The 114381-nt window shown below is 51.7% G+C and carries 111 protein-coding genes, 1 tRNA gene, 2 other RNA genes and 1 pseudogene (1 of these 115 cut by a window edge); 62 read left to right on the top strand and 53 right to left on the bottom strand.

Annotation, left to right across the window (positions count from 1 at the left end):
- Window positions 1–516: 516 nt before the first annotated feature.
- Both ACLJRH_RS07950 and ACLJRH_RS07955 read right to left on the bottom strand, forming a co-directional pair.
- Window positions 517–1842: a uracil-xanthine permease family protein gene (locus ACLJRH_RS07950; RefSeq protein WP_023137374.1), complete on the bottom strand. Its 1326-nt coding sequence runs from the start codon at window positions 1840–1842 to the stop codon at window positions 517–519.
- Window positions 1843–1899: 57 nt separating this feature from the next.
- A complete protein-coding gene (locus ACLJRH_RS07955; RefSeq protein ID WP_023223305.1) occupies window positions 1900–3024 on the bottom strand; it encodes an aryl-sulfate sulfotransferase in 1125 nt (374 codons plus the stop codon).
- A gap of 149 nt (window positions 3025–3173) precedes the next feature.
- Here ACLJRH_RS07955 and ACLJRH_RS07960 point away from each other — a divergent pair, with 149 nt between their 5' ends.
- Window positions 3174–4181 carry a substrate-binding domain-containing protein gene (locus ACLJRH_RS07960; protein ID WP_023137373.1) on the top strand — a complete coding sequence of 336 codons (1008 nt, stop codon included), beginning with the start codon at window positions 3174–3176 and terminating at the stop codon, window positions 4179–4181.
- Here the strand turns inward: ACLJRH_RS07960 and ACLJRH_RS07965 are convergent.
- The 5 genes from ACLJRH_RS07965 to ACLJRH_RS07985 all read right to left on the bottom strand — a co-directional run bounded on the left by ACLJRH_RS07965 (window position 4172) and on the right by ACLJRH_RS07985 (window position 7303).
- Window positions 4172–4305: non-coding RNA, RtT sRNA (locus tag ACLJRH_RS07965), on the bottom strand. The two genes, ACLJRH_RS07960 and ACLJRH_RS07965, sit on opposite strands and share 10 nt — an antisense overlap.
- A 35-nt stretch (window positions 4306–4340) precedes the next feature.
- Window positions 4341–4474: non-coding RNA, RtT sRNA (locus ACLJRH_RS07970), on the bottom strand.
- 35 nt (window positions 4475–4509) lie between these two features.
- A tRNA-Pro gene (locus ACLJRH_RS07975) sits at window positions 4510–4586 on the bottom strand.
- Between the two features lie 90 nt (window positions 4587–4676).
- Window positions 4677–6368, bottom strand: a complete 1692-nt coding sequence (eptB, locus tag ACLJRH_RS07980; protein ID WP_001269257.1) for a kdo(2)-lipid A phosphoethanolamine 7''-transferase — start codon at window positions 6366–6368, stop codon at window positions 4677–4679.
- A 230-nt stretch (window positions 6369–6598) separates the two neighbouring features.
- Window positions 6599–7303, bottom strand: a complete 705-nt coding sequence (locus ACLJRH_RS07985) for an autotransporter outer membrane beta-barrel domain-containing protein (RefSeq protein ID WP_023137372.1) — start codon at window positions 7301–7303, stop codon at window positions 6599–6601.
- A 156-nt stretch (window positions 7304–7459) separates the two neighbouring features.
- On the opposite strand from ACLJRH_RS07985, the gene tag reads away from it, so the two are divergent.
- Both tag and ACLJRH_RS07995 read left to right on the top strand, forming a co-directional pair.
- Window positions 7460–8041: a DNA-3-methyladenine glycosylase I gene (gene tag / locus ACLJRH_RS07990; protein WP_001188424.1), complete on the top strand. Its 582-nt coding sequence runs from the start codon at window positions 7460–7462 to the stop codon at window positions 8039–8041.
- The gene (locus tag ACLJRH_RS07995) at window positions 8019–8459 is read left to right on the top strand and encodes an N-acetyltransferase (protein WP_000619902.1); all 441 of its coding nucleotides are present in this window, start codon (window positions 8019–8021) and stop codon (window positions 8457–8459) included. The genes tag and ACLJRH_RS07995 overlap by 23 nt, the downstream gene beginning before the upstream one ends.
- Here the strand turns inward: ACLJRH_RS07995 and ACLJRH_RS08000 are convergent.
- Window positions 8428–10761 carry a molybdopterin guanine dinucleotide-containing S/N-oxide reductase gene (locus ACLJRH_RS08000; protein WP_023137371.1) on the bottom strand — a complete coding sequence of 778 codons (2334 nt, stop codon included), beginning with the start codon at window positions 10759–10761 and terminating at the stop codon, window positions 8428–8430. The two genes, ACLJRH_RS07995 and ACLJRH_RS08000, sit on opposite strands and share 32 nt — an antisense overlap.
- A 152-nt stretch (window positions 10762–10913) precedes the next feature.
- Between ACLJRH_RS08000 and ACLJRH_RS08005 the strand changes: the two genes are divergently transcribed.
- Together ACLJRH_RS08005 and ghrB are read left to right on the top strand one after the other, a co-directional pair.
- On the top strand, window positions 10914–11576 hold the full coding sequence (locus tag ACLJRH_RS08005; RefSeq protein ID WP_000747548.1) for an OmpA family lipoprotein: 663 nt from the start codon (window positions 10914–10916) through the stop codon (window positions 11574–11576).
- Between the two features lie 218 nt (window positions 11577–11794).
- Window positions 11795–12769: a glyoxylate/hydroxypyruvate reductase GhrB gene (gene ghrB, locus ACLJRH_RS08010; RefSeq protein WP_000804678.1), complete on the top strand. Its 975-nt coding sequence runs from the start codon at window positions 11795–11797 to the stop codon at window positions 12767–12769.
- 49 nt (window positions 12770–12818) lie between these two features.
- On the opposite strand, the gene ACLJRH_RS08015 is transcribed toward ghrB, so the two are convergent.
- Window positions 12819–13529, bottom strand: a complete 711-nt coding sequence (locus ACLJRH_RS08015) for a DUF3053 domain-containing protein (RefSeq protein ID WP_000190524.1) — start codon at window positions 13527–13529, stop codon at window positions 12819–12821.
- Between the two features lie 438 nt (window positions 13530–13967).
- Between ACLJRH_RS08015 and ACLJRH_RS08020 the strand changes: the two genes are divergently transcribed.
- The 3 genes from ACLJRH_RS08020 to cueP all read left to right on the top strand — a co-directional run bounded on the left by ACLJRH_RS08020 (window position 13968) and on the right by cueP (window position 15469).
- The gene (locus tag ACLJRH_RS08020) at window positions 13968–14258 is read left to right on the top strand and encodes an HTH-type transcriptional regulator (protein ID WP_000455790.1); all 291 of its coding nucleotides are present in this window, start codon (window positions 13968–13970) and stop codon (window positions 14256–14258) included.
- Between the two features lie 287 nt (window positions 14259–14545).
- Window positions 14546–14758 carry an RNA chaperone/antiterminator CspA gene (gene cspA, locus ACLJRH_RS08025; RefSeq protein WP_000014594.1) on the top strand — a complete coding sequence of 71 codons (213 nt, stop codon included), beginning with the start codon at window positions 14546–14548 and terminating at the stop codon, window positions 14756–14758.
- 171 nt (window positions 14759–14929) lie between these two features.
- On the top strand, window positions 14930–15469 hold the full coding sequence (cueP, locus tag ACLJRH_RS08030) for a copper-binding periplasmic metallochaperone CueP (protein ID WP_000047140.1): 540 nt from the start codon (window positions 14930–14932) through the stop codon (window positions 15467–15469).
- Window positions 15470–15839: 370 nt separating this feature from the next.
- Here cueP and ACLJRH_RS08035 read toward each other — a convergent pair whose 3' ends face one another.
- The 7 genes and pseudogenes from ACLJRH_RS08035 to ACLJRH_RS08065 form a co-directional block, all read right to left on the bottom strand.
- Window positions 15840–16325, bottom strand: a complete 486-nt coding sequence (locus ACLJRH_RS08035) for a GNAT family N-acetyltransferase (RefSeq protein WP_000533907.1) — start codon at window positions 16323–16325, stop codon at window positions 15840–15842.
- Entirely contained in the window at window positions 16313–16600 is a 288-nt protein-coding gene (locus tag ACLJRH_RS08040; RefSeq protein ID WP_000965886.1) for a DUF1778 domain-containing protein, read from the bottom strand. Before ACLJRH_RS08040 ends, ACLJRH_RS08035 begins: the two co-directional genes overlap by 13 nt.
- Before the next feature lie 177 nt (window positions 16601–16777).
- Entirely contained in the window at window positions 16778–17245 is a 468-nt protein-coding gene (locus ACLJRH_RS08045) for a GNAT family N-acetyltransferase (protein WP_000702452.1), read from the bottom strand.
- Between the two features lie 141 nt (window positions 17246–17386).
- Window positions 17387–17815: pseudogene (locus tag ACLJRH_RS08050) on the bottom strand (transposase); the annotation flags it as partial.
- A 389-nt stretch (window positions 17816–18204) separates the two neighbouring features.
- Window positions 18205–20274: a glycine--tRNA ligase subunit beta gene (gene glyS, locus ACLJRH_RS08055; RefSeq protein ID WP_001291742.1), complete on the bottom strand. Its 2070-nt coding sequence runs from the start codon at window positions 20272–20274 to the stop codon at window positions 18205–18207.
- Between the two features lie 9 nt (window positions 20275–20283).
- Window positions 20284–21195 (bottom strand): glycine--tRNA ligase subunit alpha, encoded by a 912-nt coding sequence (gene glyQ / locus ACLJRH_RS08060; RefSeq protein WP_001168556.1) that lies wholly within the window; start codon window positions 21193–21195, stop codon window positions 20284–20286.
- A gap of 138 nt (window positions 21196–21333) precedes the next feature.
- Entirely contained in the window at window positions 21334–21636 is a 303-nt protein-coding gene (locus tag ACLJRH_RS08065; RefSeq protein ID WP_000605592.1) for a YsaB family lipoprotein, read from the bottom strand.
- Window positions 21637–21801: 165 nt separating this feature from the next.
- Here ACLJRH_RS08065 and ACLJRH_RS08070 point away from each other — a divergent pair, with 165 nt between their 5' ends.
- Window positions 21802–22797 (top strand): acyltransferase, encoded by a 996-nt coding sequence (locus tag ACLJRH_RS08070; protein ID WP_001182575.1) that lies wholly within the window; start codon window positions 21802–21804, stop codon window positions 22795–22797.
- Window positions 22798–22817: 20 nt separating this feature from the next.
- On the opposite strand, the gene ACLJRH_RS08075 is transcribed toward ACLJRH_RS08070, so the two are convergent.
- From ACLJRH_RS08075 to xylA, 3 genes are all read right to left on the bottom strand, one after another.
- A complete protein-coding gene (locus ACLJRH_RS08075; RefSeq protein WP_023223306.1) occupies window positions 22818–23171 on the bottom strand; it encodes a YiaA/YiaB family protein in 354 nt (117 codons plus the stop codon).
- Window positions 23172–23345: 174 nt separating this feature from the next.
- Window positions 23346–24800: a xylulokinase gene (gene xylB, locus ACLJRH_RS08080; protein ID WP_023137370.1), complete on the bottom strand. Its 1455-nt coding sequence runs from the start codon at window positions 24798–24800 to the stop codon at window positions 23346–23348.
- A 99-nt stretch (window positions 24801–24899) separates the two neighbouring features.
- On the bottom strand, window positions 24900–26222 hold the full coding sequence (xylA, locus tag ACLJRH_RS08085) for a xylose isomerase (RefSeq protein WP_001149561.1): 1323 nt from the start codon (window positions 26220–26222) through the stop codon (window positions 24900–24902).
- A gap of 362 nt (window positions 26223–26584) precedes the next feature.
- Here xylA and xylR point away from each other — a divergent pair, with 362 nt between their 5' ends.
- Window positions 26585–27763, top strand: coding sequence for a D-xylose utilization transcriptional activator XylR (gene xylR / locus ACLJRH_RS08090; RefSeq protein ID WP_000459824.1), 1179 nt, complete (start codon window positions 26585–26587; stop codon window positions 27761–27763).
- Window positions 27764–27823: 60 nt separating this feature from the next.
- Here the strand turns inward: xylR and ACLJRH_RS08095 are convergent, their stop codons facing one another.
- Window positions 27824–28648 carry a protein bax gene (locus ACLJRH_RS08095; protein WP_023137369.1) on the bottom strand — a complete coding sequence of 275 codons (825 nt, stop codon included), beginning with the start codon at window positions 28646–28648 and terminating at the stop codon, window positions 27824–27826.
- Window positions 28649–28963: 315 nt separating this feature from the next.
- Between ACLJRH_RS08095 and ACLJRH_RS08100 the strand changes: the two genes are divergently transcribed.
- Entirely contained in the window at window positions 28964–30991 is a 2028-nt protein-coding gene (locus tag ACLJRH_RS08100; RefSeq protein WP_023137368.1) for an alpha-amylase, read from the top strand.
- 173 nt (window positions 30992–31164) lie between these two features.
- Window positions 31165–32415, top strand: a complete 1251-nt coding sequence (avtA, locus tag ACLJRH_RS08105) for a valine--pyruvate transaminase (protein WP_000144384.1) — start codon at window positions 31165–31167, stop codon at window positions 32413–32415.
- Between the two features lie 36 nt (window positions 32416–32451).
- On the opposite strand, the gene ACLJRH_RS08110 is transcribed toward avtA, so the two are convergent.
- Both ACLJRH_RS08110 and yiaJ read right to left on the bottom strand, forming a co-directional pair.
- Entirely contained in the window at window positions 32452–32925 is a 474-nt protein-coding gene (locus ACLJRH_RS08110) for a 4Fe-4S dicluster domain-containing protein (protein WP_001078823.1), read from the bottom strand.
- 116 nt (window positions 32926–33041) lie between these two features.
- Entirely contained in the window at window positions 33042–33842 is an 801-nt protein-coding gene (yiaJ, locus tag ACLJRH_RS08115) for an IclR family transcriptional regulator YiaJ (protein ID WP_023137367.1), read from the bottom strand.
- Between the two features lie 229 nt (window positions 33843–34071).
- Between yiaJ and yiaK the strand changes: the two genes are divergently transcribed.
- The 10 genes from yiaK to araD all read left to right on the top strand — a co-directional run bounded on the left by yiaK (window position 34072) and on the right by araD (window position 43093).
- Window positions 34072–35070, top strand: coding sequence for a 3-dehydro-L-gulonate 2-dehydrogenase (gene yiaK, locus ACLJRH_RS08120; RefSeq protein ID WP_000869008.1), 999 nt, complete (start codon window positions 34072–34074; stop codon window positions 35068–35070).
- An 11-nt stretch (window positions 35071–35081) separates the two neighbouring features.
- Window positions 35082–35546, top strand: coding sequence for a YhcH/YjgK/YiaL family protein (locus tag ACLJRH_RS08125; protein ID WP_001646653.1), 465 nt, complete (start codon window positions 35082–35084; stop codon window positions 35544–35546).
- Between the two features lie 23 nt (window positions 35547–35569).
- The gene (locus ACLJRH_RS08130; RefSeq protein WP_023137366.1) at window positions 35570–36502 is read left to right on the top strand and encodes a DUF4862 family protein; all 933 of its coding nucleotides are present in this window, start codon (window positions 35570–35572) and stop codon (window positions 36500–36502) included.
- A gap of 138 nt (window positions 36503–36640) precedes the next feature.
- Window positions 36641–37114, top strand: coding sequence for a 2,3-diketo-L-gulonate TRAP transporter small permease YiaM (gene yiaM / locus ACLJRH_RS08135; protein WP_000832313.1), 474 nt, complete (start codon window positions 36641–36643; stop codon window positions 37112–37114).
- A 2-nt stretch (window positions 37115–37116) separates the two neighbouring features.
- A complete protein-coding gene (gene yiaN / locus ACLJRH_RS08140) occupies window positions 37117–38394 on the top strand; it encodes a 2,3-diketo-L-gulonate TRAP transporter large permease YiaN (protein WP_000301820.1) in 1278 nt (425 codons plus the stop codon).
- Window positions 38395–38405: 11 nt separating this feature from the next.
- Window positions 38406–39392, top strand: coding sequence for a 2,3-diketo-L-gulonate TRAP transporter substrate-binding protein YiaO (yiaO, locus tag ACLJRH_RS08145; protein WP_000766331.1), 987 nt, complete (start codon window positions 38406–38408; stop codon window positions 39390–39392).
- Between the two features lie 3 nt (window positions 39393–39395).
- Window positions 39396–40892 carry an FGGY-family carbohydrate kinase gene (locus ACLJRH_RS08150; protein WP_000074063.1) on the top strand — a complete coding sequence of 499 codons (1497 nt, stop codon included), beginning with the start codon at window positions 39396–39398 and terminating at the stop codon, window positions 40890–40892.
- Window positions 40889–41539: a 3-keto-L-gulonate-6-phosphate decarboxylase UlaD gene (gene ulaD, locus ACLJRH_RS08155; RefSeq protein ID WP_000089520.1), complete on the top strand. Its 651-nt coding sequence runs from the start codon at window positions 40889–40891 to the stop codon at window positions 41537–41539. The genes ACLJRH_RS08150 and ulaD overlap by 4 nt, the downstream gene beginning before the upstream one ends.
- Window positions 41540–41543: 4 nt before the next feature.
- On the top strand, window positions 41544–42404 hold the full coding sequence (locus ACLJRH_RS08160) for an L-ribulose-5-phosphate 3-epimerase (RefSeq protein ID WP_001244036.1): 861 nt from the start codon (window positions 41544–41546) through the stop codon (window positions 42402–42404).
- Window positions 42398–43093 carry an L-ribulose-5-phosphate 4-epimerase gene (araD, locus tag ACLJRH_RS08165; RefSeq protein ID WP_023137414.1) on the top strand — a complete coding sequence of 232 codons (696 nt, stop codon included), beginning with the start codon at window positions 42398–42400 and terminating at the stop codon, window positions 43091–43093. The genes ACLJRH_RS08160 and araD overlap by 7 nt, the downstream gene beginning before the upstream one ends.
- Before the next feature lie 148 nt (window positions 43094–43241).
- Here araD and ACLJRH_RS08170 read toward each other — a convergent pair whose 3' ends face one another.
- Window positions 43242–44057 carry a helix-turn-helix domain-containing protein gene (locus ACLJRH_RS08170; RefSeq protein WP_000891812.1) on the bottom strand — a complete coding sequence of 272 codons (816 nt, stop codon included), beginning with the start codon at window positions 44055–44057 and terminating at the stop codon, window positions 43242–43244.
- A 263-nt stretch (window positions 44058–44320) separates the two neighbouring features.
- Between ACLJRH_RS08170 and ACLJRH_RS08175 the strand changes: the two genes are divergently transcribed.
- Window positions 44321–46276, top strand: a complete 1956-nt coding sequence (locus ACLJRH_RS08175; protein ID WP_023137415.1) for a glycoside hydrolase family 127 protein — start codon at window positions 44321–44323, stop codon at window positions 46274–46276.
- Between the two features lie 229 nt (window positions 46277–46505).
- Here the strand turns inward: ACLJRH_RS08175 and aldB are convergent, their stop codons facing one another.
- The gene (gene aldB, locus ACLJRH_RS08180; RefSeq protein WP_000183988.1) at window positions 46506–48044 is read right to left on the bottom strand and encodes an aldehyde dehydrogenase AldB; all 1539 of its coding nucleotides are present in this window, start codon (window positions 48042–48044) and stop codon (window positions 46506–46508) included.
- 168 nt (window positions 48045–48212) lie between these two features.
- Between aldB and ACLJRH_RS08185 the strand changes: the two genes are divergently transcribed.
- On the top strand, window positions 48213–49094 hold the full coding sequence (locus ACLJRH_RS08185) for an ROK family protein (protein WP_023137416.1): 882 nt from the start codon (window positions 48213–48215) through the stop codon (window positions 49092–49094).
- 284 nt (window positions 49095–49378) lie between these two features.
- Here ACLJRH_RS08185 and selB read toward each other — a convergent pair whose 3' ends face one another.
- From selB to ACLJRH_RS08200, 3 genes are all read right to left on the bottom strand, one after another.
- On the bottom strand, window positions 49379–51229 hold the full coding sequence (gene selB, locus ACLJRH_RS08190; protein WP_000582383.1) for a selenocysteine-specific translation elongation factor: 1851 nt from the start codon (window positions 51227–51229) through the stop codon (window positions 49379–49381).
- Window positions 51226–52617 carry an L-seryl-tRNA(Sec) selenium transferase gene (selA, locus tag ACLJRH_RS08195; protein ID WP_023137417.1) on the bottom strand — a complete coding sequence of 464 codons (1392 nt, stop codon included), beginning with the start codon at window positions 52615–52617 and terminating at the stop codon, window positions 51226–51228. The genes selB and selA overlap by 4 nt, the downstream gene beginning before the upstream one ends.
- Window positions 52618–52715: 98 nt before the next feature.
- On the bottom strand, window positions 52716–53324 hold the full coding sequence (locus ACLJRH_RS08200) for a glutathione S-transferase (RefSeq protein ID WP_000766675.1): 609 nt from the start codon (window positions 53322–53324) through the stop codon (window positions 52716–52718).
- Between the two features lie 475 nt (window positions 53325–53799).
- Here ACLJRH_RS08200 and mtlA point away from each other — a divergent pair, with 475 nt between their 5' ends.
- The 3 genes from mtlA to mtlR all read left to right on the top strand — a co-directional run bounded on the left by mtlA (window position 53800) and on the right by mtlR (window position 57672).
- Window positions 53800–55716, top strand: coding sequence for a PTS mannitol transporter subunit IICBA (gene mtlA, locus ACLJRH_RS08205; RefSeq protein WP_000093287.1), 1917 nt, complete (start codon window positions 53800–53802; stop codon window positions 55714–55716).
- A 220-nt stretch (window positions 55717–55936) separates the two neighbouring features.
- The gene (gene mtlD / locus ACLJRH_RS08210) at window positions 55937–57085 is read left to right on the top strand and encodes a mannitol-1-phosphate 5-dehydrogenase (protein ID WP_000645385.1); all 1149 of its coding nucleotides are present in this window, start codon (window positions 55937–55939) and stop codon (window positions 57083–57085) included.
- Window positions 57082–57672, top strand: a complete 591-nt coding sequence (gene mtlR / locus ACLJRH_RS08215) for a mannitol operon repressor MtlR (RefSeq protein WP_023137418.1) — start codon at window positions 57082–57084, stop codon at window positions 57670–57672. Before mtlD ends, mtlR begins: the two co-directional genes overlap by 4 nt.
- A 9-nt stretch (window positions 57673–57681) precedes the next feature.
- On the opposite strand, the gene ACLJRH_RS08220 is transcribed toward mtlR, so the two are convergent.
- Entirely contained in the window at window positions 57682–57891 is a 210-nt protein-coding gene (locus ACLJRH_RS08220) for a hypothetical protein (protein WP_001062558.1), read from the bottom strand.
- Window positions 57892–58181: 290 nt separating this feature from the next.
- Between ACLJRH_RS08220 and ACLJRH_RS08225 the strand changes: the two genes are divergently transcribed.
- The 7 genes from ACLJRH_RS08225 (at window position 58182) to trmL (ending at window position 68553) form a co-directional block, all read left to right on the top strand.
- Complete coding sequence (locus ACLJRH_RS08225; protein WP_000665687.1) at window positions 58182–58544, top strand: YibL family ribosome-associated protein; 363 nt, start codon at window positions 58182–58184, stop codon at window positions 58542–58544.
- A 487-nt stretch (window positions 58545–59031) separates the two neighbouring features.
- Window positions 59032–59715 carry a DUF3251 domain-containing protein gene (locus ACLJRH_RS08230; RefSeq protein WP_000549445.1) on the top strand — a complete coding sequence of 228 codons (684 nt, stop codon included), beginning with the start codon at window positions 59032–59034 and terminating at the stop codon, window positions 59713–59715.
- Between the two features lie 43 nt (window positions 59716–59758).
- Window positions 59759–64102 (top strand): trimeric autotransporter adhesin SadA, encoded by a 4344-nt coding sequence (gene sadA / locus ACLJRH_RS08235; protein ID WP_023137419.1) that lies wholly within the window; start codon window positions 59759–59761, stop codon window positions 64100–64102.
- Between the two features lie 298 nt (window positions 64103–64400).
- Window positions 64401–66056, top strand: a complete 1656-nt coding sequence (lldP, locus tag ACLJRH_RS08240; RefSeq protein WP_001055308.1) for an L-lactate permease — start codon at window positions 64401–64403, stop codon at window positions 66054–66056.
- The gene (lldR, locus tag ACLJRH_RS08245; RefSeq protein WP_023137420.1) at window positions 66053–66829 is read left to right on the top strand and encodes a transcriptional regulator LldR; all 777 of its coding nucleotides are present in this window, start codon (window positions 66053–66055) and stop codon (window positions 66827–66829) included. The genes lldP and lldR overlap by 4 nt, the downstream gene beginning before the upstream one ends.
- Window positions 66826–68016: a quinone-dependent L-lactate dehydrogenase gene (gene lldD / locus ACLJRH_RS08250; RefSeq protein ID WP_000586988.1), complete on the top strand. Its 1191-nt coding sequence runs from the start codon at window positions 66826–66828 to the stop codon at window positions 68014–68016. Before lldR ends, lldD begins: the two co-directional genes overlap by 4 nt.
- A 63-nt stretch (window positions 68017–68079) precedes the next feature.
- Window positions 68080–68553 carry a tRNA (uridine(34)/cytosine(34)/5-carboxymethylaminomethyluridine(34)-2'-O)-methyltransferase TrmL gene (gene trmL / locus ACLJRH_RS08255; protein ID WP_000932335.1) on the top strand — a complete coding sequence of 158 codons (474 nt, stop codon included), beginning with the start codon at window positions 68080–68082 and terminating at the stop codon, window positions 68551–68553.
- A 62-nt stretch (window positions 68554–68615) separates the two neighbouring features.
- Here the strand turns inward: trmL and ACLJRH_RS08260 are convergent, their stop codons facing one another.
- Window positions 68616–69620, bottom strand: a complete 1005-nt coding sequence (locus ACLJRH_RS08260; RefSeq protein ID WP_001537635.1) for a LacI family DNA-binding transcriptional regulator — start codon at window positions 69618–69620, stop codon at window positions 68616–68618.
- 317 nt (window positions 69621–69937) lie between these two features.
- Between ACLJRH_RS08260 and ACLJRH_RS08265 the strand changes: the two genes are divergently transcribed.
- Window positions 69938–71134 (top strand): L-talarate/galactarate dehydratase, encoded by a 1197-nt coding sequence (locus ACLJRH_RS08265; RefSeq protein WP_023137421.1) that lies wholly within the window; start codon window positions 69938–69940, stop codon window positions 71132–71134.
- A 73-nt stretch (window positions 71135–71207) separates the two neighbouring features.
- A complete protein-coding gene (locus ACLJRH_RS08270) occupies window positions 71208–72518 on the top strand; it encodes an MFS transporter (RefSeq protein WP_001092104.1) in 1311 nt (436 codons plus the stop codon).
- Window positions 72519–72600: 82 nt separating this feature from the next.
- On the opposite strand, the gene cysE is transcribed toward ACLJRH_RS08270, so the two are convergent.
- The 5 genes from cysE to ACLJRH_RS08295 all read right to left on the bottom strand — a co-directional run bounded on the left by cysE (window position 72601) and on the right by ACLJRH_RS08295 (window position 75798).
- Window positions 72601–73422: a serine O-acetyltransferase gene (gene cysE / locus ACLJRH_RS08275; protein ID WP_001112114.1), complete on the bottom strand. Its 822-nt coding sequence runs from the start codon at window positions 73420–73422 to the stop codon at window positions 72601–72603.
- A gap of 77 nt (window positions 73423–73499) precedes the next feature.
- The gene (gpsA, locus tag ACLJRH_RS08280) at window positions 73500–74519 is read right to left on the bottom strand and encodes an NAD(P)H-dependent glycerol-3-phosphate dehydrogenase (protein ID WP_001076596.1); all 1020 of its coding nucleotides are present in this window, start codon (window positions 74517–74519) and stop codon (window positions 73500–73502) included.
- Window positions 74519–74986, bottom strand: coding sequence for a protein-export chaperone SecB (gene secB, locus ACLJRH_RS08285; protein WP_000003370.1), 468 nt, complete (start codon window positions 74984–74986; stop codon window positions 74519–74521). Before secB ends, gpsA begins: the two co-directional genes overlap by 1 nt.
- Window positions 74987–75029: 43 nt before the next feature.
- On the bottom strand, window positions 75030–75281 hold the full coding sequence (gene grxC / locus ACLJRH_RS08290) for a glutaredoxin 3 (RefSeq protein WP_001273795.1): 252 nt from the start codon (window positions 75279–75281) through the stop codon (window positions 75030–75032).
- An 85-nt stretch (window positions 75282–75366) separates the two neighbouring features.
- Window positions 75367–75798: a rhodanese-like domain-containing protein gene (locus tag ACLJRH_RS08295; RefSeq protein ID WP_001156179.1), complete on the bottom strand. Its 432-nt coding sequence runs from the start codon at window positions 75796–75798 to the stop codon at window positions 75367–75369.
- 247 nt (window positions 75799–76045) lie between these two features.
- On the opposite strand from ACLJRH_RS08295, the gene gpmM reads away from it, so the two are divergent.
- The 3 genes from gpmM to ACLJRH_RS08310 are packed head-to-tail and all read left to right on the top strand — an operon-like array spanning window position 76046 to window position 79849.
- Window positions 76046–77590, top strand: coding sequence for a 2,3-bisphosphoglycerate-independent phosphoglycerate mutase (gene gpmM / locus ACLJRH_RS08300; RefSeq protein WP_023137422.1), 1545 nt, complete (start codon window positions 76046–76048; stop codon window positions 77588–77590).
- Window positions 77591–77623: 33 nt separating this feature from the next.
- Window positions 77624–78883: a murein hydrolase activator EnvC gene (gene envC / locus ACLJRH_RS08305; RefSeq protein WP_058814511.1), complete on the top strand. Its 1260-nt coding sequence runs from the start codon at window positions 77624–77626 to the stop codon at window positions 78881–78883.
- Window positions 78884–78886: 3 nt separating this feature from the next.
- On the top strand, window positions 78887–79849 hold the full coding sequence (locus tag ACLJRH_RS08310; protein WP_001135513.1) for a divergent polysaccharide deacetylase family protein: 963 nt from the start codon (window positions 78887–78889) through the stop codon (window positions 79847–79849).
- On the opposite strand, the gene ACLJRH_RS08315 is transcribed toward ACLJRH_RS08310, so the two are convergent.
- The 3 genes from ACLJRH_RS08315 to kbl form a co-directional block, all read right to left on the bottom strand.
- Window positions 79836–80870 carry a glycosyltransferase gene (locus ACLJRH_RS08315; protein ID WP_000798199.1) on the bottom strand — a complete coding sequence of 345 codons (1035 nt, stop codon included), beginning with the start codon at window positions 80868–80870 and terminating at the stop codon, window positions 79836–79838. The genes ACLJRH_RS08310 and ACLJRH_RS08315 overlap by 14 nt on opposite strands.
- Before the next feature lie 292 nt (window positions 80871–81162).
- Window positions 81163–82188, bottom strand: a complete 1026-nt coding sequence (gene tdh / locus ACLJRH_RS08320) for an L-threonine 3-dehydrogenase (RefSeq protein ID WP_000645990.1) — start codon at window positions 82186–82188, stop codon at window positions 81163–81165.
- A gap of 9 nt (window positions 82189–82197) precedes the next feature.
- On the bottom strand, window positions 82198–83394 hold the full coding sequence (gene kbl / locus ACLJRH_RS08325) for a glycine C-acetyltransferase (RefSeq protein WP_001213790.1): 1197 nt from the start codon (window positions 83392–83394) through the stop codon (window positions 82198–82200).
- Between the two features lie 202 nt (window positions 83395–83596).
- Here kbl and rfaD point away from each other — a divergent pair, with 202 nt between their 5' ends.
- The 4 genes from rfaD to rfaL are packed head-to-tail and all read left to right on the top strand — an operon-like array spanning window position 83597 to window position 87785.
- Window positions 83597–84529, top strand: a complete 933-nt coding sequence (gene rfaD, locus ACLJRH_RS08330) for an ADP-glyceromanno-heptose 6-epimerase (protein ID WP_000587771.1) — start codon at window positions 83597–83599, stop codon at window positions 84527–84529.
- Between the two features lie 2 nt (window positions 84530–84531).
- Window positions 84532–85578, top strand: coding sequence for an ADP-heptose--LPS heptosyltransferase RfaF (gene rfaF, locus ACLJRH_RS08335; RefSeq protein ID WP_000699198.1), 1047 nt, complete (start codon window positions 84532–84534; stop codon window positions 85576–85578).
- Window positions 85578–86531, top strand: coding sequence for a lipopolysaccharide heptosyltransferase RfaC (rfaC, locus tag ACLJRH_RS08340; RefSeq protein ID WP_001264614.1), 954 nt, complete (start codon window positions 85578–85580; stop codon window positions 86529–86531). The genes rfaF and rfaC overlap by 1 nt, the downstream gene beginning before the upstream one ends.
- 39 nt (window positions 86532–86570) lie before the next feature.
- Window positions 86571–87785, top strand: coding sequence for an O-antigen ligase RfaL (rfaL, locus tag ACLJRH_RS08345; RefSeq protein WP_023136648.1), 1215 nt, complete (start codon window positions 86571–86573; stop codon window positions 87783–87785).
- Between the two features lie 56 nt (window positions 87786–87841).
- Here the strand turns inward: rfaL and ACLJRH_RS08350 are convergent, their stop codons facing one another.
- From ACLJRH_RS08350 to rfaQ, 10 genes are all read right to left on the bottom strand, one after another.
- Window positions 87842–88987 carry a lipopolysaccharide N-acetylglucosaminyltransferase gene (locus tag ACLJRH_RS08350; protein ID WP_000591827.1) on the bottom strand — a complete coding sequence of 382 codons (1146 nt, stop codon included), beginning with the start codon at window positions 88985–88987 and terminating at the stop codon, window positions 87842–87844.
- Window positions 88988–89086: 99 nt separating this feature from the next.
- A complete protein-coding gene (gene waaZ / locus ACLJRH_RS08355; RefSeq protein ID WP_000536020.1) occupies window positions 89087–89896 on the bottom strand; it encodes a 3-deoxy-D-manno-oct-2-ulosonate III transferase WaaZ in 810 nt (269 codons plus the stop codon).
- Window positions 89897–90045: 149 nt separating this feature from the next.
- The gene (rfaY, locus tag ACLJRH_RS08360) at window positions 90046–90744 is read right to left on the bottom strand and encodes a lipopolysaccharide core heptose(II) kinase RfaY (RefSeq protein ID WP_000582812.1); all 699 of its coding nucleotides are present in this window, start codon (window positions 90742–90744) and stop codon (window positions 90046–90048) included.
- A 22-nt stretch (window positions 90745–90766) separates the two neighbouring features.
- Window positions 90767–91780 carry a lipopolysaccharide 1,2-glucosyltransferase RfaJ gene (gene rfaJ / locus ACLJRH_RS08365; protein WP_001608820.1) on the bottom strand — a complete coding sequence of 338 codons (1014 nt, stop codon included), beginning with the start codon at window positions 91778–91780 and terminating at the stop codon, window positions 90767–90769.
- A 17-nt stretch (window positions 91781–91797) separates the two neighbouring features.
- Complete coding sequence (waaO, locus tag ACLJRH_RS08370; protein ID WP_000088482.1) at window positions 91798–92811, bottom strand: lipopolysaccharide 3-alpha-galactosyltransferase; 1014 nt, start codon at window positions 92809–92811, stop codon at window positions 91798–91800.
- A gap of 5 nt (window positions 92812–92816) precedes the next feature.
- The gene (gene waaB / locus ACLJRH_RS08375) at window positions 92817–93896 is read right to left on the bottom strand and encodes a lipopolysaccharide 1,6-galactosyltransferase (RefSeq protein WP_015406235.1); all 1080 of its coding nucleotides are present in this window, start codon (window positions 93894–93896) and stop codon (window positions 92817–92819) included.
- 85 nt (window positions 93897–93981) lie between these two features.
- Entirely contained in the window at window positions 93982–94905 is a 924-nt protein-coding gene (locus ACLJRH_RS08380) for a UDP-glucose--glucosyl LPS a1,2-glucosyltransferase (protein WP_023213297.1), read from the bottom strand.
- 54 nt (window positions 94906–94959) lie between these two features.
- Complete coding sequence (gene rfaP / locus ACLJRH_RS08385; RefSeq protein WP_000229825.1) at window positions 94960–95757, bottom strand: lipopolysaccharide core heptose(I) kinase RfaP; 798 nt, start codon at window positions 95755–95757, stop codon at window positions 94960–94962.
- A complete protein-coding gene (locus ACLJRH_RS08390) occupies window positions 95750–96874 on the bottom strand; it encodes a glycosyltransferase family 4 protein (RefSeq protein WP_001261579.1) in 1125 nt (374 codons plus the stop codon). Before ACLJRH_RS08390 ends, rfaP begins: the two co-directional genes overlap by 8 nt.
- Complete coding sequence (gene rfaQ / locus ACLJRH_RS08395) at window positions 96871–97941, bottom strand: lipopolysaccharide core heptosyltransferase RfaQ (RefSeq protein WP_001528295.1); 1071 nt, start codon at window positions 97939–97941, stop codon at window positions 96871–96873. The genes ACLJRH_RS08390 and rfaQ overlap by 4 nt, the downstream gene beginning before the upstream one ends.
- A 408-nt stretch (window positions 97942–98349) precedes the next feature.
- On the opposite strand from rfaQ, the gene waaA reads away from it, so the two are divergent.
- Window positions 98350–99627: a lipid IV(A) 3-deoxy-D-manno-octulosonic acid transferase gene (waaA, locus tag ACLJRH_RS08400; RefSeq protein ID WP_000891580.1), complete on the top strand. Its 1278-nt coding sequence runs from the start codon at window positions 98350–98352 to the stop codon at window positions 99625–99627.
- A gap of 8 nt (window positions 99628–99635) precedes the next feature.
- The gene (gene coaD / locus ACLJRH_RS08405) at window positions 99636–100115 is read left to right on the top strand and encodes a pantetheine-phosphate adenylyltransferase (protein ID WP_001171884.1); all 480 of its coding nucleotides are present in this window, start codon (window positions 99636–99638) and stop codon (window positions 100113–100115) included.
- A gap of 27 nt (window positions 100116–100142) precedes the next feature.
- Here coaD and mutM read toward each other — a convergent pair whose 3' ends face one another.
- The 4 genes from mutM to radC all read right to left on the bottom strand — a co-directional run bounded on the left by mutM (window position 100143) and on the right by radC (window position 102357).
- The gene (mutM, locus tag ACLJRH_RS08410; RefSeq protein ID WP_001114515.1) at window positions 100143–100952 is read right to left on the bottom strand and encodes a bifunctional DNA-formamidopyrimidine glycosylase/DNA-(apurinic or apyrimidinic site) lyase; all 810 of its coding nucleotides are present in this window, start codon (window positions 100950–100952) and stop codon (window positions 100143–100145) included.
- A 97-nt stretch (window positions 100953–101049) separates the two neighbouring features.
- On the bottom strand, window positions 101050–101217 hold the full coding sequence (gene rpmG / locus ACLJRH_RS08415) for a 50S ribosomal protein L33 (RefSeq protein WP_001051798.1): 168 nt from the start codon (window positions 101215–101217) through the stop codon (window positions 101050–101052).
- A 20-nt stretch (window positions 101218–101237) separates the two neighbouring features.
- A complete protein-coding gene (rpmB, locus tag ACLJRH_RS08420; protein ID WP_001519051.1) occupies window positions 101238–101474 on the bottom strand; it encodes a 50S ribosomal protein L28 in 237 nt (78 codons plus the stop codon).
- 217 nt (window positions 101475–101691) lie between these two features.
- Window positions 101692–102357, bottom strand: a complete 666-nt coding sequence (radC, locus tag ACLJRH_RS08425; protein WP_000380129.1) for a RadC family protein — start codon at window positions 102355–102357, stop codon at window positions 101692–101694.
- Between the two features lie 175 nt (window positions 102358–102532).
- On the opposite strand from radC, the gene coaBC reads away from it, so the two are divergent.
- The 3 genes from coaBC to slmA all read left to right on the top strand — a co-directional run bounded on the left by coaBC (window position 102533) and on the right by slmA (window position 104893).
- Window positions 102533–103753 carry a bifunctional phosphopantothenoylcysteine decarboxylase/phosphopantothenate--cysteine ligase CoaBC gene (coaBC, locus tag ACLJRH_RS08430; protein ID WP_000050176.1) on the top strand — a complete coding sequence of 407 codons (1221 nt, stop codon included), beginning with the start codon at window positions 102533–102535 and terminating at the stop codon, window positions 103751–103753.
- Window positions 103731–104189: a dUTP diphosphatase gene (gene dut / locus ACLJRH_RS08435; RefSeq protein ID WP_000976078.1), complete on the top strand. Its 459-nt coding sequence runs from the start codon at window positions 103731–103733 to the stop codon at window positions 104187–104189. The genes coaBC and dut overlap by 23 nt, the downstream gene beginning before the upstream one ends.
- A 107-nt stretch (window positions 104190–104296) precedes the next feature.
- Window positions 104297–104893 carry a nucleoid occlusion factor SlmA gene (slmA, locus tag ACLJRH_RS08440; protein ID WP_000818607.1) on the top strand — a complete coding sequence of 199 codons (597 nt, stop codon included), beginning with the start codon at window positions 104297–104299 and terminating at the stop codon, window positions 104891–104893.
- Between the two features lie 77 nt (window positions 104894–104970).
- Here slmA and pyrE read toward each other — a convergent pair whose 3' ends face one another.
- Both pyrE and rph read right to left on the bottom strand, forming a co-directional pair.
- A complete protein-coding gene (gene pyrE / locus ACLJRH_RS08445; protein WP_000806167.1) occupies window positions 104971–105612 on the bottom strand; it encodes an orotate phosphoribosyltransferase in 642 nt (213 codons plus the stop codon).
- 78 nt (window positions 105613–105690) lie between these two features.
- A complete protein-coding gene (gene rph, locus ACLJRH_RS08450; RefSeq protein ID WP_023136646.1) occupies window positions 105691–106407 on the bottom strand; it encodes a ribonuclease PH in 717 nt (238 codons plus the stop codon).
- Window positions 106408–106532: 125 nt separating this feature from the next.
- Between rph and ACLJRH_RS08455 the strand changes: the two genes are divergently transcribed.
- The 14 genes from ACLJRH_RS08455 to ACLJRH_RS08520 all read left to right on the top strand — a co-directional run.
- A complete protein-coding gene (locus ACLJRH_RS08455; RefSeq protein ID WP_000621347.1) occupies window positions 106533–107396 on the top strand; it encodes a YicC/YloC family endoribonuclease in 864 nt (287 codons plus the stop codon).
- A gap of 189 nt (window positions 107397–107585) precedes the next feature.
- Entirely contained in the window at window positions 107586–108845 is a 1260-nt protein-coding gene (locus ACLJRH_RS08460; RefSeq protein WP_001651006.1) for a tyrosine-type recombinase/integrase, read from the top strand.
- A gap of 96 nt (window positions 108846–108941) precedes the next feature.
- Window positions 108942–109793: a hypothetical protein gene (locus tag ACLJRH_RS08465; protein WP_001651007.1), complete on the top strand. Its 852-nt coding sequence runs from the start codon at window positions 108942–108944 to the stop codon at window positions 109791–109793.
- Between the two features lie 93 nt (window positions 109794–109886).
- Entirely contained in the window at window positions 109887–110090 is a 204-nt protein-coding gene (locus tag ACLJRH_RS08470) for a helix-turn-helix transcriptional regulator (RefSeq protein ID WP_001651008.1), read from the top strand.
- Entirely contained in the window at window positions 110090–110521 is a 432-nt protein-coding gene (locus ACLJRH_RS08475; protein ID WP_001651009.1) for a hypothetical protein, read from the top strand. The genes ACLJRH_RS08470 and ACLJRH_RS08475 overlap by 1 nt, the downstream gene beginning before the upstream one ends.
- A gap of 12 nt (window positions 110522–110533) precedes the next feature.
- Window positions 110534–111343 carry an antA/AntB antirepressor family protein gene (locus ACLJRH_RS08480; RefSeq protein ID WP_001651010.1) on the top strand — a complete coding sequence of 270 codons (810 nt, stop codon included), beginning with the start codon at window positions 110534–110536 and terminating at the stop codon, window positions 111341–111343.
- Complete coding sequence (locus ACLJRH_RS08485; RefSeq protein WP_001651011.1) at window positions 111336–111515, top strand: DUF4222 domain-containing protein; 180 nt, start codon at window positions 111336–111338, stop codon at window positions 111513–111515. Before ACLJRH_RS08480 ends, ACLJRH_RS08485 begins: the two co-directional genes overlap by 8 nt.
- Complete coding sequence (locus ACLJRH_RS08490) at window positions 111512–112009, top strand: hypothetical protein (protein ID WP_001651012.1); 498 nt, start codon at window positions 111512–111514, stop codon at window positions 112007–112009. Before ACLJRH_RS08485 ends, ACLJRH_RS08490 begins: the two co-directional genes overlap by 4 nt.
- Window positions 112006–112689: a host cell division inhibitor Icd-like protein gene (locus ACLJRH_RS08495; RefSeq protein ID WP_001651013.1), complete on the top strand. Its 684-nt coding sequence runs from the start codon at window positions 112006–112008 to the stop codon at window positions 112687–112689. The genes ACLJRH_RS08490 and ACLJRH_RS08495 overlap by 4 nt, the downstream gene beginning before the upstream one ends.
- A complete protein-coding gene (locus ACLJRH_RS08500) occupies window positions 112686–112949 on the top strand; it encodes a hypothetical protein (protein WP_001024423.1) in 264 nt (87 codons plus the stop codon). The genes ACLJRH_RS08495 and ACLJRH_RS08500 overlap by 4 nt, the downstream gene beginning before the upstream one ends.
- The gene (locus tag ACLJRH_RS08505) at window positions 112946–113167 is read left to right on the top strand and encodes a hypothetical protein (RefSeq protein WP_001651014.1); all 222 of its coding nucleotides are present in this window, start codon (window positions 112946–112948) and stop codon (window positions 113165–113167) included. The genes ACLJRH_RS08500 and ACLJRH_RS08505 overlap by 4 nt, the downstream gene beginning before the upstream one ends.
- Entirely contained in the window at window positions 113164–113790 is a 627-nt protein-coding gene (locus tag ACLJRH_RS08510; protein ID WP_001651015.1) for a hypothetical protein, read from the top strand. Before ACLJRH_RS08505 ends, ACLJRH_RS08510 begins: the two co-directional genes overlap by 4 nt.
- Window positions 113791–113799: 9 nt before the next feature.
- Window positions 113800–114147, top strand: a complete 348-nt coding sequence (locus ACLJRH_RS08515) for a hypothetical protein (RefSeq protein WP_001651016.1) — start codon at window positions 113800–113802, stop codon at window positions 114145–114147.
- Window positions 114140–114381, top strand: partial view of a TOPRIM and DUF927 domain-containing protein gene (locus ACLJRH_RS08520; RefSeq protein WP_001651017.1) — the 5' portion only. It continues 2521 nt past the right edge of the window; only the first 242 of its 2763 coding nucleotides appear in the window; it begins with the start codon at window positions 114140–114142; its stop codon lies beyond the right edge, outside the window. The genes ACLJRH_RS08515 and ACLJRH_RS08520 overlap by 8 nt, the downstream gene beginning before the upstream one ends.

Consider the following 114381-nt stretch of genomic DNA (forward strand, 5'->3'; position numbering starts at 1 on the left):
GCAAAGGCTTTTACCGCCCGGCCTTTTTTGTTTTTTACCTGGCCAGGTCAGTAGTGAGAGGTGGGGATTCCGTTCGCATAATCGACTGAGTTGCAGTGCGGATTCTCCATAAAATGCCCCTCATTCCCTACAATCTGTCAATAGAATGTCAAAACGTCAATACAGGTAACCAGCTTTTACAACAACGGTGAGAATTAACAAACAAAGATTAAAAAAAGTTCAGAAGGGTATTTTCAGCAGGGAAATTTGTGCTATGGGCAGAAAGGCAGAGTTATTCACTTAATATTTTGCAACAGTTAGTGATTAACAATTAGCCATTAATTGAAAAATTTCTTTCGATATGTTGATTATCTGAGCGATTAATACCACTAACGCTAAAACGCACAGGCGAAAATGCTGAGGTTATCCATAAGCCGTGTGCAAAAAAGAGTTATACGGACATTGAAAAACACCATCGAATATGTCACAAAATTGTAAATAAGTAGGCCGTCGTGCGGCCTACCGCGATCACAAAAACTAACTTTTGACCCTGGCCTGCGTGCGCTTTTCGCTCCAGTTAAACAACGAGTTCACCAGAATCGCCGTCAACGTCCCCGCTGCCATACCGTTGCCAAAGACCATCTGTACGCCCGCCGGGAAATTCTGATACAGGCCGGGTACCAGTATAGGAAGCATTCCCATGGCCAGCCCCATCGCCAGCGCGTAGGTTTTACCCGGCGTATGCAGTGGCTCACGCGCAATCATATCAATGCCGATGACCCCGATAATGCTGAAGACAATCACCGCCGTACCGCACACCACCGAACCTGGCAAACAGGTCGCCAGACGTACCAGCGGCGCGAATATGGCAATCAGGATTAACAATCCTCCGGCAGCCGCAGTCACGAAACGCGATTTCACGTTAGTGGTGCGTACCACCCCAATATTTTCGCCGGAGGTGATAATTAAGGAGGTGCCAAAAATCCCCCCCAGCAGCGACATTACCGCATCACCACGAATGGTACGTGGAATCGCCTGCTGCACATTTTGCGTGGAATTGACTATTTCCGCGGTCGCAATCGTTTGCCCGGTTGCTTCAGCCATAGAGATGACCGCGTAAATCAGCAACGGCAGCGAGGCGGAGAGATCAAAAATCGGCCAGCCGAACGGCAAAAGCTGTGGGAAACTAAACAGCGGCCCGTGACCAACACCGCTAAAATCGGTGCTACCCAGCGCCATTCCCAGCATCGTTCCCGCTAAAAGGCCGAACATCACCGCCAGTTGGCGCAAAATACCGCTAAACGCCAGCGCGAAAATCAGCGTTATCAGGATAGTCCCCAGCGATAAAATGATACTGGTTGGATGAGCGAAGTCGGCGCTCCCTGGCTGGCCAATGATCAACCCGCCGTACAGGCGAATAAGGTTAATCGACACCATTAGCAGCATGATGCCAATGATAAAGGGGGGAAAATGGTGCAGGCAGCGGCGGAAAATCGGCAACGCGATAAAGTAGAACAGCGAGGTCAGAATTACGGCGCCAATCGCGGTCTGGATATTGGTCTGTAAAGCGATCGCAACGAAAATCGCAATCGGCGCGCCCCCCGGTACCATAATAAACGGCAAACGCGCGCCCACCCCTTTCACACCCAGGCTTTGCAAAATAGCGCCCAGACCGCACATCAGAAAGGTCGCGCTAAGTACCGAGGCTGTCACCGTATCGGTAAAGTGCAGCGCTTTGGCGATCAGAAAGACGGAGGTAATGGGGGTGGCGGCAACGACCAGCACATGCTGAAGCGCCAAAAGTAAGGTGGTTTGCCAGGGTAATGCATCGTTATCCGGCGTAGTAAGGCCAGGCTGCGGCATGATTAACTCCCATAAAACATCAAAAAAATAACCGCCAGCGCGGGCTGGCGGTCTGCATTATTTCAACCAACTAATGGCATCAGCGGCATAGCGATGCGCACGGAAGGCGCTGTTCTGTTTTCCAGGAATAATGCCTTTACTGAGGTGCTCCGGATATTCATTAAAGAACGGAATGATATATTCCCATACCGTTTCGCCTTCCGGGGTGACTTCAAACAGGCGGCCAAACGCCGATTCACAGATAAAGGTGTTGCCGTTCGCCAGCCGCTGCGCGCTCCCCATATACGGCGAGAAAAACGCCGGCGGGAAGATATCGCGATACTGCCAGGTAATCGCTTTGGTCTGCGGATCGAACTCCAGCACCGTGGAATGCGGCGAGGTGACGCCGGGACGCAGGTTGCCGTTATCGAAAACCAGAATCGACCCGTTCTCCATCTCAACCGGCGTGTGCTGCTGCGCTACCACTTCCGGCCCTGCATGCCAGATAACCTTCCCGCTCTCTTTATCCACGGCAATGACGCCAGACGTAGTGCGCAGGCTCATCAGCACCAGGCCATCACGGGTGACGGACAGGCCGTTAATCATCGGCCAGTGGCGGCGGTCGAAAATATCATGAATCGGGAAATCTTCCGGATTCAAATGCTCCCAGGCACGCCATTCCCAGACCACTTCACCGTCGCGATTGACCTCTTTGACGACGTCGCTCTGAATCACGCCGTCCGGCGCATCGCGGCGCGGGTCGCCGCCGGTAACACGGGCGGCGATATCGGCAGGTAACGGCGACGCGGCGGTATACAGCAGGTTACCGTTTTCCAGCCACTGCGCATCGTGGTGATGGTAAATATCTTCGTAATGCCAGACGATTTCGTTATCCGGCGTCACTTCGTAGAAGTCGCCGCCGTGCCAGAGATCCCACGCCGGATAGAGGTTCGCTGAAGTACGGTGGCTGCCGTTATAACCCAGATTACCGTTCGGCAGCAGCACCGCATCACGCCCGGCGCGAACCGGAAGCTGCCACTGATGCGCGACTTCGCCCTGCTCGTCCACCAGGTAAACCCGCCCTTCGGCGGTTTGCGGCGCAAAAAGCGTATAGCCGCCAAAGCTCTTCGCTTTATCAGCGTAGATAAGGCCCGCCAGACGGCGTCCAAGGGTGAAAGTCGAATCCTGAGTTAAGTGTACCACATCGCCTCCTGAGGAATAAATTTGCGCCAAAATACCCCATTAAAACGTTTTAATGAAGAGTTTTTTACGATTCTCACCGAAAAAAAGCAAACGTTACCGTCTGGTAAATATGCTACCCTGTGCGCAAATTTTCGCAGGTCAGGAAGCAGATGGCTGTTCAAAATAAAAAACGCGCAAAGTTGATTGATGTTGCCCGCCATGCAGGCGTGTCGCCAGGGACGGTATCCAATGCCTTGCACAACACCCGCTTTGTCGAGCCGCAGACGCGACGGCGTATTGAAGAGGCCATTGTTGCGCTCAACTACACGCCGAATATTCGCGCCCGCCAGTTGCGAACCGGCAAAACCAATACCATTGCTTTGCTCTCTTCGGTGCCGCTGGCGATTGCCTCCGGCGCGTCACGACTGGGATTTATGATGGAGGTGGCGTTAACGTCCGCGATGATGGCGCTGGAAAAACAGCATGCGCTGATTCTGGTGCCGCCGGGGGCAAATCCACTGGATGCCGTCAGCTTTGACGCGGCGATCCTGATTGAGCCGGCGGAGAACGACCCGCAGCTCCAGGCGCTGGCGCAAGCGGGCATTCCCTGCGTCACCATTGGCCGCACGCCGGGCACCGACACGCCTGTGCCGTGGGTTGAGCTGCACTCGGCGGCAACAGCACAGCTTCTGCTAACGCATCTGGAGGCCTCCGGCGCCAGCAAATATGCGTTATTTGTCGGTAACACTCGGCGAACATCAGTTCAGGAGAGCGAAGCGGCTTACCAGCGCTGGTGCGCGGGGCGCCAGGACCCCGTCGTCTACTCTCTCAATGAAAGCGAGGGTGAAAATGCCGGCTACCAGGCCGCGCAGCAGCTATTACAGGCGCATCCCGACGTTGACGGCGTGCTGGTGCTGATCGATACCTTTGCCAGCGGCGCGGTACGCGCTTTTCAGGAACAAGACATCGCCATACCTGAACAAATGCGAGTGGTTACCCGCTATGACGGTATCCGCGCGCGCGAATCGCTGCCGCCGCTGACGGCAGTGAATATGCATCTTGATGAGGTGGCGCGACAGGCAATCACACTATTATTTGATTTGCTGGCGGGCAAGAAGGTCAGTCACAGCGACGGGATCATGCCTGAACTGGTGGTGCGAGCGTCAACCTGCCGGTGATAGAGGATGACTCGCCACTGCGTAGCTCGCCCTGCGGGCCGTTGCTGACGCAACGTTCTCTCGCTGCGCTCGAGTCGAACCTCTTGCCCCCGGAGATTCTCATCCTCGTCAGGCTTCCGATACAAAAAAACCCTGCTTGTTGAGCAGGGTTTCTGAATTTGGTCGGTGATAGAGGATGACTCGCCACTGCGTGGCTCGCCCTGCGGGCCGTTGCTGACGCAACGTTCTCTCGCTGCGCTCGAGTCGAACCTCTTGCCCCCGGAGGTTCTCATCCTCGTCAGGCTTCAGATACAAAAAAACCCTGCTCGCTGAGCAGGGTTTCTGAATTTGGTCGGTGATAGAGGATTCGAACCTCCGACCCCTTCGTCCCGAACGAAGTGCGCTACCAGGCTGCGCCAATCACCGAATGCGGGCGCATCTTACTGCTCAGGCGCACGCCCGTCAATCCCTTAGTCGCAAAATACAATTCAATCGGCGAGAAAGTCGGCAGACAACCTACTTCGCGGCGACTTTCTGCGCATCGGGAATATGGCACCAGTTGTTGTTCTGGTTAATGCCGCCATCCGGCGATGTATACCCCAGGCAGCCCATTATCGTATCGTACAGCTCCACATGACGACGCGGCACTTTGATCTCCGCCTGCTGTTTCAGGTGAGCGAACATCTGCGCATGTTGCGGACTGGCAAGATATTTATCCGACATCCATACCAGCATCGGAACACGGAATTGCTCCGGCGGCGCCATATTGCGCGGCGTACCGTGCAAATGTTCGCGTTCGTTAATCGACTCGCCGTGGTCAGCCGCGTAGAACACAATCGCTTTTTTATCACGTAGCTGATCGAACACACTGGTAATAAAGTGATCCACATAGGTCACGGAGTTATCGTAAGAGTTGATCATCTGCGCTTTCGTGCAGCCGCTATCGACCCCAATACATTCGGGCTTCCACTGAGCGTAGCTGCGCGGATAACGTTGCGTATAGTTAAAATGCGACCCCTTAGTATGCAGGATAATCAGATGCTTACCCTCCGGATTCTGGGCAAGCGAGTTCTGCATCTCATCAATCAACAGCATGTCATCAACCGTTTTACCGCGGTTACGCGGCTCGGCGCCGATCTGCTCGCGGTAGGAGATATTATCCGCCATGGTATTGCTATAGAACCACATCTCGCTCTGCATGGCGTACAAATCGGAACTGAATCCGAGCTGTTTGAGAACGGCAAACACATTCTGCTCTTTTAAGGTACGCTGCGGGTTATTATCCGCCCCGCCTTCCCGAACAAACATACAGCGTAAAGAAAGCTTCGTCGCGGTATCGCAGGAATAGCCGCGGAACGCCGCCAGATTTTTTTCCTGCGCCAGCTTCGGCGTGGTATTACGCTCGTAGCCGAAAATCCCCATGTGATCCCAACGGGTCGTCTCACCGATAATGAAAACAACGTAGGTGTCATCCCCATCCTTCGGCGCAACATAGGTAAATTTCCTGGCCGGGTTTATTAACGAATTATTGTCCGACGACTCATCTACCTGCGCCCAGGCATACAGCCCTAACGCAGATAACCAGTTTGAAGGCAGATAGGAGTTCGCCACCACGCCGCCATAGCTGGGTAAGTCGATACCTGTCGCCCGTTCAACCTTTTTTTGCTGTATATCCAGCAGGCGGATAGGCGCCCACACCATTACGCCTGCGAGTACCACTACAGCGGCGCTGCGAAAACGCTGCCCCGGCGTACGTAGCTGGCGCAACAACGTGTAGCGACAGTGGTTACTCCAGATAAAGATGAGCGGAAGCACGCTCACGGCAATCAGCCACAATACGAAGTGCAGCCCCACCACCTCTTTCGAGAGATCGATATCGGTGGTCATAACAGACGCAATAATGCCGTAGCCAATCACCACGTTCAGGAAGGTCATGTAATAACTGGCGCCAGCGGAAAACAGCACCACCAGCGTGGCCAGCACACGCCAGACGCGTCGGCCAAACAGTGAAAGAAGACGAAGTAAGAAGAAAGTGACCAGCACCGTGGCGCCAAGTTCGACAACTGCGGAGAGGCCTTTCCAAATGGTAAATTCTTGCGCATAACTGCCGAAACGGCGGTAAAACACGGCGCAATTCATAAACAGACCGATATAGAGCGCAAGCAAGAAACTAAGTTTCTGCTGCGTCATCGATTTAATGTATCTCATGCAAACAAACCCTGGGAATCGGGATAAAAACGACCTGTACAACGATTTTTTAATCAAACAGGTAAATATGCGGCTAACGCAGATGTGAGAAAGTCTACCAGCGCGGCTAAGTAGACCACAGGAAGCGCAAAAAGTGTCTATAGAGAATGTGATTGACCTATATATTTTTGTAAATATATAGACAGGGTATTAGATGAACTTCTAATAAGTCCAGGCGGCGGTTTATCTCGTTAAAAGCGAGCGCTCACCCCCAGGGTATACAAATAATCGCTATCCGTAGCGCTATTTTCCGCCTGGGAAAATGCCGCATACGCCGCCATGTGCGGGTTAAGTAACACGTCCGCGCCTACGGTGACATCCAGCCAGTTTCCCGCCTGATTTCCTGCGGTCATACGACTCAACCCGGACTGCGCTTTCCAGATATTTTCCCCAAACTGTTGGTTATAGCTAATTTGCGCCCAGGGACGGACATCGCCGAACTGCGAGTTTACCCGCCAGCCTAACGTACTGACGCTGGCGTGCCATAACGGATCGGTAAGCGCTAATGTCGTCGCGCTATCGCCATATTCGTTATACATTGATGACGTCGAACCGTCGTAATGCAGCGCCGCGACCGGCCCAGTGGTCACGCGTCGGGAAAGCGGAAAATTCCAGCCCATACTGATACCGCTGGTCGCATCAAGCGGGGTTTCATCCGCCAGGCTAAGCACCGGACCCACCGTATTTTGCGTAGACTGAATACGTTCGGCCAGTATGTCGTTGTAATTCGGTTGGTGATCGCTGTCCCAGGTATAGCGTTCCGTCGTATGCCCCGGAGCCGCTTCAGCGATATATTCTTGTTGCCAGGCATACGTGGTATTGATAAAAAACGAGCAGGCCATAAGGCCCGCCAGACAACGCAATGTCCGGCGACCACAGCGTTTTCTTACAATCATCAACGCGACTCCAGAGTAGAGCCGAATTCGGCGATATTATTGTCATTGAATGAAGGATGTCGGGCATCAGCCCTGTATTAACTATTGTCCTTTTAGCGGGCCCGTCAAGGCGGGTTGAAGGAAATTTTCGCGGTAACCACAATAACGAGGAAGTCTATGCAGCGTTGCGACTGGGTCAGCCAGGACCCCCTTTATATTGCCTATCATGATAACGAGTGGGGCGTACCGGAAACCGATAGCAGAAAGCTGTTTGAAATGATCTGTCTTGAAGGTCAACAGGCCGGTTTATCCTGGATCACCGTGCTTAAAAAGAGGGAGAACTACCGCGCCTGTTTTCATCAGTTTAACCCGGTACGCATCGCAGCTATGCAGGAGGAGGATGTTGAACGCCTGCTGCAGAACACGGGCATCATACGACATCGCGGTAAAATTCAGGCCATTATCAGTAACGCCCGCGCCTGGCTTGCGATGGAGCAAAACGGCGAGTCTTTCGCCGATTTTGTCTGGTCATTCGTTGATGGCCAGCCGCAGATCACCCAGGCGGCCAGCCTGGGTGAGATCCCTACCTCAACACCTGCGTCCGATGCGCTTGCTAAGGCATTGAAAAAACGCGGTTTCAAGTTTGTCGGTACGACTATCTGTTACTCCTTTATGCAGGCGTGCGGACTGGTCAACGACCATATTACCGGCTGTTTTTGCCATCCGGGAGAAAAACATGATTCGCAAATCCCAGAGTGAAGACATGGCGTCTATTCTGGCGCTGTGGATGAAAAGTACCATTTATGCCCATCCCTTTATCGAAGAACGTTACTGGCACGAGAGCGAAGCAATTGTACGCGACGTCTATTTACCCGCCGCGCAAACCTGGGTATGGGAGGAAAATGGACAACTGAAAGGCTTCGTCAGCGTACTGGAAGCCCGTTTTGTCGGGGCGCTATTTGTCGCCCCCGACGCGTTAAGACACGGCATTGGCAAAGCGCTTCTGGAATATGTCCAGCAACGTTTTCCTCTGCTGAGCCTTGAGGTTTACCAGAAAAATCAATCCGCCGTAAACTTCTACCATGCGCTTGGTTTTCGTATTGAAGATAGCGCCTGGCAGGAGGATACCGCCCACCCCACCTGGATTATGAGTTGGCAGGCGGATCAAACGCCGTAAGCGGTAGCGCCGGGCCGGTATATTTCTCAAACCAGACCAGCGCGGTGTTGCCCGCACAACCGTTCCCCAGCCGGGAACTGGGAAGATCTTTTGTCAGGACGTTTACCGCGCCGTTTTTGCATATGCCGCCTGCGGTAGGTTCAGGGTCCGGCCATGCGCCTTCGTGAATACAGATAACGCCGGGCCGAATTCCGTCGGTAACGACCGCGCCCGCCAGAACCTGCCCGCGATGATTCCAGACGCGTACCGTATCGCCATCGACGATTCCACGCGTTGTCGCATCCTGCGGATGAATCGTCACCGGTTCGCGTCCGGCTACCGCATACCGCTCCCGTAACGAACTGTAGTTAAGCTGGCTATGCAGACGGTGCGCCGGATGCGCGGAAAGTAGCTGAACCTGCCCCGCATCAGCGTTCCCGTGCCACTCATCCGGCACCAGCCACATCGGATGGCCGGGACAATCCGCGTAACCATAGCTGGCAATGCGCGCAGAATAGATTTCGATTTTGCCGCTGGCCGTTTTTAGCGGATGGTTATCAGGATCGCGGCGAAAATCCGCGAAGCGCACAAACTGCGCGTTGGCGGGATTTTCCGGCATCTCCAGTAAACGGTTAGCCTGCCAGAATGCGGCAAACGGCGGCAGCGTCACCCCCTGGCTGGCACCACGCTGGGCGGCAATATTGTAGAAAGTCTCCAGCCACGCCAGTTCACTTTTTCCTTCGGTGAACCGAGCGTAACCGCCGGCTTCCCACCGTTCGCTCAGTTCAGCAAAAACGTCAAAATCATTCCGCGCCTCCCACCGGGGCGACACGACCTGCTTCATCGGCGCCAAATGCTGATTGCTATAGTCGCCGGTCATGGTTAAATCGTTACGCTCATAGCTGGTGGTCGCAGGCAGAACAATATCCGCGTGTTTCGCGGCGGCCGTCCAGAAACATTCTGAGATAACGACCAGTTCCGGTTTTTGCCACGCGCGAATCAGACGGTTGGTATCCTGATGATGGGTAAAGTTCGCGCCACCCGCCCACCAGATAAAACGAATATCCGGGAAGCGGCGATCCATCCCATTGTGTTGGTAAAACCCACCGGGGTTTTCCAGCGCCTCGACAATACGCGCCACCGGTATTTTATCTACCGCATCGACCCCGCCAGGGAGGCTTCCCTGCATCGAGGCTAACACGGCGGCGCGGCGCGTCGGGTTTCCGCCGTTAGCAAAATGATAAGAAAAACCAAACCCGCCGCCAGGCGTACCAATTTGCCCCAGCATTGCGGCCAGCGTGACGATCATCCAGTGCTTTTGCTCGCCGAACTGCTGACGCTGCATTCCCCAACCGGCCATCAACATGGTGGTGTTATGATGAAATATTTCCGCCAGTTCACGAATTTTCACCGCAGAAACGCCGCAAATTTCCGCCGCCCATTCCGCTGTTTTGGCCGTACCGTCGGTCTTGCCCAAAAGATAGTCGGCGAAACGGTCATAACCCGTCGTGCAGCGGGCAAGGAACGCTTCATCCTGCCAATCGTTTTCCACCAGCGTATGGGCGATCCCCAACATTAACGCCACATCGGTGCCCATATGCGGGGCGATCCACTCCATCTTATCGCCAAAAAAGTCGACGCTTTCCGATCGCATCGGATCGATGCAGATCAGGCGCTTGCCGCTTTGTCGCAACGCCGCAAAATAGTCGAGCCCCTGCTCATCCGAGGCATTCCAGGCAATTTTCAGAGTATTCAGCGGGTTCGCGCTCCAGAGCACCACCACCTCGCTGTGTTCCAGCACCACCGGCCAGCTAGTCTGCTGCTGGTAAACCTCGTTGCCACCCACCACATAAGGCATGATAGCCTGCGCCGCGCCGGTGGAATAATCGCCAAGATGGCCGGTATACCCTCCCGCCAGCGCCATGTAACGCTGCAATAACGTAGCCGCTTTATGCAATACGCCGTTCGAACGCCAACCGTAGGAGCCAGCGAAGATGGACGATGGTCCATAACTTTCGCGAATACGTTTGTGCTGAGCGTGGATCAGATCCAGCGCGTCATCCCAACTTACGCGAACAAACTCATCCTGCCCGCGTATGCCTTGCGGCTTATCGGGAGAAGCCAGGAACCCTTTACGCACCATCGGGAAGCGAACCCGCGTTTTACTGTGCACCTGGTCATGCACAACGGTTTGCAGGGAGTTTTGGTGTGCCGTCGGGAGTTCGCCATACGAGGCAAAAATGCGTTCTCCGTCGGTTTCAACGCGGACTGGCCCCCAGTGTGCGGCGGTCAATACCGAATGACGCGATGGTGCGTGGGTCAAGGTTCGCTCCTGAATTATTGGGATTATTTATTTTGCCGATCAATGTTACTTACAAATTTCAGAGTTTTCCCTGGAATTTTCTTCATGTGCAGACGTCATAATCAACCGCCACGGTCGCTGTGGTAAAAATAAAAAAGTGATAAGGATTTAAGATGAAAAAACGTGTATTTGTGATTGCTGCCATCGTGAGCGGCGCCCTGGCAGTATCTGGCTGCACAACAAACCCTTACACCGGCGAACGCGAAGCAGGTAAATCCGGCATTGGCGCGGGTATTGGATCGCTGGTCGGCGCAGGCATCGGCGCGCTCTCCTCCTCCAAAAAAGATCGCGGTAAAGGCGCGCTGATTGGCGCGGCGGCTGGCGCGGCGCTGGGCGGCGGCGTGGGTTACTACATGGACGTACAAGAAGCGAAACTGCGTGACAAAATGCGGGGCACAGGCGTTAGCGTGACGCGAAGCGGCGATAATATTATTCTGAATATGCCGAATAATGTCACCTTCGACAGCAGCAGCGCGACGCTGAAACCGGCAGGCGCTAACACGCTGACCGGCGTGGCGATGGTGCTGAAAGAGTATCCCAAGACCGCCGTCAATGTGGTGGGCTACACCGACAGTACCGGTAGCCACGATCTGAATATGCGTCTGTCGCAGCAGCGTGCTGACTCCGTCGCCAGCTCGCTGATCACCCAGGGCGTCGACGCCAGCCGTATCCGTACCAGCGGAATGGGGCCGGCGAACCCGATCGCCAGCAACAGTACGGCAGAAGGTAAGGCGCAAAACCGCCGCGTCGAAATTACCTTGAGTCCATTGCAGTAAACTACCGTACCGGGTAAAGCGGTATGCTTTACCCGGCCTGCATTATTCCCTCTCCAGACCGGATACATCGCGCATTACTCGGTATTCATTCATTATTTACCACGACACGGCTGCCGACAGCGGGGAAATTGGCTGGTCGATGATGGCTAAACGGGTTAATAATAAGCCTGTTCCGGTTGGCGCATGCCGCGCTTACCTTTTGATTTACGGAGAGTCGCATGAAGCCGTCCATCATTCTCTACAAAACCCTGCCTGATGATTTGCTGCATCGCCTGGAGGCGCATTTTACCGTCACCCAGGTACCGAACCTGCATCCGGAAACGGTCGCGCGACACGCGCAGGCATTTGCCAGCGCGCAAGGCCTTCTGGGCGCCAGCGAAACCGTTAACCGCGCGCTGCTGGAAAAAATGCCGGCGCTACGCGCGGCGTCGACCATCTCGGTGGGATACGATAATGTCGAGGTGGACGCCCTTACTGCCCGCAAAATAGTCCTGATGCACACGCCTGCCGTTTTGACGGAAACCGTTGCCGATACGGTGATGGCGTTGATGCTGGCCACTGCCCGCCGCGTGGTGGACGTCGCAGAACGGGTTAAAGCGGGTGAATGGACAGAAAGCATTGGCCCGGCGTGGTTTGGCGTCGATGTGCATCACAAAACACTCGGTATCGTTGGGATGGGGCGTATCGGGATGGCGCTGGCGCAGCGAGCGCACTTTGGGTTTACCATGCCGGTTCTCTATCACGCCCGTCGGCGGCATCAGGAGGCGGAAGACCGTTTTAACGCCCGCTACTGCGATCTGGATACGCTGTTGCAGGAGGCTGATTTTGTCTGCGTGATCCTGCCGCTAACGGCAGAAACGCGACATCTGTTTGGCGCAACACAGTTTGCCAGAATGAAATCGTCCGCCATTTTTATTAATGCCGGACGCGGCCCGGTGGTCGATGAAAACGCGCTGATTGCCGCGCTGCAAAACGGTGAAATATATGCGGCAGGTCTGGATGTTTTTGAACAGGAACCGCTATCCGTGGATTCGCCCTTGCTGAACATGTCTAATGTCGTCGCGGTACCGCATATTGGCTCGGCAACGCATGAGACGCGCTATAACATGATGGCCTGTGCGGTGGATAATTTGATTGATGCGCTGCAGGGAAAAATAGAGAAGAACTGCGTCAATCCGCAGGCGGCGGGATAACGCTACAGGCCCGATAAGCGCTGGCTTGCGCTTATCGGGCAGACTGTCATCACTGAGTCGCGTTTACCGCCGCCGTCCAGGCCTGATTAAACGCCTGATGCTGCGAGGCCAACGGCCCAATCAGCGCATTATATTGGCTGGCCTGCTGTGAGGTCGGGAACTGAATGCCGTTCGCGACAAAGCTCACCTGCTCGCCCTGTTGCGCAATATAATCGCCCACTTGTACCAACTGCTGCGTAAAGATCTGCGCCGCCGGGATCAGCGGCTGCAAAGCATCTGCCGGCACGGTGACCACTTTTTTGTAGACCTGATCAAACACAGGCTTCAGGTCATCGGCCTGCTTTAACGCGCCATGCGCGGCATCAGCCTGCAGTTTTGCATTCTGCAGCTGTTGCGCCAGCACGCCTAACGAACCATTTGCCTGCCGCAGCGGCTCACGTTGCGTCATATAATCCTGCGGAACGCGGATGGCGTTAACGCTATCGACCACCGGGCGCAGACCGGAATCCATCGCCTGGTTTACCTGCTGCGAGTAGCCATACAGTATCGCGTAATCAGACACGAACGGACCAAACTGTTTTTTCTGATCGGCCGTCAGCGTTGGTAAACGCTCTCCGCTACGCATTGCTGTATTCTGCAGGAAATCGACAAACGCTTTGCGCTGATCGCCTTCTTTATCAAAACACCCGCTCAGGCTAAACACCATTAATAACGCCACAACAGGCGCAAACCAGCGAGAGCAGGACTTACCTGTCGCCATTGTTAATACTCCTTTCACCCAAAAATGCGCACAACGACACCTGCGTGCCTGACGGCTTACAAGGATAGTCCAGGTCAGGCTTGCAGGATACCCTTTCCACGCGATCTTGTAGCGGAAAATTATGTTTATCTGCATCAATGCTTAATTTGTTATTTTATTGTTAATTTTTGACCTGACACTGCGATAAAAAACGCGGCAAGAAAGCTTTCCAGCGGGGGATGTAATATTTTTTTAATCTTTACAATTATTTTCTGAAAGACGGATATACCTTCCTGGATCAAATTGTTAGCGTCCTAAAAGTCGCGTAGCGTAAGGCATCGAAACGAATCGATAGCGCTTCCTGGCGGCGCGTCACCCCCCACCCGCAAGTTTCCCGACTATTCTTAAGAGGCTTCGATGCACTTCACGATCCCGCTGTGTGATTTACAGGAGTTCTCAATGGAATATAAAGATCCGATGTTTGAGCTGCTGAGCAGCCTGGAACAAATTGTTTTTAAAGATGAAACGCGAAAGATCACCCTGACGCAAAAACCCAATCCTTTTACCGAATTTGAACAGTTACGGAGAGGGACGGGACTAAAAACAGATGAATTCGCCAGAGCGCTGGGCGTAACGGTTGCCATGGTTCAGGAATGGGAATCGAAACGCGAAAAACCCACGCCAGCAGAGCTCAAATTGATGCGCCTGATACAGGCGAACCCACGCTTAAGTAAGCAATTGATGGAGTAATTTTTACCCCTCTCTGTTTTAACGGTCCTGCGCAAGGACCGTTTTCCCCGCCCGATTCCTGACCTGGAGAAATAAAGTAAAATAAAAGTTGCATCGCCCGGCATTACATGAGTTAATGTGCTCAACGGTTTGACGTACAGACCATTAAAGCAGTTTAGTAAGGCAAGTCCCTTCAAGAGTTATCCATTAGATACCCCTCGTAGTGCGCATTTCCTTAACGCTTAAAAAATCTGTAAAGCACGCCATAACGCCGAAAGGCACACTTATTTTTTAAAAGGTAATACACTATGTCCGGTAAAATGACTGGTATCGTAAAATGGTTCAACGCTGATAAAGGCTTCGGCTTTATTACTCCTGATGACGGTTCTAAAGACGTGTTCGTACACTTCTCCGCTATTCAGAACGATGGTTACAAATCTCTGGACGAAGGTCAGAAAGTTTCCTTCACCATCGAAAGCGGCGCTAAAGGCCCGGCAGCTGGTAACGTAACCAGCCTGTAAGCTTAAAAAGCTCAGAATTTTGAATCCCTGCCTGATGGCGGGGATTTTTTTATTCCAATTCCCCCTCTCCCCCAGCATAACTTTGCATTACTTTACCCTGCGTTCCTTTGACCTTTCCCTTAGGGGAACCCCTATAGTAGGCAGGGAGATTGTTCACAAGGAATTGAAGTTATGTCGAAATCATCATGGTTATTACTTTTGGGTTTATGCGCCAGCGGCTCCGCGCTTGCGGCATCCGCAGAATCCGCTTTTCTGGCGCAACATGGGCTGGCGGGAAAAACGGTTGAGCAGATCGTGGATACGATTGATCAGACGCCGCAGAGCCGTCCTTTGCCTTACTCCGCGTCGATTACCAGTACCGAGCTCAAATTATCTGACGGAGAGCAGATTTATACGCTGCCGTTAGGCGACAAATTCTATCTCTCTTTTGCGCCCTATGAATGGCGGACACACCCCTGTTTTAACCACAGCCTTTCCGGCTGTCAGGGAGAAATGCCGAATAAACCGTTCACTGTAAAAGTGACAGACAGTAAAGGCGCTGTCATCGTACAAAAAGAGATGCAAAGCTATCGAAACGGATTTATCGGTGTTTGGCTACCGCGCAATATGGAAGGGACGCTGGAAGTAAGCTACAACGGTAAAACGGCGTCACATGCCATTGCCACCAGAGATGACAGCCAGACCTGTCTGACGGAATTACCATTACGTTAAAAAAATGCCCGATAACATAATGGGTTATCGGGCCTACAAAGCGCCAACAAGATAAAATTAACAGGGTGCCTTGAGAATGCATAACGCCACAAGAATGGCAGAGGTGGGCTCACTTTGTACTGACCCCAAAACCTGGACAGATTAACCGAGGCATCAGCGAAAGAGTCCATTTAATACATGGGCTCTTTTTTGTTTCTGGCTATAACTAAATAACATTGTCCGCAATCGAATTATCCATTCCGTTGCTTTCTTGCATCACGCGGATTCCTGTCTCATCAATATTTTGTTCGTCGTATTCTTCCTGAATTTAACCTTAGACGTTCTATCAAATTATCGCTTATAGCGATTTGAACGTAACAGTCTTTGCATTCTATTGAGGGAGCCTAAGGAACAAAGTTCGCTGCTGAGTTTGTGATGATTTGAAACCATGGTGAATGTAGAAATTTTTGGCTTCTTCGATAAGTGCATGAACCATGATTGCACGTACACCAATATTCTCGGCAACCCGATAGCAACGAAGCACTGCATCATGAAGTAAATCAGCACCAAGCCCTTTTCCATGGAATGAGAGATCGACAGCAAGACGGGCAAGTATAATGACAGGGATGGGATCTGGCATGTTACGCCGAAGATTGCCTGTCGCTTCTGTATGGTTGACGCTGCCGGTGGCCAGAGAGTAAAAACCGGCTACTTGCTTCGTGTCTTTCTTGCACACCACAAATGTTCTGGCCGCTCCGAGAGCCTGGTTTTTGAGGCCCTTTTGCTTCAACCAGTCATCGAGCACAGCTTCACCGCTGACGAACTCAGCTACCTGATGAAAAGCGGACAAAGGTTCTGGTGCTGTTACACGTCCCACTGAGGTTTCCTTGCCAGCAGTTTTTCGATAACGGGATCATCTGCGACCGGTGCATCAAGCAGATTGATGAACTCCTCATATTGCTCATCGTTAAAGTTAAATACACGGCGGTCAAGGATCACTTTCTCGGCAGCCTGGCAGGCCGTTTCCAGAATGAAATCTGTACGTGACTTGTGAAGGATTTCCGCAGCTGCATCAATGAGCGCCCGCTGCGATTCCTTAGCTCTAAGGTTAAGTTGAACATCTGATTTCATGAGACACCCTTTGTATAGCATTTGCTTTACAAGAATAGCACAACCACCATGTATAGCAAACGATATACATCAAGTCGTCTTTTTTCATTTTTTGAATACTGATGTTCGCTTTGTGCCAGCAGCGGAAATTGCTCATTGTAGCGGTTTACTGAGTTCAACAAGGCAAAAGAACAATGCTGCCTTTCTGCAGGCTGACTATTATTTCGCCAAACATTTCCTCATCAGAGCATTTTGTAATGTCACTCCACGGCAAATAGGAAAGCCTCGCTCCACTATATGAAAGCCGTGTCGTAGAAAGAACACTTCCGCAGCCTTACTTACATTTGAAGTAAGTTCACTAATTCCACGCTGTCTGGCTTCCTCATGAATGCAATTCATCAGTAGTGTCCCTACCCCCTGTCTTGAATAGGTTCCTGATACAAAGAAATGATCAATGTATCCATTTGGTTGAACATCTGCATATCCAGCTATTTCACCATCCAGCTCTACAACAAAAGGTTGTAATTCCTTAATGTGATTGGCCCATCGCTCCAGGTCGATATCTGCTGGGGCCCAAGCATCAATTTGTTCACGTGTGTAGTAGTGTGATGCGATCGTATGTACAGATGAGAAAAAAACTCTGAATAACGATATTTCATCCCCATTACTGAACCTTCTGATTTTCATAAAACCTCATTGTGAGAGTTACTTGTAGAACAATACTAATTTTTGTGAAATAGGGCGTCCGTTCCTCGCTCATAGCAGACATTTGCGTGAGCGTATCTACCGACGTTCAGGTTTCCTGATAGCATCCCTGTACAGACCTTGTTAATTTCTGCCTGGATAGCTCTTTAGGCGGTATTCAACCGGGCTGAGTCCGTTAAATCTAAGGCTAATTCGTCGGGTATTGTAGTATCGTATGTAATCCTCAATAGCTATCTTAAGTTCATCAATATCCTTAAATTTACTGGTGTAAAAACTTTCTGATTTTAAAGTCCCGAAAAAACATTCTGCACAGGCATTATCAAGGCAGTTGCCTTTGCGGGACATACTTTGGATGATGCCAAACTCTCGCAACTGATACTGGTACCATCAATGACGGTATTGCCAGCCCTGATCTGAATGAAGAACCGGATTGGTACCCGCATCAAGTCTGGCAAATGCCTTCATGAGTATGTCATCGATCATCGGCATGGTTGGACGTTCTGAAATACTGCAGGAGATCGCTTCGTTATTGAAGAGATCAATAATGGGCGCAGTGCACTTTTGATTTATATACCCTTCATACTTCAAGTTGCTTATGTGTTGGCTACGCTCGCTCACCCCAGTCACATAGTTATCTATGCTCCTGGGGACTCACTCCCTTGCCGCCTTTAAGCAACTCGAATTATTTTGGGTATAGTCAGGTGGGGCTTTTCTCTGTCTGCCTTTTGGTGAATACCTGAGACAAACAGTCTCAAGCACCCGTAGCTATTCTAACGCCAATATCCGTACCGCCAGCGTTAATGTATTCCTGAAATATTTTTTGCCAATCAATAGAAATAACCGCGTCTATGAGTTACAGAATTATTAGCGAATCGACTGATACTATTTATATTATAAAAAAACCTGCCCGAAAGCAGGTTTTTGTTTAATTAACTGAACGCTTATTGCAGTAACGAAATATCCGCAACCTGCAGGAACAGTTCGCGTAGTTTCGACAACAGCGTCAGGCGGTTGATACGGATATCTTTCTCTTCCGCGTTAACCATGACATTTTCGAAGAATTCATCCACCGGCGCGCGCAGAGCAGCCAGCTCAATCAACGCTTCCTGATAACGACCATCGGCAAAGTACGGCTGAAGCTTATCACGCAGCACAACCAGATGTCTGGCCAACTCAATTTCCGCCGCTTCTTTCAGTACGGAGGCGTGGACGATATCGTTCAGCGGCTCAGTGGCTTTCGCCAGGATGTTGGAGACGCGCTTGTTCGCCGCCGCCAGCGCAGAGGCTTCTTCCAGGGTGCGGAAGTGCGATACCGCTTTCATACGAGCATCGAAATCTGCCGGACGGGTCGGACGACGCGCCAGTACCGCCTGGATGGTGTCGACGGTGTAACCTTCGTCCTGATACCAGGCGCGGAAGCGACCCAGCATAAAATCGATCACATCATCGACTACGTTAGCATTGGTCAGCTTGTCGCCATACAGACGCGCCGCTTCTTCGGTCAGCGTTTGCAGATCAAGAGCGAGGTTCTTCTCAACGATGATGCGCAGCACGCCCAGCGCGGCACGACGCAGCGCAAACGGGTCTTTGTCGCCTTTCGGATGCTGACCGATACCGAAGATACCCGCCAGAGTATCCATCTTGTCAGCGATCGCCAACGCGCAGGCCACCGGGTTAGACGGCAGGTCATCACCGGCAAAGCGTGGCTGATACTGCTCGTTCAGCGCCACGGCCACATCTTCCGCTTCACCATCATGGCGCGCGTAGTGCATCCCCATCACGCCCTGGGTGTCGGTGAACTCGAAGACCATGTTGGTCATCAGGTCGCACTTGGAGAGCAGGCCCGCACGAGTGGCGTGGTTAACGTCAGCGCCAATCTGACCGGCAATCCAGCCTGCCAGTGCCTGAATGCGATCGGTCTTATCGCGCAGGGTACCCAACTGCTGTTGAAACAGCACGGTTTGCAGACGCGGCAGATGATCTTCCAGACGTTTTTTACGGTCGGTGTTGAAGAAGAATTCGGCATCCGCCAGACGCGGACGCACCACTTTCTCGTTACCGGAGATAATCTGGGTCGGATCTTTCGACTCGATGTTGGCGACGAAGATAAAGTTCGGCAGCAGCTTGCCCGCGTTGTCATAAACCGGGAAATACTTCTGGTCGCCCTTCATGGTGTACACCAGCGCTTCGGCAGGCACAGCGAGGAATTTCTCTTCGAATTTCGCCGTCAATACCACCGGCCACTCCACCAACGAGGCGACTTCTTCCAGCAGGCTTTCGCTCAGGTCGGCATTACCGCCAATCTTACGTGCTGCTTCTTCGGCGTCCGCTTTGATTTTGGCTTTACGCGCTTCGTAGTCGGCAATGACTTTACCGCGCTCCAGCAGAATTTGCGGGTACTGATCGGCACTATCAATGGTGAACTCCGGCTCACCCATAAAGCGGTGGCCGCGAATGACGCGGTCAGACTGAATGCCCAGGATGGTCGCCGGAATGACCTTATCGCCCAACAGCAGGGTCACGGTGTGCACCGGACGCACGAAGTGGACGTCAGACGCGCCCCAGCGCATCAGTTTCGGGATCGGTAGTTTCGCCAGCGAGGTGGCTACCATGTTCGGCACCAGCGCTTCGGTACTTTCGCCCTTCACGTGGGCGCGATACAGCAGCCATTCGCCTTTGTCGGTCTTCAGACGCTCGGCCTGATCAACGGTGATCCCGCAGCCGCGCGCCCAGCCTTCTGCCGCTTTGCTCGGTTTGCCTTCGGCGTCGAACGCCTGGGCAATCGCCGGACCACGTTTTTCGACTTCGCGATCGGGCTGAGATTCAGCAAGATTCGCCACTTTCAGCGCCAGACGGCGCGGGGCGGCAAACCATTCAACGTTACCGTGCGCGAGGCCGGCGTTATCCAGCTCCGCAGTGAAGTTCGCAGCAAAGGACTCAGCCAAACTGCGCAGTGCTTTTGGTGGCAGCTCTTCAGTGCCGATTTCCACCAGAAAAGTTTTCTCAGACATGGCCGCCTCTTACTTGTCTTTGTTGCACATCGGGAAGCCGAGGGCTTCACGGGAAGCATAATAAGCCTCTGCCACTGCTTTGGTCAGGGTGCGAATACGCAAAATGTAGCGCTGACGTTCGGTGACGGAGATAGCTTTACGCGCATCCAGCAGGTTGAAGCTATGGGCGGCTTTCAGAATACGCTCGTAGGCCGGCAGCGGCAGCGGGTTTTCTAGTGCCAGCAGCTGCTGGGCTTCTTTTTCATACTGCTCGAAGCAGGTGAATAAGAAATCCACATCGGCGTATTCAAAGTTATAGGTGGACTGCTCCACTTCGTTCTGATGGAACACGTCGCCGTAGGTGGTTTTACCCAGCGGGCCATCGCTCCAGACCAGGTCGTAAACGCTGTCCACGCCCTGGATATACATCGCCAGACGTTCCAGACCGTAGGTGATTTCACCGGTCACCGGCTTGCACTCCAGGCCGCCGACCTGCTGGAAGTAGGTGAACTGCGTCACTTCCATGCCATTCAGCCACACTTCCCAGCCGAGTCCCCAGGCGCCCAGCGTCGGGTTCTCCCAGTTATCTTCCACGAAACGGATATCGTGAATGGTCGGGTCCATACCCAGCTCTTTCAGAGAACCGAGATACAGCTCCTGAATATTCTCCGGAGACGGCTTAATCACTACCTGGAACTGGTAGTAGTGCTGTAAGCGGTTCGGGTTTTCGCCGTAGCGGCCATCGGTCGGACGACGAGAAGGCTGCACATAGGCAGTCGCCATCGGCTCTGGCCCCAGCGCGCGCAGGCAGGTCATTGGATGAGAAGTTCCCGCGCCAACTTCCATGTCCAATGGTTGAACAATGGTGCAGCCCTGGCGAGCCCAGTAATCCTGTAAGGTCAGGATCAAGCCCTGGAAGGTCCTGGTATCAAACTTTTGCATATTATTTCGTGCTGGATACGTGTGGATTTAAAGGAAGGAGCCAGTATACCCGCTGGATGCGAGATATACAGTATGAAACCGGTTTGTTTAGCGAAAATTGCCGGATTTCGCGGCATCACACCTCACCAGGCGCGGCTTTTACCGCATAGAAAGATGTAAAAACTGCCCATCTGCATCAAAAGAGCAGACAAAACTCTCTTTACGGAAGGTATTACCACGCATCTCATAGCTCCCCTGAAACTGCTCGAAGCCGGTAACAGCAATTTTCTGTGCGCCAGTGTTGTAACGCTGCGCCGCCTGAGCTTTACACAATGCTTCCATATCCAGCGTGCGTGTTGGGCTCACTTTACTCTGCTGGGCTTTTTGCGTCGGTGGCGGTGTCGCTGTGCATCCCACCAGAGCGATGGCTATCATCACAGTACAGAAATACTTCATTATCATTTTTATTACCGTCTGGTTTGCTGGTCAGTCTTATTATTAAGGTTTGTGGGTAACAGACACATTGTGCGAATCTCCTTACGCCATCACAAGATGTAGCGTAGAAAGTCAGATTTTTCCAGTGAGCCACCGCGCTGGAACTCTATTGAAACGGAAGCTGAGGAACTGATGCAGCCTAAAATTAACTGGATTGATAACCTGCGAGGGATCGCCTGTTTAATGGTAGTGATGATCCATACTACAACGTGGTACATCACCAACGCCCACAGCGTCAGCCCGCTAAACTGGGATATTGCGAATGTCCTGAATTCGGCTTCGCGCGTTAGCGTTCCCCTGTTTTTTATGATTTCAGGCTATCTTTTTTTTGGCGAGCGCTGCGCGCAACCGCGGCATTTTTTACGTATCGCCCTGTGCCTTATCTTTTACAGCGTTGTCGCCCTGGCTTACATTTCACTTTTTACTTCGATCAACGTCGAGCTTTCGCTAAAAAATGCACTGCAAAAACCCGTGTTTTACCACCTGTGGTTTTTCTTTGCGATTGCGGTGATCTACCTGGTATCGCCATTAATCCAGGTAAAAAACGTGAGCGGCAAAATGCTCCTGACGCTGATGGTGGTCATTGGTATTATTGCCAACCCAAATACTGTGCCGCAAAAAATCGGCGGCGTTGAATGGTTGCCCATCAATCTGTATATCAGCGGCGACACATTCTACTACATTCTCTACGGTATCCTGGGCCGCGCCATTGGAATGATGGAGACGCAAAAGTCATCGCTGACGCTTATCTGCACTGCCCTGTTCATCATCGCGGTATTTGTTATTTCTCGCGGCACATTGCATGAATTACGCTGGCGCGGAAATTTTGCCGATACCTGGTATCTGTATTGCGGTCCCATGGTGTTTATTTGCGCCGTCTCACTGTTCACGGTAGTTAAAAATAAGCTGAATGCGCGGACGTTACCTGGACTGGGGCTTATCTCCCGCCACTCGCTGGGTATTTATGGTTTCCACGCGCTGATTATCCATGCGCTACGTACTAATGGTCTGGAGTTAAAGCGTTGGCCGCCGTTAGACATCGTGTGGGTTTTTGCCGCGACGGTGACAGGAAGCCTGCTACTTTCCATGCTGTTACAGCGTATTGATAAACGGAAATGGGTTAGCTAAACGAATGATGGCTCCGGCCATCATTCATCATCACTGTAGGAAGCGTAAAGATCGGTTCCATATATACTGACCCCCAGCGCCACCAGGCACAGTATTTTCAGCGCGCCCGCCAGCGCCAGGTTAAATACGCCGACCGCGACCATGCCGATGCCAAGCAACAGCAAAGATTTACAACGAGAAAGCAAGCGGTCATTCCCCGTGTGTTCCTGGCGAATTAAGACAGGAAAACCGCACATGACGATTGCCGCAAAAAAATATCCCTTTTCGCTTAATGTATGACAGCTTGGCCACAGTCCCACCAGGTATACCACTGCACCGACGACTAACATTCCCAGGCCGAATATCCGTTTCCTGCGCGCAACGTGATCGTCCATCTCACTCTCCTTGTGGTTGAGTGAGACACATTAAGCGAAGAAATAGCGATGAAAAAGGCGCCTGCTTAGCAATAATATAAAAATCAGAAAACACACATACTTACTTCGATATAATTCAATAGAATCAATATTTACGGGAAATGCCTTTCAGCCAAAACCGAAAGGCATTCTGACTTATGACATCAACGGCAACAGCTGCTGATAGAGTCGACGGAAGGTTTCACGACGTTGTTGATAAACCGCATGACGCTGCGCATCAGGATAATGCGCCTGCTCCAGCGGCAACTGCGGCAATACATCGGCGAGCGGAGTCTGTTTATTCACCGCAATTTGCGCCAGACGCGCCGCGCCCAGCGCTGGTCCCACATCGCCGCCAGTACGATAATCAAGCTGTAGCCCGCTAATATCAGATAGCATCTGACGCCAGTATTCGCTGCGCGCCCCGCCGCCGATAAGCGTCACGCTGGCGGGCTTGACGCCGCAGGCGTGAACCACATCCATGCCATCCGCCAGAGCATATCCCACGCCTTCCAGTACCGCCCGCGCCAGTTCCGCCGGGCCATGCTGATGGGTTAAACCAAAGAAAACGCCTTTTGCCTGCGGATTATTGTGCGGCGTGCGCTCGCCGGACAGGTACGGCAAAAACCAGATCGGATCGGTATGCTCATTCGCCTGCTGTGCGGCGGCAATCAGCGCCGGGACGTTCTCCTGCCCGGTGAGTTTAGCCGCCCAGTCCAGACAAGAGGCGGCGCTCAACATCACAGACATTAAATGCCAGCGTTCCGGCAGCGCATGGCAAAAACTGTGTACTGCGCTCTCCGGTTTACTCAGAAAGCCGTCGCTGACGGCAAAATAGACGCCCGATGTTCCGAGTGAGAGCATCGCCTGTCCGGCATCGATCATTCCTACGCCGACCGCGCCAGCCGCATTGTCGCCGCCGCCCGCCACCACAGGTACTGCTGGCATTCCCCATGCGCTGGCTACCTCTGGCAGCAACGTTCCGGTAATGTCACTACCTTCAAATAACGCTGGCATCTGCTGTCGGGTTAAATGACAGGCGTTGAGCATAACGTCGCTCCAGTCGCGCTTTTTCACGTCCAGCCACATCGTTCCTGCCGCATCCGACATATCGCTGGCAAAGACGCCCGTCATTCGCAGCCGCAGAAAATCTTTCGGCAGCAGAACTTTGTCTATCTGGCGGAAAATATCCGGTTCGTGGCGCTGCACCCAGACTAATTTGGGCGCGGTAAAACCGGGCATCATCAGGTTACCGGTTATCGCACGCGACTGCGGCACCTGTTTTTCCAGCCAGGCGCACTCTTCGCTACAGCGTCCGTCATTCCATAAAATCGCTGGTCGCAGAACCTGCTGACGGCTATCAAGCAATGTCGCGCCATGCATTTGTCCGGCGATGCCCAACGCCCGAACGCCACTTAACGACTGTTGCCGACCTAAACCTTTAACCGCACGATCCGTCGCCTGCCACCACTGCTCTGGTTCCTGTTCCGACCATAAGGGATGCGGACGCGATACGGTCAGTTTTTCAGTATGCGTAGCCAGCACATCGCCCTGCTCATTCAACAGGATAGCCTTTACACCCGATGTACCAAGATCGATCCCGATATACATATTGTGGGTTCCTTTACTGAAAGCGCCCGGCAGCGCTACGCTTACCGGGCTAATCACGACTACAGGCCGGGCTAACGCGGAGTCGCCCGGTAGATAGGGTTATTTATCAAACAGATAACGGTTAACCAGATTTTCTAACAGCTCCTGATGACCGCTTTGATGTACTGGCGCCAGATTATGCTGCTCCGCATACTGCGCCAGTTCGCCTAAGGAGAGTTGTCCTTTCAGAATCTGCTGCCCCAGTTCGCCATTCCAGCCGGCATAGCGCTTCGCCACGCGTTTATCCAGCTCGCCGTCTTCAACCATACGCGCGGCGATTTTCAGCGACAACGCCATCGTATCCATCGCGCCGATATGACCGTAGAACAGATCGTATTTATCGGTGCTCTGGCGACGAACTTTGGCGTCGAAGTTGAGACCGCCCGTTGTGAATCCGCCCGCTTTCAGGATTTCGTACATCACCAGCGCGTTCTCTTCAACGCTAATCGGGAACTGATCGGTATCCCAGCCCAGTTGCGCATCGCCGCGGTTGGCGTCAACGGAGCCAAAAATACCCAGCGCGATAGCGGTCGCGATTTCATGGTGGAACGAATGGCCCGCCAGCGTCGCGTGGTTCGCCTCAATGTTCACTTTGATCTCTTTTTCCAGGCCGAACTGTTTGAGGAAGCCATAGACCGTTGCAACGTCATAATCATACTGATGTTTTGTCGGTTCCTGCGGTTTCGGTTCAATCAGCAGCGTGCCCTGGAAACCCATTTTATGTTTGTGCTCGACCACCATTTGCATAAAGCGGCCAATCTGTTCGCGTTCCTGGCGCAGATCGGTATTCAGCAACGTTTCATAACCTTCGCGCCCGCCCCACAGGACGTAATTTTCGCCGCCCAGTTTATGCGTGGCGTTCATTGCCGTAACCACTTGCGTCGCTGCCCAGCTAAAGACCTCCGGGTCCGGGTTAGTGGCGGCGCCTGCGCCATAGCGCGGGTTGGTAAAGCAGTTCGCCGTTCCCCACAGCAGTTTTACGCCGCTCTGCTCCTGTTTCGCCGCCAGCACATCCACCATCTGCGCGAAGTTGTTTTTATATTCTTTCAACGACGCGCCTTCCGGCGACACATCCACGTCATGGAAGCAATAAAAAGGCACATTCAGTTTGTGGAAAAATTCAAACGCCACGTCCGCTTTGCGTTTCGCCAGCTCCAGCGCTTCGCCCGGTTGCTGCCACGGACGATTAAACGCGCCTACACCAAACATATCCGCGCCGTTCCAGCAGAAGGTATGCCAGTAACAGGCCGCGAAACGCAGGTGATCTTCCATACGTTTACCTAAAACCAGCTCGTCGGGATTGTAATGACGAAATGCCAGCGGGTTAGTCGATTGAGGGCCTTCATAGCGAACACGATCGAGTTGGTCAAAATAAGCCTGCATAGTGAGCTCCATAATCAGATAAGACGGCAAGTAAACGACATAACGTCATACTGGAATTTCCTGATTTATTGCTCAATTACGTTATTTCACACCGCTATTAAGAGAATCCCCAAATGTGCTCTGGCTCTCAAAAAAACGCTGAAAACCACAGAAGAAAAAAGCGATCGCGATCGAATCCTGGAAAATAAACAAAAAACCGTAATATACAGATAAGAAATGACAATTGTCATCCGCCGTTTGCTGTGATGAATTTCGCATAACGTTTCAGGCGCAAAATAATTTGTCATCATTCGCCAGACCGTTATGTCAGCCGTTTTGATAGTATCCATGAGTCCAGGTTCACTTTTGCAGGATATATCCTCATGTTTGATAAACGTCACCGCATCACTCTGTTATTTAACGCGAATAAAGCCTATGACCGTCAGGTAGTGGAGGGGGTGGGTGAATATTTACAAGCCTCGCAATCCGAATGGGATATATTTATTGAGGAAGATTTCCGTGCCCGTATCGATAACATTAAAGAGTGGTTAGGCGACGGCGTTATTGCCGATTACGATGATGACGATATCGCGCAATTATTGGCCGATGTCGACGTACCCATTGTCGGGGTCGGCGGTTCTTACCATCTTGCTGAAAATTATCCCGCCGTTCATTACATCGCCACCGATAATCATGCGCTCGTTGAAAGCGCTTTCCTGCATTTAAAAGAAAAAGGCGTTAACCGCTTCGCGTTTTACGGTTTGCCCGACTCCAGCCGCAAACATTGGGCGGCGGAACGGGAATACGCCTTTCGCCAGCTGGTCGCCGAGGAAAAATACCGCGGCGTAGTCTATCAGGGGCTGGAAACCGCGCCGGAAAACTGGCAGCACGCGCAAAATCGCCTCGCCGACTGGCTTCAGACGCTGCCGCCGCAAACCGGCATCATTGCCGTAACGGATGCCCGCGCCCGTCACGTATTGCAGGCCTGCGAACACCTGCATATTCCGGTGCCGGAAAAACTTTGCGTTATCGGTATTGATAACGAAGAGTTAACCCGTTATCTGTCGCGCGTCGCGCTTTCCTCCGTCGCGCAGGGGGCGCGGCAAATGGGCTATCAGGCGGCGAAGCTGCTGCACCGTTTGCTGGCGCGCGAAGAGATGCCGTTACAGCGCATTCTGGTGCCGCCGGTGCGCGTCATTGCGCGCCGCTCGACAGACTATCGCTCCCTGACCGATCCGGCGGTTATCCAGGCGATGCACTTTATTCGTAACCATGCCTGTAAGGGCATTAAAGTCGAGCAGGTGCTGGATGCGGTTGGGATTTCACGTTCAAACCTGGAAAAACGTTTTAAGGAAGAAGTTGGCGAGACGATACATGCGCTGATCCACGCCGAAAAGCTGGAAAAAGCGCGTAGTTTGTTGATTTCTACCACGTTGGCGATAAACGAAATTTCGCAAATGTGCGGCTACCCGTCACTGCAATATTTCTATTCGGTGTTTAAAAAGGAGTACGTCACTACGCCTAAGGAGTATCGCGACCAGCATAGTGAAGCGTTGTTGTAGTTTATCCAGCCTACAGACGCCTTATAAGCCGGATAGCGTAACGCCATCCGGCACACAGAATTACATATGCGCGGCGATCAGACGCTGGTTGTCCTGGTACATCGCGAACAAGTAGTTGTTATAGCGCGCCCCCTGGGTAGAGTAACCCTTCAGCTTATGAATCATCGCCGTGGCGGTGACTTCCTGATCCGCCTTACGCAGTTGGGCGCGCGACTTGCGGAAAGAAGAATAAGCCGGATGCGTGTTCAGGTTGGCGACATACGCGCTCACCGACTCCTCAACCGACGCGAATTGCGAGTAACCTTTCACCTTACCCGGCGTATTGGTACAACGCCCTTTCGTACACTTCATGCCGAACAGGTTGTTGTTGCTACGCGCCAGTTTAGAGGTTCCCCAGCCGCTTTCCGCCGCCGCCATCGTCGCCACCATGCTGGTTGGGATAATGTCGACGCGCTCCAGCAATGTATTCCACGGAATACGACGCGTGTTGCCGGACCAGCTCACTTTATAGCGCTTCGCGATATCTTTCATACGCGCGCGCTCAGACGGCGACCAGCGGTTCTGGTACTGTTTTGAGATCAGCCAATTACGGTCCGCGGTAATCGCGGCATTTTGGCTGGTGATGTAAGGCATAACGGTCCGGAGAAACGCTTTTTTTCTGGGGGTTCCGGAAGGGTATTTTCGCAAATCAGGAAGTGAACTGCTCTTTGCACTATTGCGAGAATACTCTTGTTTACTGCTAACCTGTTTATAACTTTTCTCGGTTATGTGGGACTTTTGACTCGTTTGTGTTGCGTGCGTCTTTGCCAGCACCTCACCCGAAAATGCGATGGTGAGTAACATAAGAATCATTGCCCCATATCGTCGCATGGGAGTCAATATCATTAGGTCTCCTGGTCGGATTGATACATTCCAACACCTTTTATTTTTCACAAAGTTAAGGTTTGAACCCCAAATTCTAGCAAAAATAGGCTTAAAAAGCACCTCAGGGAATAGTCTTAATCCGAAACTATGTCAACTATTAACGATAACAGACAGCAATAATGCCAATGAAATGTGGCGCTTATCGCAAATAGAGGCGTTTTTTTGCGCCTCGTCGCTCACCCTCGCGCCTCCTCCTGCGCGACTCTCTGCGGGGGAGGAGTTCATTCGCCTAAAAACCAGGCAAGCTGATGAATATTGCCCACAAAGGATAGCGTGATGAAACTTGCCGCCTTCGCTCTGACGCTGATACCCGGTATCGCGATCGCCTCATCATGGACCTCGCCCGGTTTTCCGACGTTCTCGACGCAGGAAACCGGACGCTTTACCAGCCATGCTGCATTAACAAAAGGTACACGCGCGTTAACGCTCCATATTGACCAGCAGTGCTGGCAGCCCTCCGGCGCCATAAAACTCAACCAAATGTTGTCGTTAAAACCCTGCGAAGGCGCGCCGCCGCAATGGCGTCTGTTTAAAGATGGCGACTATACGATAACGGTAGATACCCGATCCGGTACGCCGACCCTGCTGTTATCGATAAAAACTGAATCTGAACGCACCGCGCAGCTCGCCTACCAGTGTCCCGTCTGGGATGGTTCGCCGCTCACGCTGGATGTTCGCCAAACATTTCCGGAAGGGACGGTAGTGCGCGATTATTACAGTGGTCAAACCGATACCGTCCAAAACGGGCAAATCACGCTGCGCCCTGCCGACAGCCACGGGCTTTTATTGCTGGAACGCGCGGAAACCCATGCATCAGCGCCTTTTAACTGGCGCAGCGCCACCGTTTATTTTGTGCTTACGGATCGCTTTCGCAATGGCGATCCAACCAACGACCACAGCTATGGTCGCCATAAGGATGGTATGCAAGAGATTGGCACTTTCCACGGCGGCGATTTGCGCGGGTTGACGAGTCAACTGGACTATCTACAGCAATTAGGCGTGAACGCCTTGTGGATAAGCTCGCCGTTTGAACAGATCCACGGCTGGGTCGGCGGCGGAACAAAAGGCGATTTTCCTCATTACGCCTATCACGGCTATTACACTCAGGACTGGACGACGCTGGATGCCAATATGGGCAGCGAAGCCGATCTCCGTGCGCTGGTCGACGGCGCGCACCAGCGCGGCATCCGTATTTTATTTGACGTAGTAATGAATCATGCCGGTTACGCCACGCTGGCGGATATGCAGGAGTATCAGTTCGGCGCGCTCTATTTATCCGGCGCGGAACGGCAAAAAATTCTCGGCGATCGCTGGACAAACTGGCGACCCGCCGCCGGACAAAGCTGGCACAGCTTTAACGACTACATCAACTTCAGCGACAGCGCCGCCTGGGAAAAATGGTGGGGGAAAAAGTGGATTCGTACCGATATTGGCGACTACGACAGTCCGGGATTTGACGATTTAACCCTGTCGCTGGCCTTCCTGCCGGATATAAAAACGGAATCTACCACGCCTTCCGGCCTACCCGCGTTCTATGCCAACAAACCTGATACTAAAGCAAAGTTCATTGAAGGCTATACGCCACGGGATTATCTGACTCACTGGTTAAGCCAGTGGGTGCATGATTACGGCATTGACGGGTTCCGGGTCGATACTGCCAAAAATGTTGAGCTTCCTGCCTGGCAACAGCTAAAAACCCAGGCCAGCGCGGCATTACGCGAATGGAAGCAGGCCAATCCGGACAAAGCGCTGGATGATAGCCCGTTCTGGATGACTGGCGAAGCGTGGGGCCACGGCGTCATGAAAAGTGACTATTATCGCTATGGTTTCGACGCGATGATCAATTTTGATTATCAGGAGCAGGCCGCGAAAGCGGTCGATTGCCTGGCGGAAATGGGGCCAGTCTGGCAGCAGATGGCGGATAAAATGCAGGATTTCAACGTATTAAGTTACCTCTCCTCGCATGATACGCGCCTTTTCCGTGAGAGCGGTGATAAGGCGGCGGAACTGCTGCTGCTTTCGCCGGGCGCGGTGCAGATCTTTTACGGCGATGAATCCGCTCGTCCCTTCGGCCCCACCGGCTCCGACCCCCTGCAAGGCACCCGTTCAGATATGAACTGGCAGGACGTGAGCGGAAAGTCAGCCGCAGCCGTCGCGCACTGGCAGCGTATTAGCCAGTTCCGCGCCAGACATCCCGCCATCGGCGCAGGCCAACAAACCACGCTGACGCTAAAACACGGGTACGGTTTTGTACGCCAGTACGGCGACGATACGGTGATGGTCGTCTGGGCAGGCCGCCGCTAATCATGGCGCTACCGGTCCCCTCGCGTACCGGTAGCCCCTTCAAAATAAAAAACTAACCTGATAAAAATTTGTAGCATAAAACATCAATACCACCGCCTGACCCCCATTTGCGCCCCGCCATTTGTAGCGTTATGGTTATCCACTTTGACAGACAGTTCGATAGATCACCCGTTATGACATTTTCACTTTTCGGCGATAAATTTACCCGCCATTCAGGCATTACCCGCCTGATGGAGGATCTCAACGACGGCTTACGCACGCCAGGCGCCATCATGCTTGGCGGCGGTAACCCGGCACACATCCCTGCAATGCAGGATTATTTCCAGACGCTACTGACAGAGATGGTAGAAAGCGGCAAAGCCGCTGATGCGCTTTGTAATTATGACGGTCCCCAGGGAAAAACGGCGCTACTGAATGCACTGGCCGTACTGCTACGTGAAACGCTGGGATGGGATATCGAACCACAGAATATTGCGCTGACAAATGGCAGTCAGAGCGCGTTTTTCTACTTATTTAATCTCTTCGCCGGACGTCGCGCCGACGGCAGTACGAAAAAGGTACTATTCCCGCTTGCGCCGGAATACATCGGCTATGCGGATTCCGGTCTGGAAGACGACCTCTTCGTTTCGGCGCGCCCGAATATTGAACTGCTGCCGGAAGGCCAGTTTAAGTATCACGTCGATTTTGAGCATCTGCACATCGGCGAAGAAACGGGGATGATTTGCGTCTCGCGCCCGACCAACCCAACCGGTAACGTTATCACCGACGAAGAGCTGATGAAGCTGGACAGACTGGCGAATCAGCACAACATCCCACTGGTGATTGATAACGCTTATGGCGTACCGTTTCCGGGCATTATCTTTAGCGAGGCGCGCCCGCTGTGGAACCCCAATATTATCCTATGCATGAGCCTCTCAAAGCTGGGGCTGCCCGGCTCCCGCTGCGGGATTATCATCGCCAATGATAAGACGATTACCGCCATTGCCAACATGAACGGCATCATCAGCCTTGCGCCCGGCGGCATGGGTCCGGCGATGATGTGCGAAATGATTAAGCGTAACGATCTGCTGCGGCTGTCGGAAACGGTTATCAAACCTTTCTACTATCAGCGCGTTCAACAGACGATCGCGATCATTCGTCGCTATTTATCCGAAGAACGCTGCCTGATTCATAAACCGGAAGGCGCAATATTTTTGTGGCTGTGGTTTAAAGATCTGCCGATTACCACCGAGCTACTCTATCAACGCTTGAAAGCGCGCGGCGTGCTGATGGTGCCGGGCCACTATTTCTTTCCCGGACTGGATAAACCCTGGCCGCACACACACCAATGTATGCGGATGAACTACGTGCCTGAACCGGATAAAATCGAGGCGGGCGTAAAAATTCTGGCAGAAGAGATTGAACGCGCCTGGCGTGAAGGCTGACGGTTATTCCGGCCATCATGCAGGCCGGAACGACGTTCAGAAAGGTTGAGAATAGAGGCGCTGGCGCTGCACGTGTGCTGCGTCAACGCACTGTAACGCACTGGTCGGGCAGGCTTCCACGCACGCCGGCCCCGCTTCCCGATGCCAGCAAAGATCGCATTTAATCGCCTGCGCGCCTGACGTGGACGCCACCACGGTCATCGCGCCAAACGGGCAAGCCAGCATACAGCTTTTACAACCAATGCAGCGCGATGGCGTCACGAAGATATGCCCCCGATCACGTCGAAGCGCCTGTACCGGGCAGACATTCGCGCACGGCGCGTCCTCACACTGATGGCAGACCGTGGCCGTGGTGAAGCTATCCTCTTTTATCACCCGGATACGCGGCACAAAGTCCGCCGTCGTCACCGCCGCGCTATTCTGCTGTTCCTGGTGCGACACCACGCAGGCGACCTCGCAGGTACGACACCCGATACACGCCGACGCATCCGCCATAATAAACCGGTTCATTGTTCTCCCCCTGCGTTAAAACGCCAGAATGCCAGAGAGCCATTCCCCGCCGCTTTGATCCCACTACGCAAACGGACAAATTTTGTCAGATGCCTGATAAAACCTGGTGAGCTGTCTTATTCGCGAACGGTAAATCCCAGCTCATTAGAGATAGCCTGTGCGGTTTCACGCAACGGTTTGAGCAGATTTTTCTCGCCGATCTGTTTTAGCCGTGACGTCGACAGTGAAATAGAAATGGCGTAAGGCACCCGATGGTGAATATCAAACACAGGCACAGCAATACAGGAAACGCCCAGTTCATTTTCTTCGCGATCCATTGCCATGCTGGTTTCACGAATTTGCGCCAGCTCATCGTACATTGCTGGTAAATCGGTAATGGTGTTGCGAGTCAGCGGCTGGATCTGATCTTTATGGCTTTCCCAGTAAGACGCCACATAATCCGGCTGACCAAACGCCATATAAATTTTCCCCATCGCCGAGCAGTACAGCGGCATATGCTGGCCAATGTAGGCACGCGTGCGCAGCATACCGGTGGTCGGTTCCAGCTTATAAATCAGGATAGCGTGATCATCTTCACGGCTGGAAAAATTCACCGTCTCGCCGGTGGTCAGGTTGAGCGCCTCAAGGTGCGGTGCCGCAACGTGGATGCTATTCAGCGATGACAGGGCTTTTTGGCCGACGGCAATAAACTTTGTCGTCAGACGGTAGCTCCCGGCCGCCGGCGCTGGCGTCACGTATCCGCAGGATTGAAGCCCCTGCAACAAACGATGGACGGTGCTCTTGTTCAACCCCGCCAGCTCCGACAGGTGCGCCAGTGGGCAACCGTTCGGGTAGTTACTCAAAATTTCTATCAACATCAGGCCACGAAACAGGCTCTGACTCCCCGCAGGCTTCTCTTTATCGTTGTTCTGGCTCATCAGAAAACTCTCTCCTTTCTTGGGCGATCAGATGGTAGCTCAAAGTGTGTTGCAGTTCACGATATCAGCATAAAAAACATAACCCGATGATTTTAATCGTTTTTAAAAACCTTCTCTGGCGTTGCTATGTCAATTTTTGATCTATATATTTGGAACTACATTTCGTATTATGAAATTTATCGACAAAAAAACATACTAAAATTTCTAACAATCGACCAGGAGAACAGGGATGAAAGTAACTTTCGAAGAGTTAAAAGGGGCCTTCTACCGCGTCTTGCGGTCGCGGAATATTGCGGAAGATACCGCCGACGCCTGCGCGGAAATGTTCGCTCGCACCACCGAGTCCGGTGTCTATTCCCACGGCGTGAACCGCTTTCCCCGCTTCATTCAGCAACTAGATAACGGCGACATTATTCCTGATGCTAAACCGCAGCGGGTTACCAGCCTCGGCGCCATCGAACAGTGGGATGCTCAGCGCGCTATCGGCAACCTGACGGCGAAAAAGATGATGGACCGGGCCATCGAGCTGGCTTCCGATCATGGTATTGGCCTGGTGGCGTTACGTAATGCTAACCACTGGATGCGCGGCGGCAGCTACGGCTGGCAGGCGGCGGAAAAAGGCTATATCGGCATTTGCTGGACCAACTCCATCGCCGTCATGCCGCCGTGGGGCGCGAAAGAGTGCCGTATCGGTACCAATCCGTTGATCGTCGCCATCCCGTCTACGCCGATCACTATGGTAGATATGTCGATGTCGATGTTCTCTTACGGCATGCTGGAGGTTAACCGCCTGGCCGGCCGCGAACTGCCGGTGGACGGCGGTTTCGACGATAACGGTCAGTTGACCAAAGAACCGGGCGTTATCGAGAAAAATCGCCGCATTTTACCGATGGGTTACTGGAAAGGATCTGGTCTGTCGATTGTGCTGGACATGATTGCCACCCTGCTTTCCAACGGCTCTTCCGTTGCCGAAGTGACCCAGGAAAACAGCGATGAATATGGCGTTTCGCAGATCTTCATCGCCATAGAAGTGGATAAGCTGATCGATGGCGCAACCCGCGATGCCAAACTGCAGCGGATTATGGATTTCATCACCACCGCTGAACGTGCTGACGACAACGTCGCGATTCGGCTGCCCGGCCACGAATTTACCAAATTGCTGGATGACAACCGCCGTCACGGTATCACCATTGACGACAGCGTCTGGGCCAAAATTCAGGCGCTGTAAGGAGCCACATCATGATTTTTGGACATATCGCGCAGCCAAATCCATGTCATTTGCCAGCCGCGATCGAGAAAGCGCTTCACTTTTTACGTACCACCGACTTTCGCACGCTGGAACCCGGCGTAGTGGAAATCGACGGCAAAAATATCTTCGCGCAGATTATCGATATGACCACCCGCGATGCTGCTGAAAATCGTCCGGAAGTCCATCGCCGCTATCTGGATATTCAGTTTCTGGCATGGGGCGAAGAGAAAATTGGGGTTGCCATTGATACCGGTAATAATCAAATCAGCGAGTCATTATTAGAACAGCGCGATATTATTTTTTATCACGACAGTGAACATGAATCATTCATTGAAATGATACCGGGAAGTTATGCCCTGTTTTTCCCGCAGGATGTTCATCGTCCAGGTTGTAATAAAAACATTGCTACGCCGATACGGAAAATAGTCGTAAAAGTCGCCATAGACGTTTTATAAAATAGAGTTTACTGGAGCACAAAATGAAAAATAATACCGGTTATATTATCGGTGCGTACCCTTGTGCACCCTCATTTCACCAGAAGAGTGAAGAGGAAGAGACGGAATTCTGGCGGCAACTCTCTGGTACTCCGGATATCCGGGGGCTGGAGCAGCCTTGTCTTGAACATCTTCACCCGCTCGGCGACGAGTGGTTATTGCGCCATACACCGGGAAACTGGCAAATCGTGGTCACCGCGATAATGGAAACCATGCGCCGCCGTAGCGAAAACGGTGGTTTTGGATTAGCGTCCAGTGACGAGGAGCAGCGTAAAGCCTGCGTGGAATACTACCGTCATCTTTATCAGAAGATAAATAAACTCAATGCGAAAACCCCCGGCAAAGTCATAGCCCTTGAGCTTCATGCCGCCCCACTGGCGGGCAATCCGAACGTGGCGCAGGCAACCGACGCCTTTGCGCGCTCATTAAAAGAGATTGCCAACTGGGACTGGTCCTGCGACCTGGTGCTTGAACACTGCGACGCGATGACCGGCCCCGCACCGCGCAAAGGATTCTTACCGTTAGTAAACGTACTGGAAACTATTGCCGACTATGACATAAGCGTCTGCATTAACTGGGCGCGCTCGGCTATTGAAGGGCGGGATACCTCTCTACCGCTGATCCACACGCAGCAGGCCAAACAGGCTGGAAAACTCGGGGCGCTGATGTTCTCCGGTACAACGCTGGATGGAGAATACGGCGAATGGCAGGACCTCCATGCTCCGTTTGTACCTTTCTGTCCACAAAGCCTGATGACGGAGAAACATGTTAAAGAACTCATTACCGCCGCAGCTCCCGAACTGTTGCTGTTTACCGGCATTAAATTGTTGGAAATCAATGCCAGCGCCGATATTAATCACCGCATAAATATATTACGTGATGGTATTAATATGATGAAAAAGGCCACACGCAGCTAACCTGAATTAAACATCATCACCTTAATCCTCGGCCTGCAACTCAACGTTGCGCCGACCTAATATAAACCAAACATAAGAAATTAAGTTCCACTATTCAGCATCGAAAGAAATAAGTTTCTATAACCTGATGGAGTCGTTATGAAGCGGGTACTTGAGGGCATACTTGCGGTATTAATTGCCGTACTTTCCTGCATTGTATTTATTAACGTTATTTTACGTTACGGTTTTGAGAGCAGTATTTTGTCGGTAGATGAACTATCACGTTATCTATTTGTATGGCTGACGTTTATTGGCGCCATCGTGGCATTTATGGATAACGCTCACGTTCAGGTCACTTTTGTGGTGGAAAAACTTTCGCCAGCGAATCAGCGTCGTCTCTCGCTGCTGACGCATTCACTGATTTTATTGTTATGCATCGCATTAGGCTGGGGCAGCCTACAAAAAGCACTGCAGGACTGGAGCGATCACTCGCCAATCCTCGGTTTACCGATCGGCCTGATGTATATCGCCTGTCTGCCCACAAGCGTTGCCATCGCGTTAATCGAGCTGCGTCGGCTTTATCACTTAATAACGCGTAACGATTCCTTTCAACAACCACAGCAAGGAGCCTAATCATGGCCGTGGTGATATTTCTCTGCTGCCTGCTCGGCGGGATCGCGATAGGTTTACCCATCGCCTGGTCGCTGCTGCTTTGCGGCGCTGCTCTGATGGCATACCTGGATATGTTTGACGTGCAGATTATGGCGCAAACTTTGGTTAACGGCGCGGACAGCTTCTCCCTGCTGGCCATTCCCTTTTTTGTTTTGGCCGGTGAAATCATGAACGCGGGCGGCCTGTCAAAGCGAATCGTCGACCTGCCGATGAAGCTGGTCGGCCATAAGCCCGGCGGCCTGGGCTACGTGGGCGTTATTGCGGCAATGATTATGGCCAGCCTTTCCGGCTCTGCGGTAGCAGATACCGCTGCGGTCGCCGCGCTGCTGGTGCCGATGATGCGCTCCGCAAACTATCCGATCAACCGCTCCGTTGGGTTAATCGCTTCCGGCGGGATCATTGCGCCAATTATTCCGCCCTCGATTCCTTTTATTATCTTCGGCGTTTCCAGCGGCTTGTCGATCAGCAAGCTGTTTATGGCCGGGATCGCACCGGGCATCATGATGGGCGCGGCGCTTATGCTCACCTGGTGGTGGCAGGCCGGGCGATTAAATCTCCCTTCTCAGCCTAAAGCAACACCGCGTGAAATCTGGCAATCATTGGTTTCAGGTATCTGGGCGCTGTTTTTACCGGTGATTATTATCGGCGGCTTCCGTTCCGGACTTTTCACGCCAACGGAAGCAGGAGCGGTTGCCGCGTTTTACGCCCTCTTTGTCGCCGTGGTTATCTATCGGGAATTAACGTTTTCCAGTCTCTACCACGTGCTGGTCAATGCCGCCAAAACGACGTCAGTCGTCATGTTTCTGGTGGCCGCAGCTCAGGTATCCGCCTGGCTGATTACGATCGCGGAATTACCCATGATGGTGTCAGATTTGCTGCAGCCGCTGGTCGACTCTCCGCGACTCTTATTTATCGTCATTATGATCTCAATTATGGTCGTCGGTATGGTGATGGACTTAACGCCAACGGTGTTAATTCTTACCCCTGTATTATTGCCATTAGTTAAAGAAGCCAATATTGATCCGATTTATTTCGGCGTCATGTTCATTATTAACTGCTCTATTGGATTAATCACACCGCCCGTTGGCAACGTCCTCAACGTTATTTCCGGGGTAGCAAAATTGAAATTTGATGACGCGGTAAGAGGTGTATTCCCTTACGTTGTCGTACTGATGTCGTTGCTGATTTTATTTATTTTTATTCCCGAGCTAATTATCACACCGCTTAAATGGATTAATTAAAGGATAATATTATGAAATTACACGTTATTGCTCGTTCATTATTGATAGCAGGTCTGACAGTTTTCAGCGTGTCGTCTCTGGCGGCACAATCTTTACGTTTTGGTTATGAAACACCGCAAACTGACTCCCAACATATTGCCGCGAAAAAATTTAACGAATTATTAAAAGAAAAAACCAACGACGAATTAACGCTAAAACTCTTTCCTGACAGCACATTAGGTAACGCCCAGGCAATGATCAGCGGGGTGCGCGGCGGAACTATTGATATGGAAATGTCCGGTTCGAACAATTTCACCGGCCTGGCCCCTGTATTCAACTTACTTGATGTCCCCTTCCTGTTTCGCGATACCGCGCATGCGCATAAAACGCTCGACGGCAAAGTCGGCGATGAACTGAAAAAATCACTCGATTCAAAAGGGTTAAAGGTCCTCGCCTACTGGGAAAACGGCTGGCGCGACGTCACCAACTCCCGCGCGCCGGTAAAAACGCCGGGCGATTTGAAAGGCTTAAAAATCCGCACTAACAACAGCCCAATGAATATCGCGGCCTTTAAAATCTTCGGCGCGAACCCTATTCCGATGCCGTTCTCCGAAGTCTATACCGGCCTCGAAACCCGTACGATTGATGCCCAGGAACACCCTATCAACGTCGTGTGGTCAGCGAAATTCTATGAGGTACAGAAATACCTCTCCCTCACTCATCACGCCTATTCGCCTCTGCTGCTGGTGATCAATAAAGCCAAATTCGACGCTTTAAGCCCGCAGTTCCAGGAGGCACTGCTGAGTTCCGCCAAAGAAGCGGGTGACTATCAGCGCAAACTGGTCGCCGAAGATCAGCAAAAAATTATCGATGGCATGAAAGAAGCCGGAGTTGAAGTCCTGACCGACATCGACCGTAAAGCCTTCAGCGATGCGCTGGGCAGCCAGGTGCGCGATATGTTCCTGAAAGACAACCCGCAGGGCGCCGATCTCCTGAAAGCCGTGGACGAGGTGCAATAAGTCATGAGTAACTACTGGCTGGGGTTAGATTGTGGTGGGAGTTGGCTAAAAGCCGGATTGTACGATGGCGCAGGCCGGGAAGTAGCGGTGCAACGCCTGCCGCTGCACGCTTTAAGCCCGCAGCCAGGCTGGGTTGAACGCGATATGACCGAACTGTGGCAACAGTGCGCCTCGGTCATCAACAAACTGCTGGCGCACACGGGGGTGAACGGTTCACAAATCCGTGGTCTGGGTATTTCAGCTCAGGGTAAGGGCCTGTTCCTGTTAGATAAAAGCGATCGGCCATTAGGTAAAGCGATACTCTCTTCCGACCGTCGCGCCATGGAAATTGTCCAGCGCTGGCAAAAAGAAGCGGTTCCGCAAAAACTCTACCCGCTGACCCGACAAACCCTGTGGACCGGGCATCCGGTCTCCCTTTTACGCTGGGTAAAAGAGAATGAGCCGCAGCGCTACGCGCAGATAGGCAGCGTCATGATGACGCATGACTATCTGCGCTGGTGCTTAACCGGCGTGAAAGGCTGTGAGGAGAGCAACATCTCCGAGTCCAACCTCTACAACATGGCGACGGGCCAGTACGACCCGCGCCTGACCGAGTGGCTGGGCATCAGTGAAATCGACAGCGCGCTGCCCCCCGTGGTGGGTTCAGCCGAAATATGCGGGGAGATCACCGCTCAGGCGGCCGCCATCACCGGTCTGACGGTGGGCACTCCCGTCGTCGGCGGCCTGTTTGACGTGGTTTCCACCGCCCTTTGCGCCGGTATTGAGGATGAATCAACGCTCAATGCGGTGATGGGGACCTGGGCCGTCACCAGCGGCATCGCTCACGGTCTGCGCGACCATGAGGCCCATCCTTACGTCTATGGCCGCTACGTCAATGACGGGCAGTATATCGTTCACGAAGCCAGCCCGACCTCTTCCGGCAACCTTGAATGGTTCACCGCCCAGTGGGGCGACCTCTCTTTTGATGAGATCAACCAGGCGGTTGCCAGCCTGCCGAAAGCCGGTAGCGACCTCTTTTTTCTGCCGTTTCTCTACGGCAGCAATGCCGGACTGGAGATGACCTGCGGTTTTTACGGGATGCAGGCGCTGCACACCCGCGCGCACCTGCTGCAGGCGATTTATGAAGGCGTGGTCTTCAGCCATATGACCCACCTCAACCGCATGCGTGAACGTTTTACCGACGTTTGCGCCCTGCGCGTTACCGGCGGACCGGCCCACTCCGACGTCTGGATGCAGATGCTGGCGGACGTCAGCGGCCTGCGCATTGAGCTGCCGCAGGTGGAGGAGACCGGCTGCTTCGGCGCGGCGCTGGCTGCCCGCGTCGGAACCGGCGTATATCGCAATTTCCGCGAGGCCCAACGCGACCTCCGGCACCCGGTGCGCACGCTGCTGCCGGACATGGCCGCGCACGCCCTCTATCAGCGTAAATACCGCCAATACCAGCATTTGATTGAAGCACTACAGGGCTATCACGCCCGTATTAAGGAGCACGCATTATGAGCCGACCACTACTGCAACTAGCGCTCGACCACACCAATCTGGAAGCAGCCCAGCGCGATGTCGCCCTGCTACAGGATCATGTCGATATCGTTGAGGCTGGCACCATCCTCTGTTTAACCGAAGGCCTTAGCGCGGTGAAAGCCCTGCGAGCGCAGTGCCCGGAAAAAATCATCGTCGCCGACTGGAAAGTGGCCGATGCCGGTGAAACCCTGGCGCAGCAGGCTTTTAGCGCTGGCGCCAACTGGATGACTATCATCTGCGCTGCGCCGCTCGCAACCGTCGAGAAAGGCCATGCCGTTGCCCAGTCCTGCGGCGGTGAAATTCAAATGGAACTGTTCGGCAACTGGACGCTGGACGACGCCCGAGACTGGTATCGCGTCGGGGTTCGCCAGGCGATTTATCACCGCGGACGCGATGCGCAGGCCAGCGGGCAGCAGTGGGGAGAGGCGGACCTGACGCGTATGAAAGCGTTGTCCGACATCGGCCTTGAGCTGTCAATTACCGGTGGTATTACCCCGGCCGATCTACCGCTGTTCCGCGACATTAACGTTAAGGCATTTATCGCCGGACGTGCGCTGGCAGGTGCCGCCCATCCGGCGCAGGTCGCCGCCGAATTCCACGCCCAAATTGACGCCATCTGGGGATAACAACATGCGTAATCATCCATTAGGTATTTACGAGAAAGCACTGGCGAAAGATCTCAGTTGGCCGGAGCGGTTGGTGCTGGCAAAAAGCTGCGGTTTTGATTTTGTTGAGATGTCGGTGGACGAAACGGATGAACGTCTCTCACGCCTGGAGTGGACCTCGGCCCAACGCGCTTCGCTGGTGAACGCGATGCTGGAAAGCGGCGTCGCCATCCCGTCGATGTGTCTCTCCGCCCATCGCCGTTTCCCTTTTGGCAGCCGCGACGAAGCGGTACGCCAGCGGGCGCGTGAAATCATGACCAAAGCCATTCGCCTGGCGCGCGACCTGGGGATCCGCACCATCCAGTTGGCAGGTTACGACGTCTATTACGAAGAGCACGACGAAGGCACCCAGCAACGTTTCGCCGAAGGGCTGGCGTGGGCGGTAGAACAGGCTGCGGCTGCGCAGGTGATGCTGGCGGTGGAGATCATGGATACCGCGTTTATGAACTCCATCAGCAAGTGGAAAAAGTGGGACGAGATGCTTTCGTCACCGTGGTTCACCGTTTATCCAGACGTCGGCAACCTCAGCGCCTGGGGGAACGACGTGACCGCCGAACTGAAGCTGGGGATTGACCGTATCGCCGCTATCCACCTGAAAGACACGCTGCCAGTGACCGGTGACAGCCCCGGCCAGTTCCGAGACGTGCCGTTTGGCGAAGGATGCGTTGATTTTGTTGGCATCTTCAAAACGCTGCATGAGCTGAATTATCGCGGTTCATTTCTGATTGAGATGTGGACAGAGAAATCCAGTGAGCCGGTGCTGGAAATTATCCAGGCCCGCCGCTGGATTGAATCACGGATGCAGGAAGGAGGTTTCACATGTTAGAGCAACTGAAAGCCGAGGTGCTGGCGGCCAACCTGGCCCTCCCGGCGCACGGGCTGGTCACCTTTACCTGGGGCAACGTCAGCGCGGTCGATGAGACGCGCAAACTGATGGTCATTAAGCCTTCCGGCGTTGAATATGAGGTAATGACCGCCGACGATATGGTGGTGGTAGAGATCGCCAACGGCAAGATCGTTGAAGGCAACAAAAAACCGTCGTCCGATACCGCGACCCATCTGGCGCTCTATCGGCGCTATCCGCAGATCGGCGGGATCGTGCATACCCATTCCCGCCATGCGACGATCTGGTCGCAGGCCGGGCTCGATCTGCCCGCCTGGGGCACCACCCACGCCGACTATTTCTATGGCGCGATCCCCTGTACCCGGCTGATGACCGTTGAGGAAATTAACGGCGAGTACGAGTATCAGACCGGCGAGGTGATTATTAAAACCTTTGAAGAGCGCGGTCTGGATCCGGCGCAAATCCCGGCGGTATTGGTTCATTCACACGGCCCGTTTGCCTGGGGTAAAAACGCCGCCGATGCCGTCCACAACGCCGTGGTGCTTGAGGAGTGTGCCTATATGGGGCTGTTCTCGCGCCAGCTGGCCCCGCAGCTACCGGATATGCAGCCTGAACTGCTCAATAAACACTATCTGCGTAAACACGGCGCGAACGCCTATTACGGGCAGTAACAGCCTATGTCGGATGGCGGCTGCGCCTTATCCGACCTACAAGACTTGCAATATCAATACGTTGTGATGAACTCTTGTAGGCCCGATAAGCAAAGCGCCATCGGGCATTCAGTTTGCAACCGCGTTGTCAGAGGGCCAAAGATTATACTCAAGAATTAACGTGTTCCTTACTGTAGCGCCGCTTCCAGGCGGTAGGCGTCAGGCCGGTGTGCTTGCGGAAGATCTGGCGAAAGTAACCAACGTCATTAAAACCGCACCGCTCCGCCACCTCTTTTAACGAACGCGCGTCGCTAATCAGCAACTTTTCCGCCTCGCGCACCCGCTGGCGGTGGATGGCTTCCGTTAGCGTAAGGTGAAATACCCGCCGATAAACGCGTCCCAGATAATCCACATTGCAATGCAGTTCTTTCGCCAGAACTGAGCTGGAAAGCGGCAGGTGATAGTGCGTTCGAATCAGCTGCTGTACTTTCCAGGCCAGCGACACGCCAGCGGCCTCGGCGTTTTCATTCTGCCGGGCGTCAACGGTGAGCTGCTGCAAAATCAGCAGCACGATGAACTCCAGCGCCGGGCTGCGCTGGTGCTTTTCCTGCTCGTTCATAAACTGGCGAAAAAGCGCAATCAGCGCCTGCGGATCGGCAACCTGGGTATGCTGCGGCACGGAAAGATGCGTCAGCCAGCGCGGGTCGCTGTCCGGCGCTTTGACCTCAAAATGGAGCCAGTAAAATTTAAGATCGGTGGGAAACTCTTCAACGCCAATATGGCGGCGATGCGGCCAAAGCAACAGGCTTTCCCCGGCTTCGACACAGAAAACACATTCTTCTTCCTGAATTTTCAGGCAGCCTTTTTCCACAAATATAATTTCCCACGATTGCAGACGCCTGGCAGGATGACGCCCAATGCCGCGAGAAATAAATAATCCGCCGTTTTGGACTTTAATCGGTAATGTTATGGATAATTCGAGCATTAATATGTCATTTCCCGCTCATTCAGCACCGTATTTCATATTAGCTTTTGATTATTAACTAAAAATAGTCATTTCACTCGATCCATCTCACATTTTTAAATACGGGTCGGAATCGTCATCTTTTTTTACTCTTTTATCGCCTTGTCGCTCACCGCTATCTGGGCAAAATGAATTAGGTCATAACGCGAAAATAAAAATTACTGCCATAAAATACCCCGTCAGCGAGGAATATCTATGACCTCTACAGCCTTAAGGAGCACGAAATGAACGTACTGGAAGTCGATCTGCATAAACTGACGGTCAGCGATCCGTTCCTCGGACAGTATCAACAACTGGTTCGCGATGTGGTTATTCCTTACCAGTGGGATGCGTTAAACGATCGTATTCCAGAGGCTGAACCCAGCCATGCCATTGAGAATTTCCGCATTGCCGCAGGACAGCAGACGGGCGACTTTTACGGCATGGTCTTTCAGGACAGCGACGTGGCGAAATGGCTGGAAGCGGTTGCCTGGTCACTGTGCCAGAAGCCCGATCCCGCGCTTGAGAAAACCGCCGATGAGGTGATTGAACTGGTGGCCGCCGCGCAGTGTGACGATGGCTATCTCAATACGTACTTTACGGCAAAAGCCCCGCAAGAACGCTGGAGCAACCTGGCGGAGTGCCACGAGCTTTATTGCGCCGGGCACCTGATTGAAGCGGGCGTCGCCTTCTTTCAGGCCACCGGCAAGCGTCGGCTGCTAGACGTCGTTTGTCGCCTGGCCGATCATATCGACAGCACTTTCGGCCCTGGCGAAAATCAGCTGCACGGCTATCCGGGCCACCCGGAAATTGAGCTGGCGCTGATGCGTCTGTATGAGGTAACAGAGCAGCCGCGCTATATGACGCTGGCAAGCTACTTTATCGGGCAGCGCGGTGCCCAACCGCACTTCTACGACGAAGAGTACGAAAAACGCGGCCAAACCTCTTACTGGCATACCTACGGCCCGGCGTGGATGGTCAAAGACAAAGCCTACAGCCAGGCGCATCTGCCAATTTCGCAGCAGCAGACGGCCATTGGCCACGCGGTACGTTTTGTCTATCTGATGACTGGCGTGGCGCATCTCGCTCGCCTGAGCAACGATGAAGGCAAACGCCAGGACTGCCTGCGTCTGTGGAAAAATATGGCGCAGCGTCAGCTGTATATCACTGGCGGGATTGGCTCGCAGAGCAGCGGCGAAGCCTTTAGCTGCGATTACGATTTACCGAATGATTCGGTCTATGCGGAAAGCTGCGCTTCAATCGGCCTGATGATGTTCGCCCGCCGGATGCTGGAAATGGAAGCCGATAGCCAGTACGCCGACGTGATGGAGCGCGCGCTGTACAATACCGTCCTCGGCGGTATGGCGCTGGATGGCAAGCATTTCTTCTACGTCAACCCGCTGGAAGTGCATCCAAAATCGTTAAAATTCAACCATATTTACGATCACGTTAAGCCCATTCGCCAGCGCTGGTTTGGCTGCGCCTGCTGCCCGCCGAACATCGCCCGCGTGCTCACCTCCCTTGGTCACTACATCTACACGCCGCGTGCGGATGCGCTGTACATCAATATGTACGTGGGTAACAGCATGGAAATACCGGTTGAAAATGGCGCGCTCAAACTGCGGATTGGCGGGAACTACCCGTGGCATGAGCAGGTGAAGATCGCCATCGACTCTGTGCAGCCGGTACGTCACACGCTGGCGCTACGTCTGCCGGACTGGTGCCCTGAGGCAAAAGTGACGCTCAACGGGCTGGAAGTGGAGCAGGATATTCGCAAAGGTTATCTGCATATCCGTCGAACCTGGCAGGAGGGCGATACGATAACCCTGACGCTGCCGATGCCGGTTCGCCGCGTGTATGGCAATCCGCTGGCGCGTCACGTCGCCGGTAAGGTCGCCATTCAGCGCGGGCCGCTGGTCTATTGCCTTGAGCAGGCCGATAACGGCGAAGAACTGCATAATCTGTGGTTACCGAAAGAGAGTGAGTTCCGGGTCTTTGAGGGCAAAGGGCTTTTTGCGCATAAGATGCTGATTCAGGCTGAAGGCGAGAAGCAAAGCGCCCCAGATGCGCAGCATCAGGCGTTGTGGCACTACGATAACGCGCCGTCATCGCGCCAGCCGCAGACGCTAACGTTCATTCCGTGGTTTAGCTGGGCCAACCGCGGCGAGGGCGAAATGCGGATTTGGGTCAACGAGCGGTAATACTGTGCCGGATGGCGGCTGCGCCTTATCCGGCCTACAAGATTTGCAATATCAGTACATTGCGATGAATTTTTGTAGGCCTGATAAGCGAAGCGCCATCAGACATTACCACCAGGCTGATATCAATGCGGTAGGCCCTATAAGCGAAGTGCCATCGGGCATTACCACCAGGCTAATATCAACGCGGTAGGCCCGATAAGCGCAGCGCCATCGGGCATTACCTCTTGCGTCAGAACAGCCCCAGCGGCTTATCGGAATAACTCACCAGCAGGCACTTGGTTTGCTGGTAGTGTTCCAGCATCATCTTATGCGTTTCGCGCCCGATGCCAGACTGCTTATAGCCGCCAAACGCCGCGTGTGCCGGATAGGCGTGATAGCAGTTGGTCCATACGCGCCCGGCCTGAATGCCGCGACCCATCTTATAAGCCAGATTGCCGTTGCGGCTCCAGACGCCTGCGCCGAGGCCATACTGCGTATCGTTAGCGATTTCCAGCGCCTCCTCCATGGTTTTAAAGGTGGTTACCGCCAGCACCGGGCCAAAGATCTCCTCCTGAAAGACGCGCATATTATTCTTACCAAACAGGATAGTGGGCTCAAGGTAATAGCCCTCTTTAAGTTCGCCATCCAGCTCCTTGCGTCGCCCACCGGTCAGAATATCGGCCCCCTCTTTTTTACCGATATCGATATAATTGAGGATAGTCTCAAGCTGGCCGTGGGAGACCTGCGCCCCCATTTGCGTACCGCTATCTAGCGGGTTCCCGCTGCGAATGCTCTCTACCCGGCGAATAGCGCGCTCCATAAAGCGCTCATAGATGGACTCCTGGACCAGCGCACGGCTTGGACAGGTACACACCTCGCCCTGGTTAAAGGCAAACAGGGCAAAACCCTCCAGCGCTTTATCAAAGAACGCATCTTCTTCATCCATCACGTCAGCAAAGAAGATATTTGGCGATTTACCGCCTAACTCCAGCGTCACCGGAATAATATTCTGCGTGGCGTACTGCATGATCTGTTGGCCCACTTCCGTCGAACCGGTAAACGCCACCTTCGCGATACGTTTCGAGGTCGCCAGATATTCACCGATCTCGCCGCCCGCGCCGTTCACGACGTTGACGACGCCCGGTGGTAACAGATCGCCAATGACTTCCATCAACAGCAGAACGGAAAGCGGCGTCAGGCGTGCCGGTTTAAGCACTACGCAGTTACCCGCCGCCAGCGCTGGCGCCATTTTCCAGCTTGCCATCAACAACGGAAAGTTCCACGGGATTATCTGCCCCACGACGCCAAGCGGTTCGTGAAAATGGTAGGCCACGGTTTCGCTATCAACTTCGCTGATCCCGCCCTCCTGCGCACGTATACAGGAGGCGAAATAGCGGAAATGATCGATCGCCAGCGGTACGTCGGCGGCGCTGGTTTCACGAATCGGTTTACCGTTATCCCAGGTTTCCGCTGTCGCCAACAGTTCGAGGTTTTGTTCCATCCGATCGGCGATCTTAAACAAGATAGCGGCACGGTCTTGTACTGACGTATGCGCCCACTTATCTTTCGCCTTATGCGCGGCGTCGAGCGCTAAATCGATATCTTTTTTACCGGAGGAAGCGACTTCACATAGCGGCTGGCCGGTCACTGGCGTCAGGTTTTGATAATATTCGCCGTCGGCGGGCGCAACCCAGTCACCGCCAATAAAATTGTCATAGCGGGCTTTTAATTTCAGTGGGTACCCGTATTCACCTGGCTGAATACGTGTTGAAGGGGGATTGTTCGTCATGACCAACTCCTTATTGTAAAGGTACTCCACAAGGGTAGACGGTACTGGTGAATTTTTCGCCAATGGTTTTCTGCTTTACGACAGCAATCACGAATTACTTTCCTTTACGTTTCTCCGTCTGGTTTTAGCCATACTAAACAGGTGCCTGTTTAACGTACGGAGAACACTATGCAGCAATATATCGGTATTGATGTGGGAGGAACTCACGTCAAATATGGCGTGATTAACAGTGACGGCGAAGAATTAACCCATCATCAATTCGATACGCCAGAGGACGCCTCCACGTTTACCCGCAAATGGCAGGATGTGGTGGCGCGTTGCCAACAGGACTATGACATTGCGGCAATCGGGGTCAGTTTCCCCGGCCATATTAATCCCCATAACGGTCATGCGGCAAAAGCGGGCGCGCTGGCTTACCTGGATGACGTCAACCTGATGGAGTTGTTCAGCGGGCTGACCGATCTGCTGCTGGTCGTGGAGAACGACGCGAACTGCGCGGCGCTGGGCGAAATGTGGCGAGGCGCCGGGCAGCATTATGACAATCTGGTCTGTATCACCATTGGAACCGGCATTGGCGGCGGTATTATCGTCGGACGAGAGCTGTATCGCGGCGCACATTTCCATGCCGGTGAATTCGGCGTCATGCCGGTCGGGAACAATGGCGAAAGTATGCATAAAATCGCGTCAACCAGCGGATTAATGGCGTCGTGCCGCCAGGCGCTGGCACTGCCTGCCGAAGAGATGCCGCCTGCGGATGTGATCTTCGAACGAATGGCGACCGATGTTCATCTGCGTGAGGCGGTCAATGACTGGGCGCGTTATCTGTCACGCGGCGTTTACAGCGTGATCTCTATGTTTGATCCGGGCGTGGTGCTGATCGGCGGAGGAATAAGCGAACAGGAAAAACTCTACCCGCTCCTGACGCGGCATCTTGAAACGTTTGAAATGTGGGAGGCGCTCCAGGTGCCGATTCAGCCCTGCCAACTGGGAAATCAGGCGGGCAGGCTGGGCGCCGTCTGGCTGGCGCAGCAAAAGCTCGACCGAAGCTAACGTATTACGCCTTATCCGGCCTGCATCGTCTACGCAGGCCCGGTAAGCGTCCGCGCCACCGGGCAAAGGCGTTACATCGCCGCGCGATAAATTTCCACAATCTCATCGTGAGTCGCCTGACTAAGGCGCAAAGAATATGGGCAAAACTATTCTGATAATAGGCTCACGATGGCTATTTTAAGAAGTCAGAAAAATAAAAAGCACATCAGGTTCGTTTGCTGATGTGCTTTTTATAAAGCAACGCAATAATTGTATTGCTTCATTTCTGATTTAAATTAACCATTTCATTCTTTTTGCGGAAATAATAACGCATCACGTAATAAATGATCATTCCCACGGCGTCGTGTAAATCCAATCCGGTCAAAATATTCAAGAATCTGAATAGCCAGTTTCCGCCCTACATTCAGCCTGTCGCGAAAATCCGCCGCACACGTTGATCCTCTCTCTTGATCCAGCTCGCGGATCATATTGGCGAAAGCGACAATCCGATCGTTACGATAGTACCGATCTTTTACGATCGCGGTAATGATGCCTTGCTGTGCCGCCTGCCGCAGCACCAGCCGCATCAATTGTTCTTCCGTTCCGGTCTCTTTCGCCAGATCGCGTACCCACCAGGGCTCATCGCCAAATAGCGGTTCAACTTTTTGCCAGACGGCCTGCTGCTCATCGCTAAATCCCGCTTTATGATCCGGCAGATGCAACCAACCGTGATGGCTATGAATCAGGCCGTCGTCGCGCATCCGCTCGATCAGCATCAGGACCAGCGCTTCATCTTCCATTGGCAGGGCCATGCGGCGTAAACGCTCGCGTCCCGGCCCCGGTTCATCGCGGTGCTGTTCGTGGTAGGTCGCCAGCGTATCGAGAATCTTACGCTGCCAGCGGGCGGCGACGGGCGCGCTTAGCAGATTGTCTCCGGCCTGGATAAAACCATGTTGCTCAATAAGCTGACGCATACCGAGAGGATTAAGCTGACGCGCCCAACCGAAATCCGGCAGGTTGACGGCGCCGCGTTCCAGATGAATGGCCAACGCCGCGCTATCGTCCTGCGCGGCGGCAAGCGTTGAAAGCCAGTGCAAATAATCTGGCTTACGTTTACCGCGACGCGGCGCCTTAAGCGTCACCACGCGTGCGCCGGCAAGGGTGGCGCGTGCGGAAATATCACGCAGCACCAGTCTGTCATTATCGGCCAGCCACAACGGCGTATCGAAGATCAGCTCGGCCAGCCCGCCTTCCAGCAAAGAGACGCGACCGGTCACATGGCTGGCGGCATGGTGAATATGTAGCGGCTGCCATTGGGAAAGCGGCGCATGAAGTGCCAGAGAAACGATCACCCGGGAAAAAGCTTCCCCCACCGGCGCATCGGAAAGCAGCCAGTCGCCGCGGTTAAGCTGTTCCTTCTCCGCATCGCCCGCAATATTGAGCGCAATACGTTGCCCGGCGTGCGCATGGTCGGTAGGCTGATTTTGTGCGTGCAGGCTACGCACCCGCATCGGTTTATTTACTCCGGTTAACCACAGCGTATCACCTACCTTCACCTCTCCGCTCAGCGCCGTTCCGGTCACCACCAGTCCCGCCCCTTTCACCGTAAACGCACGGTCGATAGCCAGACGGAAGCGATGCTGCGCGGCGTGCAAACGTGCAGGAAGCTGCTGTAAATGAGCGCGAAGTTCTGCAATACCGCGTCCTTCATTGGCAGCGGTGACAAATAAAACGGTATCGGCGAAGCCATAGTTGTCGAGCGCCGCCAGTACCTCTTCTCGTACTTCACCGATACGCGCCTCGTCCACGCGATCGGCTTTGGTCAGCGCGACGGTGAGCTGGAGATTGCCCGTCAGTTGCAGGATCTGTAAATGCTCGCGCGTTTGCGCCATGACGCCGTCATCACAGGCGACCACCAGCAAAGCGTGATCGATACCGCCTACGCCCGCCAGCATGTTAGAGAGGAATTTTTCATGCCCAGGCACATCGATAAAGCCCAGCACACGGCCATCCGGCTGCGGCCAATAGGCGTACCCCAGATCGATAGTCATCCCGCGTTTTTTCTCTTCCGGCAGGCGATCGGCATTGACTCCGGTAATCGCCTGGAGCAACGTCGTTTTACCGTGGTCTACGTGTCCGGCAGTTGCAATAATCATTTCAGCATCATCTCCATAAACCGGCTTTCGTCTTCAAGACAGCGCATATCCAGCCATAAACGGCCATCATAAATTCGGCCAATGACCGGTACAGGCAGCGTGCGCCAGCGAGCCGCCAGCGCCTCCAGCCGACTACCGCGCCCGTCGTGCGGGGTAAAGGTCATGGCGGTGCTGGGGAGGCGGTCTACCGGTAATGAACCGCTGCCGATTTGCGACAGGCAGGGTTTAACCTCCAGCGCAAATTCATCGCCGTAACGTGCCGCCAGCCGCGCCTGTAACCGCTGCGCTTGTTCGCGAATCGACGCTTCACTGCGGGTTAACAGACGCAGGGTGGGTAATTTCTCCGCCAACGCTTCCGGGTGCAGATACAGACGTAACGTTGCCTCCAGCGCCGCCAGCGTCATTTTATCCGCGCGCAGAGCGCGTTTCAGCGGATGGCTTTGCAGTTGGGCAATCATCGCTTTTTTGCCGACGATGATCCCGGCCTGCGGCCCGCCCAGCAACTTATCGCCGGAGAAGCTTACCAGGCTGACGCCTGCGGCAATGAGCTGCTGCGGCATCGGCTCTTTGGGTAAGCCATATTGACTTAAATCCACCAGTGAACCGCTGCCCAGATCCGCCACCACCGGAATATCCAGCTCTCGCCCGATTTCCGCCAGTTCCGCTTCCTCTACCGTTTTGGTAAAGCCCTCAATGCTGTAATTACTGGTATGCACCTTCATCAACAGCCCGGTATTTTCATTTACCGCCTGACGGTAATCTTTCGCGTGCGTCCGGTTGGTGGTGCCTACTTCATGCAGCGTACAGCCCGCCTGGCGCATAACATCCGGAATACGAAACGCGCCGCCGATTTCGACCAGCTCGCCACGCGAAACCACCACCTCTTTGCCGCTGGCGGTCGCCGCCAGCATCAGCAATACCGCCGCCGCATTGTTATTGACGATACAGGCGTCCTCCGCCCCGGTGATACGGCATAACAGCGTCGCCAGCGCCCGGTCGCGATGCCCCCGCCCGGCGCCATCCAAATCGTATTCCAGCGTCACCGGCGCGCGCATCGCCTGCGTTACCGCCTCAATCGCTTCTTGCGCCTGCAATGCGCGGCCAAGATTGGTGTGCAGCACCGTCCCCGTCAGGTTAATCACCGGGCGCAGCGCGCTTTGCGCCGCATTTTCCAGCCGGAGTTTCGCCTCTTGCGCCCAGTCTGCGTACCAGTCGGGAAGCGTTTGCGTATTCCGGATGACGTCGCGCGCGTCGTCAAGCATCCGCCTAAGCAGATCAACCACCTGGGTATGGCCATACCGATCGCGCAGAGAAAGAAAAGCGCTATCGTGCAATAAGCGATCGATAGCAGGAAGCTGGCTGTAGAGTGTACGCGTTTCGCTTGTCATGAAAATGCCTGGCTGTTGGTGGCCCTCTCCTGGCGGGAGAGGGATATCGACATAAGGGGGATTGTAACGTGAGTTTGCTCAGGCGGACATAATGCGCGTCAAGCCTTTGGCGCTTCGGTGCGGGCAAAGCTTTCGCGTTGAAAAAGCGTTTCGACCAGTTTGACCAGGTGGGGGCGGCTAACGCACCAGCCAGGCGCGACCCGGCGGAAGTTGAGATAGCCTACCGCACAGGCAATCGCGATAGTCGCCAGATTGACCGTATCCGTTTTTAGCGTCCCGTCGCTCAGATAACTTTCGAGCATATCCAGGCTGCGGTTGATTTTTTCCCGCTGGCGCAGCAGTTCCGTTTCCGATTGTTGCGCCGCCGGGCGCGCCTGTTCGCGTACAGAAACCAACGCTGCATCCATAATGCCGTCAGCCAACGCTTCGAGCTGGCGAACTTTAAGCGCTGCCATCGGGTCACGCGGGAGCATCGCTGGCGCGATATCCAGCAGCTCAATATATTCCGCGATGATCGGCGAATCGAACCAGTACTCCCCTTTCTCCGTCACCAGCGCTGGCACCTTACCCAAAGGGTTGTATTGCGCCACGCCGTTATCCGCCTCGTAGGGTAATTCATTAATAAATTCGAAGGTAATGCCCTTTTCGAGCAGCAGAATAGAGATTTTGCGCACAAAAGGGCTGGTGTAGCTACCGATGAGTTTCATGCCGTGTCCTTTTTGCCAACCAGTAAAAATCATAGTATGGCTCAAATAAGACGAAAAGAGACACAAAAGGAGGTTGCTGAATGACATAACGTGAGAGGACTCGCGACAAAATGTTTGCCGGATCGTATTGACGTTACCCGGGCTTAAAATTTCTTGTGAAGAAGATCACAAAAATTCAACAAAGCACCAAAATAAAAATGTGAAATATCTCACATAAAATTGCCTTTTAAGAGCTAAAAATTAGATTCGTTGTTTTTTTACACAGCCACTTTGTGATCAATATCACATCAATTACCTCTCTACCCCCTATATTTATGTGACACAAATCACATAAATTGTCCCTGTCTGGACAGTTGAACGATTCAGTGCCAGATTGCGCAGTATCTACACTACAGGGTCCGGCTACCTCTGCCGCTACATTAACAAACCTCGGGCTTTCAGCCTGCGCGACAGCAACATAAGAAGGGGTGTTTTTATGTCATCCGATATTAAGATCAAAGTGCAAAGCTTTGGTCGATTCCTCAGCAATATGGTGATGCCTAATATCGGCGCGTTTATCGCGTGGGGTATTATCACCGCATTATTTATTCCAACAGGGTGGTTGCCTAACGAAACGCTGGCGAAACTGGTTGGTCCGATGATCACCTACCTGCTGCCGCTGCTCATCGGTTATACCGGCGGTCGTCTGGTTGGCGGCGAACGCGGCGGCGTAGTGGGCGCTATCACTACCATGGGCGTTATTGTCGGCGCGGATATGCCGATGTTCCTCGGCTCGATGATCGCCGGTCCATTAGGCGGCTACTGCATTAAGAAATTCGACAGTTGGGTAGACGGTAAGATCAAATCCGGTTTTGAGATGTTGGTGAACAACTTCTCCGCTGGCATCATCGGTATGATCCTCGCCATCCTGGCGTTCCTCGGTATTGGTCCGGCGGTTGAAGTCCTGTCCAAAATTCTGGCGGCGGGCGTTAACTTCATGGTGGCGCACGATATGCTGCCGCTGGCGTCCATTTTTGTTGAACCGGCGAAAATCCTGTTCCTCAATAACGCGATTAACCACGGCATCTTCTCACCGCTGGGTATCCAGCAGTCCCATGAGATGGGTAAATCCATCTTCTTCCTGATTGAAGCTAACCCGGGTCCGGGGATGGGCGTCCTGCTGGCGTACATGTTCTTCGGTCGCGGCAGCGCTAAACAGTCTGCGGGCGGCGCGGCAATTATCCACTTCCTGGGCGGTATCCATGAGATCTACTTCCCGTACGTGCTGATGAACCCACGCCTGATTCTGGCGGTGATTCTCGGCGGTATGACCGGCGTATTCACCCTGACCATCCTGAACGGCGGTCTGGTCTCTCCGGCTTCTCCTGGCTCGATTCTGGCCGTACTGGCGATGACGCCAAAAGGCGCTTACTTCGCTAACATCGCTGCCATCGTGGCGGCAATGGCGGTCTCCTTCGTGGTTTCTGCAATTCTGCTGAAAACCAGCAAAGTGAAAGAAGAAGATGACATTGAAGCGGCCACCCGTCGTATGCATGACATGAAAGCGGAATCTAAAGGCGCCTCTCCGCTGGCGGCTGGCGACGTGACTAACGACCTGAGCCATGTGCGTAAAATCATCGTGGCTTGCGATGCCGGTATGGGTTCCAGCGCGATGGGCGCAGGGGTACTGCGTAAGAAAGTACAGGATGCGGGCCTGAGCCAGATCTCCGTCACCAACAGCGCCATTAACAATCTGCCGCCGGATGTGGATCTGGTCATTACTCACCGTGACCTTACCGAGCGCGCGATGCGTCAGGTACCGCAGGCGCAGCATATTTCGCTGACCAACTTCCTGGATAGCGGCCTGTACACCAGCCTGACCGAACGTCTGGTTGCCGCACAGCGCCACAATACTAATGAAGAGAAAGTACGCGACCATCTGAAAGACAGCTTTGAGGAGGGTGATAACAACCTGTTCAAGCTGGGCGCGGAGAATATCTTCCTGGGCCGTAAAGCCGCTAACAAAGAAGAGGCGATTCGCTTTGCCGGTGAACAACTGGTGAAAGGCGGCTATGTTGAGCCGGAATACGTCGAGGCGATGCTGGACCGCGAAAAGCTGACGCCGACTTACCTCGGTGAATCCATCGCAGTACCGCACGGCACGGTAGAAGCGAAAGACCGCGTGCTGAAAACCGGCGTGGTGTTCTGCCAGTATCCGGAAGGCGTACGCTTCGGTGAAGAAGAAGACGATATTGCCCGTCTGGTCATTGGTATCGCCGCACGTAACAATGAGCACATCCAGGTCATCACTAGTCTGACCAACGCGCTGGATGATGAATCCGTGATCGAACGTCTGGCGCACACCACCAGCGTGGATGAAGTGCTGGAACTGCTGGCAGGTAAAAAAGCTTAACAGTTAAGTATCCCCAAAATAGTTCGAGCTGCAGGAAGGCGGCAACGCAGTGAATCCCCAGGAGCGTACATAAGTACGTGACTGGGGTGAGCGAGGAGAGCCAACGCATCTGCAGTTCGAAATATGAAGGCGATATCCTCTCCCTTGTGGAGAGGGTTAGGTTGAGGGAAAAGCCTCACCCCAGCCCTCTCGGGTAAAAACATTAATGAAGGTTAATACTATGAAAGCATTACATTTTGGCGCAGGTAATATCGGTCGTGGCTTTATCGGCAAATTGCTGGCTGACGCGGGGATACAACTGACGTTTGCGGATGTAAACCAGGTCGTACTCGATGCCCTGAATGCCCGTCATAGCTATCAGGTTCATGTTGTGGGTGAAAATGAGCAGGTGGATACCGTTTCCGGCGTCAACGCTGTCAGCAGCATCGGCGATGATGTTGTCGACCTGATTGCCCACGTTGATTTAATCACTACTGCCGTGGGTCCGGTTGTGCTTGAGCGTATCGCTCCGGCCATCGCTAAAGGGCTGGTAAAACGTAAGGCGCAGGGCGTGGATGCCCCGCTGAATATCATCGCCTGTGAAAATATGGTGCGCGGCACCACACAGCTGAAAGGCCATGTAATGAACGCGCTGGCGGATGGCGATAAAGCCTGGGTTGAACAGCACGTCGGTTTTGTCGATTCCGCCGTTGACCGTATTGTGCCGCCATCTGCTTCCGCCACCCATGACCCGCTGGAAGTGACGGTAGAAACCTTCAGCGAGTGGATCGTCGATAAAACCCAGTTTAAAGGCGCGTTGCCGACCATTCCGGGGATGGAGTTAACGGATAACCTGATGGCATTTGTCGAACGTAAACTCTTCACGCTGAACACAGGTCATGCTATAACCGCGTACCTCGGCAAATTAGCCGGTCATCAAACCATTCGCGACGCCATTCTCGATGAGAGTATTCGCGCGGTGGTTAAAGGCGCGATGGAAGAAAGCGGCGCGGTGCTGATCAAACGCTACGGTTTTGACGCCGACAAACATGCGGCATACATTCAGAAAATCCTCGGTCGTTTTGAAAACCCGTATCTGAAAGATGATGTTGAGCGCGTTGGACGTCAGCCGCTACGCAAACTCAGCGCGGGCGACCGTCTGATCAAACCGCTGCTTGGCACCCTGGAATATGGTCTGCCGCATGTGAATCTGGTCAAAGGGATCGCGGCGGCGATGCATTTCCGTAGTGAAGAAGATCCGCAGGCACAGGAACTGGCCGCGCTGATTGACGAAAAAGGTCCACAGGCCGCTCTGGCGCAAATTTCCGGGCTGGATGCCAATAGCGATGTGGTGGCGGAGGCGGTTAACGCTTATAACGCGACCAAATGACGCAGAACCCGGCGCAGGTTAGCCTGCGCCCAAATAACAGATTGTCAGATATGCAGGCAATAATGGAACAAACCCAGGCCTTTGAAAATCGTGTGCTTGAGCGTCTGAATGCTGGCAAAACCGTACGGAGCTTCCTGATTACTGCCGTCGAGTTATTGACCGAGGCGGTGAATATTCTGGTGCTCCAGGTGTTTCGCAAAGACGACTATGCGGTGAAATACGCTGTGGAACCGTTGCTGGACGGCGACGGACCGCTGGGCGATCTTTCGGTACGTCTGAAACTTATCTATGGCCTGGGCGTACTCAGCCGCACCGAATATGAAGATGCGGAGCTGTTAATGGCGCTGCGCGAAGAGCTGAATCACGACGGCAGTGAGTACGCCTTTACCGACGATGAAATCCTCGGGCCGTTTGGCGAACTACACTGCGTCATGGCGCTGCCGCCGCCGCCGCATTTTGATACGTCCGACGCGGCGCTCTACGCCATGCAAATTCAGCGCTACCAGCAGGCGGTGCGTTCGACGATGGTTCTCTCCCTGACCGAGCTGATTTCTAAAATCAGCTTAAAAAAGGCCTTTCAAAAGTAAATCCCGCCGTTAACCTCTTTCTTCTTCTTTTGGTCGGTACAGCCGCCGGTAATATTCCAGACGCTGCAAATAAATGGGCGCGCTCTCCGACGGCACCTCGGAAGGAACATAATCACGCGGCGGCGTTTTATTCAGGTATTCACGGAACGCCTGGCTGGACGCCATAAAATCGACGGCTTTATCAATAAGAAGTGGTACGTTCTCACCTATTTTTGCCATGATAGATCCTCCATGTGTGACCCGCGTCTGACTCCCGCGGTCGCTTATTTGAGTTTAGGATCAATTTAGCGTTGTCATTGAGGAAAATGTGCTTAATCGCTTTTCTTGCCGGCAAAAAAGGCGCTTCATCTTTTCTTTCGAAAAAAAGATTTTATTCTCAAAGAGATAACTAAATAATTAGCGGTGTAATACTTGCCATAATTGATTATCTTTACGTCATGAGTTGTGAAGAATCACTCACTGCGCGCATACTATAGGGTATCTATCCCATTTCTATCAGAAGCAATCCCATGAAAGAAGTTGAAAAAAACGAAATTAAACGCCTGAGCGATCGTCTTGACGCTATTCGCCACCAGCAGGCAGGTCTCTCTCTGGTTGAATCCGCCGATAAATACGCGGAGCTGGAAAAAGAAAAAGAGACGCTGGAAGCAGAAATTATCCGTCTGCGCGAAGTACACAGCCAGAAACTGAGTAAAGAAGCGCAGAAGCTGATGAACCTGCCGTTTCGCCGCGCGATCACTAAAAAAGAGCAGGCCGATATGGGCAAACTCAAAAAAAGCGTACGCGGCCTGATCGTGGTGCACCCGATGACGGCGCTGGGCCGGGAAATGGGGCTCAAAGAGATGACAGGGTTCGCGAAGAGCGAGTTCTAAACCTTCCGCATCCCAGGCTCTCAGGACACCCGTGTACGGAGGATGTCTTGAGAGCATCGGGCTATATTCCGAATTTTTATCCAGACGTATTTACACCGCTTATATACAAGTTCATTTTTAACGGTAATCCCCGCTTTTTCGGGATGAAAAATTCCACTATCATGCCTATTTGTATTTATGCAATGAATTTTTTCATCCCCTTTTCTCATATCCCGCAGAATATGATTGACCCGCAAAATTAAATAACATTATCATCCATGAAAAAAAATGCTCATACATAAATATTATAATTATATTTTTATAAAGTATTGCTATGAATAATTGATAAACAACGTCGGGTATTTGCACATTCCTATAGAAACAATGAATGTTTTAATTATAACCATATATTAATGGCTATTGGCAATGCTCGCAAAATGATGAGTTAGCTGTATAAATAACAGGTTAACTATTTATATTATATAAATTATTAACAAGGATATTTTATATGCACAAAAATGGAAAATTTATCCCCTTGCTTGCGTTGGGATTCACATTCTTTTTATCTGGTTGTGATTACTTTGCAGATAAACACCTTGTTGAAGAACTGAAAAAACAACAAAAAGAACAAGAAACAAAGATAAATCTGTTAGAAAAACAACAAAAAGAACAAGAAGCAAAGATAAATTTGCTAGAAAAACAACAAGCTACAGTTATCAACACGACTCAAAAGGTCGCCGAAGTCGTTGGTCGCATTGAACGCAAACAACGGCTATTCGACTACACAGAACTGGATCCATCACAAACGCGCTATTTTATTATTAACAACGGCAATATCGGATTAGCCGGGCGTATTCTATCTATTGAGCCAATAGATGATGGAAGTGTTATTCATCTTGATTTAGTTAACTTACTCAGCATTCCCGTATCAAACCTTGCGTTTAATATGACATGGGGTACGAAAAAACCTTCCGAGGCAAAAGATCTGCCTCGCTGGAAACAACTCCTGCTTAACACGAAAATGGATTCGACAATCGAACTTTTACCGGGAACATGGACAAACGTCACGCTAACATTAAAAGGCGTATCGCCCAATAATCTTAAGTATCTAAAAATAGGTATTAACATGGAGAATGTCATATTCGACAGCATACAACCTATTAATGATACGAAAAAGAAGCCAAAAAAATAATAGCCATTGATACAACTATTTTAGAAAAGGAAAGCACTTATCCATGAACAGAATATTTAAAGTCCTCTGGAATGCCGCTACGGGAACATTTGTTGTCACCAGCGAAACCGCAAAAAGCCGCGGCAAAAAAAGCGGCCGCAGAAAGCTGGCGGTTTCCGCACTCATCGGTCTTAGCAGTATTATGATCTCAGCGGATGCGCTGGCCAAAGCAGGGAACGATACTGGCGCCGGCGTTACTCCAACGGGTACCCAGACTGGGGGAACAGGGTGGATTGCAATTGGTACCGATGCCACAGCCAATACTTACACCAACGTTGATGGCGCAAGCGCCGCAATGGGTTATAAAGCCTCCGCGATGGGGAAATGGAGTACCGCCATTGGTTCATACAGCCAGTCCACCGGCAACTCTTCGCTAGCGCTTGGCGTAAAATCCGTTTCAGCCGGTGACCGGGCTATTGCGATGGGGGCCTCATCCTCAGCTGGCGGGAGTTATTCGATGGCAATGGGCGTGTATGCCGATTCGAGCGGCGCAAACTCGGTTGCATTAGGTTATAAATCTGTCGCAAGCGGAGCAACTTCCGCTGCATTAGGTTATCAAGCCACTGCGAGCGGCGACGACAGCGCTGCATTTGGTAATGGCGCACAAGCGATAGGCACCAACTCAGTTGCCCTTGGCGCGGGCTCTACCGCTCTGGAAGACAATTCGGTCGCCGTGGGTAACAGCACCACTCAGCGACAGATCACCTACGTTGCTAAAGGCGACATCAATGCCAACAGTACCGATGCCGTTACAGGTGCGCAAATTTATTCTTTAAGTCAATCCGTCGCCGATCGACTAGGCGGAGGGGCTTCCGTTAATTCTGATGGTACAGTGAATGCGCCCCTCTACAAGGTGGGCACAGGCATCTACAATAACGTAGGCAGTGCGTTAAGCGCACTTAACACTTCTATCACGAATACAGAGGCCTCTGTCGCAGGATTAGCCGAAGACGCGCTGTTGTGGGATGGCAACACAAGCGCATTCAGCGCTAACCACAGCGGAAGCGACAGCAAGATTACCAATCTGGCGGCAGGTACCCTGGCCGCAGACAGCACTGATGCGGTTAACGGCTCCCAGTTGTTTGATACAAATGAGAAAGTGGATCAGAACACCGCTGATATCACTACCAATACCGACAGCATTAACCAGAACACAACCGATATCGCCGCCAATACGGCCAGCATTAATCAGAACACCACTGATATCGCCACCAACACCACCAGTATCAACAGTCTGAGCAACTCCGTTACCACGCTCACCGACGATGCCCTGTTGTGGGATGGCAGCGCAAGCGCATTCAGCGCCAACCACAGTGGAAGCGACAGCAAAATCACCAATCTGGCGGCAGGCACCCTGGCCGCAGACAGCACCGATGCCGTTAACGGCTCCCAGCTGTTTGCCACCAATGAAAATGTGTCTCAGAACACCACGGATATCGCTGCCAATACTGACAGCATTAACCAGAACACCACTGATATTGCCACCAACACCACCAATATCAACAGCCTGAGCAACTCCGTTACCACGCTCACCGACGATGCCCTGTTGTGGGATGGCAGCGCAAGCGCATTCAGCGCTAAGCACAACGGAAGCGACAGCAAGATCACCAATCTGGCGGCAGGCACCCTGGCCGCAGACAGCACCGACGCCGTTAACGGCTCCCAGCTGTTTGCCACCAACGAAAATGTGTCTCAGAACACCACGGATATCACTGCCAATACCGACAGCATTAACCAGAACACCACTGATATCGCCACCAACACCACCAGTATCAACAACCTGAGCAACTCAGTTACCACGCTCACTGACGATGCCCTGTTGTGGGATGCAGCCTCTGGCGCATTCAACGCTAACCGCAACGGAAACGCCAGCAAAATCATTAATGTCGCCGCCGGGGACCTTTCTGAAGACAGTACAGACGCGGTGAACGGCTCCCAGTTGTATGAAACCAACCAGAAGGTGGATCAAAACACCTCTGCTATCGCAGATATTAATACGTCCATCACTAACCTTAGCTCTGACAACCTGAGCTGGAATGAGACAACGAGTTCGTTCTCTGCCAGCCACGGAAGTAGTACAACAAACAAAATCACCAACGTTGCCGCCGGGGAGCTGTCTGAAGGAAGTACCGACGCCGTTAACGGATCGCAGCTGTTCGAAACCAATGAAAAAGTGGATCAGAACACGACCGATATCGCCGCCAATACCACCAACATCACTCAGAACAGCACCGCGATTGAGAACCTGAATACTTCTGTCTCCGACATTAATACGTCCATTACCGGCCTCACTGATAACGCTCTGTTATGGGACGAAGACATCGGCGCTTTCAGCGCAAACCACGGTGGAAGCATCAGTAAAATAACCAATGTCGCCGCCGGGGCGCTTTCTGAGGACAGTACAGACGCAGTAAACGGCTCACAGTTGTATGAAACCAACCAGAAGGTAGATCAAAACACCTCTGCTATCGCAGATATCAATACGTCCATCACCAATCTTGGTACCGATGCACTGAGCTGGGATGACGAAGAGGGTGCGTTCAGCGCCAGCCACGGTACCAGCGGTACCAATAAGATAACCAATGTGGCAGCAGGTGAAATCGCCAGTGACAGTACTGACGCCGTTAATGGCTCTCAGCTCTATGAAACTAACATGCTGATTTCTCAGTATAATGAATCTATTAGCCAACTAGCCGGCGATACCAGCGAAACCTATATCACGGAAAATGGTACCGGCGTGAAATACATCCGTACGAATGATAACGGGCTTGAAGGCCAGGATGCATACGCAACGGGTAACGGCGCAACGGCAGTGGGTTACAACGCCGTCGCATCCGGTGCTTCGAGTCTGGCGCTTGGAGAGAACAGCAGCAGCAGCATTGATGGCAGCATCGCTTTGGGCAGTGGCTCCACCTCTAACCGCGCTATTTCATCAGGTATACGAGCAACGAGCGTAACAAGCGATGGCGTCGTCATTGGCTACAATACAACAGACAGAGAGTTGCTGGGCGCGTTGTCATTGGGGACGGATGGAGTAAGCTATCGTCAAATTACCAACGTTGCGGACGGCTCTGAAGCGCAAGATGCGGTAACAGTTCGTCAGTTACAAAATGCCATTGGTGCGGTCGCCACTACACCGACCAAGTACTACCACGCAAACTCAACGGAAGAAGATTCACTGGCTGTCGGGACTGACTCACTGGCAATGGGTGCGAAAACCATCGTCAATGCTGATGCAGGTATTGGTATTGGTCTGAATACACTGGTGATGGCTGATGCCATCAACGGTATTGCTATCGGTTCTAACGCACGCGCCAACCATGCAAATAGTATTGCAATGGGTAATGGTTCTCAGACCACTCGCGGCGCACAGACTGACTACACCGCCTACAACATGGACGCACCGCAGAACTCTGTCGGTGAGTTCTCTGTCGGCAGTGAAGACGGTCAACGTCAGATCACTAACGTCGCGGCGGGTTCGGCAGATACCGATGCCGTTAACGTTAGTCAATTGAAAGTCACCGACAGCCGTGTTGCCGCAAATACCGAAAGCATTAATAACCTGAACACGCAGGTGAGTAGTCTTGATACTCGCGTCACCAATATTGAAAACGGCATTGGCGATATCGTCACTACCGGTAGCACCAAGTACTTCAAGACCAACACTGATGGCGTAGATGCAAATGCCCAGGGTGCGGACAGCGTCGCGATTGGATCTGGCTCTATTGCTGCCGCTGAAAACAGCGTAGCGTTAGGCACAAATTCAGTCGCAGATGAAGCTAATACTGTGTCTGTCGGCTCTTCTACCCAACAACGCCGTATTACCAACGTTGCCGCAGGGGTGAACAACACTGACGCGGTTAATGTGGCGCAACTGAAAGCTTCAGAAGCAGGCTCCGTTCGTTATGAAACCAATGCAGATGGCTCGGTTAACTATAGCGTGCTCAACCTGGGAGACGGGAGTGGCGGTACCACTCGGATCGGCAATGTTTCAGCGGCGGTGAACGATACGGATGCGGTTAACTATGCGCAATTGAAACGCAGCGTCGAAGAAGCAAACACCTATACCGACCAGAAAATGGGTGAAATGAACAGCAAAATCAAAGGCGTAGAAAACAAGATGAGCGGCGGTATCGCCTCAGCGATGGCCATGGCCGGTCTGCCACAAGCCTACGCTCCAGGTGCCAACATGACCTCGATTGCTGGCGGTACATTTAATGGTGAAAGTGCCGTCGCTATTGGTGTCTCCATGGTAAGTGAAAGCGGGGGCTGGGTGTATAAATTGCAAGGAACCAGTAACAGCCAGGGCGATTACTCTGCAGCTATTGGCGCTGGCTTCCAGTGGTAATGGAGTAACAATACTCCCGACATCAAAGGCAATGGCATAATGCCATTGCCTTTTCACTTCCCTTTGTTGTCCTCACCCCTTAATTGGCCCTACCAATTCCCGCTAAATCCGGCCACATGTTCACATTTCATTAAATTACCCCTACAATGCCGTTGCCAGTAAATAACATATGGTTAACTATTTGTTGTCATTATCCATACACAACAATATTGGCAGGACCACTTTTACACATAATGTGACCCCAACGAGATGAGCAAAGATTCATCCCATTATGCGTGTGGTTCTCAGGAGACCTGCAATGAACCTCTGGCAACAAAACTATGACCCGGCGGGTAATATCTGGCTTTCCAGCCTGATCGCATCGCTCCCAATCCTGTTCTTCTTTTTCGCCCTGATTAAACTCAAGCTGAAAGGCTACGTTGCCGCTTCGTGGACGGTGGTTATCGCGCTCGCCGTCGCGCTGCTGTTCTATAAAATGCCGGTCGATCACGCGCTGGCATCAGTCGTGTATGGCTTCTTCTATGGGCTATGGCCGATTGCCTGGATAATCATCGCCGCGGTCTTCGTCTATAAAATTTCGGTAAAGACCGGGCAGTTTGACATTATCCGCTCGTCAATTCTGTCGATTACCCCCGATCAACGTCTGCAAATGCTGATTGTCGGCTTCTGCTTCGGCGCGTTCCTTGAAGGCGCGGCGGGTTTCGGCGCGCCGGTGGCGATAACCGCCGCGCTGCTGGTGGGTCTGGGCTTTAATCCGCTGTATGCGGCAGGGCTGTGTCTGATTGTAAATACCGCGCCGGTCGCCTTTGGCGCGATGGGTATTCCGATTCTGGTTGCCGGACAGGTCACGGGCCTGGACAGCTTTGAAATCGGTCAGATGGTAGGCCGCCAGTTGCCATTCCTGACCATTATCGTGCTGTTCTGGATTATGGCGATTATGGACGGCTGGCGCGGCGTGAAAGAAACCTGGCCTGCGGTAATGGTCTCTGGCGGTTCATTTGCTATCGCCCAGTATCTCAGCTCCAACTTTATCGGGCCGGAACTGCCGGACATTATCTCTTCTCTGGTGTCTCTGGTGTGTCTGACGCTGTTCCTCAAACGTTGGCAGCCGGTACGCATCTTCCGCTTCGGCGATATGGGCGCGTCGCAGGTCGATCAGACGCTGGCCCGTACCCGTTATACGACAGGACAAATTGTTCGCGCCTGGTCGCCGTTCCTGTTCCTGACCGCCACGGTCACTCTCTGGAGCATACCGCCGTTCAAAGCGCTGTTTGCCCCCGGCGGCGCGCTGTATGACTGGGTAATTAACGTTCCGGTACCGTATCTCGATAAACTGGTCGCCCGTATGCCGCCAGTCGTACACGAAGCGACCGCTTACGCGGCGGTGTATAAATTTGACTGGTTCTCCGCCACCGGCACAGCGATCCTGTTTGCCGCGCTGTTGTCTATCGTCTGGCTGAAAATGAAACCCTCAGCCGCAATCCAGACCTTCGGCAGCACGCTGAAAGAGCTGGCGTTGCCGATTTACTCCATCGGCATGGTGCTGGCGTTCGCGTTTATCTCGAACTATTCCGGGCTTTCCTCCACGCTGGCGTTAGCGCTGGCGCACACCGGCAGCGCCTTCACGTTCTTCTCGCCGTTCCTCGGCTGGCTGGGGGTATTCCTGACCGGCTCGGATACCTCATCTAACGCGCTGTTTGCCTCTCTACAGGCTACCGCGGCGCAGCAAATCGGCGTTTCGGATGTGCTGATGGTGGCGGCAAATACCACCGGCGGCGTGACCGGCAAGATGATCTCGCCGCAATCTATCGCCATCGCCTGCGCGGCGGTGGGGCTGGTAGGGAAAGAGTCCGATCTGTTCCGTTTTACCGTCAAACACAGCCTGATCTTCACCTGTATGGTGGGCGTGATCACTACGCTTCAGGCCTATGTTTTAACCTGGATGATTCCGTGATTGTGATGCCAAAACGCCTGTCCGACGAGATTGCCTCTCGCGTGCGGGCGCTGATTGAAGAACAAAACCTGGAAGCGGGCATGAAATTGCCCGCCGAGCGCCAGTTGGCTCTACAGCTTGGCGTATCACGCAACTCTTTACGCGAAGCGCTGGCGAAGCTGGTCAGTGAAGGCGTGCTGGTGAGTCGTCGCGGCGGCGGGACATTTGTCCGCTGGCAACACGAAACCTGGTCTGAACAGAATATCGTTCAGCCGCTGAAAACCCTGCTGGCGGACGATCCTGATTACAGCTTCGACATTCTGGAAGCCCGCCACGCCATTGAAGCCAGTACGGCCTGGCACGCCGCCATGCGGGCCACCAGCGCCGACAAAGAGAAGATCAGACTCTGCTTTGATGCGACGCTCAGCGAAGACCCGGATCTCGCCTCCCAGGCCGACGTGCGCTTTCATCTGGCGATCGCGGAAGCCTCGCACAATGTGGTGCTGTTGCAAACCATGCGCGGTTTCTTCGACGTCCTGCAATCCTCCGTCAAACAGAGTCGCCAGCGTATGTATCTCGTTCCGCCCGTATTCTCAAAGCTGACGGAACAACACCAGGCGGTGATGGACGCCATTCTGGATGGTAACGCCGAGGGCGCGCGTAAAGCGATGATGGCGCACCTCAGTTTTGTCCACACTACGATTAAACGATTTGATGAAGACCAGGCCCGCCAGGCGCGTATTACCCGCCTGCCCGGCGACCATAATGAGATGACCAGGGAGAATAAATCATGATTATTTCAGCAGCCAGCGATTATCGCGCCGCAGCTCAGCGCACGTTGCCTCCTTTCCTCTTCCACTACATCGACGGCGGCGCGTATGCGGAATATACCCTGCGCCGAAATGTGGAAGACCTGTCGCAAGTCGCTCTGCGCCAGCGCGTGCTGAAAAATATGTCCGATTTAAGCCTGGAAACGACCCTGTTTAACGAAACGTTGTCGATGCCGGTGGCATTAGCGCCGGTAGGCCTGTGCGGCATGTACGCCCGTCGCGGCGAAGTACAGGCCGCCGCCGCCGCAGACGCAAAGGGCATTCCGTTCACCCTTTCCACCGTCTCCGTCTGTCCGATTGAAGAAGTTGCACCAACCATTAAGCGCCCGATGTGGTTCCAGCTTTATGTACTGCGTGACCGGGGCTTTATGCGTAATGCACTGGAACGAGCAAAAGCGGCGGGCTGCTCCACGCTGGTCTTTACCGTGGATATGCCGACGCCGGGCGCGCGCTACCGTGACGCCCACTCCGGGATGAGCGGCCCAAACGCGGCCATGCGCCGTTACTGGCAGGCGGTGATGCACCCTAAATGGGCGTGGGATGTCGGCCTGAACGGTCGCCCGCATGATTTAGGCAATATTTCCGCCTATCTGGGTAAACCGACCGGCCTTGAGGACTATATCGGCTGGCTGGCAAATAACTTCGATCCGTCCATCTCCTGGAAAGATCTGGAGTGGATACGCGAATTCTGGGACGGCCCAATGGTGATCAAAGGGATCCTCGATCCAGAAGATGCCCGCGATGCGGTACGTTTCGGCGCTGACGGTATTGTGGTGTCGAATCACGGCGGCCGCCAGCTCGATGGCGTGCTCTCTTCCGCCCGCGCCCTGCCCGCCATTGCCGATGCGGTGAAAGGCGATATCGCCATTCTGGCGGATAGCGGGATTCGTAACGGGCTGGATGTCGTGCGTATGATTGCGTTGGGGGCCGATACCGTACTGCTGGGTCGGGCCTATCTCTACGCGCTGGCGACGGCAGGAAAAGCGGGTGTCGCCAACCTGCTGGACCTGATCGAGAAAGAGATGAAAGTCGCCATGACCCTGACCGGCGCGAAATCCATTAGCGAAATCAGTGGCGATTCACTGGTGCAGGAACTGGGGAAAAGTTTGCCCGCCGCGCTGGCGCCAATGAGCAAAGGCGATGCCGCCTGAACGCCTGCGCGTGAGAGCCCGGTAAATTTCTGCTATTCTGCCCCCCGCATTTAAGGGGGCATCATGCTTAACATCGTACTCTTCGAACCAGAAATCCCGCCGAATACCGGCAACATCATTCGTCTTTGCGCCAATACCGGCTTTCGTCTGCACATCATCGAACCGATGGGGTTTACCTGGGATGATAAGCGCTTACGCCGCGCAGGGCTGGACTATCACGAATTCGCCGCGGTTCAGCGCCATCACGATTATGCCGCCTTTGTCGCCGCTGAAAATCCGCAGCGCCTGTTTGCGTTGACGACAAAGGGGACGCCCGCCCATAGCGCCGTAAGCTATCAGGATGGCGATTATTTGATGTTTGGCCCGGAAACGCGCGGCCTGCCCGCCAGCATTCTCGATGCGTTGCCTAAAGAGCAGAAGATTCGCATTCCGATGATGCCGGATAGCCGTAGCATGAACCTGTCGAATGCGGTGTCGGTGGTGGTGTATGAAGCGTGGCGCCAGTTAGGATATCCCGGCGCGGTATTGCGCAGTTGATTTGTACCGGATGGCGGCTGACGCCTTATCCGGCCTGGCCGATCCCGATGGCATGTTCCCGTTTATGCGGACTCTCGCTCAATCAAATGAAAGCCAATATCCACAATAGCTTCTGCGCACGGTTTCTGTTCAATACGATCGGCCAACAGCGTAGCGGCGCGCTGGCCAATGGCGCGTCTGTCAACGCTTACGGTAGTAATTGACGGTCGATTGCTGGCGGCAAAATCAAGGTCGCCAAAACCAATAACCGCTAAATCATGCGGGATGCGCAAACCACGGCTTTCCGCCTCCATCATCGCCCCCTGTGCCAGGGTATCAGAACTGCAAACAATGACATCAAACGTCCCTTCGTCAAAAAGCTGGCTTAAACCGCTGCGCCCCAGCGAAAGCGATGCCGGAAGGGGGACATCCACCTGCGGTACGGCATGAATAGCGTGGCGTTGAAGAACACTACATAACCCCTGCTTGCGTTGCGCGGCTCGGCGATCGGCGGTCCACAACAAGCCGGGACGACGATAGCCCTTACTCAGAAGATACTCCCCCGTCGCCTGCCCGACTTTTTCATGGGAAAAACCGACCAGCATATCAAGCGGCGTGGGCGTTAAGTCCCAAATTTCCACCACCGGAATAGCCGCGTTCAGGATGACCTTTTTCAGTTCTATCGTGTGATGGATCCCGGTAAGCACCACGCCATCGGGGCGGCGGGAAAGCAGTGTCGCCACCAATTCCGCTTCCGTTTGTTCGGTATATCCCGCCACGCACAGCAATATGTGATATCCGCGTCGGGCCAGTTCATCGCTCAGCGACTGGATGGTATCGACAAACATGTTGTTGTTAATTTGCGGCACGACGACAGCGATTAATTTACTCCGTCGCGACGCCAGACCACCGGCTAACGCGTTGGGTATGTAGCCTGTGACGCGAACCGCCTGCATGACTTTCTCAACCGTTTTGGGGCGAACCAGTTGTGGCGAATTCAATGCCCGGCTGACTGTCATCGGAGACAGCCCGGCGCTACGTGCTACATCTTCCAGCGTCGGCGCACGAGGTGATTTGGTTCTCTTCACGTCTGATGCCCCTGCAAAGATTGGCTGATTTATCCGCGCATTATTCATCATGCCTGCGGCTATTGCCAGCTTCGCATCAGGAAAGGCCGTAAATACAGTAGCTTATCAAGCTCAGTCATTACAAAATGATAGCGCCATCATTTTGTATTATGCATTTCCCCAGATATTTTTGGATCGTGATCCATTTTGCAATAAATCCTGCTTTTTATACGACATATGTGATCAAATGTTCAAATCAACATCAACTTTCTGGATCCTGCGTTCGCTTAATAATAAAAATGTTAGCGCAATCATTTTGTGATTATCAGGAGAAAAAAATGGCTTTAAGCGCGAATTCCGACGCCGTAACGTATGCAAAAGCGGCGAATACCAGAACCGCGGCAGAAACCGGCGATCGTATCGAATGGGTGAAGCTATCACTGGCTTTTCTACCGCTGGCGACGCCAGTGAGTGACGCGAAGGTACTGACCGGTCGCCAGAAACCTTTGACCGAAGTGGCAATCATCATTGCCGAAATCCGCAGTCGCGACGGCTTTGAGGGCGTTGGTTTTAGCTACTCCAAACGTGCTGGCGGCCAGGGTATTTATGCTCACGCCAAAGAGATAGCCGACAATCTACTGGGCGAAGATCCCAATGATATCGACAAAATATACACCAAGCTGCTGTGGGCCGGAGCCTCAGTGGGGCGTAGCGGGATGGCGGTACAGGCTATCTCCCCTATCGATATCGCCTTATGGGATATGAAGGCTAAACGTGCCGGTCTGCCACTGGCAAAACTGTTGGGCGCGCACCGCGACTCCGTTCAGTGTTACAACACCTCAGGGGGGTTCTTGCATACACCGCTCGATCAAGTGCTGAAAAATGTGGTGATTTCCCGCGAAAATGGCATTGGCGGTATTAAGTTGAAAGTCGGACAACCCAACTGCGCTGAGGATATTCGCCGCTTAACCGCAGTACGTGAAGCGCTTGGGGATGAGTTCCCGTTAATGGTTGACGCTAACCAGCAGTGGGATCGCGAAACGGCTATCCGCATGGGGCGTAAAATGGAACTGTTCAATCTTATCTGGATTGAAGAACCATTAGATGCTTACGACATCGAAGGCCACGCCCAGCTTGCTGCCGCGCTGGATACGCCTATCGCCACCGGGGAAATGCTGACCAGTTTCCGGGAACACGAGCAGTTGATTCTGGGCAATGCCAGCGATTTCGTTCAGCCAGATGCGCCGCGTGTCGGCGGTATCTCTCCGTTCCTGAAGATTATGGATCTGGCGGCGAAACACGGGCGTAAGCTGGCGCCGCACTTTGCGATGGAAGTACACCTGCACCTTTCCGCAGCGTATCCCCTGGAGCCGTGGCTGGAACATTTCGAGTGGCTGAACCCATTATTCAACGAGCAACTTGAGCTGCGCGATGGCCGCATGTGGATTTCCGATCGTCATGGTCTGGGTTTCACGCTCAGTGAACAAGCGCGCCGCTGGACACAATTAACCTGTGAATTTGGCAAACGCCCTTAACCCGACTGGCGGGAATCCGTCCCGCCTCTCTTACCTTACAGGATGCATTCTGCCCTTATCTGAGGAGTAGATAATGAACACAATAATAAAGCGCACAAAAGTGCGTCATACCATTCTTATATTTTTATTTCTTGCTACCGTATTTAATTATGCGGATCGCGCAACTCTATCCGTAGTTGCCCCAATAATGAGTAAAGAATTAGGTTTTGATCCGGAAGCGATGGGCCTGGCCTTCTCCTCATTTGGTATCGCCTATGTCATTATGCAACTACCCGGTGGTTGGCTATTAGACCGCTACGGTTCACGACTGGTTTACGGTTGCGCATTGATTGGCTGGTCGTTAGTAACCATGTTTCAGGGAACGATCTATCTGTATGGCAGCCCATTAATTGTACTGGTTATTCTACGTCTGCTGATGGGCGCGATTGAAGCGCCTGCCTTTCCGGCGAACAGTCGTTTAAGCGTACAATGGTTTCCCAATAATGAACGAGGTTTCGTTACTTCAGTTTATCAGGCTGCGCAATATATCTCGCTGGGCATTATCACCCCGCTAATGACGATCATTCTGCATAATTTAAGCTGGCATTTTGTCTTCTATTATATTGGCGCTATTGGCGTGATGCTCGGTATATTCTGGTTAATGAAAGTCAAAGATCCGATGCACCATCCAAAAGTTAATCAAGCGGAAATTGACTATATTCGTAGCGGTGGTGGCGAGCCCTCTCTGGGCTGTAAAAAGGAGCCGCAGAAAATAACTTTCGCGCAGATTAAAACCGTCTGTGTTAACCGGATGATGATCGGTGTTTACATCGGGCAATTCTGCGTCACCTCTATCACCTGGTTCTTCCTGACCTGGTTCCCGACCTACCTGTACCAGGCGAAAGGCATGTCGATTCTGAAAGTCGGTTTTGTGGCCAGTATTCCAGCCATTGCCGGTTTTATTGGCGGCCTGCTCGGCGGCGTGTTCTCCGACTGGCTGCTCAAACGCGGCTATAGCCTTACCGTCGCGCGGAAACTGCCTGTTATCTGCGGTATGTTGCTCTCTTGCGTAATAGTGATCGCCAACTACACCTCTTCAGAATTTGTGGTCATTGCGGCGATGAGTCTGGCCTTTTTTGCCAAAGGGTTTGGTAACCTGGGCTGGTGCGTACTCAGCGACACCTCGCCGAAGGAAGTTCTGGGTATTGCCGGCGGCGTATTTAACATGTGCGGCAATATGGCAAGCATCGTTACGCCGCTGGTCATCGGCGTGATTCTTGCCAATACTCAGTCGTTCGACTTTGCCATTTTATACGTTGGCTCGATGGGACTTATTGGTCTCATTTCATATCTGTTTATCGTCGGCCCGCTGGATCGCATCACGCTGACATCATCCGCAGCCTGATTGTCCACATTGCGAATTCTTCGCTCCGCTGTTCCGGGATTGCACTCCATCGGAACAGCGTTTTTTAGTTGTACCGCGCAATTCAGATGCCGTCGCCATACTCAAACGTATGATGTAGCCCGTTGAAATGCTGGTCCATATCCATCGACGGCTTATCGCTGCCCGGCTTGCCGACAATACGCGCCGGAACGCCTGCGGCGGTAGTGTGCGGCGGGACAGGCTGTAAAACAACGGAACCTGCGCCAATTTTCGCGCCGCGCCCCACCTCGATATTGCCAAGAATTTTCGCGCCCGCGCCAATCATCACGCCTTCGCGGATTTTAGGATGGCGATCGCCGCTCGTTTTCCCGGTACCGCCCAGGGTGACGGATTGCAGAATCGACACATCATCTTCAATAACCGCCGTCTCCCCCACCACAATACCGGTGGCATGGTCGAGCATAATCCCGCGGCCAATTTTCGCTGCCGGGTGAATATCCACCTGAAACGAGACCGAAACCTGATTTTGCAGGAAGATAGCCAGCGCGCGGCGACCTTTATTCCACAACCAGTGGCCAATACGGTAGGCCTGTAGCGCATGAAAGCCTTTCAGATATAACAGCGGCGTGGAGTATTTATCCACCGCCGGATCGCGAGTGCGCACGGCCTGAATATCGCAGGCTGCCGACGCGATCATTTCCGGGTCGGCGGCATAGGCTTCTTCAACTACTTCACGGATAGCGATAGCGGGCATGATGGGCGACGCCAGTTTATTTGCCAGCATATAGCTCAGCGCACTGCCCAGATTTTCATGCTTGAGTAGAGTGGCGTGATAAAAACTGGCCAACATAGGCTCACAGTCAGCTAAAGCGCGGGCTTCAGCTTTAATATTCTTCCAGACGATTTCCAGTTCTTCACACGGCATGGCTTACTCCAGACGGGCAGAAAACGACCAACCCGTTCTGTGCGGGTTGGGTCGTTTATGCAAACAGTTCCTTACGGCTAGTGGCGACTCAGCTCTTCCTTGCGGGCGCGACCTAATAACGTTAATGCTGCCTCGCGCGCGTTTTTTCCGCAATACAATACTTGATAAATTTCCTCGGTTATTGGCATTTCAACACCAAAACGGTGCGCCAATTCACGAACTTCTTTCGTATTGCGATAGCCTTCGACCACCTGGCCAATCTTATCCTGCGCGCCTTTAACGTCCATGCCCTGGCCAAGCATCATGCCAAAACGACGGTTGCGCGACTGGTTGTCGGTACAGGTCAGCACCAGATCGCCTAAGCCCGCCATCCCCATAAAGGTGGCGGGATCGGCGCCAAGCGCTGCGCCAAGCCGCGACATTTCGGTCAGTCCACGCGTGATTAGCGCCGTGCGGGCGTTCGCGCCGAAGCCGATGCCGTCAGACATCCCCGCGCCAATCGCAATCACATTTTTCACCGCGCCGCCAAGCTGCACGCCGATAAAATCCGCATTGATATAGACGCGAAAACTTTTTCCGCAGTGCAACAGTTGCTGGAGATCGTCGGCAAAGGTCTCATCGGTTGAGGCCAGCGAGATTGCCGTCGGCAAACCCGCCGCCAGCTCTTTAGCGAACGTCGGACCGGAAATCACCGCCAGCGGGATTTGATCGCCTAACGCCTCGCGAGCGACATCCTGCAACAGGCGCCCCGTTTCCGCTTCCAGGCCTTTGGTCGCCCATACCAGACGCGCATCCGGACGCATCAGCGGTTTAATCTGCCGCAGCACGTCGCTGAAAACATGGCTTGGCACCACCACCAGAATGTTACGACTGGCCGCCAGCGCGGTTGCTAAGTCGCTTTCCAGGTGTAACGTATCGGGAAAAGGCACATCGGGAAGGAACGCGACGTTGCAGCGATCGTGCTCCAGGGTCGCGATATGTTTTGGGTCGTGGCCCCACAGGACAACCTGGTGGCCGTTTCTCGCCAGAGTGATGGCAAGAGCGGTGCCGTACGAGCCGGCACCGATGACTGTCATTGACGCATTACTTTGGTTCATCAGGCATCCTGATGTTCTTCAGTACCTTCGCCAGCCTGCTGCTGCAAATAGTTCATGAACAGCGCATCAAAGTTGACCGGCGCAAGGTTCAGTTGCGGGAACGTACCGCGTGAAACCAGGCTGGTGATGCACTCGCGAGCATACGGGAACAGAATGTTCGGGCAGTATGCGCCCAGGCAATGCGCCATCTGAGTACCTTCAATACCGCTGATAGAGAAAATACCGGCCTGCTGAACTTCGCACAGGAACGCGGTTTCTTCCCCCAGGGAAGCCGTTACGGTAACACGCAGCACAACTTCATAAACGTCATCCGCCAGTTGGGAAGATGCCGTATCAAGATCCAGTTTAACCTCTGGCTGCCAATCTTTCTGGAAAACATGCGGTGCGTTTGGCGCTTCGAAAGAAACATCCTTGGTATAGATACGTTGGATCTGGAAAGCCATTTCAGTGTTATTTTGTTCTGACATGTGTAAAACCCTTTAGTGTTGTCCTTAAATACTTGAGTACGCCTTAACGCAACAGCGGATCCAGTCCACCACGCGCATCCAGCGCATACAAGTCGTCACAACCGCCAATGTGCTGTGCATCAATAAAAATTTGCGGAACCGTCGTTCGGCCACTACGTTTGATCATCTCTTCACGCTTCACGGCGTCGCCGTCAATCGCAATTTCCTGGAAACTCACGCCCTTGCTGTTTAACAGCGCCTTTGCACGATGGCAAAACGGACAGGTTGCTTTGGTGTAGATTTCAATATTGGCCATGACTTCGCTCCTGTTTTTTACCCGATGGATTTCATGTCGACGCAAGGGCAAGTCATTCCCCTTGCGTCATGAAAACGACGGGTAATCACTTACCGCGCACCAGAGGCAGATTCTCGCCGCTCCAGCCTGCTACGCCTTCTTTCAACACAAAGACCTTTTCAAAGCCGGCTTTTGTCAGCGCGTTAGCGGATTCCTGGCACTGCATACCAGAACCGTCGACCACGATAATCGGCTTGTCTTTGTGCTTTTCCAGTTCGCCAACATTGTTGGCTTTGATTTCGCTCGGCAGCAAATTGGTCGCGCCAGCGATATGGCCTTTACGGAAATCGTCACGTTGACGTAAATCCACAACAACGGCGTCCTCTTTGTTGATAAGGCGCGTGGCTTCGCCGCGTGTAATCACCTTAACTTTTGAAGTCAGACCTTTGAACGTGGTAAATAAAACCGCCACCAGTAACGCAATCCAGGCGATACTCAGTATGGGATGACGGCCAACAAATTGCATAATTTCTTGCATGGGGGGTAACAACTCCCGACGTAGTGATTAAAAAACCAGGAAAGGAGTATACCTGCGCAGTGGCGCAAATACAGCCAGAGCGTGCACTGGAATGCATTTTTGCGGGGCGCTACGAAAAAAAATCACGCTATTACTTGCCTTCTCACGCCAGCGCGATCCCTTTCTTTGATCTTCTGAGGCTATTTTATCGATTCAGCTGTAGTAAAATTACGCAATTATTTTGTCTATTGAGTATGAGGTTGTCGCAATGTCGGTTTCTAAAAAACCTATGGTACTGGTGATTCTGGATGGCTACGGCTACCGTGAAGAACAGCAGGATAACGCTATCTTAAACGCCAAAACCCCGGTGATGGATGCTCTGTGGGCAAAACGTCCGCATACCCTGATCGACGCATCCGGTCTGGAAGTGGGTCTGCCTGACCGCCAGATGGGCAACTCCGAAGTGGGCCACGTTAACCTGGGCGCAGGCCGCATCGTTTATCAGGACCTGACGCGTCTGGACGTTGAAATTAAAGAACGTACTTTCTTTGCTAACCCAGTCCTGACCAATGCGGTAGACCAGGCGAAAAACGCCGGTAAAGCGGTTCATATTATGGGTCTGCTGTCCGCGGGCGGCGTCCACAGCCACGAAGATCACATTATGGCGATGGTGGAACTGGCCGCAGAGCGCGGCGCAGAAAAAATCTATCTGCACGCCTTCCTCGACGGTCGCGATACGCCGCCGCGCAGCGCTGAAGCCTCGCTGAAAAAATTCGAAGACAAATTCGCCGCGCTGGGCAAAGGCCGCGTGGCGTCTATCGTCGGTCGTTACTACGCTATGGACCGCGACAACCGTTGGGATCGCGTGGAAAAAGCGTATGATCTGATGACCCTGGCGCAGGGCGAATTCCAGGCGGATACCGCTGTGGCTGGCCTGCAGGCCGCTTACGCTCGTGATGAAAACGATGAGTTTGTCAAAGCGACCGTTATCCGCGCCGAGGGCCAGGCTGATGCGGCGATGGAAGACGGCGATACGCTGATTTTCATGAACTTCCGCGCTGACCGCGCGCGCGAAATTACCCGCGCTTTCGTTAACGCTGATTTCGACGGCTTTGCGCGTAAGAAAGTGGTTAATCTGAACTTTGTGATGCTGACCGAATACGCCGCCGACATCAAAACTGCCGTTGCCTACCCACCAGCGTCGCTGGCGAATACCTTTGGCGAATGGATGGCGAAAAACGACAAAACTCAGCTGCGTATTTCCGAAACGGAAAAATATGCGCACGTAACCTTTTTCTTTAACGGCGGCGTAGAAGAACCGTTTGCTGGCGAAGAGCGCATTCTGATCAACTCCCCGAAAGTGGCCACTTATGACCTGCAACCGGAAATGAGCTCTGCAGAATTGACTGAAAAATTGGTCGCGGCGATCGAAAGCGGTAAGTACGACACCATCATTTGTAACTATCCAAACGGCGATATGGTCGGTCATACCGGCGTGTTGGAAGCCGCCATCAAAGCGGTGGAAGCGTTGGATAACTGCATTGACCAGGTAACAAAAGCGGTTGAGTCCGTTGGTGGACAACTGTTGATTACCGCGGACCACGGCAACGCGGAGCAGATGCGCGATCCGGCGACCGGTCAGGCGCATACCGCCCACACCAACCTGCCGGTGCCGCTGATTTATGTCGGCGAGAAAAACGTGAAGGCGGTTGAAGGCGGCAAACTTTCAGACATTGCGCCTACCATGCTGTCGCTGATGGGGATGGAAATCCCGCAAGAGATGACTGGTAAGCCGCTGTTCATCGTGGAATAATCCCTCCCCATGAGGGGAAAGGCGATTAACACCATTCAACAGGCCGTGAAACCAAGAACGTTTTCAGTCAGGCCTTTGTTCTACGCCAGCGTACTTAGCGCTGGCGTATTGTTGTGCGCCTTTTCCGCCCACGCGGATGACCGTGATCAACTCAAATCTATTCAGGCCGATATCGCCGCGAAAGAACGCGACGTACGCCAGCAGCAGCAACAGCGCGCCAGCCTCCTGGCACAACTGAAAGCCCAGGAAGAGGCCATCTCGGCCGCAGCGCGTAAGCTGCGCGAAACGCAAAGCACTCTGGATCAGTTAAACGCGCAAATTGATGAGATGAACGCCTCAATTGCCAAACTGGAGCAGCAAAAAGCCAGCCAGGAGCGTAATCTCGCCGCGCAGTTGGACGCCGCTTTCCGCCAGGGCGAACACACCGGCATTCAGCTTATTCTTAGCGGAGAAGAAAGCCAGCGTGGGCAACGCCTGCAGGCCTACTTCGGCTATCTGAACCAGGCGCGCCAGGAGACTATCGCCGAACTGAAACAGACTCGCGAACAGGTCGCCACGCAAAAAGCCGAGCTGGAAGAGAAGCAAAGCCAACAACAAACGTTGCTGTATGAACAGCGCGCCCAGCAGGCGAAGCTGGAGCAGGCGCGTAATGAACGTAAGAAAACGCTTGCCGGACTGGAGTCGTCTATTCAGCAAGGCCAGCAACAGTTAAGCGAACTACGCGCCAACGAATCACGCCTACGCAACAGTATCGCACGGGCAGAAGCGGCGGCCAAAGCGCGAGCGGAGCGTGAAGCCCGCGAAGCGCAGGCGGTACGCGATAAGCAGCAGGAAGCCTCGCGTAAAGGCAGCACCTATAAGCCGACGGAAAGCGAGCGTTCGCTAATGTCCCGCACCGGCGGTCTGGGCGCGCCTCGCGGTCAGGCATACTGGCCGGTACGCGGCCCGATATTGCATCGCTATGGCGAACGGCTGCAAGGTGAGCTACGTTGGAAGGGGATGGTGATCGGCGCGTCGGAAGGCACCGAGGTCAAAGCCATCGCCGACGGCAGGGTGATTCTGGCGGACTGGCTGCAAGGCTATGGCCTGGTGGTGGTCGTGGAGCATGGTAAAGGCGATATGAGCCTTTACGGCTATAACCAGAGCGCGCTGGTCAGCGTAGGCGCGCAGGTGCGCGCCGGACAACCTATCGCCCTTGTGGGCAGTAGCGGCGGTCAGGGCAGACCCTCGCTTTATTTCGAAATTCGTCGCCAGGGTCAGGCCGTCAATCCACAGCCGTGGTTGGGAAGATAAGTTTTGCCTCAGTTTCGTCGCTCCATTCTCACGCTGGCCACTTTGCTGGCGTTTGCACATCCCGTTTTCGCTGGCAAGCTCGCCATCGTGATTGATGATTTTGGCTATCGCCCGCATACGGAAAACCAGGTTCTGGCGCTGCCGCCAAACATCTCCGTCGCCGTGCTGCCCAACGCGCCGCACGCGCGCGAAATGGCAACTAAAGCGCACAATAGCGGGCATGAGGTGTTAATCCATCTGCCGATGGCGCCGCTAAGCAAACAGCCGCTGGAGAAGGATACGCTGCGACCAGATATGAGCAGCGATGAGATCGAGCGCATTATCCGCGAGGCGGTAAACAACGTGCCGTATGCCGTCGGGCTTAATAACCACATGGGCAGCGCAATGACTTCCAGCCTGTTCGGTATGCAAAAAGTGATGCAGGCGCTGGAACATTACAATCTCTATTTTCTCGACAGCATGACGATTGGCAATAGCCAGGCGATGCGCGCGGCATCCGGTACGGGTGTGAAAGTGATCAAGCGCAAAGTGTTCCTCGACGATACGCAAAACGAGGCGGATATCCGCCGTCAGTTTAATCGCGCTATCGAACTGGCCCGTCGCAACGGTTCCGCTATCGCGATTGGACATCCGCATCCCGCAACGGTTCGCGTGCTGCAACAGATGGTTTATCGCCTGCCGGCGGATATCACCCTGGTACGTCCAGGCAGCCTGCTCAACGAACCGCAGGTAGATACGTCCCGACCTGATTTGACACCGCAGAAAATTGACGCGCCGCGCAATCCCTTTCGCGGCGTGAAGATGTGCAAGCCGAAAAAACCGCTGCAACCGGTCTACGCTACGCGCTTTTTCAGCGTCATCGGCGAGAGCATTACGCAAAGTTCCGTGGTTGTCTGGTTTCAGCACCAGTGGCAAGGCTGGGGGAAAATCGCCGCGCCTAAAAACGTGAGCGCTAAGACAGATTGAGCGCCTTACGGGCCATACGACGGTGCGACAAGGTTTTGTCGCGCCATTGCCACAGCCGGAAAGACCAGAGCAGCGTCTGATAAGCCGCTTTCGCGCTGCGGACGTTAGCCATCATCCGTCTATACATGCCAGAAGTAAAAATTTCGGCAATCATACGCTGGCGGGTCAAAATATCAGGTTCTTTACGCACCGCATGACAAACGCGTAACGCTTCCCAGGTAATTTGCTGGCGAAATTCCGGGTAAATCGGAATACGATGGGCATAATCACGATTGAGCTTTTCTAATAATCGCGTAATTTTAATATAATGCCGCTGATAATTAAGATTTTTATTGCCTTGTCTTTGCAAACGGCTTACCGAATTATCATGCAGGAAATATTTATATAATGATTGTTCGGTATAACGTACGCGCGTGGCATTAAACATAACTTCCGTCGACCATAATATGTCCTGATGATGTAGTCCGGGAACGAAAGTAATATTGTTATCGGTAATTAACGCACGTCGATACACGCCCATCCAGACAACATGCGTCCAGCGCCGCGAGGCCAGCGCCATACGCAACCAATCCGGTCCGCTTAATACCCCGGTGGAACGCAGACGATCGGTCGGAATAGATTGCCAGGCGTGCCCGGTTTTTCGGACGCACCAGTCCGCATTACACTGCGCAACGTCCAGATCATCGTTAAGCGCCATGGTCATCAGCGTTTCATACATCTTCGGGTAGACCAGGTCATCCGCATCGACAAAGGCGACGTAATCGCCGGTCGCCGCTTGCAGGCCAAGATTACGGGCGACAGATGCGCCAGCATTGGCCTGATGAAGCAGTCGAACATGCGGGTAATGTTCCGCGTAATGTTTTGCTATCTCAACGGAATGATCAGTCGATCCATCATTCACAATAATAATTTCCAGCGCCGACCACGTTTGCGCGATTAATGACGCCATGCAAGCATTAAAATCCGCTCCCGCATTATATAACGGGACAATGATACTCACTTTGGTTTTACTATTTTTCATAACGATTACCAGAAAAACCTTAATTTACCCTGCCTTTATACTGTGGCTCTATTAAGAAACTATTAAGCCGCCATAATTAATTTTTACAGTAAAAAGCAAGCACAAAACTCAGAGTAGAGCGTGACGTTAGCGAGTAAAATAAGAGTAAAGCGCAATTACGAATGCTTGATGTCTATGACAATTCTTTACGGCTTTCCAGATTTTCCCTAACAAAAAAGGTTGGTGAATGACACCAACCTTTTACGATGAAACGTATATCAGACCCGATAAAATTATCGGGTCTCTATACATATTAATCCCAGCTCAGAATAACTTTTCCTGACTGGCCTGAACGCATGGCGTCAAAACCTTTCTGGAAATCATCAATAGAGAAACGATGGGTGATAATCGGTGACAGATCCAGACCGGACTGGATCAGCGCCGCCATTTTGTACCACGTTTCGAACATCTCACGACCATAAATACCTTTAATGAACAAGCCCTTAAAGATAACTTTTGTCCAGTCGATAGACATATCTGATGGCGGAATCCCCAGCATCGCAATACGACCGCCGTGATTCATGGTGTCCAGCATGGTACGAAACGCCGGCGGCGCGCCGGACATCTCCAGACCCACATCGAACCCTTCGGTCATTCCCAGCTCCGCCATGACGTCGTTCAGGCTCTCTTTCGCGACGTTGACCGCGCGGGTGACGCCCATTTTACGCGCCAGCTCCAGACGGTATTCATTGACGTCAGTAATCACCACATGACGCGCGCCGACATGTTTCGCCACCGCGGCGGCCATTACGCCGATTGGCCCCGCCCCCGATACCAGTACATCTTCGCCGACCAGATCGAAAGACAGCGCCGTATGCACCGCATTACCAAACGGGTCGAAAATAGAGGCTAAATCATCAGAAATGTTATCCGGGATTTTAAACGCATTGAACGCCGGGATGACCAGGTATTCCGCAAAGCAGCCGGGACGGTTGACGCCCACGCCGGTGGTGTTGCGACACAGGTGAGTACGACCGCCGCGGCAGTTGCGGCAATGACCGCAGGTGATATGACCTTCGCCGGAGACGCGATCGCCGATTTTAAAGCCTTTCACTTCCTGACCGATGCCGACCACTTCGCCGACATATTCATGCCCCACGACCATCGGAACCGGGATGGTTTTTTGCGACCAGTCATCCCAGTTATAGATGTGAACGTCAGTGCCGCAGATGGCTGTTTTACGGATTTTAATCAGCAAATCGTTATGGCCGACTTCCGGTTCCGGAACGTCGGTCATCCAGATGCCCTCTTCCGCTTTCAGTTTGGATAACGCTTTCATCTTACATCCTCAGGCAATCACGCCCAGTTGTTTACCAATACGCGTGAACGCGTCTACCGCACGCGTAATTTGCTCAGGCGTATGCGCCGCAGACATCTGGGTACGAATACGCGCCTGACCTTTTGGTACGACCGGATAGAAGAAACCGGTAACGTAAATGCCCTCTTTTTGCAGTTCGCGGGCAAATTTCTGCGCGACAACCGCATCTCCCAGCATTACCGGGATGATGGCGTGATCCGCGCCTGCCAGCGTAAATCCCGCGGCAGACATCTGCTCACGGAACTGCCGGGCGTTCGCCCACAAGCGATCGCGCAGTTCTGCGCCCGCCTCCACCATCTCTAACACTTTAATAGAAGCCGCCACGATCGCCGGCGCCAGTGAATTGGAAAACAGATATGGGCGGGAACGCTGACGCAACCACTCAACGACCTCTTTACGCGCCGCGGTATAGCCGCCGGATGCGCCGCCTAACGCTTTGCCCAGCGTACCGGTAATAATATCTACGCGGCCCATTACGTCGCAGTATTCATGGGAACCGCGACCGTTTTCGCCGACAAAGCCTACCGCGTGAGAATCATCAACCATCACCAGCGCATCGTATTTATCGGCCAGATCACAGACGCCTTTCAGATTGGCGATGACGCCATCCATTGAGAACACCCCGTCGGTGGCGATCAGGACATGACGCGCGCCGGCCTCACGCGCCTCTTTCAGCCGCGCTTCCAGCTCTGCCATATCGTTGTTGGCATAGCGATAGCGCTTCGCTTTACACAAACGCACGCCGTCAATGATAGACGCGTGGTTCAGCGCGTCGGAGATAATGGCGTCTTCCGCGCCCAGCAACGTCTCAAACAAGCCGCCGTTAGCGTCGAAACAGGAGGAATACAGAATCGCATCTTCCATGCCGAGGAAGCTTGCCAGCTTTTGCTCCAGCGCTTTGTGGCTGTCCTGGGTGCCGCAGATAAAACGCACGGACGCCATACCGAAACCGTGGCTGTCCATTCCCGCTTTTGCGGCATTAATCAGCTCAGGGTGATTCGCCAGCCCGAGATAGTTATTGGCGCAAAAGTTAATAACGTGGCTTCCATCCGCCACGGTGATATCCGCCTGCTGCGCAGACGTAATAATGCGCTCTTCTTTAAACAATCCTTCCGCCCGGGCGGTTTCCAGATCGTTGGTTAACTGTTTGTAAAAATCCCCACGCATTGCGATTCTCCAGACTGGGCAAATTTCAGCACATATTACCCAAAGCGATACGTTGATACGAGATGACGCGTCATCACTTCTTTAAAATGCAGCATAAATCACGCGTATCCTCACGGGTTATCAGTGAATGGATGAATAGTGTTATGATAAGAGCATTCATGTCTGAGACAGTCTCTGACACCATAATTCAAAGGTTACAGTTATGATCATCGTTACCGGCGGCGCGGGCTTTATCGGCAGCAATATCGTTAAAGCCCTGAATGATAAAGGTATCACCGATATTCTGGTGGTGGATAACCTGAAAGACGGCACCAAGTTTGTAAACCTGGTGGATCTGAACATTGCTGACTATATGGATAAGGAAGATTTCCTGATCCAGATTATGTCCGGAGAAGAGCTCGGCGATATCGAAGCTATTTTCCATGAAGGTGCCTGCTCTTCCACCACCGAGTGGGACGGCAAGTATATGATGGATAATAACTATCAATACTCCAAAGAGCTACTGCACTATTGTCTTGAGCGCGAAATCCCGTTCCTCTACGCCTCTTCTGCCGCCACCTATGGCGGTCGCACGTCTGATTTCATCGAATCGCGCGAATACGAAAAACCGCTTAACGTTTACGGCTATTCTAAATTCCTGTTTGATGAATACGTGCGCCAGATCCTGCCAGAAGCGAACTCGCAGATTGTCGGTTTCCGCTATTTCAACGTCTATGGACCACGTGAAGGCCATAAAGGCAGCATGGCAAGCGTGGCATTTCATTTGAATACACAGTTAAACAACGGCGAAAGCCCGAAACTGTTTGAAGGCAGCGAAAACTTCAAGCGCGACTTCGTTTACGTGGGCGATGTGGCCGCCGTTAACCTGTGGTTCCTGGAAAGCGGCAAGTCCGGCATCTTTAACCTGGGCACAGGCCGTGCGGAATCTTTCCAGGCCGTCGCCGACGCGACGCTGGCATACCATAAAAAAGGTAGCATTGAATACATTCCGTTCCCGGATAAGCTGAAAGGTCGCTATCAGGCGTTTACGCAGGCGGATTTAACCAATCTGCGCAACGCGGGCTACGACAAACCCTTTAAGACCGTCGCCGAAGGCGTCACGGAGTATATGGCCTGGCTGAACCGCGACGCGTAAGTATGAAAATTTTGGTCATTGGCCCGTCCTGGGTGGGCGACATGATGATGTCGCAAAGTCTCTATCGCACGCTTAAAGCGCGCTATCCCCAGGCGATAATCGACGTGATGGCGCCAGCCTGGTGCCGTCCGTTGTTATCGCGTATGCCGGAAGTTAACGAGGCGATACCCATGCCGCTGGGCCACGGCGCGCTGGAAATCGGCGAGCGCCGTAGATTGGGCCATAGCCTGCGTGAGAAGCGCTACGATCGCGCCTGGGTGCTGCCAAATTCGTTTAAATCGGCGCTGATTCCTTTCTTTGCCAATATCCCGCACCGTACCGGCTGGCGCGGCGAAATGCGCTATGGCCTGCTGAACGATGCGCGCGTCCTTGATAAAGACGCCTGGCCGCTGATGGTGGAGCGCTACGTGGCGCTGGCCTATGACAAGGGCGTGATGCGCACGGCGAAAGATCTGCCGCAGCCGCTACTCTGGCCACAGCTCCAGGTTAGCGAGGGTGAAAAGTCGCTGATGTGCAGCGATTTTTCGCTATCTTCTGAACGTCCTCTGATTGGCTTTTGCCCCGGCGCGGAATTTGGCCCGGCAAAACGTTGGCCGCACTATCACTACGCCGAACTGGCAAAACAGCTCATTAACGAAGGGTATCAGGTCGTACTGTTTGGCTCGGCAAAAGACCATGAAGCCGGAAATGAGATCCTGGCGGCGCTGAATAGCGAGCAGCAGGCATGGTGTCGCAACCTGGCGGGGGAAACCCAGCTGGAACAGGCCGTCATTCTGATAGCCGCCTGTAAAGCCATCGTCACCAACGATTCCGGGCTAATGCACGTCGCGGCGGCGCTCGACCGCCCGCTGGTCGCCTTGTATGGCCCAAGTAGCCCGGATTTCACGCCGCCGCTGTCTCATAAGGCCCGGGTGATTCGTCTTATTACGGGTTATCACAAAGTGCGTAAAGGCGATACGGCGCAAGGCTATCACCAGAGCCTGATCGATATCACGCCGCAGCGGGTTCAGGAAGAGCTTCATTCGCTGTTGTCGGAAGAGGGCGTTTAATGCGGGTTTTGATCGTTAAAACATCATCGATGGGCGACGTATTACATACCCTGCCTGCGCTTACCGACGCGCAACAGGCGATTCCGGGGATTCAATTTGATTGGGTTGTCGAAGAAGGGTTTGCGCAAATTCCGTCCTGGCACAGTGCTGTCGATCGCGTGATTCCCGTCGCTATTCGCCGTTGGCGCAAGGCCTGGTTTTCCGCGCCCATCAAAGCGGAACGCACAGCCTTTCATCGGGCGGTATGCGCATACCAATACGACGCTGTGATTGATGCGCAGGGGCTGGTGAAAAGCGCGGCGCTGGTGACGCGTCTGGCGCATGGGATAAAGCACGGTATGGACTGGAGTACCGCCCGCGAACCGCTGGCCAGCCTGTTTTATAACCGTAAACACCATATCGCAAAGCAACAACATGCGGTTGAACGGACGCGCGAACTGTTCGCCAAAAGTCTGGGATACGATAAACCGCAGTCGCAGGGCGATTATGCCATCGCAAAACATTTTCTGCATTGCCAGCAGGCGGTTAGCGATCCGTATGCGGTGTTTTTACATGCCACGACCCGCGATGATAAACACTGGCCGGAAGCAAACTGGCGCGAGCTTATCGGCCTGGTGGGCAACACCGGATTACGGATAAAACTTCCCTGGGGCGCGCCTCATGAGGAGGCCCGGGCTAAACGACTGGCCGAAGGCTTTGACTATGTGGATGTGTTACCGCGTATGAGCCTGGAGGAGGTCGCCAGAGTGCTGGCTGGCGCAAAATTTGTCGTATCGGTTGATACCGGCCTGAGCCATCTCACCGCCGCGCTCGACAGACCGAATATTACGCTATATGGCCCAACGGACCCTGGGTTAATTGGAGGTTATGGGAAGAACCAAATGGCATGCTGCTCACCAGAACAGAACCTGGCGAATTTAGATGCCACAAGCGTATTTGGAAAGATTCATTAAAGAGACTCTGTCTCATCCCAAACCTATTGTGGAGAAAAGATGCTAACCACATCATTAACGTTAAATAAAGAGAAATGGAAGCCGATCTGGAATAAAGCGCTGGTTTTTCTTTTTGTTGCCACGTATTTTCTGGATGGTATTACGCGTTATAAACATTTGATAATCATACTTATGATTATCACCGCGATTTATCAGGTCTCACGCTCACCGAAAAGTTTCCCCCCTCTTTTCAAAAATAGCCTATTTTATAGCGTAGCAGTATTATCATTAATCCTTGTTTATTCCATACTCATATCGCCAGATATGAAAGGAAGTTTCAAGGAATTTGAAAATACGGTACTGGAGGGTTTCTTATTATATACTTTATTAATTCCCGTACTATTAAAAGATGAAACAAAAGAAACGGTTGCGAAAATAGTACTTTTCTCCTTTTTAACAAGTTTAGGGCTTCGCTGCCTTGCAGAGAGTATTCTGTATATCGAGGACTATAATAAAGGGATTATGCCATTCATAAGCTATGCGCATCGACATATGTCCGATTCCATGGTTTTCTTATTTCCAGCATTATTGAATATTTGGCTGTTTAGAAAAAATGCAATTAAGTTGGTTTTTTTGGTGCTTAGCGCTATCTACCTTTTCTTTATCCTGGGAACCCTATCGCGAGGGGCATGGTTGGCGGTGCTCATAGTAGGTGTTCTGTGGGCAATACTGAACCGCCAATGGAAGTTAATAGGAGTTGGTGCCATTTTATTAGCCATTATCGGCGCTTTGGTTATCACTCAACATAATAACAAACCAGACCCAGAACATTTACTGTATAAATTACAGCAGACAGATAGCTCATATCGTTATACTAATGGAACCCAGGGCACCGCGTGGATACTGATTCAGGAAAACCCGATCAAGGGCTACGGCTATGGTAATGATGTGTATGATAGTGTTTATAATAAACGCGTTGTCGATTATCCAACGTGGACCTTTAAAGAATCCATCGGTCCGCATAATACCATCCTGTACATCTGGTTTAGTGCTGGCATATTGGGTCTGGCGAGCCTGGTCTATTTATACGGCGCTATCATCAGGGAAACAGCCAGCTCTACCTTCAGGAAAGTAGAGATAAGCCCCTACAATGCTCATCTTTTGCTATTTTTATCTTTCATTGGTTTTTATATCGTTCGTGGTAATTTTGAACAGGTCGATGTTGCTCAAATTGGTATCATTACTGGTTTTCTGCTGGCGCTAAGAAATAGATAAAAAAACGCGCTGATACTTATTACGGTATCAGCGCGTTTTCCATCATCAGGACTCAATCACTTATCAAACCAGCTTTTCATTTGTTCCTCGAAACGCTGCGCTACATTTTCCCAACTGTATTTTGAAAACACCAGGGATTTTGCTTTTTCGGCAATCTGGTGGCGTTCCTTATCAGCAAGCGCACGGTTAATATCATTAATTATACTGTCGCTCGACATAGGCTCTGCGAGGTGATAGCCCGTTATGCCATCTAACACAAATTCGCTAATTCCCCCTTTTTTGCTGGCAAGAACCGCTTTTCCTGCTGCCATCGCTTCTACAGCCACCATGCAAAATGCTTCTTCAACCTGAGATGGCACAATAACCAGATCGGCTATATGATAGAAATTATGCATCTGGTCGGGAGATTGCCCCCCAGCCATAATACAATCCGTTCCAATCTCTTTTGCGGCGTCCAGTACTTTCTTTTGATACTCTGCTTTTTCACCCTTGCGGCTTGCATAAGGGTCGCCAACAACGACAAGTTTAATATTACTTCTTAAGGTACGTAATTTTTTGAACGCCTGCAAAAGCAACAGGATGCCTTTATCAGGCGAAATTCTCCCGGCATATAAGAGAACGGTGGCATCTTCCGCAATATTTAATTGCTGACGAAGATTATCTTGTGGGTTTCTTTTATAAGTCTCAGCACAAAAACCATTAGGCACAATACTAACAGCAGCGGCAGGCAATCTTTCTTCATAAAACGCTTTAAGAAACTGACTGGGCACGATAATTTTTGCATCGTTATCAGGAAGTTCTGGTTCAAATGCGTTATGCATGTGCATAACCAGTTTTGCATTCGGATTGCGCTCTCTGATCTGCCGATACAGTTTCATACTATTATGAATAACAATGACGCTATCTTCCTGGGTAGTCACTTTATCTCTAATATTAAGGACGCGCTGGGAATAGGGTAGTGGGTCGAGACGAGTCCATTTCTGAAAAAGACGCTTATAAACTTTACTAAACCCAATGTAATGAATATCACAGTTATCGTTTATTTTATTATATTCAGGATAGCCAGCATTCTTTATACAAGCAATAGCACTCGGTATTGATAGTCGTTTTGCAACCTGGTAAATCCAGGTTTCTACCGCAGCCGCACCACGAGGAGGAATTGAAAATATAGGAGTAACAGTAAATATGATTTTTTTAATCATAATAGCTATAATCCAGAATAGTTAACTTTATAGAAAAAGAAATGTTATAGAAAAAGAAATGCGTGCCAAAGCAACGCAAAATAATGATTTATCTAGTGTCTAGACAATTTTATCGTAATATATTTCATCCTCAAGTTCCGAGGCTGTAATATATGGAATAATATCGTAATGAATTGCAGTATCATCTGATAAATTAAAGATATTTAAATCACTCACATTTTTTCTCATAAAAGTAAAAAATGGCAGTATTTTAAACAGGTCTTTACTAAGCTCAGATGGCATAGGGCTGGTAGATTCGTCATAGAAACGCGGGCAACTGCCTGTTAAGTCAAGCCCAGAACATATAATACGGCTATACTTGAGGGAATAGGCAACCTGAATAGCGGTATAAGCAATAGTATGGCAAGAGCAATAGCCGATGCTGATATCCTTGCAAAATCCAGCCAGTCGTCCTCTTTTCGAAAGAGGAACTGAAATAAGTAATGCTTTATGAACTCGCTTGAGGATATTAAATTTAATTTTCTTTAAAAAGCCCCCTTTTTCTCGGCGATAAAAGGAGCGAATAATTAAACAGTTTTCTTCAATATATTTTTGATCATCCACTGAAGCCTGTTCGTACACATCAAGATTGACGATAGTAAACTGACTGTTACGGCTAAAGTTATAAAAATCTTCGCGCCGACGATGGAGGAAGCGAACATCCGTCAGAAGGTACAAAAATGGCTTGACGTTATTGTTTAGCAAATATTGAACAGAACCATTGACTGCAATGACATCTTTCATTCGTAACAAGGACAGCGGCGTCTTTCTGGACGTAGGACCAGAAAGAAAAATAATACAATCTTCAGCCGTTCTTTTCGCAATAAGTTGCAGAACATCGGCGTGAGTTATGAAATTAACACTGCCCATAAAAAACTCGTATGTTTATCATGCAACCTATAAATAAATGTTATATTCAATAAATAATATTACATCTCAAATTCTCTCAAGTATGTCATAACGCTGCAGCAAATAAAAGTCAGTCAGCCCCTTAAATTAAACCAAACGTGCTACATTGATCAGCGCTTTTCCTTACCCTTAATACGACGAAGGAAATTTCGAAGTTTTTTCTTATAAATCAATAAGTAAAATCCGATATCTCTCACATTATTTTTGATACCATAATGTCTTTCTAAATCAATACGATCCTTTGCTTTTCGTTGCCTGGAAGGTCTTTTTCCGGACAAATCGATAATTCTGATCTCATTGCCTTGCAGGATAAAGTTACCTTTATGGGGATCGCCCGAAACCATACCATGCTGATGCAGAGAATATATCGACTGTTTGATTTTCCCTCTCACCTCGTCAGAAATTTCTGGCATATCAACAAGTTCAATACCTTCAATATACTCAATTATCATCACGTATGTTTTTACATAGCGTAATGTTTTAATTTCCGCCAGCAGGTAAAAATCATTAAGCGCCGCAAACCCTTCACGCCGCACACGATCTGTCTGATGAAAAAGCTTTTCGTAGTAATCTCCTTTTACTAACGATTTGAAAAAGCGTTCAGTATTTTTTACTTTTGGACTAAATACTTTGAGAATATATTTTCCGTAGTCTGTATTAATCAATACAACTTTTGTATCTTCTATATTACGGAAGACTTTAATAATCTGATGATTATAAGATAGAAAATCTTTGAATATCTCAATGTATTTTTCACCGTCTTTTTTGACAAAGACGGTATAGTTTTTAACCTTTTTTTCAATAATCATAATGGAGATTTAGGGAAGGAAATTATTTGTGGAAAATTTTACGATAAAGATATGCGCTTCCAGCCAGAAGGCCTTTAAAGTAATGACCTTGCACGAGAAGATGTTTATATCGCTTCTTAAATTCAACTATGGTACGCGCATCTTTTGCGGGAAAATCTTTCCAGGGCGAATTCAGTCGTGCATTTTTATAATAGATAACTGAAGGATAATTTGCCCAGGCATGCCATGGTTTTGTAGCGCCCGTATAATGAATTAAAATAGTATTATCATTAATTATATTGCTATATTTTTTATGTGACTTATCTTTCAACTCACTTTTGATAGTATAAATGGTATTATACGGTCGCGGAAGAAAAATGACTTTATCCTGTAGGAGAATATTCAAAACATCCTGATCGGGATATTTAAAAGAGTCAGCCTCTTTACCTGCCAGAAGTAAAAATGCCTTTTCAGTTAAGGCATTCTCTTTCCATAATTTCAGGTTAACAAAAACCACGCCGGAGTTAAAATAACCACCTTGTAAATTAAATGCTCTTAATCTCTCATTTACCTTATTCTGGATGGAATCAACATCTTTTACGACCGCAGCGATCTTCTCTGTCAGATCAAGCTGTAAAAGATCTTGCAAAGATCCTTTGCATACAACATCGGCATCCAAATAAAGTAATGTGTTTACCTTCTTGCTGAGATAATCGAAAGCAAATAAACGAAAATACATTGCTCTCGACCATACTTTTGTTTGAGGCAATACCTCAAGGCTTTCTACTTTAATAAGATAAAGAGAAATTTTTATGTGATGCTGTACGGCTAAACGCTCTATATATTTTACAAAACACGGGGAGTATGAATCACAAATAATATGGAAAGCGAGCGGGATATTATTATTTAATACAACTGAAGCAATTGATACCCCCACACCATCAAGATAGTTTTCATCAACACCATAAGAAATGTTTAATACGTTATCATCATTATTATTATTACTTTCATCAAAAACTTTATATTCAGCTATTTCTATCTCAGGAAATGAATCCATTACATCACCTATGGGTTTTATTCAAGAAGTTTACGTTTAAAGTAGGCTATATAATAATTTATACCCGAAGTATAATGCTTCTGATTAAACATATGCTTTGCCGCATAACGTAACTGATGACTAGTGACTGGATTTAAAAGTGCACAATGAGACCATGGTGAGTTGCTCTTAGCCTGTAAAAAATATTGTGACACAGGATAAGCCCCCCAACTATGCCAGGGCTTCGTTGGTCCGATATAATGAACAAATACAGTCTCAGCATCAACTGGATTAATAACTGAATCTTTTAATTCATAGTTAAGACTAAATTGTGTATTAAATTTTTTATCAACAAAACGCGCTTTATTCACTAACAATATATTTAATACATCCTGATCAAGGTGCGTTATGCGCTGTACTACCTCCGGATCTTTTAGCATTTCAATCGCTTTCTTAGAGATATTTTCTGCGGTCCAAAGAGGTATGTTAATTAAAATAAAACCGGCATTAAAATAGCCAGAAACCAGCCCAGGCGTTGCCAGGCTAACCGAGCGCTTAGTCCACCATTCCAACTCGCCTTCAGCAACGACAGCCGCAATCTCATTTTCAGCGAAGTTAAGATCAATAAGCTCCTGAATACTCCCCTTACATGCAATATCAGCATCCAGATAAAGTACTCTATCTGTTTTATCTGAAAAATAATCGGCGATAATGAATCTAAAGTATGTTGCATAGGTCCAGTTTTTGGTACTGGGTAGCGATTTTAAGCGCTCACAGTCGATTAGGTAAACAACAATCTGCGTAGCGTACTGTTTTGCTAATGCCTCAAATCGCTGCTGGTCTTCAGAGTCAAAGAAATCGGTAAAAACATGGAAAGCTAACGCCTTCTCTGGGTTAGCAAGGAGAACCGATGCAATAGAGACACCACAGCCAAAAAGAAAGTTTTTATCAATCCCATAAGCTATATTAAATTTATCAGCATCACTATGTTGTGCATAGTTATAATCTAAAGTCTGTTGAATGACTTCTTCTTCAAAATATTTTCTGCTCATAGTGATCACTTTTGTAATTTCGAGAATATTGCATTATTAAAATTTTTAAAATATAGCACATCGTAAAATCTCTCAATCGTGCCGGGAATAATATCATGCTGATATTTTACTTCACCAGAAATAACACGATTAAGGTGTCCTACAAAATCATCTATAGCCCCCGGGGTGTAAAGCTCACCATTCAAACCGGGTTTAATCATATCGCGCGGACCAGACATACAATCAGAACTAATACACGGAATTCCATATGACATTGCTTCCAGCAGGGTCATAGGAAATCCCTCAAACGCAGAGGTAAGTAGTAACGCGGTGACATTTTTTATTTTTTGCTGTACGACTTGCCACGGCGCGCTTTGCCAACCATACCAGATCACACGCTGCTCAATACCAAGCTCCCGACTATAGGCCTGGCACTTTTCAAAATCTGAGCCATCACCAATAATATGTAGCTGCCATTCCCCTGTCGTACGAGCTAAGCCATCAAATAAATCTTTAACTCTTTTCTGTCCTTCAAATTTAAGACGCCCTACATAGAGAAATACAGCGGGTTTATCGCGCTCAGGCGACGGCACAATGATTGTTTTAATAGAGACAGGATTATAAACGACGCTAATATTTTGCGCTGAGATACCCCGTGCCATCATCTGTTCTTTAATACCACTACTGATGGCCAGATGATAATCTGCGTACGTTATACATTCTGCATGTTTTTTATGGTCGAGCGAAAAATGCGGCCACGAGAAAATAGTAAACTGTTTACCACTTTTCTTTCGTGCTTTATTGGCATAAAGACATGAGATGACATCAATACATATCACAATATCCGGTGACGTTTCTTTCAGCCACTGACTAAAATTATAAACATGCTTAGCTCGACGAAGAAAACTTAATTTTATATTTGAGAATGATTGCGCATATTTAATCGCTTTTAGCCATGCTTTATCCATTTTGTCATTACGACAAAAGAAAAACATTTCACAGTTGATTTTCGGAGAGCTATTTTCAAACGTATGGATAACGTTGCTAATAACGGTTTCCATCCCTCCAAAACCAGATACCGCTTCGCCTATAAATGCTATTTTCAATGAAGTCACCATTTGCTGACACTCATGTTATTCGGCTTCCTTCACTTTTAAAATTCTGTAAGAACAAACCCAATCAACACTATATTTATACTGAGACCTGATTAAAATCGAACCCCAGTCCATGATTAAAGCTATCTTTTAGAAAAGGGCTGGTTATTTTATAATTTTTGATAGTTGAGATATTATTTAGGTTATACTGAACTGTGCTATTAAATCCATATATCTCTAATGATATCCCTTGCTCCAGATATTCTAAAATAATGTCCTCGGCTATCATTTCAGAGCTAACATTCAATACACCATTAAACTGATGAGAGTCATATCGAGGGTGAGGAATATATATATCAACCGCTTCTTTTTTAATAAACCGCTGAAGATGCTGAAGAAAAACACACTCATCTTCTTTATTTTTTAACGCATCAGTATATACAGTTCCCAATAATACTTTTTTAAAGCCATTATTCGTATCAGGAAGACCGTTATGGTGTACCAATATAATTCCTTCGGTCTTTTCAATTATGTTGGTTCTATTAGGAAATAGAGTATAATGTTTTGCGTCTAACTTTAATATTTCATCTTTATGATATTTACGCCCCATCAGCTTTCGTATTAACTTCGATGTGGCGCTTATATTCTTATTTTCATACATTATACTTTTCTGATTGATATTATTTGTACCATCATCAAAGGTTTTTATTTCAGAAAAAGTGATACAGGATAAAATATGGTGTATAAGCGGGACATGAAAATTCGCGAAGAAAACAGTATGATATTCTCTGGCATACTTTTCCATGATTTTTTTAGCATACCGTGTTCTTTGAATCGTTTTAAATGTCGAAAATTTTGCTACCTGCGGGACGATGTCTGAGTGCCGACATAACGGCTGAATTTTTTTTAAATAGTACTGATTTTTTACGTTATCTACATCGCCAATAAATAAAACATCAACTTTTTTCAACTGCTCTTTTTCTATAATTGACCGTGCAATCAATAATTGCAAATTAGTCATGCATATGAATAGAAACATATAGCCTCTAAGCTATTTAAATATATAAATTTTATATTAAAGATTTTTTCTTATTGTTCTTTCTTTAATTCGAGCGGCTTTAACATCCGCCTGATGAATCAACCCCGATTCTTTTTGCAAAATCTCTCGCAGGGGGAGAGAGAAATACTCACGCATAAACCGGAATATATCTCGCTGAGTCAGGCCAATATTCATTGAAGAAAAATAAAGCCCAATTAAATCCTTGTCACGCCAGCGAAGGGGAACGTGCTGACGTATCTGCGCGCGATGCAGGTCGATTACGGAGATTTTTAAATCCTCTTCACGACCTGTGAAAGGTAAATGCAGAAGAAAGTGGCAAATATAACAGTCACGATGGTTAATTCCCCCGGCGTGCATTTTACGTACCATAGTCGCAACACGCTTAATAATCATCCACTTCACCTGCGCGTCCGGTGGATTAACAGCCCAGTCAGCACAGTAGTCTTCAAGGCTAATGGTAGGCGTTAAATCTTCGGTGATAATAAATGATGTTCTGGTTAGCGGATTTACGCCTTTTTCACCAAAACCAACGCCGTGCATCGTATCAACGCCCAGCTCATGTAGACGATGAATGGCGTGCCATTCTCTGTCAGCGCCCAGAACAGGCATACGTAACGAAATCAGGTTCTTCACAATTTCTTTCAGCGAAGTGCCTTTATGCCACTTCAGGAAGTAGCTTTTGCCGTCCAGCTCAAACCGCAATGTTCGACGCGTCTCCAGCTCTCTGAACACTTCGCCCTGTAACGTTTTCACTTCCTCAAAAGCATCTTTACCGCGCCATAGTGTGGTTAACGGCGCTTTCAGCTCAACCATCTAAATCACCTGTAATAATATCTGCGGCCTTCTCCGGTAAGCTGTATAAATCCTGGGTATCAGCATAATACCGCGCATTTTCAGCCCAGGCGCTGCGTAAGGAAGGCTGTGTCAGCGCTTTGAGTAAAACCTCATTTAGCGCATCCTGGCGGAATGGTTCAGTCATCGCTTCGCCACAGTTTGCATCCACAATATAATGTGCATAACCGCACACCGCGGTTGTCAGCACCGGCAAACCAGCAGTAATGGCTTCCAGCAAAACAATACCAGCAGCTTCCTGATAGGCTGGATGCAGTAAAAGGTCGGCTGCCGCCATTAACTCCGCGATATCATTACGTCCGGAGAAAAAATGCACATTCGTGCCGACGCCGCTTCTTTCAGCCAGCGCTGCAAACTTCTTCGGCTTATCCTGCCCGACAACATAGAGCACCGTATTTTGCCGTAAAGATTCGGGTAGCGATGCCAGCGCTTCAATAGAGCGATCCACACCTTTACGAGTAAAGTCAGACCCTACTTGCAACAGTAATTTTTGCTGTTCTGAGATACCATTTTTCTGACGATAAATTTGACGACTGTTTGGGATCTGTTGGCTATATTTTCTGTCCGGGTAAATCCCCGGAGGAAGAATATGGAAACGCTCCGCTTCAGTCTGATAATGTTTTTGGAAGTCAGCAATCTGCTTATTCGTCAGCATTAATAGTTGCGTCGGCTTGCCGTGTTCAAACGTGGCGCGTTCAAAAGCAGCATAATGCCGATAGCGTGATGTCAGGCGATAGAAAAATCCTTTTTCCTGTGCGACTTTTTCGGCGTAACACACGTCTGCGGCGTAATACACATCAAGGCCCGGCATCTTATTGAATCCAACCACCCGATCGACAGGGTGGTCGCGCAAATGGTGTTGCACCCAGGCATAATATTCTGCGTTACGACCGTGGTTCGTCCGGGATTTAACCGGCACGCGGATTAATTCAAAATTATCCGGGCATTCCCCTTCCCATGACTGAGTATAAACACGAACCTGATGACCTCTCGCCGCCACGGTTTGGGCAATGCGCATAAAATCACGCTGCAGACCGCCAAAAGGAAAATATTTATATAAGCAAAAGGCAACTCTCATAGCAGGCTGTCCAAATCTATGGGGCGTGCCTCATGCGGCAGCATTTTTTCCGTCGCGGCGATAACATCTTCAGCCGGAATCACGGAAAGGTATTTTTTATTACGATCAAGCTCATGCCGTTCAGGCATCGGCTGATAATTTCCTGCCCAAAACTGAATGATGTCGTCGGTCCAGGGACGCCAGAACACATGATCCGTCGCGCCGAAAAGGCAAATAACCGGCGTTTTGACTGCTGCGGCAATATGACCAGGGGCCGAATCAACACCGATAAAGAGATCCGCATGGTCAATCAACGCGCCCAATTCAGGAAAGCGAGTTTTACCCGCCAGACCAGTAACCGGTTTTGTCTCACAGCCGCGTGCAATAGCATCCACGCAGGCCATCTCGTCTGCGGCCGGGCCTGACGTCAGTACAACCTGATAACCGCGGCGCTGCACGGCATCAATAACCTGCGAGAATTTATCATTATCCCAGCACTTAAATAGCTGCCGTGCCGTAGGTTGAATAACAACATATTGTCGGGTTACGCCAAGTTGTTTGAGCTGTTGTCGCATGTTTTCCCAATGTTCCGGGCGATAGCTCATGGTGGTTTCCGTGACATACTGTTTTAACGCTAACGGCTTTAGCGCGGATAATGTGCGCTCAACAGCATGTTCTCCCGCATAAGGTACTAAATGCGTAAAGCTCTTTTTCCATAAAGCAGACTGACGATTACCGAAATCCTGCGAGATTTTTGTTTTTGCGTTTAAAAAACGCACAATGAGCGCCACGCTCCACTGATCGGTGAGATTGACGACCAGATCATACGAGTTAGCACGCAATTTTTTGATTAGCGATAGCGCGTTTTTAATCTTCTCTTTTGTTCCTGCGCCTTTGTTACTGATGCCGTAGAGTGCATTAATCTCCGGATTTTCCGACAATATCGGTATGGTGTTCTGGTAAAGAAGCACATCGATTTTTGCATCGGGATAATTCTGCTTCAGCGTACTGATGACAGGGGTGGTAAGTAACATGTCTCCATGAAAACGCATTTTTATAATCAGAATTCTTCGAAATGGCTTTTCCACAAGCGACTCTTTGGTTGAAATTGTCCGGATAAATAAGCAGAAAAAAGCACGCTACCGCCCCAGGCTTCACAGCAACCCGATGGCTAATACCGCACTCATTTTAGATGCGCTAGTGTAACACTTCTTTCGCAGCAATCCGATACGAATAATTTTTATACACAATCATTTTTTTAATCATAAATTCAAAGAGATATTAATTTGTCCCTCTCTTGTGAATGGTCATTCCCATTGTCCGGGGCGACAAGGGCGGCAAATTTCAATGGATTGCGTAAAAATGCAAAAATAATGGGGTTCAGCGCCTGGAATCCTCGCTTCTGAGCCAATTTGGCGCAAAAATGGGAAAAGTAATGGTAAAGCCCAGGCTAAATACATAGAATCCCCAGCACATCCATAAGTCAGCTATTTACTATGCTCGAATTGCTTTACACCGCTCTTCTCTACCTTATTCAGCCTCTGATCTGGATACGGCTTTGGGTGCGTGGACGTAAAGCGCCGGCCTATCGTAAGCGCTGGGGTGAACGCTACGGATTCTACCGCCGTCCGTTGAAACCGGGCGGAATCATGCTGCATTCCGTCTCGGTGGGCGAAACTCTGGCGGCCATCCCATTGGTCCGCGCTCTACGTCATCGCTATCCCGATCTGCCTATTACCGTAACGACCATGACGCCGACCGGCTCGGAGCGCGTCCAGTCCGCCTTTGGCAACGATGTTCAGCACGTTTACTTGCCTTATGATTTACCCGATGCGCTCAATCGTTTCCTCAATGAGATTGATCCTAAGCTGGTATTGATCATGGAGACTGAGCTCTGGCCAAATCTGATTGCTGCGCTGCACAAACGTCATATTCCACTGGTTATCGCTAATGCGCGGCTTTCCGCCCGCTCCGCCGCGGGTTATGCGAAGCTTGGCAAGTTTGTCCGTACGCTCCTGCGCCGTATCACCCTGATTGCCGCGCAAAACGAAGAAGATGGCGAACGCTTTGTGGCATTGGGCGCGAAGAACAATCAGGTCACGGTCACCGGCAGTCTGAAATTTGATATTTCAGTTACGCCGCAGCTGGCGGCTAAAGCCGTTACGCTACGCCGCCAGTGGGCGCCGCACCGTCCGGTCTGGATTGCCACCAGCACCCACGATGGCGAAGAGAGTATCGTTATCGCCGCTCACCAGGCGTTATTACATCAATTCCCGAATTTATTACTGATTCTGGTGCCCCGCCATCCGGAGCGTTTCCCGGATGCTATCAATCTTGTGCGTCAGGCAGGGTTAAGCTACATCACTCGCTCTTCGGGCGAAGTGCCGTCCGCCAGCACCCAGGTTGTGGTAGGCGATACCATGGGCGAATTAATGTTGCTCTATGGCATTGCCGATCTCGCCTTTGTTGGTGGTTCGCTGGTTGAACGCGGCGGTCATAACCCGCTGGAGGCCGCCGCTCATGCGATTCCGGTACTGATGGGTCCGCATACCTTTAACTTTAAAGATATTTGCGCCCGTCTGGATCAGGCGAGCGGACTTATCACGATTACCGATGCGGCTACGCTGGCAAAAGAAGTTTCCTCTTTACTGACCGACGCTGATTATCGTAATTTCTACGGACGTCACGCAGTTGAAGTGCTGTATCAAAATCAGGGCGCGCTCCAGCGTCTGCTGCAACTGCTGGAACCTTATCTGCCACCGAAAACGCATTGAGGACTGTCATGCAAAAACGGGCGATTTATCCAGGCACGTTTGATCCGATTACTAACGGTCATCTCGATATTGTGACGCGCGCAACACAGATGTTCGACCATGTCATTCTGGCTATCGCCGCCAGCCCCGGCAAGAAACCCATGTTCACCCTGGACGAACGTGTGGCGCTGGCGCAAAAAGCGACCGCACACCTGGGTAACGTAGAGGTGGTAGGCTTTAGCGACCTGATGGCCAATTTCGCCCGCGACAGACAGGCGAATATCCTGATTCGTGGTCTGCGCGCGGTGGCGGATTTTGAATATGAAATGCAGTTGGCGCATATGAATCGCCATCTGATGCCGCAACTGGAAAGCGTTTTCCTGATGCCGTCCAAAGAGTGGTCGTTTATTTCATCGTCGCTGGTCAAAGAAGTGGCGCGCCATCAGGGCGATGTGACCCACTTTCTGCCGGACAATGTGCATCAGGCGCTAATGGATAAGTTGAAATAAGTTTCCTTCCTTGCCGGGCCTGGCGTTTTACTTCTGACAGTGACGGCAATAGAACGTCGCACGCTGTGCGTGTTTCGTTGCGACTATCGGCGTACCGCATACCCGACACGGCTCGCCTTTGCGCCCGTACACCTGCAACTCCTGCGCAAAATAGCCCGGTTTCCCATCGCTTTGCAGAAAATCCTTCAGCGTTGTCCCGCCTTGTTCAATAGAGCGCAGCAAAACGGCTTTAATCACCCGTGCCAGCAGGTCGCACTCCTCTGTCGAGAGTGACGACGCCAGGCGGTCAGGGTGAATACCCGCGGCAAACAGCGACTCGCTGGCGTAGATATTCCCCACGCCGACCACCAGCTTGTTATCCATCAGCCAGGGTTTAATCGCCGTCTTCTTCTTCGCGCATTTCTGCTGCAAATATTCGCCATTAAACTCATCGCTTAGCGGCTCCGGTCCCAGATGCGCCAGTACGTTATGCCCTTCCAGCTCTTTGGTCCATAACCAGGCGCCAAAGCGGCGAGGATCGGTATAACGTAGAATTTTGCCATTGCTCATCACCAAATCGACATGGTCGTGTTTTTCCGCCGGCAGCGCTTCCGACAATATCCGCAGGCTTCCCGACATCCCCAGGTGAATAATTATCCAGCCGTCAGGCAGCTCCAGCAGTAAATATTTAGCACGACGCTGAACGCTAAGGACAGGTGTATCGCTCAGACGATAAATTTCGTCTGAAACCGGCCAGCGCAGACGGCCGTTACGGATATGGGCGTGCAGGATAGTAGCGCCAACTAAATGGGGTTCAATACCCCGGCGGCTGGTTTCAACTTCGGGTAATTCAGGCATAACGTCTCCGGCTGTGTGGCAGGTCTCATTAATATGGGGACGGCCAGAAAACAAAAAACCCCGCCGAAGCGAGGTTTTTGTTACATCAAAGCGAGAATTATTTGATTTTCGCTTCTTTGTAGATCACGTGCTGACGGACAACTGGATCGAATTTTTTCAGTTCCAGTTTTTCCGGTTTAGTACGTTTGTTCTTCGTAGTGGTATAGAAGTGACCAGTACCAGCAGAAGAAACCAGCTTGATTTTCTCACGAATACCTTTAGCCATGATTTATTTCCTCTTAGTACTTAGTACTTTTCGCCACGGGCACGCAGTTCAGACAGAACTGTTTCGATGCCTTTTTTATCGATGATACGCATACCTTTAGCAGATACACGCAGGGTGACAAAACGCTTCTCGCTCTCAACCCAGAAACGGTGAGAGTGCAGGTTAGGCAGGAAACGGCGTTTAGTCGCGTTCAGTGCGTGGGAACGGTTGTTACCGGTCACCGGACGCTTGCCAGTAACTTGGCAGACTCGGGACATGTCTATTCTCCAAAAATCAAATTAGCTCGAGCTTCGTATGGGGTATCGGCGCCTCGTCAGGCTTTACAGCCTGGTCATCGCGCAGTTCTATTGAACTCTCGATTGCCAGGCCCAAATGCCAAACCCGAGATTCTCAAAGGTGGCGTAGTATACGCTGACCCGGCGATATGCTCAAGTCCCGAACAGACAAAGATCCCGATGGATCGCGCAAAGAATCTTAAATCCAGCCGCGTTCGGCAAAAGAAACGTACTCTCCGCGCCCAATTATCAGGTGATCGAGCACCCGGATATCCATAAACTGGCAACACTTTATCACGCGCTCAGTGATAAGTTTATCTGCTTTACTTGGCTCTGCGCAGCCTGAAGGGTGGTTATGCGCCAGAATGACCGCTGAAGCATTGAGTTTAATCGCTTCCCGAACAATCTCACGCGGATGCACCTCTACGTGGTTAAGCGTGCCGGAAAACAGGCGGCTGTGCTGAAGCACCCGGTGCTGGGCATCAAGGAAGATCACCAGAAAGATCTCACGCTCTTCGCCCGTCAGTTGGCTTTGCAGAAATTCCCGCGTCATTTCCGGACTCAGCAACGCACTTTCCTCATTCATGCGCACGCTGTAATAGCGCCTTGCCAGCTCAGCAATGCCTTTCAACTGCGCGAATTTCGCCAGGCCGATGCCGTTTACGCCGCGAAACTGCGCAAAGTCCGCCGACAGCAGGCCATACAGCGACCCAAAGTGCTGCAATATCTCTTTTGCCAACGTCATAACATCTTTTCCCGGCGTGCCGGTACGTAAAAAAAGCGCCAGCAGCTCCACGTCGCTGAGGGAAGCAATGCCGGATCTGAGCATTTTTTCACGCGGTAATAATTCGTCCAACGTATCCATACGCGCACCTCCTTTTTTAAGGAAGCGGCATAGTGGCACAGCCTTTGGGAGAGATCGACGCCCCGATTTTGTTCTTGCGTAGCGCCTCGCAAAGTGGAGCGCAGGCAAAGACACGACGCCGTAGAGATTGTGATAAAATAGCCGCCTTTCAAAGTCACCCAACAGGAAAGACATGATGAGCCTGGCCGGTAAAAAAATTGTTCTCGGCGTTAGCGGCGGTATCGCTGCGTATAAAACGCCGGAGCTGGTGCGCCGTTTACGTGAGCGCGGCGCTGACGTGCGCGTAGCAATGACCGAGGCGGCAAAAGCCTTTATTACCCCCCTGAGCTTACAGGCAGTGTCGGGTTATCCCGTATCCGACAGTCTGCTTGACCCTGCCGCTGAAGCCGCGATGGGGCATATCGAGTTGGGGAAATGGGCCGACCTGGTGATTCTTGCCCCCGCGACCGCCGACCTGATCGCCCGTGTAGCATCGGGTATGGCTAATGATTTAGTCTCCACCATCTGCCTGGCGACGCCAGCCCCGGTGGCCGTTCTTCCGGCCATGAACCAACAGATGTACCGCGCTGCCGCCACGCAACATAATCTGGAGGTGCTCGCCTCTCGCGGCCTGTTCATTTGGGGGCCGGATAGCGGCAGTCAGGCGTGCGGCGATGTAGGCCCAGGCCGAATGCTGGACCCATTAGTTATCGTTGATAAGGCCGCCGCGCATTTCGCTGCCGTCAACGATCTGCGACATCTTAATATCATGATTACGGCAGGCCCGACGCGCGAACCGCTCGACCCGGTGCGTTATATTTCCAACCACAGCTCAGGTAAAATGGGCTTCGCTATTGCGGCGGCCGCAGCGCGTCGCGGCGCAAATGTCACGCTGGTCTCCGGTCCCGTTTCGTTACCAACACCGCCTTTTGTAAAACGGGTTGATGTCATAACCGCGCTGGACATGGAAGCCGCTGTTCAGGCCGCCGTTCAACAGCAGCATATTTTCATTAGCTGCGCCGCCGTGGCTGACTATCGCGCAGAGACTATCGCCAGTGAAAAAATCAAAAAACAGGCGGCGCAAGGTGATGAATTACTAATAAAAATGGTCAAAAACCCGGACATTGTCGCCGGGGTGGCCGCGCTCAGTGACAATCGACCCTACGTTGTTGGGTTTGCCGCGGAAACGAATAATGTGGAAGAATACGCCCGGCAAAAACGTATCCGTAAGAACCTTGACCTGATTTGTGCAAATGATGTTTCTCTTTCAAATCAGGGATTTAATAGCGATAAAAACGCTTTACACCTTTTCTGGCAGGATGGAGATAAAGTCTTACCGCTTGAGCGAAAAGAACTCCTGGGCCAATTATTACTCGACGAGATCGTGACCCGTTATGATGAAAAAAATCGACGTTAAGATTCTGGACCCGCGTGTTGGTCAGCAGTTTCCGCTGCCGACTTATGCTACTTCTGGTTCTGCCGGGCTTGACCTGCGCGCCTGTCTCGACGACGCCGTAGAACTGGCGCCTGGCGCAACGACGTTGGTGCCTACCGGATTGGCCATTCATATCGCCGATCCATCACTGGCGGCAGTCATGTTGCCGCGTTCTGGCCTGGGCCATAAACATGGTATCGTGCTGGGCAACCTGGTCGGGCTGATTGATTCCGATTATCAGGGGCAACTGATGGTTTCGATCTGGAACCGTGGTCAGGACAGTTTTACCATTGAACCGGGCGAACGTATCGCGCAAATGGTGTTTGTTCCGGTCGTTCAGGCCGAATTTAATCTGGTGGAAGCATTTGACGCCACCGAACGTGGCGAGGGCGGCTTCGGTCATTCTGGCCGTAAGTAAATTTTACGCATCCCCATAACGTCATAATACTGCCGCAAGCGCTGAGTTTGCGGTTATAGCGTGGGTGCTCGCCTGGCAAGTGCTTATTTTCAGGGGTATTTTGTAACATGGCAGAAAAACAAACTGCGAAAAGGAATCGTCGCGAAGAAATACTTCAGTCACTGGCGCTGATGCTTGAATCCAGCGATGGAAGCCAACGCATCACGACGGCAAAACTGGCGGCCTCGGTCGGCGTTTCCGAAGCGGCGCTATACCGCCATTTTCCCAGCAAGACCCGCATGTTCGATAGCCTGATTGAGTTTATCGAAGATAGTCTGATTACCCGTATCAATCTGATTTTAAAAGATGAAAAAAACACCAGCACGCGTTTGCGCCTGATTGTGTTGCTGATTCTGGGTTTTGGCGAACGCAACCCTGGCCTGACGCGCATTCTTACCGGGCACGCGCTGATGTTTGAACAGGATCGCCTGCAGGGGCGCATTAATCAGCTTTTTGAACGCATCGAAGCGCAGCTCCGCCAGGTGCTACGAGAAAAAAGAATGCGTGAAGGCGAAGGCTACACGACGGATGAAAATCTGCTGGCAAGCCAGCTGTTAGCCTTCTGTGAAGGTATGCTTTCACGGTTCGTGCGTAGCGAATTTAAATACCGCCCAACGGACGATTTCGACGCCCGCTGGCCGCTCATTGCCGCTCAGCTACAGTAACGCTGACTGGATAGTGGCTCACGCCTTATCCAGGCGACAGAAACATAGGCCCGGTAAAGCGCCACCGGGCAATTCGCTTACACGCCAAATTCTTCCCGGTATGCTCGCACAGCCGCCAGATGCTCAGCCATATCAGGTTTTTCTTCCAGATAGGCAATCAGGTCTTTCAGCGTAATGATGGAGATAACCTTACAACCATAGTCGCGCTCCACTTCCTGAATCGCGGAAATCTCGCCGCGGCCACGTTCCTGACGATCCAGCGAAATCAGTACGCCAGCCAGTGTAGCCCCGTGCGCCTGAATAATCTCCATCGACTCGCGAATCGCCGTACCTGCGGTAATCACGTCATCCACCAGCATCACGCGGCCCTGTAGCGCGCTGCCCACCAGACTCCCGCCTTCGCCATGATCTTTTGCCTCTTTGCGGTTAAAGCAGTACGGCAGGTCTTTATCGTGATGTTCCGCCAGCGCAACCGCCGTCGTCGTCGCGATCGGAATACCTTTGTATGCGGGGCCAAACAGCAGATCAAATTCAATACCGGAATCCACCAGCGCTTCGGCATAAAAACGGCCTAACAACGCCAGGTCGCGCCCGGTATTAAACAGCCCGGCGTTGAAGAAATAGGGGCTTTTGCGCCCGGATTTCAGCGTAAACTCGCCAAACTTTAGTACCTGCTTGTTAAGCGCAAACTCAATAAACTGGCGCTGATACGGTTTCATGGATTCGCTCCTTTTCTTACTTTCATCATTTACGAAATTTACGGACAAAAAAAAGGCGACTTTTCAGTCGCCTTAAAATCAATTTTCTAACGCCGCCTTCTGCGTCGCCACAATGGATTCAATTCCCCCTCGGGCCAGCGCCAACAAAGTGAGAAGTTCTTCATGGCTGAACGGCTCGCCTTCCGCGGTACCCTGTACTTCAATAATGCGGCCGTCTTCAGTCATCACGACGTTCATGTCGGTTTCTGCGGCGGAATCTTCAACATATTCCAGATCGCAGATCGCTTCGCCGTTAACGATGCCTACGGAAACCGCCGCCACCATGCCTTTCATCGGGTTGGTTTTCAGCTTACCGTTGGCAACCAATTTATTCAGCGCATCCACCAACGCCACGCAGGCACCGGTAATAGACGCTGTACGCGTACCGCCATCGGCCTGGATTACATCGCAGTCCAGCGTAATGGTAAATTCGCCGAGCGTTTTCAGATCGACCGCCGCACGCAGCGCACGCGCGATCAAACGCTGAATTTCCATAGTACGACCGCCCTGCTTACCCTTTGCTGCTTCACGCGCATTACGGGTATGGGTAGCGCGAGGCAACATGCCATACTCTGCGGTGATCCACCCCTGTCCTTGTCCTTTCAGAAAACGTGGGACGCCTTCTTCAATGGAGGCGGTGCACAACACTTTGGTATCTCCAAATTCGACCAGTACCGAGCCTTCAGCGTGTTTTGTATAGTTACGGGTCAGGGTTACGGGACGCACCTGATTAGCGCTACGGCCTGCTGGACGCATATTGAGATCTCCGGCTTAAAACGAATGTGGCTGCGCATTATACGGACTTCCGATGGTTATTCCTATCCTGACAAGGCCTGGATAGCTATAATCCCCTCATCTCTCCTTTAAAAACGGGAACATCTATGATCCGCAGTATGACCGCCTACGCCCGGCGTGAAATCAAGGGTGAATGGGGTAGCGCGACCTGGGAAATGCGCTCGGTAAACCAGCGTTATCTGGAAACTTACTTTCGTCTGCCGGAACAGTTCCGTAGTCTTGAACCCGTCGTGCGCGAACGCATTCGTACACGCCTGACGCGCGGCAAAGTCGAATGTATGCTGCGTTTTGAACCCGATGCCAGCGCGCAAGGCGAGCTTATTCTGAATGAAAAGCTCGCGAAACAATTAGTTAGCGCCGCAAACTGGGTCAAAATGCAGAGCGACGAAGGGGAAATCAATCCGGTTGATATTTTGCGCTGGCCAGGTGTCATGGCAGCGCAAGAGCAGGATCTGGACGCGATTGCCGCAGAAATTCTAGCCGCGCTGGACGGTACGCTGGATGACTTTATCATCGCGCGCGAAACGGAAGGCCAGGCGCTGAAAGCGCTGATTGAACAACGGCTGGAGGGCGTCAGCGCCGAAGTAGCGAAAGTCCGCGCGCATATGCCGGAAATCCTGCAATGGCAGCGTGAACGTCTGGTCGCGAAGCTGGAAGATGCTCAGGTTCAGTTGGAAAACAACCGTCTGGAGCAAGAGCTGGTGATGATGGCGCAGCGCATTGATGTGGCGGAAGAGCTGGATCGTCTGGAAGCGCACGTCAAAGAGACTTACAACATTCTGAAGAAAAAAGAGGCGGTAGGTCGCCGTCTGGACTTCATGATGCAAGAATTTAACCGTGAGTCGAACACCCTGGCCTCCAAATCCATCAACGCTGATGTAACTAACTCCGCTATTGAATTAAAAGTGTTGATCGAGCAAATGCGCGAGCAAATCCAGAATATCGAGTAAGCTATCAGCAAAATTCAACAAGACGCAAAAAACCCACAAAGCCCGCCAATGACGGGCTTTTTTGTTATCATGGGCTATCATAACGACGCAACAAAGCGCATTATTACGGTGTACCCAAAGGTGTACACAACCAGATAATGATACATCCTATTGGGTACACCCTACTTTTAACGTTTGGATATTCGCAAAATGCCAAAACTAACTGATATGCAGATCCGCGCGTGGATAAAAGCCGGTGAACGTTTTGAAGGTCGGGCAGATGGCGGCGGGCTTTACCTCAGATTCAGAGAAGCTGACCGATTACCAAGCTGGCGCTTTCGCTACAAACTAGCTGGTAAGTCTCGCGCTATGCTTATTGGCTCTTATGCTGAGCTATCGCTATCTAAGGCCAGAGAGACAGCGAAAGAATTGGCGGCACGCGTTGCGCTCGGGTATGACGTAGCAGCAGAAAAACAGGAGCGTAAAGCCGAAGCGCTGTCAAAAATTGAGGCAGAGAAAAATGCCATGCGTGTTTCAGACCTTGCCGCAGAATACTTTGAGCGTCAGATCCTGCCACGCTGGAAGCATCCAGATATACTGCGCCGCCGTATCGACAAAGATATAAACCCGAGCATTGGTAGCATGAAGGTAGAGGATGTTAAGCCACGTCACATTGACGACATGTTGAAGGGCATTGTTGACCGTGGAGCACCAACCATAGCAACGGACGTTTTACGCTGGACGCGTCGTATATTTGACTATGGCATTAAGCGACACGCACTAGAGATTAATCCCTGTTCTGCTTTTGAAGTTTCCGACGCTGGCGGGAAAGAAATTAGCCGCGACCGCTGGTTATCCCGCGATGAGCTAATACAGCTATTTAAAGCCATGCGTACCGCGAAGGGTTTCAGCCGACAGAATGAAATCACGTTCAAATTATTGTTAGCGCTATGCGTCCGAAAAATGGAGTTATGCGCTGCTCGCTGGGAAGAATTCGACTTAGACGGAGCAATCTGGCACTTACCAGAGGAACGGAGCAAAAACGGGGACGCAATAGACATACCCTTAGCCCCACCAGCCGTTGAATGGCTCAGAGAGCTTCATACGTTCTCATGCAATAGTGCATGGGTACTGCCAGCCAGAAAGATGCAAAACAGGATGATCCCACATATCCAAGAAAGCACCCTACCCGTGGCGCTGGCAAAAGTTCGTTCAGAGATGCCGGACGTTCCGAACTTCACTATTCACGACTTCCGCCGCACTGCCCGTACTCATTTAGCAGCGCTGGGTGTTGATCCAATAGTTGCTGAAAGATGCCTGAATCACCGCATTAGGGGCGTAGAGGGTATCTATAACCGACACCAGTATTTCGATGAACGCAAAGCTGCGCTGTCACAATGGGCTGATTTGCTGGTGGCCCTAGAAAGAGGCGAAGATTATAACGTGACACCAATCAGGAAGGCGAAGTAAACGGACAATTTAAGCCTAGCTCTACGGGGCGAAAAGCGGGAAGCCTTACCGCCTGGCTCAATCACAAAATAAGGCATAGCGCGAAAAGGTAGCGGTATGAGTAGAACACTACGCAGCAAAACAGAAGTCACTTCCATCTGGGCAGATAAAAAAACTCCACCAATGGAATACATGTCTCTTTCTCGAGCAGCAAGGTTATTAGGTTGTGAACCTGACGACTTTTGGCACTGGAAGGAAATCGGGGTTATTAACATCTCAGTAAGGGCTATAGGTGGTGCCTTTTTTGGTTGGGCCAAGCCTAAAAGGCCATCAGAGAAAGAAAAAGTTATAAACGATTTAAACAACGCTGAAAAAGCGGAAATCTTTAAAATCGCGCAAACTTTAGGGATTGATATGTCTTGGGCGCATCCAACACCAAGAAAGCGAAGCAAACCAGATGGATCAATAGAAATTCAAGGCATGACCTATGGCGGTATCTGGTCAATTTCAACTCCACCTGGTTTTAGTGGCATTAAGAAGGGGGTAAAGAAAGAGTATCGACTCTATGCTCACAAAAAAGGGAAAAAAGCTGATTACACAATTTTCTTAGTTGGAGACGAACAACATGAAATTACTAATGAGTCGGCTTACATTCTTCGTGATGACATAGAACGACTATATGCCTCAATCGAAACTGGAGAATTCCCGTTGGCACCCTCTTTTTTTGAGGATGAAATCAATCTACAAAACGAGGATAAAGCACAACCGGCAGCCATGCCCAGCACTTTGGGTGGATTCATTAAAGGTCTTATACATCTAGTGCCTGACTTGGGGCCAGAGGTTATCAACATGAATTCAAACAAGAGGAAGGAGGTCATCAGGCGCGTATTCGAAGATGCGGCCAAAAAAAATGGCTTTGACTACAAAGCTCCATCCGCTCAAACCATAGACAAATATTTAGAAATTTAAACGCGACCATTTAAATTTTAAACATAAAAGCATCAATTACTTATTTAATACCCGTAACGAAGCAGCAACCATCAACAAGAGGTTACGGGAAGCATGATTACAGACACCATCCCCAATAATGGTTACATCCGACGCTTTCGCCTGGCTGAATTGCTTGGCGTTAGCGTTTCCACTATCGACAGAAAAGTACGCAATGGCTCATTACCGCGCCCGGTAAAATTGGGTGAGAAGATCACCGCATTCGATGCGGTAGAGATTCATAACTGGCTGGCAGAACGTCGCGGGAAGGTGGCCTGATGGAAAAGAAAAACCGCCCGTTACAGGCGGCTAACTCAGATATTCGCATGTCTGATGTTACGCCCCACACCGAACGCATTCAAGCATCAAAGCGTACCCCAAAAAAACATCGTGCCCGCGTCTATATGTTGCGTACAGGCGTAGAGGGATGGACTGAGAACGATATTCTGCGCTACTGCCGCCTTTCATCAGGCCGAAACTATGCCTCTGAACTTGAACGCCAGCTTGATATTCAACTGGAGCGAATCGACGAAAAGAACCCGGATGGCATCGGTGCACACCTTCGCTACCGTTTCGCCAGCCGTGGCGATGTTCTTAAAGTGATCCAGCACGTTAATCATCTTGCCGCTATTAACGAACACAAGGGGCTTTCTGCACAGGAAATTGCCGACATCCTCAACCTTTACCCGGGCGCATATAACGCCGCATAACGGAGCCTGAAAATGAACATCGAAAAAAGCAGATTGACTTCTGAGGCCGCCCCTCAACTCAACGCCAGCCGCAGCACAATTGCCGGTAATGACTTCGCCGCTATTGTTCCTGTTATTCCCGGCCAAATTGGCGGGCGTGAAACTAATATTGCGAGCGCCAGATCGCTTCATCGTGCGCTGGGGGTTGGACGAGACTTCACTAACTGGATTAAAGGCCGTATCAACCAGTACGGCTTTGCGGCTGGTGTTGACTATATCCGTGTAGAAAAGTTGAGCACGCCAAAACGGGCGAGCACAAAAACCCGCCAGCAGATCGAACATGATTACCTTCTGTCACTGGATATGGCGAAGGAAGTGGCGATGGTTGAGCGCAACGAGCAAGGCCGCGCAGTCCGCCGCTACTTCATCCAGTGCGAAGAACAACTACAGCGCAGCGTTCCGGAGATTGCCGCTCATTATCGGCGCCAGCTTAAAGCCCGCATCAGCGCTGCTAATAGCTTCAAGCCTATGTGTGACGCACTGAGTTTATCGCGCGCTGAACAGGGTAAATCCACGCAGCAATACCACTACACCAATGAAAGCAACATGCTGTCTCGTATCGTTCTTGGCGGACTTACGGCAAAGCAGTGGGCGCAGGTTAACAGTCACACTGGCGAGCCGCGTGACCACATGAATGCCGAGCAACTTGAGCACCTTGCTTATCTCGAAAGCACCAACATCACGCTCATTGATATGGGTATGGATTACGACCAACGGAAAGAGGAATTAACGCGCCTGTCTCAACGCTGGCTGGCTAAACGCATGGGGGCAAGCCATGACTAAATCCACCAGCTATCCGCAGCCTCAAAAGCGATACAAAGACGCTCACGGCGCACTAGTTGCCGTTGAAAGCGTTACTCACAATCGCGTGACGTTCTACCGCGACGGTTATCAATCTCCATGTGTACAGCCGCTGGAGCGGTTCATTAAAGAGTTTTCGGAGGTGAAAAAGTGACAGCCAACCAGGGCAAGGGCTTTACCACGCGTGAACGCAAAGAACCTGACGTGAACGGACTGCCGCTGTCGATGGTAGACCAGTGGCAGGAGTATCAGACTAAACGCAGCTTTGCCGTTTCAGTATCTACGGAACTACGCCGCCAGTATTACCCGGACGATGCCGCATTCAGTAAGGCAATGCGTGAGGCTGGTTATGTTCCGGTGCGCACTCGCAAACTGACCGGAAAGGATGCTCGCTTTTGGCTGTACCGTGTAACGGGCAATGATAAGGGGGTTGTCGCAGCAGAATCCGCGCCACACAAGGCTTGCGCGCCAGTTGTCCAGACCATATCTAAGCCTCATCCGTGGTTTAAACGTGTGGCACTCGATGGTAAATGGCAGCACGTCTACGCCGACCATATCCGCTTTCTGACGAAGAAGCGTCACCGTGTAGATGGTGTACGTGTGCAGGGTTATACCGCTGGCTGGCTTACCGTAGAGGTGATCGCATGATGTATGCAAATGTTAACGCTAACGACTCAGCAAAACCCAAACGTTATAAGCCAGAAACAGGGGATAATATTCCCCAAATGACTTATTGTGTGGAATGGTTTGCTACCGCTGACAACCGCGCCACATGGACTTTCGAGACCAGTACGCGCAAGGGTGAAGGTGTATTTTCGGAGTCCAGAAAAAAAGGCTTGCCGGCTATCGCCAACCCGGTTTATGGTTATAGCGCACCAGCAAAATATGGTGTCGGGCGTGGAAACCCGTTGAACATAAAGGCGACACAGACGCCAATAGCGTCTTTTTTTGTGTCGTGCCATAGCGCACACCAATTCAGCGGCAATGCCCGCAATTTATCTATGGTGGCGTTGGCGGGGCTGCCGAAAGGCAGGCCGGTTTCCTTTGTGTCCGGTATTTCCACCCCCGTTAACGTCACCACCCCTTTAGAGCGTGGAAACTCAGGTGGTGACTCCTCATACACAAAGGAGGCTGCCATCATGGCTACTACCCCTACCCAAAATCCGCAATTCATCTGGTTAATCGCAGCCGTTCGCCGCGACATGCCGACAATTACCGCAAAAATTCATCACATAGCTGCTGAAACTGAGCACGAAGCCCGCCGCACGTTGGCGCGGGATCACGTCTGTTTCTTTGCAGGCCGTATCCGTCTGGAGGTGGCCGCATGAACATTAACGCTTTATACCGCCATCCGTCCGAGCTTGAAGCCGAAGCGATGTTATCCCGCGAGCAGGCTTACCCGGATGATTTTACGCTGGCAGACCGTACAGCAGAACGGATGACCCGCGCCCGCGATGGACTGGCTCACGTTATGACCGATTTAGTCACTCAACTCGACGATGAACAGGCCGCTATCGTGTATTGCTGGTTGAGTAAAGTCCTGACGATTGTCGATATAGCCAGAATTGATGCGGAGGCCAGCGCATGAGCCAGTTACAACTGATTGATGCTGCCTGCCAGATTGAACAGGCACAGGCTGTTTTATCCATGTGGCTGGAGAGCACTACCAATAAAACAGATCCCGATTTACCGCGCCTGATTGGTTCCATTCTGACGCTGTTACACGGTGTACCCGAAGCAATGAGCGAGGCTGAAAGCAAGCTGGCTGACCATGTAATGCGTGAATATCGGGAGGGCAAAGCATGAGCAACGTACTGACCATTAAACCGGGCAATCCCGACCTGTTCCACGCCGAAGCCTCACCGCTCGGCGTCAATATCATGACCCGCAATGATGCCGGAATGTATGAGCATGTTTGCCTTGTTCCCTATTCAGACGCGGTAAATCATCTCGATAGCGGCAGGTATGACGACATCCCCGATGAAGGATTTACCCTGCATCTGGCAGTGGCTGACGGCGGGGAGCGTGGCTGGTTCGCCTTTACAGCGCAGCACGAAGTCACGATGTGGCGCTGGCTGATTGCTGCGACGTTCGTTTCTGAGATGAAGCGTAAGAACGGCACCACCACGGTTACTGAATCTGACGGCGCATCATCGCAGGTGGCGATTTACTCCAATGGCACAGCGGGCATTGTGGTTTACCCGTTTGCTGAACGGCTGGCGATGGCGAACAACATCGAGGGCGCAATGATTGAGCGCTACGGCATTGAGCAGGGAACAGAGAACGCCATTGTGTTCTACCGCGCCATGCTGGATGCGGAGCGCGGTGAACTAACCCCGTTCGGACGTGAAGCGCTGGCAGAGCTACACGATCACTTTATTGCTGATCTGGATAAAAACGGCTGGCCTGAAATGCCAGTGGCGCACTGAGGGGGCGACATGATTACCAAAAACTTCCGGCTCAATGCGCTGGCAAACCAGTACGCAGCAGTACTGTATAAACACGTCACCGCCACCAGCGGCGGCGAGTATTTCATGATTGATGCGGGCGGCGAGTCTGTCCGCGTGAACATTCTGGGCGGCGTAAAGGGAATGCGCGACCTTGTGGATGGCTACGCGCTGGAAGCAATCAAAGAGCATTATCCGGCGGTTCAGTGGGAAAGTATCGGGATAGCGTACCTTTCACGATGCGTTGATGCTGGCGGGCTGACTGATGCGGGATTAGAGGCGTGGGGCAACATGACCGCCGACATGGGTGCGACCGTCGCAGGGGGTCACAATGCGTAATATCGACCTTATCCGCGAAGTGACCACCGCCGCCGCTGGTAACTGGCCTTATGTGCTGGCTGGCCTGTCTATCGACGTGCCTGATTCATCACGCCGCCATGCCCCCTGCCCTGCATGTGGTGGTACGGATCGCTTCCGGTTCGATGATAACGGGCGCGGCAGCTTTATCTGCAACCAGTGTGGCGCTGGCGACGGCTTAGACCTGATTAAGAAAGTGAACAACTGCGACACTAC

Origin of the sequence: Salmonella sp. SAL04162 (assembly GCF_046551535.1) — a bacterium.
GTDB classification, from domain to species: Bacteria; Pseudomonadota; Gammaproteobacteria; order Enterobacterales; family Enterobacteriaceae; genus Salmonella; species Salmonella enterica.

Excerpts from the sequence above, each read along its gene's own strand:
- ACLJRH_RS07950 (WP_023137374.1), bottom strand. The coding sequence starts at position 1,842 with ATGCCGCAGCCTGGCCTTACTACGCCGGATAACGATGCATTACCCTGG.
- ACLJRH_RS07960 (WP_023137373.1), top strand. The coding sequence starts at position 3,174 with ATGGCTGTTCAAAATAAAAAACGCGCAAAGTTGATTGATGTTGCCCGC.
- eptB (WP_001269257.1), bottom strand. The coding sequence starts at position 6,368 with ATGAGATACATTAAATCGATGACGCAGCAGAAACTTAGTTTCTTGCTT.
- ACLJRH_RS07985 (WP_023137372.1), bottom strand. The coding sequence starts at position 7,303 with ATGATTGTAAGAAAACGCTGTGGTCGCCGGACATTGCGTTGTCTGGCG.
- tag (WP_001188424.1), top strand. The coding sequence starts at position 7,460 with ATGCAGCGTTGCGACTGGGTCAGCCAGGACCCCCTTTATATTGCCTAT.
- ACLJRH_RS07995 (WP_000619902.1), top strand. The coding sequence starts at position 8,019 with ATGATTCGCAAATCCCAGAGTGAAGACATGGCGTCTATTCTGGCGCTG.
- ACLJRH_RS08005 (WP_000747548.1), top strand. The coding sequence starts at position 10,914 with ATGAAAAAACGTGTATTTGTGATTGCTGCCATCGTGAGCGGCGCCCTG.
- ghrB (WP_000804678.1), top strand. The coding sequence starts at position 11,795 with ATGAAGCCGTCCATCATTCTCTACAAAACCCTGCCTGATGATTTGCTG.
- ACLJRH_RS08015 (WP_000190524.1), bottom strand. The coding sequence starts at position 13,529 with ATGGCGACAGGTAAGTCCTGCTCTCGCTGGTTTGCGCCTGTTGTGGCG.
- ACLJRH_RS08020 (WP_000455790.1), top strand. The coding sequence starts at position 13,968 with ATGGAATATAAAGATCCGATGTTTGAGCTGCTGAGCAGCCTGGAACAA.
- cspA (WP_000014594.1), top strand. The coding sequence starts at position 14,546 with ATGTCCGGTAAAATGACTGGTATCGTAAAATGGTTCAACGCTGATAAA.
- cueP (WP_000047140.1), top strand. The coding sequence starts at position 14,930 with ATGTCGAAATCATCATGGTTATTACTTTTGGGTTTATGCGCCAGCGGC.
- ACLJRH_RS08040 (WP_000965886.1), bottom strand. The coding sequence starts at position 16,600 with ATGCTATACAAAGGGTGTCTCATGAAATCAGATGTTCAACTTAACCTT.
- ACLJRH_RS08045 (WP_000702452.1), bottom strand. The coding sequence starts at position 17,245 with ATGAAAATCAGAAGGTTCAGTAATGGGGATGAAATATCGTTATTCAGA.
- glyS (WP_001291742.1), bottom strand. The coding sequence starts at position 20,274 with ATGTCTGAGAAAACTTTTCTGGTGGAAATCGGCACTGAAGAGCTGCCA.
- glyQ (WP_001168556.1), bottom strand. The coding sequence starts at position 21,195 with ATGCAAAAGTTTGATACCAGGACCTTCCAGGGCTTGATCCTGACCTTA.
- ACLJRH_RS08065 (WP_000605592.1), bottom strand. The coding sequence starts at position 21,636 with ATGATAATGAAGTATTTCTGTACTGTGATGATAGCCATCGCTCTGGTG.
- ACLJRH_RS08070 (WP_001182575.1), top strand. The coding sequence starts at position 21,802 with ATGCAGCCTAAAATTAACTGGATTGATAACCTGCGAGGGATCGCCTGT.
- ACLJRH_RS08075 (WP_023223306.1), bottom strand. The coding sequence starts at position 23,171 with ATGGACGATCACGTTGCGCGCAGGAAACGGATATTCGGCCTGGGAATG.
- xylB (WP_023137370.1), bottom strand. The coding sequence starts at position 24,800 with ATGTATATCGGGATCGATCTTGGTACATCGGGTGTAAAGGCTATCCTG.
- xylA (WP_001149561.1), bottom strand. The coding sequence starts at position 26,222 with ATGCAGGCTTATTTTGACCAACTCGATCGTGTTCGCTATGAAGGCCCT.
- xylR (WP_000459824.1), top strand. The coding sequence starts at position 26,585 with ATGTTTGATAAACGTCACCGCATCACTCTGTTATTTAACGCGAATAAA.
- ACLJRH_RS08095 (WP_023137369.1), bottom strand. The coding sequence starts at position 28,648 with ATGATATTGACTCCCATGCGACGATATGGGGCAATGATTCTTATGTTA.
- ACLJRH_RS08100 (WP_023137368.1), top strand. The coding sequence starts at position 28,964 with ATGAAACTTGCCGCCTTCGCTCTGACGCTGATACCCGGTATCGCGATC.
- avtA (WP_000144384.1), top strand. The coding sequence starts at position 31,165 with ATGACATTTTCACTTTTCGGCGATAAATTTACCCGCCATTCAGGCATT.
- ACLJRH_RS08110 (WP_001078823.1), bottom strand. The coding sequence starts at position 32,925 with ATGAACCGGTTTATTATGGCGGATGCGTCGGCGTGTATCGGGTGTCGT.
- yiaJ (WP_023137367.1), bottom strand. The coding sequence starts at position 33,842 with ATGAGCCAGAACAACGATAAAGAGAAGCCTGCGGGGAGTCAGAGCCTG.
- yiaK (WP_000869008.1), top strand. The coding sequence starts at position 34,072 with ATGAAAGTAACTTTCGAAGAGTTAAAAGGGGCCTTCTACCGCGTCTTG.
- ACLJRH_RS08125 (WP_001646653.1), top strand. The coding sequence starts at position 35,082 with ATGATTTTTGGACATATCGCGCAGCCAAATCCATGTCATTTGCCAGCC.
- ACLJRH_RS08130 (WP_023137366.1), top strand. The coding sequence starts at position 35,570 with ATGAAAAATAATACCGGTTATATTATCGGTGCGTACCCTTGTGCACCC.
- yiaM (WP_000832313.1), top strand. The coding sequence starts at position 36,641 with ATGAAGCGGGTACTTGAGGGCATACTTGCGGTATTAATTGCCGTACTT.
- yiaN (WP_000301820.1), top strand. The coding sequence starts at position 37,117 with ATGGCCGTGGTGATATTTCTCTGCTGCCTGCTCGGCGGGATCGCGATA.
- yiaO (WP_000766331.1), top strand. The coding sequence starts at position 38,406 with ATGAAATTACACGTTATTGCTCGTTCATTATTGATAGCAGGTCTGACA.
- ACLJRH_RS08150 (WP_000074063.1), top strand. The coding sequence starts at position 39,396 with ATGAGTAACTACTGGCTGGGGTTAGATTGTGGTGGGAGTTGGCTAAAA.
- ulaD (WP_000089520.1), top strand. The coding sequence starts at position 40,889 with ATGAGCCGACCACTACTGCAACTAGCGCTCGACCACACCAATCTGGAA.
- ACLJRH_RS08160 (WP_001244036.1), top strand. The coding sequence starts at position 41,544 with ATGCGTAATCATCCATTAGGTATTTACGAGAAAGCACTGGCGAAAGAT.
- araD (WP_023137414.1), top strand. The coding sequence starts at position 42,398 with ATGTTAGAGCAACTGAAAGCCGAGGTGCTGGCGGCCAACCTGGCCCTC.
- ACLJRH_RS08170 (WP_000891812.1), bottom strand. The coding sequence starts at position 44,057 with ATGCTCGAATTATCCATAACATTACCGATTAAAGTCCAAAACGGCGGA.
- ACLJRH_RS08175 (WP_023137415.1), top strand. The coding sequence starts at position 44,321 with ATGAACGTACTGGAAGTCGATCTGCATAAACTGACGGTCAGCGATCCG.
- aldB (WP_000183988.1), bottom strand. The coding sequence starts at position 48,044 with ATGACGAACAATCCCCCTTCAACACGTATTCAGCCAGGTGAATACGGG.
- ACLJRH_RS08185 (WP_023137416.1), top strand. The coding sequence starts at position 48,213 with ATGCAGCAATATATCGGTATTGATGTGGGAGGAACTCACGTCAAATAT.
- selB (WP_000582383.1), bottom strand. The coding sequence starts at position 51,229 with ATGATTATTGCAACTGCCGGACACGTAGACCACGGTAAAACGACGTTG.
- selA (WP_023137417.1), bottom strand. The coding sequence starts at position 52,617 with ATGACAAGCGAAACGCGTACACTCTACAGCCAGCTTCCTGCTATCGAT.
- ACLJRH_RS08200 (WP_000766675.1), bottom strand. The coding sequence starts at position 53,324 with ATGAAACTCATCGGTAGCTACACCAGCCCTTTTGTGCGCAAAATCTCT.
- mtlA (WP_000093287.1), top strand. The coding sequence starts at position 53,800 with ATGTCATCCGATATTAAGATCAAAGTGCAAAGCTTTGGTCGATTCCTC.
- mtlD (WP_000645385.1), top strand. The coding sequence starts at position 55,937 with ATGAAAGCATTACATTTTGGCGCAGGTAATATCGGTCGTGGCTTTATC.
- mtlR (WP_023137418.1), top strand. The coding sequence starts at position 57,082 with ATGACGCAGAACCCGGCGCAGGTTAGCCTGCGCCCAAATAACAGATTG.
- ACLJRH_RS08220 (WP_001062558.1), bottom strand. The coding sequence starts at position 57,891 with ATGGCAAAAATAGGTGAGAACGTACCACTTCTTATTGATAAAGCCGTC.
- ACLJRH_RS08225 (WP_000665687.1), top strand. The coding sequence starts at position 58,182 with ATGAAAGAAGTTGAAAAAAACGAAATTAAACGCCTGAGCGATCGTCTT.
- ACLJRH_RS08230 (WP_000549445.1), top strand. The coding sequence starts at position 59,032 with ATGCACAAAAATGGAAAATTTATCCCCTTGCTTGCGTTGGGATTCACA.
- sadA (WP_023137419.1), top strand. The coding sequence starts at position 59,759 with ATGAACAGAATATTTAAAGTCCTCTGGAATGCCGCTACGGGAACATTT.
- lldP (WP_001055308.1), top strand. The coding sequence starts at position 64,401 with ATGAACCTCTGGCAACAAAACTATGACCCGGCGGGTAATATCTGGCTT.
- lldD (WP_000586988.1), top strand. The coding sequence starts at position 66,826 with ATGATTATTTCAGCAGCCAGCGATTATCGCGCCGCAGCTCAGCGCACG.
- trmL (WP_000932335.1), top strand. The coding sequence starts at position 68,080 with ATGCTTAACATCGTACTCTTCGAACCAGAAATCCCGCCGAATACCGGC.
- ACLJRH_RS08265 (WP_023137421.1), top strand. The coding sequence starts at position 69,938 with ATGGCTTTAAGCGCGAATTCCGACGCCGTAACGTATGCAAAAGCGGCG.
- ACLJRH_RS08270 (WP_001092104.1), top strand. The coding sequence starts at position 71,208 with ATGAACACAATAATAAAGCGCACAAAAGTGCGTCATACCATTCTTATA.
- cysE (WP_001112114.1), bottom strand. The coding sequence starts at position 73,422 with ATGCCGTGTGAAGAACTGGAAATCGTCTGGAAGAATATTAAAGCTGAA.
- gpsA (WP_001076596.1), bottom strand. The coding sequence starts at position 74,519 with ATGAACCAAAGTAATGCGTCAATGACAGTCATCGGTGCCGGCTCGTAC.
- secB (WP_000003370.1), bottom strand. The coding sequence starts at position 74,986 with ATGTCAGAACAAAATAACACTGAAATGGCTTTCCAGATCCAACGTATC.
- grxC (WP_001273795.1), bottom strand. The coding sequence starts at position 75,281 with ATGGCCAATATTGAAATCTACACCAAAGCAACCTGTCCGTTTTGCCAT.
- ACLJRH_RS08295 (WP_001156179.1), bottom strand. The coding sequence starts at position 75,798 with ATGCAAGAAATTATGCAATTTGTTGGCCGTCATCCCATACTGAGTATC.
- gpmM (WP_023137422.1), top strand. The coding sequence starts at position 76,046 with ATGTCGGTTTCTAAAAAACCTATGGTACTGGTGATTCTGGATGGCTAC.
- ACLJRH_RS08315 (WP_000798199.1), bottom strand. The coding sequence starts at position 80,870 with ATGAAAAATAGTAAAACCAAAGTGAGTATCATTGTCCCGTTATATAAT.
- tdh (WP_000645990.1), bottom strand. The coding sequence starts at position 82,188 with ATGAAAGCGTTATCCAAACTGAAAGCGGAAGAGGGCATCTGGATGACC.
- kbl (WP_001213790.1), bottom strand. The coding sequence starts at position 83,394 with ATGCGTGGGGATTTTTACAAACAGTTAACCAACGATCTGGAAACCGCC.
- rfaD (WP_000587771.1), top strand. The coding sequence starts at position 83,597 with ATGATCATCGTTACCGGCGGCGCGGGCTTTATCGGCAGCAATATCGTT.
- rfaF (WP_000699198.1), top strand. The coding sequence starts at position 84,532 with ATGAAAATTTTGGTCATTGGCCCGTCCTGGGTGGGCGACATGATGATG.
- rfaC (WP_001264614.1), top strand. The coding sequence starts at position 85,578 with ATGCGGGTTTTGATCGTTAAAACATCATCGATGGGCGACGTATTACAT.
- rfaL (WP_023136648.1), top strand. The coding sequence starts at position 86,571 with ATGCTAACCACATCATTAACGTTAAATAAAGAGAAATGGAAGCCGATC.
- ACLJRH_RS08350 (WP_000591827.1), bottom strand. The coding sequence starts at position 88,987 with ATGATTAAAAAAATCATATTTACTGTTACTCCTATATTTTCAATTCCT.
- waaZ (WP_000536020.1), bottom strand. The coding sequence starts at position 89,896 with ATGGGCAGTGTTAATTTCATAACTCACGCCGATGTTCTGCAACTTATT.
- rfaY (WP_000582812.1), bottom strand. The coding sequence starts at position 90,744 with ATGATTATTGAAAAAAAGGTTAAAAACTATACCGTCTTTGTCAAAAAA.
- rfaJ (WP_001608820.1), bottom strand. The coding sequence starts at position 91,780 with ATGGATTCATTTCCTGAGATAGAAATAGCTGAATATAAAGTTTTTGAT.
- waaO (WP_000088482.1), bottom strand. The coding sequence starts at position 92,811 with ATGAGCAGAAAATATTTTGAAGAAGAAGTCATTCAACAGACTTTAGAT.
- ACLJRH_RS08380 (WP_023213297.1), bottom strand. The coding sequence starts at position 94,905 with ATGACTAATTTGCAATTATTGATTGCACGGTCAATTATAGAAAAAGAG.
- rfaP (WP_000229825.1), bottom strand. The coding sequence starts at position 95,757 with ATGGTTGAGCTGAAAGCGCCGTTAACCACACTATGGCGCGGTAAAGAT.
- ACLJRH_RS08390 (WP_001261579.1), bottom strand. The coding sequence starts at position 96,874 with ATGAGAGTTGCCTTTTGCTTATATAAATATTTTCCTTTTGGCGGTCTG.
- waaA (WP_000891580.1), top strand. The coding sequence starts at position 98,350 with ATGCTCGAATTGCTTTACACCGCTCTTCTCTACCTTATTCAGCCTCTG.
- coaD (WP_001171884.1), top strand. The coding sequence starts at position 99,636 with ATGCAAAAACGGGCGATTTATCCAGGCACGTTTGATCCGATTACTAAC.
- mutM (WP_001114515.1), bottom strand. The coding sequence starts at position 100,952 with ATGCCTGAATTACCCGAAGTTGAAACCAGCCGCCGGGGTATTGAACCC.
- rpmG (WP_001051798.1), bottom strand. The coding sequence starts at position 101,217 with ATGGCTAAAGGTATTCGTGAGAAAATCAAGCTGGTTTCTTCTGCTGGT.
- rpmB (WP_001519051.1), bottom strand. The coding sequence starts at position 101,474 with ATGTCCCGAGTCTGCCAAGTTACTGGCAAGCGTCCGGTGACCGGTAAC.
- radC (WP_000380129.1), bottom strand. The coding sequence starts at position 102,357 with ATGGATACGTTGGACGAATTATTACCGCGTGAAAAAATGCTCAGATCC.
- coaBC (WP_000050176.1), top strand. The coding sequence starts at position 102,533 with ATGAGCCTGGCCGGTAAAAAAATTGTTCTCGGCGTTAGCGGCGGTATC.
- dut (WP_000976078.1), top strand. The coding sequence starts at position 103,731 with ATGATGAAAAAAATCGACGTTAAGATTCTGGACCCGCGTGTTGGTCAG.
- slmA (WP_000818607.1), top strand. The coding sequence starts at position 104,297 with ATGGCAGAAAAACAAACTGCGAAAAGGAATCGTCGCGAAGAAATACTT.
- pyrE (WP_000806167.1), bottom strand. The coding sequence starts at position 105,612 with ATGAAACCGTATCAGCGCCAGTTTATTGAGTTTGCGCTTAACAAGCAG.
- rph (WP_023136646.1), bottom strand. The coding sequence starts at position 106,407 with ATGCGTCCAGCAGGCCGTAGCGCTAATCAGGTGCGTCCCGTAACCCTG.
- ACLJRH_RS08455 (WP_000621347.1), top strand. The coding sequence starts at position 106,533 with ATGATCCGCAGTATGACCGCCTACGCCCGGCGTGAAATCAAGGGTGAA.
- ACLJRH_RS08460 (WP_001651006.1), top strand. The coding sequence starts at position 107,586 with ATGCCAAAACTAACTGATATGCAGATCCGCGCGTGGATAAAAGCCGGT.
- ACLJRH_RS08465 (WP_001651007.1), top strand. The coding sequence starts at position 108,942 with ATGAGTAGAACACTACGCAGCAAAACAGAAGTCACTTCCATCTGGGCA.
- ACLJRH_RS08470 (WP_001651008.1), top strand. The coding sequence starts at position 109,887 with ATGATTACAGACACCATCCCCAATAATGGTTACATCCGACGCTTTCGC.
- ACLJRH_RS08475 (WP_001651009.1), top strand. The coding sequence starts at position 110,090 with ATGGAAAAGAAAAACCGCCCGTTACAGGCGGCTAACTCAGATATTCGC.
- ACLJRH_RS08480 (WP_001651010.1), top strand. The coding sequence starts at position 110,534 with ATGAACATCGAAAAAAGCAGATTGACTTCTGAGGCCGCCCCTCAACTC.
- ACLJRH_RS08485 (WP_001651011.1), top strand. The coding sequence starts at position 111,336 with ATGACTAAATCCACCAGCTATCCGCAGCCTCAAAAGCGATACAAAGAC.
- ACLJRH_RS08495 (WP_001651013.1), top strand. The coding sequence starts at position 112,006 with ATGATGTATGCAAATGTTAACGCTAACGACTCAGCAAAACCCAAACGT.
- ACLJRH_RS08500 (WP_001024423.1), top strand. The coding sequence starts at position 112,686 with ATGAACATTAACGCTTTATACCGCCATCCGTCCGAGCTTGAAGCCGAA.
- ACLJRH_RS08505 (WP_001651014.1), top strand. The coding sequence starts at position 112,946 with ATGAGCCAGTTACAACTGATTGATGCTGCCTGCCAGATTGAACAGGCA.
- ACLJRH_RS08510 (WP_001651015.1), top strand. The coding sequence starts at position 113,164 with ATGAGCAACGTACTGACCATTAAACCGGGCAATCCCGACCTGTTCCAC.
- ACLJRH_RS08515 (WP_001651016.1), top strand. The coding sequence starts at position 113,800 with ATGATTACCAAAAACTTCCGGCTCAATGCGCTGGCAAACCAGTACGCA.